The organism is Mycobacterium sp. NGS54, from assembly GCF_059812465.1.
The window spans coordinates 170884-284200 of the sequence record NZ_JCALCS010000005.1; the positions used below are offsets into that span (position 1 = coordinate 170884).

107 protein-coding genes and 4 pseudogenes (1 of these 111 cut by a window edge) are annotated in these 113317 nt (G+C 63.3%); 69 read left to right on the plus strand and 42 right to left on the minus strand.

Annotated features, from left to right (window positions below):
• The 3 genes in view from AC5Y5E_RS16715 to AC5Y5E_RS16725 are tightly spaced (at most 27 nt apart) and all read right to left on the minus strand, a layout consistent with a single transcriptional unit that may run on beyond the window.
• Positions 1-886: the 5' portion of a cytochrome P450 gene (locus tag AC5Y5E_RS16715; protein ID WP_067925904.1), read on the minus strand. It extends 359 nt beyond the left edge of the window; 886 of the gene's 1245 nt are visible here — the first part of the coding sequence; its start codon is at positions 884-886; its stop codon lies off the left edge, out of view.
• 18 nt (positions 887-904) lie between these two features.
• Positions 905-1756: a mycofactocin-coupled SDR family oxidoreductase gene (locus AC5Y5E_RS16720; RefSeq protein ID WP_067926124.1), complete on the minus strand. Its 852-nt coding sequence runs from the start codon at positions 1754-1756 to the stop codon at positions 905-907.
• Positions 1757-1783: 27 nt separating this feature from the next.
• Positions 1784-3247, minus strand: a complete 1464-nt coding sequence (locus AC5Y5E_RS16725) for an aldehyde dehydrogenase family protein (protein ID WP_499904008.1) — start codon at positions 3245-3247, stop codon at positions 1784-1786.
• Between the two features lie 132 nt (positions 3248-3379).
• On the opposite strand from AC5Y5E_RS16725, the gene AC5Y5E_RS16730 reads away from it, so the two are divergent.
• Complete coding sequence (locus tag AC5Y5E_RS16730) at positions 3380-5716, plus strand: CaiB/BaiF CoA transferase family protein (RefSeq protein ID WP_083169539.1); 2337 nt, start codon at positions 3380-3382, stop codon at positions 5714-5716.
• Here AC5Y5E_RS16730 and AC5Y5E_RS16735 read toward each other — a convergent pair.
• Complete coding sequence (locus AC5Y5E_RS16735) at positions 5709-6962, minus strand: CaiB/BaiF CoA transferase family protein (protein WP_499904009.1); 1254 nt, start codon at positions 6960-6962, stop codon at positions 5709-5711. The two genes, AC5Y5E_RS16730 and AC5Y5E_RS16735, sit on opposite strands and share 8 nt — an antisense overlap.
• A gap of 21 nt (positions 6963-6983) precedes the next feature.
• A complete protein-coding gene (locus tag AC5Y5E_RS16740) occupies positions 6984-7568 on the minus strand; it encodes a hypothetical protein (RefSeq protein WP_499904010.1) in 585 nt (194 codons plus the stop codon).
• A 325-nt stretch (positions 7569-7893) separates the two neighbouring features.
• Between AC5Y5E_RS16740 and AC5Y5E_RS16745 the strand changes: the two genes are divergently transcribed.
• From AC5Y5E_RS16745 to AC5Y5E_RS16765, 5 genes are all read left to right on the plus strand, one after another.
• Positions 7894-9045: an amidohydrolase family protein gene (locus AC5Y5E_RS16745; protein ID WP_426626889.1), complete on the plus strand. Its 1152-nt coding sequence runs from the start codon at positions 7894-7896 to the stop codon at positions 9043-9045.
• 3 nt (positions 9046-9048) lie between these two features.
• Positions 9049-9828 (plus strand): alpha/beta hydrolase, encoded by a 780-nt coding sequence (locus tag AC5Y5E_RS16750; RefSeq protein ID WP_067925889.1) that lies wholly within the window; start codon positions 9049-9051, stop codon positions 9826-9828.
• 153 nt (positions 9829-9981) lie between these two features.
• Complete coding sequence (locus tag AC5Y5E_RS16755; RefSeq protein ID WP_156766006.1) at positions 9982-10188, plus strand: hypothetical protein; 207 nt, start codon at positions 9982-9984, stop codon at positions 10186-10188.
• A 67-nt stretch (positions 10189-10255) separates the two neighbouring features.
• The gene (locus AC5Y5E_RS16760; protein WP_083169659.1) at positions 10256-11458 is read left to right on the plus strand and encodes a cytochrome P450; all 1203 of its coding nucleotides are present in this window, start codon (positions 10256-10258) and stop codon (positions 11456-11458) included.
• Between the two features lie 7 nt (positions 11459-11465).
• Positions 11466-12683, plus strand: coding sequence for a cytochrome P450 (locus AC5Y5E_RS16765; RefSeq protein ID WP_369828943.1), 1218 nt, complete (start codon positions 11466-11468; stop codon positions 12681-12683).
• Positions 12684-12695: 12 nt separating this feature from the next.
• On the opposite strand, the gene AC5Y5E_RS16770 is transcribed toward AC5Y5E_RS16765, so the two are convergent.
• The 3 genes from AC5Y5E_RS16770 to AC5Y5E_RS16780 form a co-directional block, all read right to left on the minus strand.
• A complete protein-coding gene (locus AC5Y5E_RS16770) occupies positions 12696-13325 on the minus strand; it encodes a transcriptional regulator, SarA/Rot family (protein WP_426646608.1) in 630 nt (209 codons plus the stop codon).
• A 295-nt stretch (positions 13326-13620) separates the two neighbouring features.
• Complete coding sequence (locus AC5Y5E_RS16775) at positions 13621-14880, minus strand: cytochrome P450 (protein WP_083169529.1); 1260 nt, start codon at positions 14878-14880, stop codon at positions 13621-13623.
• Between the two features lie 16 nt (positions 14881-14896).
• Entirely contained in the window at positions 14897-16360 is a 1464-nt protein-coding gene (locus AC5Y5E_RS16780) for an aldehyde dehydrogenase family protein (RefSeq protein WP_167528576.1), read from the minus strand.
• Positions 16361-16648: 288 nt separating this feature from the next.
• On the opposite strand from AC5Y5E_RS16780, the gene AC5Y5E_RS16785 reads away from it, so the two are divergent.
• The 5 genes from AC5Y5E_RS16785 to AC5Y5E_RS16805 all read left to right on the plus strand — a co-directional run bounded on the left by AC5Y5E_RS16785 (position 16649) and on the right by AC5Y5E_RS16805 (position 21770).
• Positions 16649-17206 carry a TetR/AcrR family transcriptional regulator gene (locus tag AC5Y5E_RS16785; RefSeq protein WP_499904011.1) on the plus strand — a complete coding sequence of 186 codons (558 nt, stop codon included), beginning with the start codon at positions 16649-16651 and terminating at the stop codon, positions 17204-17206.
• A gap of 210 nt (positions 17207-17416) precedes the next feature.
• Positions 17417-18199, plus strand: a complete 783-nt coding sequence (locus AC5Y5E_RS16790; protein ID WP_499904012.1) for a hypothetical protein — start codon at positions 17417-17419, stop codon at positions 18197-18199.
• Between the two features lie 125 nt (positions 18200-18324).
• A complete protein-coding gene (locus AC5Y5E_RS16795; RefSeq protein WP_499904013.1) occupies positions 18325-19425 on the plus strand; it encodes an NAD(P)H-dependent amine dehydrogenase family protein in 1101 nt (366 codons plus the stop codon).
• On the plus strand, positions 19422-20531 hold the full coding sequence (locus tag AC5Y5E_RS16800) for a hypothetical protein (protein WP_067920482.1): 1110 nt from the start codon (positions 19422-19424) through the stop codon (positions 20529-20531). The genes AC5Y5E_RS16795 and AC5Y5E_RS16800 overlap by 4 nt, the downstream gene beginning before the upstream one ends.
• Before the next feature lie 42 nt (positions 20532-20573).
• Positions 20574-21770 (plus strand): CaiB/BaiF CoA transferase family protein, encoded by a 1197-nt coding sequence (locus AC5Y5E_RS16805; protein ID WP_067920480.1) that lies wholly within the window; start codon positions 20574-20576, stop codon positions 21768-21770.
• A gap of 5 nt (positions 21771-21775) precedes the next feature.
• On the opposite strand, the gene AC5Y5E_RS16810 is transcribed toward AC5Y5E_RS16805, so the two are convergent.
• Together AC5Y5E_RS16810 and AC5Y5E_RS16815 are read right to left on the minus strand one after the other, a co-directional pair.
• Positions 21776-22531 (minus strand): SDR family NAD(P)-dependent oxidoreductase, encoded by a 756-nt coding sequence (locus AC5Y5E_RS16810; RefSeq protein WP_067920478.1) that lies wholly within the window; start codon positions 22529-22531, stop codon positions 21776-21778.
• A complete protein-coding gene (locus AC5Y5E_RS16815) occupies positions 22528-23292 on the minus strand; it encodes an SDR family NAD(P)-dependent oxidoreductase (protein ID WP_158086196.1) in 765 nt (254 codons plus the stop codon). The genes AC5Y5E_RS16810 and AC5Y5E_RS16815 overlap by 4 nt, the downstream gene beginning before the upstream one ends.
• 118 nt (positions 23293-23410) lie before the next feature.
• Between AC5Y5E_RS16815 and AC5Y5E_RS16820 the strand changes: the two genes are divergently transcribed.
• Positions 23411-24169, plus strand: a complete 759-nt coding sequence (locus AC5Y5E_RS16820; RefSeq protein ID WP_083169519.1) for an SDR family NAD(P)-dependent oxidoreductase — start codon at positions 23411-23413, stop codon at positions 24167-24169.
• A gap of 52 nt (positions 24170-24221) precedes the next feature.
• Complete coding sequence (locus tag AC5Y5E_RS16825; RefSeq protein WP_142274859.1) at positions 24222-24476, plus strand: hypothetical protein; 255 nt, start codon at positions 24222-24224, stop codon at positions 24474-24476.
• 50 nt (positions 24477-24526) lie between these two features.
• Here the strand turns inward: AC5Y5E_RS16825 and AC5Y5E_RS16830 are convergent, their stop codons facing one another.
• Positions 24527-26353 carry an FAD-dependent oxidoreductase gene (locus AC5Y5E_RS16830; RefSeq protein ID WP_426626894.1) on the minus strand — a complete coding sequence of 609 codons (1827 nt, stop codon included), beginning with the start codon at positions 26351-26353 and terminating at the stop codon, positions 24527-24529.
• Positions 26354-26557: 204 nt separating this feature from the next.
• On the opposite strand from AC5Y5E_RS16830, the gene AC5Y5E_RS16835 reads away from it, so the two are divergent.
• Positions 26558-27022, plus strand: a complete 465-nt coding sequence (locus AC5Y5E_RS16835; protein WP_426626895.1) for a nuclear transport factor 2 family protein — start codon at positions 26558-26560, stop codon at positions 27020-27022.
• Between the two features lie 50 nt (positions 27023-27072).
• On the opposite strand, the gene AC5Y5E_RS16840 is transcribed toward AC5Y5E_RS16835, so the two are convergent.
• Entirely contained in the window at positions 27073-27735 is a 663-nt protein-coding gene (locus AC5Y5E_RS16840) for a TetR/AcrR family transcriptional regulator (protein ID WP_499904014.1), read from the minus strand.
• 127 nt (positions 27736-27862) lie between these two features.
• Between AC5Y5E_RS16840 and AC5Y5E_RS16845 the strand changes: the two genes are divergently transcribed.
• Positions 27863-29074: an LLM class flavin-dependent oxidoreductase gene (locus tag AC5Y5E_RS16845; protein WP_499904015.1), complete on the plus strand. Its 1212-nt coding sequence runs from the start codon at positions 27863-27865 to the stop codon at positions 29072-29074.
• Positions 29075-29238: 164 nt separating this feature from the next.
• On the opposite strand, the gene AC5Y5E_RS16850 is transcribed toward AC5Y5E_RS16845, so the two are convergent.
• On the minus strand, positions 29239-30510 hold the full coding sequence (locus AC5Y5E_RS16850; protein WP_232078279.1) for an amidohydrolase family protein: 1272 nt from the start codon (positions 30508-30510) through the stop codon (positions 29239-29241).
• 194 nt (positions 30511-30704) lie between these two features.
• Between AC5Y5E_RS16850 and AC5Y5E_RS16855 the strand changes: the two genes are divergently transcribed.
• From AC5Y5E_RS16855 to AC5Y5E_RS16865, 3 genes are read left to right on the plus strand one after another with little or no spacing between them, the layout of a single operon-like run.
• Positions 30705-33059 carry a CaiB/BaiF CoA-transferase family protein gene (locus AC5Y5E_RS16855; RefSeq protein ID WP_499904016.1) on the plus strand — a complete coding sequence of 785 codons (2355 nt, stop codon included), beginning with the start codon at positions 30705-30707 and terminating at the stop codon, positions 33057-33059.
• Positions 33060-33097: 38 nt separating this feature from the next.
• A complete protein-coding gene (locus tag AC5Y5E_RS16860; protein ID WP_426646485.1) occupies positions 33098-34033 on the plus strand; it encodes a hypothetical protein in 936 nt (311 codons plus the stop codon).
• Between the two features lie 44 nt (positions 34034-34077).
• Positions 34078-34827: an SDR family NAD(P)-dependent oxidoreductase gene (locus AC5Y5E_RS16865; RefSeq protein WP_426626961.1), complete on the plus strand. Its 750-nt coding sequence runs from the start codon at positions 34078-34080 to the stop codon at positions 34825-34827.
• A 24-nt stretch (positions 34828-34851) separates the two neighbouring features.
• Here the strand turns inward: AC5Y5E_RS16865 and AC5Y5E_RS16870 are convergent, their stop codons facing one another.
• The gene (locus AC5Y5E_RS16870; RefSeq protein WP_083169501.1) at positions 34852-36951 is read right to left on the minus strand and encodes a molybdopterin-containing oxidoreductase family protein; all 2100 of its coding nucleotides are present in this window, start codon (positions 36949-36951) and stop codon (positions 34852-34854) included.
• Positions 36952-37519: 568 nt separating this feature from the next.
• On the opposite strand from AC5Y5E_RS16870, the gene AC5Y5E_RS16875 reads away from it, so the two are divergent.
• From AC5Y5E_RS16875 to AC5Y5E_RS16925, 11 genes are all read left to right on the plus strand, one after another.
• Positions 37520-38668 carry an ABC transporter substrate-binding protein gene (locus AC5Y5E_RS16875; RefSeq protein WP_158086191.1) on the plus strand — a complete coding sequence of 383 codons (1149 nt, stop codon included), beginning with the start codon at positions 37520-37522 and terminating at the stop codon, positions 38666-38668.
• 58 nt (positions 38669-38726) lie between these two features.
• The gene (locus AC5Y5E_RS16880) at positions 38727-39536 is read left to right on the plus strand and encodes a hypothetical protein (protein ID WP_426626899.1); all 810 of its coding nucleotides are present in this window, start codon (positions 38727-38729) and stop codon (positions 39534-39536) included.
• Positions 39537-39633: 97 nt separating this feature from the next.
• Positions 39634-40149: a cytochrome c oxidase subunit 3 gene (locus AC5Y5E_RS16885; RefSeq protein WP_499904017.1), complete on the plus strand. Its 516-nt coding sequence runs from the start codon at positions 39634-39636 to the stop codon at positions 40147-40149.
• A gap of 3 nt (positions 40150-40152) precedes the next feature.
• Complete coding sequence (locus AC5Y5E_RS16890) at positions 40153-40437, plus strand: cytochrome C oxidase subunit IV family protein (RefSeq protein WP_083169493.1); 285 nt, start codon at positions 40153-40155, stop codon at positions 40435-40437.
• Between the two features lie 28 nt (positions 40438-40465).
• The gene (locus AC5Y5E_RS16895) at positions 40466-41323 is read left to right on the plus strand and encodes an enoyl-CoA hydratase/isomerase family protein (RefSeq protein ID WP_426626901.1); all 858 of its coding nucleotides are present in this window, start codon (positions 40466-40468) and stop codon (positions 41321-41323) included.
• Positions 41324-41508: 185 nt separating this feature from the next.
• On the plus strand, positions 41509-41859 hold the full coding sequence (locus tag AC5Y5E_RS16900; RefSeq protein WP_083169489.1) for a DUF4286 family protein: 351 nt from the start codon (positions 41509-41511) through the stop codon (positions 41857-41859).
• Between the two features lie 402 nt (positions 41860-42261).
• Positions 42262-43065, plus strand: a complete 804-nt coding sequence (locus tag AC5Y5E_RS16905; protein ID WP_083169487.1) for a CbbQ/NirQ/NorQ/GpvN family protein — start codon at positions 42262-42264, stop codon at positions 43063-43065.
• Positions 43066-43116: 51 nt separating this feature from the next.
• The gene (locus AC5Y5E_RS16910) at positions 43117-43719 is read left to right on the plus strand and encodes a TetR/AcrR family transcriptional regulator (RefSeq protein ID WP_426626902.1); all 603 of its coding nucleotides are present in this window, start codon (positions 43117-43119) and stop codon (positions 43717-43719) included.
• 148 nt (positions 43720-43867) lie between these two features.
• Positions 43868-45643, plus strand: coding sequence for a nitric oxide reductase activation protein NorD (locus AC5Y5E_RS16915; RefSeq protein ID WP_426626903.1), 1776 nt, complete (start codon positions 43868-43870; stop codon positions 45641-45643).
• Positions 45640-46716 (plus strand): spirocyclase AveC family protein, encoded by a 1077-nt coding sequence (locus AC5Y5E_RS16920; RefSeq protein WP_426626904.1) that lies wholly within the window; start codon positions 45640-45642, stop codon positions 46714-46716. Before AC5Y5E_RS16915 ends, AC5Y5E_RS16920 begins: the two co-directional genes overlap by 4 nt.
• Positions 46717-47868, plus strand: coding sequence for an LLM class flavin-dependent oxidoreductase (locus AC5Y5E_RS16925; RefSeq protein ID WP_426626905.1), 1152 nt, complete (start codon positions 46717-46719; stop codon positions 47866-47868).
• Between the two features lie 139 nt (positions 47869-48007).
• On the opposite strand, the gene AC5Y5E_RS16930 is transcribed toward AC5Y5E_RS16925, so the two are convergent.
• From AC5Y5E_RS16930 to AC5Y5E_RS16940, 3 genes are all read right to left on the minus strand, one after another.
• Positions 48008-48745, minus strand: a complete 738-nt coding sequence (locus tag AC5Y5E_RS16930) for an enoyl-CoA hydratase/isomerase family protein (protein ID WP_426626962.1) — start codon at positions 48743-48745, stop codon at positions 48008-48010.
• A gap of 497 nt (positions 48746-49242) precedes the next feature.
• Positions 49243-49677 carry an SRPBCC family protein gene (locus AC5Y5E_RS16935; RefSeq protein ID WP_083169475.1) on the minus strand — a complete coding sequence of 145 codons (435 nt, stop codon included), beginning with the start codon at positions 49675-49677 and terminating at the stop codon, positions 49243-49245.
• Positions 49674-50342, minus strand: a complete 669-nt coding sequence (locus AC5Y5E_RS16940) for a TetR/AcrR family transcriptional regulator (RefSeq protein WP_083169473.1) — start codon at positions 50340-50342, stop codon at positions 49674-49676. The genes AC5Y5E_RS16935 and AC5Y5E_RS16940 overlap by 4 nt, the downstream gene beginning before the upstream one ends.
• A 225-nt stretch (positions 50343-50567) precedes the next feature.
• Here AC5Y5E_RS16940 and AC5Y5E_RS16945 point away from each other — a divergent pair, with 225 nt between their 5' ends.
• From AC5Y5E_RS16945 to AC5Y5E_RS16985, 9 genes and pseudogenes are all read left to right on the plus strand, one after another.
• Entirely contained in the window at positions 50568-50789 is a 222-nt protein-coding gene (locus tag AC5Y5E_RS16945) for an SDR family NAD(P)-dependent oxidoreductase (protein WP_269475049.1), read from the plus strand.
• Positions 50714-50869, plus strand: a pseudogene (locus AC5Y5E_RS16950) (SDR family oxidoreductase); the annotation flags it as partial. The gene AC5Y5E_RS16945 and the pseudogene AC5Y5E_RS16950, both read left to right, overlap by 76 nt.
• The gene (locus AC5Y5E_RS16955) at positions 50847-51284 is read left to right on the plus strand and encodes an SDR family NAD(P)-dependent oxidoreductase (protein WP_083169469.1); all 438 of its coding nucleotides are present in this window, start codon (positions 50847-50849) and stop codon (positions 51282-51284) included. The pseudogene AC5Y5E_RS16950 and the gene AC5Y5E_RS16955, both read left to right, overlap by 23 nt.
• A 36-nt stretch (positions 51285-51320) precedes the next feature.
• A complete protein-coding gene (locus tag AC5Y5E_RS16960) occupies positions 51321-52412 on the plus strand; it encodes a hypothetical protein (protein ID WP_083169467.1) in 1092 nt (363 codons plus the stop codon).
• A 9-nt stretch (positions 52413-52421) separates the two neighbouring features.
• Positions 52422-53165, plus strand: a complete 744-nt coding sequence (locus tag AC5Y5E_RS16965) for a hypothetical protein (RefSeq protein WP_142274856.1) — start codon at positions 52422-52424, stop codon at positions 53163-53165.
• 3 nt (positions 53166-53168) lie between these two features.
• Positions 53169-54401: a cytochrome P450 gene (locus tag AC5Y5E_RS16970; protein WP_426626906.1), complete on the plus strand. Its 1233-nt coding sequence runs from the start codon at positions 53169-53171 to the stop codon at positions 54399-54401.
• The gene (locus AC5Y5E_RS16975; protein ID WP_499904018.1) at positions 54398-55507 is read left to right on the plus strand and encodes an ABC transporter substrate-binding protein; all 1110 of its coding nucleotides are present in this window, start codon (positions 54398-54400) and stop codon (positions 55505-55507) included. The genes AC5Y5E_RS16970 and AC5Y5E_RS16975 overlap by 4 nt, the downstream gene beginning before the upstream one ends.
• Before the next feature lie 29 nt (positions 55508-55536).
• Entirely contained in the window at positions 55537-55737 is a 201-nt protein-coding gene (locus AC5Y5E_RS16980; RefSeq protein ID WP_083169459.1) for a ferredoxin, read from the plus strand.
• 14 nt (positions 55738-55751) lie between these two features.
• Complete coding sequence (locus tag AC5Y5E_RS16985) at positions 55752-56915, plus strand: CaiB/BaiF CoA transferase family protein (RefSeq protein ID WP_426666689.1); 1164 nt, start codon at positions 55752-55754, stop codon at positions 56913-56915.
• A gap of 141 nt (positions 56916-57056) precedes the next feature.
• Here AC5Y5E_RS16985 and AC5Y5E_RS16990 read toward each other — a convergent pair whose 3' ends face one another.
• On the minus strand, positions 57057-57740 hold the full coding sequence (locus AC5Y5E_RS16990) for a TetR/AcrR family transcriptional regulator (RefSeq protein ID WP_083169455.1): 684 nt from the start codon (positions 57738-57740) through the stop codon (positions 57057-57059).
• A gap of 128 nt (positions 57741-57868) precedes the next feature.
• Between AC5Y5E_RS16990 and AC5Y5E_RS16995 the strand changes: the two genes are divergently transcribed.
• The 3 genes from AC5Y5E_RS16995 to AC5Y5E_RS17005 all read left to right on the plus strand — a co-directional run bounded on the left by AC5Y5E_RS16995 (position 57869) and on the right by AC5Y5E_RS17005 (position 61303).
• On the plus strand, positions 57869-59017 hold the full coding sequence (locus AC5Y5E_RS16995; protein ID WP_158086185.1) for an LLM class flavin-dependent oxidoreductase: 1149 nt from the start codon (positions 57869-57871) through the stop codon (positions 59015-59017).
• Positions 59018-59485: 468 nt separating this feature from the next.
• The gene (locus tag AC5Y5E_RS17000) at positions 59486-61051 is read left to right on the plus strand and encodes a class I adenylate-forming enzyme family protein (RefSeq protein WP_142274855.1); all 1566 of its coding nucleotides are present in this window, start codon (positions 59486-59488) and stop codon (positions 61049-61051) included.
• 63 nt (positions 61052-61114) lie between these two features.
• Positions 61115-61303 (plus strand): MaoC/PaaZ C-terminal domain-containing protein, encoded by a 189-nt coding sequence (locus AC5Y5E_RS17005; RefSeq protein ID WP_197747117.1) that lies wholly within the window; start codon positions 61115-61117, stop codon positions 61301-61303.
• A gap of 446 nt (positions 61304-61749) precedes the next feature.
• On the opposite strand, the pseudogene AC5Y5E_RS17010 reads toward AC5Y5E_RS17005, so the two are convergent.
• The 3 genes and pseudogenes from AC5Y5E_RS17010 to AC5Y5E_RS17020 form a co-directional block, all read right to left on the minus strand.
• Positions 61750-61852, minus strand: a pseudogene (locus AC5Y5E_RS17010) (hypothetical protein); the annotation flags it as partial.
• Between the two features lie 279 nt (positions 61853-62131).
• The gene (locus tag AC5Y5E_RS17015; protein ID WP_426666688.1) at positions 62132-62911 is read right to left on the minus strand and encodes an enoyl-CoA hydratase/isomerase family protein; all 780 of its coding nucleotides are present in this window, start codon (positions 62909-62911) and stop codon (positions 62132-62134) included.
• A 19-nt stretch (positions 62912-62930) separates the two neighbouring features.
• The gene (locus tag AC5Y5E_RS17020) at positions 62931-64070 is read right to left on the minus strand and encodes an acyl-CoA dehydrogenase family protein (RefSeq protein ID WP_083169447.1); all 1140 of its coding nucleotides are present in this window, start codon (positions 64068-64070) and stop codon (positions 62931-62933) included.
• Between the two features lie 79 nt (positions 64071-64149).
• Here AC5Y5E_RS17020 and AC5Y5E_RS17025 point away from each other — a divergent pair, with 79 nt between their 5' ends.
• Positions 64150-64728: a TetR/AcrR family transcriptional regulator gene (locus tag AC5Y5E_RS17025; RefSeq protein ID WP_264052609.1), complete on the plus strand. Its 579-nt coding sequence runs from the start codon at positions 64150-64152 to the stop codon at positions 64726-64728.
• 67 nt (positions 64729-64795) lie between these two features.
• On the opposite strand, the gene AC5Y5E_RS17030 is transcribed toward AC5Y5E_RS17025, so the two are convergent.
• Complete coding sequence (locus AC5Y5E_RS17030) at positions 64796-65629, minus strand: mycofactocin-coupled SDR family oxidoreductase (protein ID WP_083169445.1); 834 nt, start codon at positions 65627-65629, stop codon at positions 64796-64798.
• A 333-nt stretch (positions 65630-65962) separates the two neighbouring features.
• Between AC5Y5E_RS17030 and AC5Y5E_RS17035 the strand changes: the two genes are divergently transcribed.
• The 3 genes from AC5Y5E_RS17035 to AC5Y5E_RS17045 all read left to right on the plus strand — a co-directional run bounded on the left by AC5Y5E_RS17035 (position 65963) and on the right by AC5Y5E_RS17045 (position 68633).
• The gene (locus AC5Y5E_RS17035) at positions 65963-67162 is read left to right on the plus strand and encodes an amidohydrolase family protein (protein ID WP_067920442.1); all 1200 of its coding nucleotides are present in this window, start codon (positions 65963-65965) and stop codon (positions 67160-67162) included.
• Positions 67163-67175: 13 nt separating this feature from the next.
• Complete coding sequence (locus tag AC5Y5E_RS17040; RefSeq protein WP_067920440.1) at positions 67176-67775, plus strand: TetR/AcrR family transcriptional regulator; 600 nt, start codon at positions 67176-67178, stop codon at positions 67773-67775.
• A 93-nt stretch (positions 67776-67868) separates the two neighbouring features.
• Positions 67869-68633, plus strand: coding sequence for a FadR/GntR family transcriptional regulator (locus tag AC5Y5E_RS17045; RefSeq protein WP_083169441.1), 765 nt, complete (start codon positions 67869-67871; stop codon positions 68631-68633).
• 125 nt (positions 68634-68758) lie between these two features.
• Here the strand turns inward: AC5Y5E_RS17045 and AC5Y5E_RS17050 are convergent, their stop codons facing one another.
• Genes AC5Y5E_RS17050 through AC5Y5E_RS17060 form a run of 3 tightly spaced genes read right to left on the minus strand, consistent with a single transcriptional unit; the run spans position 68759 to position 70809 of the window.
• Positions 68759-69703 (minus strand): SDR family NAD(P)-dependent oxidoreductase, encoded by a 945-nt coding sequence (locus AC5Y5E_RS17050; protein ID WP_499904019.1) that lies wholly within the window; start codon positions 69701-69703, stop codon positions 68759-68761.
• Positions 69704-69740: 37 nt separating this feature from the next.
• Entirely contained in the window at positions 69741-70202 is a 462-nt protein-coding gene (locus AC5Y5E_RS17055; RefSeq protein ID WP_158086183.1) for a nuclear transport factor 2 family protein, read from the minus strand.
• Entirely contained in the window at positions 70195-70809 is a 615-nt protein-coding gene (locus AC5Y5E_RS17060; protein WP_067920433.1) for a TetR/AcrR family transcriptional regulator, read from the minus strand. Before AC5Y5E_RS17060 ends, AC5Y5E_RS17055 begins: the two co-directional genes overlap by 8 nt.
• Positions 70810-70983: 174 nt before the next feature.
• Here AC5Y5E_RS17060 and AC5Y5E_RS17065 point away from each other — a divergent pair, with 174 nt between their 5' ends.
• Positions 70984-71565: a nuclear transport factor 2 family protein gene (locus AC5Y5E_RS17065; protein ID WP_067920431.1), complete on the plus strand. Its 582-nt coding sequence runs from the start codon at positions 70984-70986 to the stop codon at positions 71563-71565.
• Complete coding sequence (locus tag AC5Y5E_RS17070) at positions 71562-72323, plus strand: SDR family NAD(P)-dependent oxidoreductase (protein WP_067920429.1); 762 nt, start codon at positions 71562-71564, stop codon at positions 72321-72323. Before AC5Y5E_RS17065 ends, AC5Y5E_RS17070 begins: the two co-directional genes overlap by 4 nt.
• Positions 72324-72501: 178 nt before the next feature.
• On the opposite strand, the gene AC5Y5E_RS17075 is transcribed toward AC5Y5E_RS17070, so the two are convergent.
• The 3 genes from AC5Y5E_RS17075 to AC5Y5E_RS17085 are packed head-to-tail and all read right to left on the minus strand — an operon-like array spanning position 72502 to position 75927.
• Entirely contained in the window at positions 72502-73650 is a 1149-nt protein-coding gene (locus AC5Y5E_RS17075; RefSeq protein ID WP_499904020.1) for an acyl-CoA dehydrogenase family protein, read from the minus strand.
• Between the two features lie 46 nt (positions 73651-73696).
• Positions 73697-74764, minus strand: coding sequence for an acyl-CoA dehydrogenase family protein (locus tag AC5Y5E_RS17080; RefSeq protein ID WP_426629011.1), 1068 nt, complete (start codon positions 74762-74764; stop codon positions 73697-73699).
• Positions 74761-75927 carry an acyl-CoA dehydrogenase family protein gene (locus tag AC5Y5E_RS17085; protein WP_499904021.1) on the minus strand — a complete coding sequence of 389 codons (1167 nt, stop codon included), beginning with the start codon at positions 75925-75927 and terminating at the stop codon, positions 74761-74763. The genes AC5Y5E_RS17080 and AC5Y5E_RS17085 overlap by 4 nt, the downstream gene beginning before the upstream one ends.
• A 140-nt stretch (positions 75928-76067) precedes the next feature.
• Between AC5Y5E_RS17085 and AC5Y5E_RS17090 the strand changes: the two genes are divergently transcribed.
• From AC5Y5E_RS17090 to AC5Y5E_RS17100, 3 genes are all read left to right on the plus strand, one after another.
• Positions 76068-77240 (plus strand): thiolase family protein, encoded by a 1173-nt coding sequence (locus tag AC5Y5E_RS17090; RefSeq protein WP_067920423.1) that lies wholly within the window; start codon positions 76068-76070, stop codon positions 77238-77240.
• Positions 77241-77532: 292 nt separating this feature from the next.
• Entirely contained in the window at positions 77533-78324 is a 792-nt protein-coding gene (locus AC5Y5E_RS17095; protein ID WP_083169651.1) for an enoyl-CoA hydratase/isomerase family protein, read from the plus strand.
• A 287-nt stretch (positions 78325-78611) separates the two neighbouring features.
• Entirely contained in the window at positions 78612-79358 is a 747-nt protein-coding gene (locus tag AC5Y5E_RS17100) for a FadR/GntR family transcriptional regulator (RefSeq protein WP_083169427.1), read from the plus strand.
• 44 nt (positions 79359-79402) lie between these two features.
• Here the strand turns inward: AC5Y5E_RS17100 and AC5Y5E_RS17105 are convergent, their stop codons facing one another.
• Positions 79403-80938 carry an AMP-binding protein gene (locus AC5Y5E_RS17105; RefSeq protein ID WP_083169425.1) on the minus strand — a complete coding sequence of 512 codons (1536 nt, stop codon included), beginning with the start codon at positions 80936-80938 and terminating at the stop codon, positions 79403-79405.
• Positions 80939-81317: 379 nt separating this feature from the next.
• Here AC5Y5E_RS17105 and AC5Y5E_RS17110 point away from each other — a divergent pair, with 379 nt between their 5' ends.
• From AC5Y5E_RS17110 to AC5Y5E_RS17135, 6 genes are all read left to right on the plus strand, one after another.
• Positions 81318-81485: a hypothetical protein gene (locus AC5Y5E_RS17110; protein WP_499904022.1), complete on the plus strand. Its 168-nt coding sequence runs from the start codon at positions 81318-81320 to the stop codon at positions 81483-81485.
• Between the two features lie 68 nt (positions 81486-81553).
• Complete coding sequence (locus tag AC5Y5E_RS17115) at positions 81554-81835, plus strand: hypothetical protein (RefSeq protein WP_499904023.1); 282 nt, start codon at positions 81554-81556, stop codon at positions 81833-81835.
• A gap of 87 nt (positions 81836-81922) precedes the next feature.
• Positions 81923-82456 (plus strand): PaaI family thioesterase, encoded by a 534-nt coding sequence (locus tag AC5Y5E_RS17120; protein WP_142274852.1) that lies wholly within the window; start codon positions 81923-81925, stop codon positions 82454-82456.
• Positions 82457-82523: 67 nt separating this feature from the next.
• Positions 82524-83402, plus strand: a complete 879-nt coding sequence (locus AC5Y5E_RS17125; protein WP_499904024.1) for a TIGR03619 family F420-dependent LLM class oxidoreductase — start codon at positions 82524-82526, stop codon at positions 83400-83402.
• Positions 83403-83774: 372 nt separating this feature from the next.
• Positions 83775-84218, plus strand: coding sequence for a Zn-ribbon domain-containing OB-fold protein (locus AC5Y5E_RS17130; RefSeq protein ID WP_426629006.1), 444 nt, complete (start codon positions 83775-83777; stop codon positions 84216-84218).
• On the plus strand, positions 84158-85378 hold the full coding sequence (locus AC5Y5E_RS17135; protein WP_499904025.1) for a thiolase C-terminal domain-containing protein: 1221 nt from the start codon (positions 84158-84160) through the stop codon (positions 85376-85378). The genes AC5Y5E_RS17130 and AC5Y5E_RS17135 overlap by 61 nt, the downstream gene beginning before the upstream one ends.
• A gap of 52 nt (positions 85379-85430) precedes the next feature.
• On the opposite strand, the gene AC5Y5E_RS17140 is transcribed toward AC5Y5E_RS17135, so the two are convergent.
• Both AC5Y5E_RS17140 and AC5Y5E_RS17145 read right to left on the minus strand, forming a co-directional pair.
• Positions 85431-86321 carry an SDR family NAD(P)-dependent oxidoreductase gene (locus AC5Y5E_RS17140; protein WP_067921681.1) on the minus strand — a complete coding sequence of 297 codons (891 nt, stop codon included), beginning with the start codon at positions 86319-86321 and terminating at the stop codon, positions 85431-85433.
• Complete coding sequence (locus AC5Y5E_RS17145; RefSeq protein ID WP_499904026.1) at positions 86300-87817, minus strand: aldehyde dehydrogenase family protein; 1518 nt, start codon at positions 87815-87817, stop codon at positions 86300-86302. Before AC5Y5E_RS17145 ends, AC5Y5E_RS17140 begins: the two co-directional genes overlap by 22 nt.
• Positions 87818-88071: 254 nt before the next feature.
• Between AC5Y5E_RS17145 and AC5Y5E_RS17150 the strand changes: the two genes are divergently transcribed.
• The 3 genes from AC5Y5E_RS17150 to AC5Y5E_RS17160 all read left to right on the plus strand — a co-directional run bounded on the left by AC5Y5E_RS17150 (position 88072) and on the right by AC5Y5E_RS17160 (position 90769).
• Positions 88072-89082 carry an alpha/beta hydrolase family protein gene (locus AC5Y5E_RS17150; protein WP_499904027.1) on the plus strand — a complete coding sequence of 337 codons (1011 nt, stop codon included), beginning with the start codon at positions 88072-88074 and terminating at the stop codon, positions 89080-89082.
• 119 nt (positions 89083-89201) lie between these two features.
• Positions 89202-89621 carry a Zn-ribbon domain-containing OB-fold protein gene (locus tag AC5Y5E_RS17155; RefSeq protein ID WP_499904028.1) on the plus strand — a complete coding sequence of 140 codons (420 nt, stop codon included), beginning with the start codon at positions 89202-89204 and terminating at the stop codon, positions 89619-89621.
• A complete protein-coding gene (locus AC5Y5E_RS17160; RefSeq protein ID WP_083169419.1) occupies positions 89618-90769 on the plus strand; it encodes a thiolase family protein in 1152 nt (383 codons plus the stop codon). The genes AC5Y5E_RS17155 and AC5Y5E_RS17160 overlap by 4 nt, the downstream gene beginning before the upstream one ends.
• Here the strand turns inward: AC5Y5E_RS17160 and AC5Y5E_RS17165 are convergent, their stop codons facing one another.
• The 4 genes from AC5Y5E_RS17165 to AC5Y5E_RS17180 all read right to left on the minus strand — a co-directional run bounded on the left by AC5Y5E_RS17165 (position 90770) and on the right by AC5Y5E_RS17180 (position 93505).
• Entirely contained in the window at positions 90770-91036 is a 267-nt protein-coding gene (locus AC5Y5E_RS17165) for a cytochrome C oxidase subunit IV family protein (protein ID WP_174814303.1), read from the minus strand. It abuts the gene before it with no gap.
• Positions 91037-91038: 2 nt separating this feature from the next.
• A complete protein-coding gene (locus tag AC5Y5E_RS17170; RefSeq protein WP_264052730.1) occupies positions 91039-91584 on the minus strand; it encodes a cytochrome c oxidase subunit 3 in 546 nt (181 codons plus the stop codon).
• A 74-nt stretch (positions 91585-91658) separates the two neighbouring features.
• A complete protein-coding gene (locus tag AC5Y5E_RS17175) occupies positions 91659-92390 on the minus strand; it encodes a hypothetical protein (RefSeq protein WP_499904029.1) in 732 nt (243 codons plus the stop codon).
• A gap of 422 nt (positions 92391-92812) precedes the next feature.
• Positions 92813-93505 (minus strand): FadR/GntR family transcriptional regulator, encoded by a 693-nt coding sequence (locus AC5Y5E_RS17180; protein ID WP_426629004.1) that lies wholly within the window; start codon positions 93503-93505, stop codon positions 92813-92815.
• Positions 93506-93690: 185 nt separating this feature from the next.
• Between AC5Y5E_RS17180 and AC5Y5E_RS17185 the strand changes: the two genes are divergently transcribed.
• The 7 genes and pseudogenes from AC5Y5E_RS17185 to AC5Y5E_RS17215 all read left to right on the plus strand — a co-directional run bounded on the left by AC5Y5E_RS17185 (position 93691) and on the right by AC5Y5E_RS17215 (position 100011).
• Positions 93691-94848 (plus strand): sulfotransferase family protein, encoded by a 1158-nt coding sequence (locus AC5Y5E_RS17185; RefSeq protein WP_426629003.1) that lies wholly within the window; start codon positions 93691-93693, stop codon positions 94846-94848.
• A gap of 9 nt (positions 94849-94857) precedes the next feature.
• Positions 94858-95868 carry an alcohol dehydrogenase catalytic domain-containing protein gene (locus AC5Y5E_RS17190; protein WP_067921654.1) on the plus strand — a complete coding sequence of 337 codons (1011 nt, stop codon included), beginning with the start codon at positions 94858-94860 and terminating at the stop codon, positions 95866-95868.
• Positions 95859-97037 (plus strand): DUF1214 domain-containing protein, encoded by a 1179-nt coding sequence (locus AC5Y5E_RS17195; RefSeq protein WP_499904030.1) that lies wholly within the window; start codon positions 95859-95861, stop codon positions 97035-97037. Before AC5Y5E_RS17190 ends, AC5Y5E_RS17195 begins: the two co-directional genes overlap by 10 nt.
• A gap of 36 nt (positions 97038-97073) precedes the next feature.
• Entirely contained in the window at positions 97074-97595 is a 522-nt protein-coding gene (locus AC5Y5E_RS17200; protein ID WP_067921650.1) for a VOC family protein, read from the plus strand.
• 104 nt (positions 97596-97699) lie between these two features.
• Positions 97700-98586: pseudogene (locus AC5Y5E_RS17205) on the plus strand (alpha/beta fold hydrolase).
• A 47-nt stretch (positions 98587-98633) separates the two neighbouring features.
• Positions 98634-99305 carry a hypothetical protein gene (locus tag AC5Y5E_RS17210; RefSeq protein WP_499904031.1) on the plus strand — a complete coding sequence of 224 codons (672 nt, stop codon included), beginning with the start codon at positions 98634-98636 and terminating at the stop codon, positions 99303-99305.
• A gap of 133 nt (positions 99306-99438) precedes the next feature.
• Positions 99439-100011, plus strand: coding sequence for a cytochrome P450 (locus AC5Y5E_RS17215; protein ID WP_499904032.1), 573 nt, complete (start codon positions 99439-99441; stop codon positions 100009-100011).
• Between the two features lie 673 nt (positions 100012-100684).
• On the opposite strand, the gene AC5Y5E_RS17220 is transcribed toward AC5Y5E_RS17215, so the two are convergent.
• Positions 100685-100864 carry a hypothetical protein gene (locus AC5Y5E_RS17220; RefSeq protein WP_499904033.1) on the minus strand — a complete coding sequence of 60 codons (180 nt, stop codon included), beginning with the start codon at positions 100862-100864 and terminating at the stop codon, positions 100685-100687.
• A gap of 77 nt (positions 100865-100941) precedes the next feature.
• Positions 100942-102414, minus strand: coding sequence for an aldehyde dehydrogenase family protein (locus AC5Y5E_RS17225; protein WP_067921642.1), 1473 nt, complete (start codon positions 102412-102414; stop codon positions 100942-100944).
• 528 nt (positions 102415-102942) lie between these two features.
• Here AC5Y5E_RS17225 and AC5Y5E_RS17230 point away from each other — a divergent pair.
• Positions 102943-103578 (plus strand): TetR/AcrR family transcriptional regulator C-terminal domain-containing protein, encoded by a 636-nt coding sequence (locus AC5Y5E_RS17230; RefSeq protein WP_231984251.1) that lies wholly within the window; start codon positions 102943-102945, stop codon positions 103576-103578.
• 13 nt (positions 103579-103591) lie between these two features.
• Here AC5Y5E_RS17230 and AC5Y5E_RS17235 read toward each other — a convergent pair.
• Positions 103592-104348 (minus strand): annotated as a pseudogene (locus tag AC5Y5E_RS17235) (enoyl-CoA hydratase/isomerase family protein).
• Between the two features lie 688 nt (positions 104349-105036).
• Between AC5Y5E_RS17235 and AC5Y5E_RS17240 the strand changes: the two are divergent.
• The gene (locus AC5Y5E_RS17240; protein ID WP_499904034.1) at positions 105037-106695 is read left to right on the plus strand and encodes an AMP-binding protein; all 1659 of its coding nucleotides are present in this window, start codon (positions 105037-105039) and stop codon (positions 106693-106695) included.
• 52 nt (positions 106696-106747) lie between these two features.
• On the opposite strand, the gene AC5Y5E_RS17245 is transcribed toward AC5Y5E_RS17240, so the two are convergent.
• The 4 genes from AC5Y5E_RS17245 to AC5Y5E_RS17260 all read right to left on the minus strand — a co-directional run bounded on the left by AC5Y5E_RS17245 (position 106748) and on the right by AC5Y5E_RS17260 (position 111813).
• On the minus strand, positions 106748-107611 hold the full coding sequence (locus tag AC5Y5E_RS17245) for an LLM class F420-dependent oxidoreductase (RefSeq protein ID WP_083169403.1): 864 nt from the start codon (positions 107609-107611) through the stop codon (positions 106748-106750).
• Between the two features lie 203 nt (positions 107612-107814).
• Positions 107815-110205 (minus strand): acyl-CoA dehydrogenase family protein, encoded by a 2391-nt coding sequence (locus tag AC5Y5E_RS17250; RefSeq protein ID WP_499904035.1) that lies wholly within the window; start codon positions 110203-110205, stop codon positions 107815-107817.
• Between the two features lie 89 nt (positions 110206-110294).
• Positions 110295-111116 carry an SDR family NAD(P)-dependent oxidoreductase gene (locus AC5Y5E_RS17255; RefSeq protein WP_499904036.1) on the minus strand — a complete coding sequence of 274 codons (822 nt, stop codon included), beginning with the start codon at positions 111114-111116 and terminating at the stop codon, positions 110295-110297.
• A gap of 52 nt (positions 111117-111168) precedes the next feature.
• Positions 111169-111813: a GntR family transcriptional regulator gene (locus AC5Y5E_RS17260; RefSeq protein ID WP_499904037.1), complete on the minus strand. Its 645-nt coding sequence runs from the start codon at positions 111811-111813 to the stop codon at positions 111169-111171.
• 365 nt (positions 111814-112178) lie between these two features.
• On the opposite strand from AC5Y5E_RS17260, the gene AC5Y5E_RS17265 reads away from it, so the two are divergent.
• Positions 112179-113177, plus strand: a complete 999-nt coding sequence (locus AC5Y5E_RS17265) for an acrylyl-CoA reductase family protein (protein ID WP_083169644.1) — start codon at positions 112179-112181, stop codon at positions 113175-113177.
• Positions 113178-113317: the final 140 nt, after the last annotated feature.

Consider the following 113317-nt stretch of genomic DNA (forward strand, 5'->3'; position numbering starts at 1 on the left):
TCGTGACGGTGCGCGCCAGGCCCTGCTGCGGTGTGAAATACCGGAGGAATTCCTCGCATGCCTGCGGGATCATGTCGGGGTTGTCGATCAGCTGCTGACGTGCTTGGGGATTATCCGCCAGGTAGATGAGCGCATTGGCGGTGACCGCGGTGGTGGTGTCGAACCCGCCGGCCATCACAAGGTTGACCATCGACAGCACCATCTCGTCGGGAACTGGCTCACCGTCGATCTCGGTGGTGACCAGTGTGCTGATGAGGCCGTCCTTCTCGGGCTTGGCTCGACGCTCGGTGATCATGCCGAACACTCGACCGATCACTTCCAGGTACCGAACGAGCACCTGTTCCTGCTCCTCGGGCGGCGTGTAGATGATCTCGTGCTGCACTTCGGCGTAGTCGCGCCAATGTTCAACGGGCAGGCCGAGGAACTCGCAGGTGAATAGCGATGGAACCGGGTTCGCGAGGTCGTCGACGATGTCGAAGGAGCCCGTTTCGATGACTTGGTCCAGGCAGATGTCGATCCACTTCTCAACGCGCGGTTCCCAAGCCTTGCTGGCGGCGGGCGAGAAGAGCGGGTTGAGGAGCCTGCGATAGGGCAGGTAGTCCGGCGCGTCCATCTCGATCGGGAACATCGGGACCGGTGACGGAGGGATGGTGACGCCGAGCGGGCCGATCCCGTTCACCTCATGGCCCGACGCGAAGGTTTCGTCGTCCTTCGCCGCGGCGACGACATCCTCGTACCGGCTGATGACGTAGAAGCCGCCGTGGGCATCGGTATGCGCGACGGGGCACTGCGCGCGCAGACTCGCGTTGATCGACCGCGAGTTCTCCGCATACTCCGGGGAGTGGTGGTCGAAGTCCGTGATCGTGCGGTCATCGAACATCGTCATCTGTTACCTCTTTGCGGTCTAGGGCTTGTTGACGTTTCCCGCGTCGACGGGCAGCTGGACACCTGTGATGTAACGCGCATCATCGGATAACAGGAACAGCACCGTCTTGGAGATCTCTTCCGCGGCAAGAACAGGAATGGGCGAATAAGGGTGACCGGCAGGCGCATCGAGATCCGGCAGGACGTTCGCGGCACCCTGAATGAACAGCGGCTGCGGTTCGGCGCATTCGAATGCGCTGGGGTCTCCGCCCATGGCGGTGAGCACGCCGGTTGGGTGGATCGTGTTGACTCTGATGCGATGAGGCGCAAGCTCATTGGCGAACGCTTTCATCAGCCCGACCACTCCATGCTTGGCGGCCACATAGTGCGCGTAGGGCACCTGTCCGCGGATTCCGGCTGCGGAACTGGTGATGACGATCGATCCGCCACCCGCCTCGATCAGGCGAGGTGCGGTCGCCTGGATTGTGTTCCACACACCTTTCAGATTGGTGTCGACGATGAGGTCGTATACGTCCTCGGTGATGCTCAGGGAACCTTCCTTGTGGAACGTGCAGACGCCGGCATTTGCGCAGACGGCGTCGATGTGGTCGAACTCGCGGACCGCCCGCGCAGCAGCATCTTTCATCGCCGTGCTGTCCCGCACGTCGGCGACGACTGTCAGGCAGCGACGTCCGGTGTTCTCGACCAGCTTTCGCGTCTCGTCGAGATCGGCTTCCGTCGCGTAGGAGTATTGCACCCTGTCGCTGACCTGATGGCAGACATCCACCGCGACGATGTCGGCGCCTTCTTTCGCCAACGCGACAGCGTGCGAGCGTCCCTGCCCGACGCCTGCGCCGGTGATGAAGACGACTTTGTCCTGAACCCTGCCCATCGCGGCGTTCACCCCTTCTGTAAGTTCTTACTGCAGACCGATATAGACGTTCTTGGTGCGTTGAAACTCGCGCAGACCCCAGATCCCGCCTTCGCGGCCGAACCCGCTCTGCTTGACGCCGCCGAACGGGGCGCTGCTCGGCACGATCGGAAAGCCGTTGACCGCAACGCCACCCGCGTCGAGTGCGCCGGCGATGACATGGGCGCGCCGCAGGTCGCGCGTGTGTACGTACGCCGCCAAGCCGTACGGGGTGTTGTTGGCCAGTTCGATGGCCTCATCGTCGGTGTCGAACCGCAGGACGCTCAGCACCGGGCCAAAGATTTCCTTTTGGGCCAATTCGCTCGAGGGATCGACGTCGCCGAACACGGTCGGCCGGTAGAAGTATCCCTTATCCAGGGCCGCCGGCCGTGCGCCACCTCCGAGCAGCTTGCCGGCCTTGCCGGCGATCGCGGAATCGACTGCCGCAGTAACTCGTTCGAGTTGAGCTGCGGTGGCCAATGGTCCCATCAGGGTGGTCGGATCCCACGGATCGCCGACGCTGAGCGTCTCCGCGCCCGCGACGACTCGGGCAACCATGTCGTCGTACACGTCGCCGTGCACCAGCAATCGGGTGGGCAGCATGCAGCCCTGACCCGACAACGTCATCAGCCCGGCCCCGACCGCCATCTGCGCTGCCGCGTCCAGATCCGCGTCGGGAAAGACGATGTTGGCCGACTTCCCGCCCAGTTCCAGAACGACCGGAGTGAGCGCCTGGGCCGCGGCGGTCAACACCTTCCGGGCGGTTTCACCGCCGCCGGTAAAGGTGATCTTGTCGACGCCTGGGTGCGCGCATAGCGCGGCACCCGCAGTGCCGTCGCCGGGGATCACGTTGAGAACACCCGCCGGCAGCCCCGCCGACGCGGCGATCTCGGCGAAGCGCAGCGCACTGAAGGGAGCGTTCTCGGGCGGCTTGAGCACCACGCAGTTGCCCGCTGCCAACGCGGGGGCGACCTTCATCCCCATCGCCACAAGTGGGCCGTTCCACGGGATGATGGCGCCGATCACGCCGATCGGTTCGTCAAGGACGTAGTCGAAGGCCCCGCCCGCAGGTACGGCCACGACCTCACCGCCGGATTTACCGATCCAGCCCGCGTAGTAGTCGAACCAGTCCGCCGCCATCTGCGCGGCGATCCCGGCCAACATGTTCGGTGTGCCAATCTCGAGGGTCGCGATGGCCGCGAAACGCTCACTGTCAGCGACCAACCGCCGCGCGATCTCCTGCAGAATGTCGCGACGGCCATTGAGATCCAGACCGCGCCAACCGGAGAATGCTGCGCGGGCGGCCGCGACGGCCGCGTCGACGTCGTCCGTACCCGCCAGCGGAACGACGGCCTGAACCTCGCCGGTCCCCGGGTAATGGTGCTCGTAGCTGCCGCCGCCGCTTGTCGTCAGTTCGTCAGAACCGACGATGAGTCGGGGCTGCGGAAGGCTGTCTGGCAATGTCCGCTGCACGCTGGTCATTTTTCGTGGGCCAGGACCGCGGGGCAATGGATCGAGTGAAAGCGGCGTTTGCGTGTCCGAACGGTTCGCAAGCGCCCGGCCGCTTCCTACATTGGCAGTCAAGAACTTGCCGTTGATGGAGGTATGCACGTGGGCGGGCCGCTCGAAGGGTTCAGGGTCATCGACTGCTCACGGGGGCTTGCGGGACCCCGCGCTACCGGCCTGCTCGCCGACTACGGCGCCGAGGTTTGGTGGGTCGAGCCGCCGGGCGGCGATCCGTTCCGACGCGCACTTGCGACGGAGTACGCCGTCTTCAACCGAGGTAAGCGCAGCGTTCAGCTGGACCTGAAAACGGTCGAGGGCCGCGATGGGTTGTCCCGGCTGCTGACATCCGCCGACATCTTCCTCACCAGCTGGCGCCCCGGGGTCGCCGAACGGCTCGGGGTCGACTGGGCCACGCTGCACGAGGGGCATCCGCGGCTGGTCTACGCATCGATATCGGGCTTCGGCGAGGACGGCACGCTCGCCGAGGTGCCCGGCCACGAAGCCGTCGTCCAATCGTATGTCGGGGTCACCGCCGAACAGGTCGGCGCGCGACCCGCACCGATTTATGAAGGGCTGCCGTTTGCGAGTATCGGCGCTGCCTATCTCGCCGTCATCGGTTCGCTCGCGGCGCTCTACCGCCGCGCCGACGACAATCGCGGCAGGCTGGTACAGACGTCGCTCGTCGACGGCGCTCTGAGCTATCTGGGCATGATGTGGGGCGATGCCGACGACGCCAACGCCGCGCCACCGGTCGTACCCGGCAGCATCCGGTTGATTTCCCGGTCATTCCGGTGCGCCGACGACGAGTACATCGGCATCCACACCGGCGCCGTCGGTGCTTTCGGCCGCCTGATCCGGGAACTGGGACTCGGCGACCGGATTCCCGTTGCCGAGGACGGCTCGGACATGCGCTTCCCGCTGAACGAAGACGAACACAAGATCGTTGCGGCGGAAATCCCGGCAATATTCGAATCCCAGCCGAGGGACGTCTGGCTCAAACGGCTGCTCGACGCCGACGTCGCCGCGATTCCGGAACTGCATCCGGGGCAGATCTTCGAGGAACCTCAGGTGCGCCACAACGACATGGTCAGCCGCATCGAAGACCCGGTGTTGGGACCACTCGAACAGGTGGCGCCCGCGATCAGATTCAGCGGACTTGACCACCGCCCGACCCTCGGGGCCCCCATCGTCGGACAGCACGACGACCATTGGCCGGCAGTGCTTTCGAATCACGAAAACACGGCTGCCGAAGAAGGCGACGATAACGAGGCGTGCCTGCTGCACGGTCTGCGCATCCTGGACGCGGGTGCTTACTACGCGGGCCCCTTCAGCTCCCGGCTACTGGCCGACCTCGGCGCGGACGTGATCAAGCTCGAGACCACGCTGGGTGACCAACTACGCGGAATCCAACGCCCATTCAGATCCGCGTCAGCGGGTAAGCGCGCGATCTCGCTGAACCTCAAGGACCCGGATCTGCAAGCAGCGAGGGAACGCCTGATCGAGTGGGCAGACGTCGTCATGCACAACATGCGCCCAGGTGCCGCGGATCGCGTCGGCCTCGGTTACGACGATGTGCGGCAACTTAATCCGGATGCGATTTATCTGTACGCGCCTGGGTGGGGGAGCACCGGCCCCGACTCGATGCGGCAGTCCTTCGCGCCGCTGATGTCCGGATATGTGGGCATCGGGTACGAGGTGGGCGGTCAATTCAATCCGCCGATGTGGCCGGTCGGCAATGAAGATCCCGGCAACGGCCTCACCGGCGCAGTGGGGATCCTCATGGCGCTGCTGCATCAAACCCGTGGTGGGGGCGGCTGTTACGTCGAGAACCCGCAATTGAACGCCACCATGACGCACGCAGCACACATTGTCCGGCGGCCCGACGGAACCGTCCTCGGGGCTGAGCGTCTCGATCCCTTACAGACCGGAATAGGCCCCCTCGACAAGCTCTACGAGACCCACGACGGCTGGCTGTGCGTCGTCGCGATCAGCGACGCCGAGATCCGCCTGCTCGAATCGGCCTTGACAGTCACCATTCTCGACGATCCGCGCTTCGCGACGCCCGAGCTTCGTTCGGAGAACAGCTACGATCTGTCGGACATGCTGTCCGAAGTGTTCCTGACGCGCGATAGCGAGGAGTGGTTGCGACTGCTTCGGTCAGCGGGCGTCGCGGCGATGATCCCCAAGACTGCTACGAATAACGAAGCGTTCCACCGTGATCCGGCCAACCAGGCGATCGGCCGGATCGCGCAGGTGCAAGACAGCAGTGGGCGATTCGTGCGGGAGGCCGCGGTCATGGTACGGGTGACCGGCGCGACGACGCCACCGCACCGCCTTGCCCCCGAGCTCGGCGCGGACACCGAAGCGGTGCTCCTCGATCATGGCTACAGTGCGGACAAGATCGCCGAACTGCGGGGGCGCGGTTCGATCAGGTAGTGCCAATGACCCCTGCGTCGCGCAAGACGCCGATCTCGTTGTCGGTCAACCCGATCTCACCGAGAATCTCTGCGGTCTGCTCACCGAGCGCGGGCGCGTGGTGGCGGATCTCCGTCGAGCGCTTTCCGTTGACCAGCGCGGGCAGTGTCACGTGTGTGAAGGGCCCTGCGACCGGATGTACCGCATCGATGAATGCTCCTCGGGCACTCAGTTGCACATCACTGCGGAGTTCGTCCTCTTGTAGGGCGGGGCCGATCGCCAGGTCGTGTTCGGCGGCCAGCCGGGTCCACTCGGCCTGGGTACGGCTTTCGATGATCTTCTGAATCTCGCGGCGCAGCGTCTGACTGGGATCGCCGGAGACCGCGAAATCGACGGGACCGCTGTCCGATTCGCCGATGAGGTCCGGGCGTTCGGCGAGCTTGCAGAAGTTCGCCCAGAACTTCGGCTCGATGCAGCAGAACAGGACGTAGCGCTTGTCCAAGGTGCGGTAGAACTGATACTTCGCAGACGACGTACCCGCGGGATCCTGTGGGGCGGGCAGCGAGCGACGGTCGACAACCCGTTCGTCGTTGAGGATATATGTCGCGGCGATCCATGCCGAGGAAATGACGGCCTCGGATCCCGAAACGTCGATGTAGCAGCCCTCGCCGCTGCGCTCACGTTGGAACAGCGCCGCGGCGACGTGATAGGCGGCGAACGTAGCACCGGCCGCCGTCCCCTCCCCGCCGGAGGCGATTCCGTTGAAGGACTGCCGGCCTCGGTAGGGATGCACCAGGCCGTCCTCGCCCATCTCCATCGGCGTCCCGCCCGCCGCCGCGTTCATCATCTGACCGTGGGTGGGAATCGTGGCGTACGGTCCGGTCGCGCCGTATCCGCTGTATTGGCAGTAGACGATCGCGGGGCGGAGGGCCCGTTGCGCCTCGTATCCGACGCCGAGCTTGGTCATGGCATCGGCGGCGTTGCCGTCGACGAAGACGTCGGCGGTCGCCAACAACTTCCAGAACACCTCGCGGCCCGCATCTTTGCGCAGATCGAGCGCCACGCTGCGCTTGTTCTTGTTGATCTGCATGTGGGCGGGGCTGTTGTGCGGTGCGATCTGACCGAGCATGTCGCGCAGATAGTCACCGCGGAAGGGACTTTCGATCTTGATGACGTCGGCGCCGAGGTCGCCGAGGAGGGCCCCGAGGGTGTCGCCATTGAACAGCTGGGCGGATTCGAGCACCCTGACACCGCTGAGCAATCCCATGTCGTGACCCTTCCTGGTCGGTTACAGCACAAACTCGCGGTCGCGCATGTGCTCGGGGATTCGCGGGTCTCGTTCACGAATTTCGTTCGCGGGCAGTCCCACCTCGGATATCACCGACAGGTAGGTGTTCGGCTCGACCCCCCAATTCCACCGGCCAATTTCATCCGCGGACCGGCGACCGGACATCGCCCGCACGAACTCGAAGCGGTCGGCGACCACACACGCGATCGCCCGGCCGTCGCCTGCGATCGTTCCCCATTGTTCGACTGTCACTCGCAGCGGCGACAGCCCAGCCGCGGCGACCCGGTCCGAGAAGCGGCCCGACAGTTCGTCGAGCGCGACTTTGACGGCAATGTCGTCGCGCGCACCGGGCACCCCGAGGGCACTGCGCAAGTCGTGCTCGCTCATCACCGCGATGGTGATCAACAACGACGCGAGGCCCGCATCGGCGGCGACAGACGCGTCGAGCGCGGCGGTGGCCTTTTCCCACCCGACCACGAGTTCGGCGAGCCTCGCGCCGCCAGCGGCACCTGGTGCCGGCAAGGCAACACTTTCCCGTGCGGCCCCTGCGGGGTCGTCCCCCGCGAGCCGCGCGGTGTCGATCAAGTGCGCGATCACGTCGCGGACCGCGATTCCGGGCACCGTTGGCACCGGCGTGTACGCCGCAGTATCCGGCTGTGTCCGGACGATTTCGGTGATGCGGTCGCTGGTCGCGCGCCAGATCGCGGACAGATCCCTCGCACCCGCGGGTGAGGTGTCGGAGCGCATGATCTCGCAGCGTATTGGAGTCGACCGCGGCGTCGGAAGGGCGAGGCAACCGGTTCAAGCGCAAACGGCGTTCCGGGTCAGCACCCCCCAAATCACCGCGGCGCAGTGCCATCATGTCCGAAGGATGCCGTGGCGTTTTCCGGGACAGAAGAGGTGAGGCCCTGTGTTCACATTGTTCAGCGTCGACGACCACATCGTCGAACCGGCGCACGTGTGGTCCGACCGGGTACCGTCGAAGTTCAAGGATCGCGCGCCCCACGTCGTCGAGGTCGACGGCCGCCAGATGTGGCAGTGGGAGGGCGGCATGGAAATCACGATGGGGCTCAACGCCGTCGCGGGCAAGCCGCGCGAGGAGTGGGGCATGGAGCCCGCCCGGTTCGAGGACATGATCCCCGGCTGCTACAACCCCGAAGAACGGCGTAAGGATCTGTTATCAAATGGCATCTTCGCGTCGGTCTCGTTCCCGACGCTGCCGGGGTTCGGCGGCCGTAAGTTCGCCACCTTCGAGGACAAGGAACTCGCGCTCGTCTGCGTCCAGGCGTGGAACGACTTCATGCTCGAGGAATGGTGCGGCACCGCCCCCGATGTCTTCGTGCCGATGCACATCCTGCCGGTGTGGGACGTCGACCTCGCGGTCAAGGAGCATGAGCGCTGCGTAGGCCTCGGCAGCAAGGCCATCTGCTTCATCGAAGACCCCCAGGTCGTCGGATTGCCCAACTTCCACGCCGGCTACTGGGAGCCCCTGTTCGCCGCCGCGCAGGCCGACGAGACTCCGATCTGTATGCACATCGGGTCGGGCGGTGCTCAGGTGACGTTGGAAGGACTCAACCCGATGACCGAGATCGCCGCGGCCTTCGCCAACGCCGCCCGTTCATCGGTCAACCTGATGGTCAGTCCGTTGCTGCGCAAGTACCCCGACGCCAAAGTTGTTTGGTCCGAGGGGGGTATCGGCTGGATTCCGGCGGCGATCGAGCGTGCGGACCGACAGTGGGAGCGCCACCAGTACTGGAGCCACCTCCCCAATGCTCACATCAAGCCCTCCGAGGTCGCGGGGCGCAGCATGTACTTCTGCATGATCGAGGAACCCGTCGGCATCAAATACCGGCACGACTTCCGTGTCGATCGGATCCTGTGGGAGTCGGACTATCCGCACGCCGACACGCCGTTTCCGAAGACTCAGCTTGCCGCGAAGCAAGTATTCGACGGCATCTCCCAGGAGGAGATCGACCTCATCACCCACAAAAACGCCGAAAAGCTATTCCGCTTCCCGATCTCGCAGGAATTGGCCGACGCATACGCCGGATCACCCGTCTGACAGATGACCGCCGCCCGGCTCGTCTTAGTTCACGGCGGCGCACATACCGGCCGCTGCTGGCGCGACACCCTGATCGCGATTGCGGCTCTTCGGCCGAACATCGAGAGCGTGGTCGTTGATCTTCCCGGAAGACGGCATGTCCCAGGGGATCTGACTACTCTGACGATCGAGGACTGTGTCAGCTCGGTGGCAGAGCAGATCAGCTCGCGCTGCGACGGAACGGTGGTGCTCGTGGGGCACTCACTGGCCGGTGTAGTCCTGGCCGGTGTGGTGGACCGCCTGGGCGGGGGCCGGGTGCGGCACGTGATCTTCGTAGCGTGCTGTGTGCCGCGCAACGGCGAATGTGTCATTGACTCACTGGCGTTCGGATTCCGGCAGGTCGTGCGGCGGATAGTGAACCGGTCACCGGTGATCCGGTCTCCGCCTTGGCTGGTGCGCCACGTCTTCGCCAATGCGGCCACGCGGGAACAACGCGCGGCGGTCATGGTGAACATCGTGCCGGAAAGCGCGGCACTTGTGACTCAGCCGTCGGTGGTGGCGCTGCCCGAATCGGTGCGCAGGAGCTGGGTACTGACCCGCCGCGACCGCGCGTTGCCGCCAGCCAAGCAACGGAGCTTCATCGGCAACCTCGGCGGTGTCGACGAGGTGGTCGAGGTCGATGCCGGACACGAAGCGATGATCACGCATCCAGCGGAGCTGGCGCATGCCCTTGTGCAACTGGCGTTTTCATCTGCATCAACGGCTACCGAGCATCTACCGGCGGATGGGGAATCGGCGACGTGACAGCCCGTCGATGTCGGCGCTGCGCTACCGACTGCGTTCGTGCACGGCGATGCCCACCTGGGCAACACGTCCCGGGACACCGAAGGCCGCCTCGGCTTCTGTGATATTCAGGCGATGGGCCGAGGGTAATACATCTGGGATGTCACTTACTTCATGACCGGTGCGATGGACCCGGCGGATCGCCTCGCGTCCGAGCGAGATCTGCTGTCGCTGTACCTCGACGAACTACAAAAAAACGGTGCCGACGAGCTTCCCCACCTCGAGGACGCGTTCCTGGCTCATCGGCGCCACCCGTTTCGCCATCGCGATGGAAGAGCTCGACACACTGGAGAGCTCGCCTTAAATCAGATAAATAATTGAGTCATCTATGGCGTTGTGGTATACGTCACGTTACAGGGTAAGGTTCATATGTGGACGGTGAGAAATGATGACCCAAGCCGCGCGGTATGACCCGCGCGTTTCAGGCCTCTCGCAGGTCGTGAAGAGTATGGCGGAGCCGCAGAGGGTGTATCACGACAAGGCCGGAAACGTCCGCGCCGAACACATCGACGGGGCGCTGCACCTGTACCGCCACCAGGACATCCTGCGTATCAACCGCCATCCAGCCGTGCTCGGCAACGGCGGCAAGGGCGGCAGCTTCGGGCACGATGCGCGGCTGATCCCGTTGGAGATCGACGGCGAGGACCACAAGAAGTGGCGGCGCCTGCTCGACCCGATGTTCGCGCCGAAGCAAGTTGCGCGCCTGGAGGCGCAGGTGCGCGACCTGGCACGGGAACTCATCGACGGCTTCGCGCCCACTGGCAAGGCGGAACTGTACGAGGATTTCTGCACACCACTGCCGTGCCTGATCTTTCTGCGCCTCGTCGGCGCGCCCGTCGAGGATCTCGACTTCTTCCTCGAATTCAAGGAAGGCGTCGTTCATCCGAAGGGCGAAACCACCGAAGAGATCGACGCCGACATGGCCGCTGCAGGCGGCAAACTGATGGAGTACTTTGTCGGGTTTCTCGCCGAGAAACGCAAGAACGCCGACAGCGAGGACGACGTCATCGCCAACCTGATCAGGTCAGAAATCGACGGGCAGCCACTGGCAGAGTTGGACCTCGTCAACATCCTGTTCCTGTTCATGTTCGCGGGGCTCGACACCGTCACCTCATCCATGTCGTGCATCTTCGGCTGGCTGGGCCGGCACCCGGAGGAGCGCAAACGGCTCGCGCAGGACATGTCATTGATCACCGCGGCGGTCGAAGAACTGCTGCGATACGAGTCGCCCGTACCCTCCGGAATGCGATATCCCACAGAGGACATCGACCTCGGCGACGGCCTGGTGATCCGGGCGGGGGAGGACATCAACGCGTTCTGGGCCTCGGCCAACGTTGACCCGACCTTCTACGACGATGCGTTGACGGTCAAGCTCGACCGCGGGCGCAAAGATCACATGGTGTTCGCCACCGGTACCCACCGATGCCTTGGCTCCCATCTGGCACGGCTCGAGCTGCGATTGGCCGTCGAGGAGCTGCTCAAGCGGATCCCCGACTACACGGTCGATACCGCGGCACTGACGTACGACAACTGCGCGGTGCGGGCTGTGGAGAATCTGTGGATCTCGTTCCCGCCGAGTTCTACGAGATGATTGGAGGATGATGGACAAGGGCGAGCGTTACGACCCTCGGCTCTCGGAGTGGGTGCTGGCCATGGCCAGCGAACCACACCCGCAGCAGCACTACCACGACAAGGCGCGGGATGTGCGTGCCGAGCGTTCGCCGGACGGTGTCCTCTGGCTGTACCGACATAACGACATCGTGGCGATCAATCGTCACCCCGGAGTCACGGGCGCGGGCGGCCGCGGCGGCAGCTTCGGCAACGACAATCCGTTGATTCCGCTGGAGATCGACGGCGAGGAACACAAGAAATGGCGAAGGTTGCTCGATCCGCTGTTCGCGCCGAAACGTGTAGCGCTGCTGGAGAATTCGGTTCGTCAGTTGGCCAGAGAACTCGTCGACGAGTTCCTGCCCAAGGGCCAGGCCGAGTTGTACAACGACTTCTGTGTACCGCTTCCATGCCTGACGTTTCTGCGACTCGTCGGTGCTCCCGTCAGCGACCTGGACTTCTTCCTCGAGTTCAAAGATGGCGTCATCCATCCCCAAGGGGCCACGATGGAAGAGATGCAGGCCAACATGGCGATCGCCGCGGGAAAGATCTACGAGTACTTCGTCGGGTTCCTCGCCGAAAAGCGCAAGACGGCCGAACACGAGGACGACGTTATCGCCAGCCTCATCAAGTCCGAGGTCGATGGCGAGCCCATGCCGGACCTCAACTTGGTCAATATCTTGTTCTTGTTCATGTTCGCGGGACTCGACACCGTGACATCGTCGATGTCACTCGCTTTCGCATGGCTGGGGCAGCACCCGTCCGAACGCGACCGGCTCGTCAAAGACAAGTCTCTGATCCCGGCAGCCGTCGAGGAGATCATGCGCTTTGAGTCGCCGGTTCCGGAGGGCTTTCGGTATGCGGAGGAGGATATCGATCTCGGCGACGGCCTCGTGATCAAGGCCGGCGAGGTGGTTCACGCGAGTTGGGCTGCGGCCAACGTCGACCCCACCTTCTACGACGATCCACTCACGACGAACTTCGACCGTGCACGCAAGGACCACCTGGTCTTCGCGAGCGGCACCCACCGGTGCTTGGGGTCGCATCTCGCGCGTTTGGAAATGCGGCTGGCTCTAGAAGAGCTTCTCGACCGCATTCCCAATTACACGGTGGGGCCGGAGGATTCGCTGGTTTACGACAACGTAGCGGTGCGGATGGTCAAGCACCTGCCGATCACTTTCCCGGTGCCAGCGGTTGCAAGTAGTTGATCAAGGCCGATATCACCGTCGATGTGACACTCGCCTGCAATATTGAGCGGCCGCTTCGTATCGTCGCGACAATCTGCCCGCCCGAACCGGAGCGGCGACAATGGCGCTGTCGCACTGAGGGTAACGGCCACTGGTGAGCAGATGCAACAGTGCCCGATTTCGCCCTGAACTAGGCAGTTTCGCGTCTGCTCCCGGTTCGGCTTCGCCGGCACGGACTTGGCCAGCGCGTCGCGTCGTAGCACCGGCAACCGTTGGGCGAAAACGTCGCTGGGCTTGCTGAGCCGACGGTTCAGAGAAGTGCAGCCGCGAGCTGGCGCACTGATCACGTGGGAACCCCTCGTCATCCGTGGTCACCACTTGCAGGCACACCCGGTCGCTGCGAACCTCGGCCTCTAGTGCCCTGCTCCGACCGGTGAGGTCGACCAGGACGCGGCGTTCATCGTTTCGGTCACGTTGGCGTGTGACCATTCCGGCGGCTTCCAGCCGTTTAACGACAGGCGTGATGGTGCCGGTATCCATATCCGGGCGCGCGCCCAATGCGCCCCACGGTCTGCGGCGCTCCGTCAACCAGCGCCAGGATGACGAGCTACTGGGAGACGTCAGGCCTGGCGGTTCGAGAATGGGTTTGTGGAAACGAATCATTCGGTTCGCCGCCCCGTACAACGCGAACGACAGCTGCCGGCCCAACTCGTATCGCGAACCCCTTCTAGTGCGCTGTTTCACAGCGCGCTAGATACTCGTACTAGTACCTAGGCGGGCGCATCGTCTCTAGACCGTGAATCCGGCGACACCATTGCGAGGCGGTGGAACTACGTGGACGCGATTCCCGCGGTTCTCCGAGATATCGCGTCACGTCTCCGGTTACAGCCTCGGCCGGTTTTGCCGGAGTATGGATTTCACTTCGCGCGGTTCATACCGCTTGGACACCTGTGACGCGCTAGTCGAGGGGAAGCTGTTCCCCGACTGGACTGGTCGGGCTGAAAGTCACTGGCAACGTCGAATATCCGTTCACCTGACCGAGTGACGGATACCGTTGTGCCGCCGCAAGGTCTACCTTGAGATCCGGCAGCCGGCGTAGCGTGGCCTTCAAAACTTCCTGAAACTGCACCCGGCCCAGATTCGAGCCGAGGCAGCGGTGTGCACCAAGCCCGAAGGCCTGATGACGGTTCGGCCAGCGCTCCAGATTGACCTCGTCGGGATTTTCGAACACCGAGTCGTCCTGGTTCGCCGAAGCCCACGACAGCAGTAACCGGTCACCGGGGCACAAGCGTTGGCCGCCAAGTTCGGTTTCGGTCGTCACCGTCCGGGCCAGCGCAGGTGCCGGCGACGCCCACCGGAGGAACTCCTCGGTGGCGCGCTTCAATAGCTCCGGCTCATCGATGAGCCGCTGCTTTTCCGCCGGATGCTCCGATAGCCAGGCGTACGCGTGAGAGAGCAGGCCAGTACTGGTGTCCACACCACCGATTAGCTGCAGGAAGCAGATCTTGAGGATTTCCTCCTCGGACAGCGGTTCATCATTGATCTTCGAGTCCAAAAGGAACGTCAGCAGGTCCTCAGCGGGCGTGTCGCGGCGCTTGCTCAGCTCCTCGGACAGCCGCCCGAGGACACGGAATATGCCCTCAATCGCGCGTTGATACATTTCAGAGCCCGGCACAGCCCAGGAAATCTCGTGAAAGGGAGTGGCAACATCCTCCCAGTCGGCCAGTGGTAGTCCGAGCAGCTTCATCGTGAGCATCGCTGGCGCGGGGCTGGCGAGGTCCTTGACGATGTCGCATTCGCCGGCTTCGCAGAATCGATCGATAAGAGCGTTGGAAACCTGCTCGATGAACGGGCGCCATTGCTCGGCCGCGCCTGGCGAGAACTTAGGATTCAACAACTCGCGGTATTCGTTGAACCGTGGCGGGTCGACCTCGAGTGGGATCAGCTGCATTGGGGGCGACGGGATGGCGGTTCCCTTGTACCCCTTGCGCTCGCCCATCAAGTCGTTGTCCGATGAGAAGGTGTGATCGTCCAGCGCAACCTTCTTCACGTCGTCGTAGCGGGACACCACCCAGTAGCCGCCGTGCGCCTCGGTCCACGCGACGGGGCATCTGGACCGGAGGTCCTTGGTGACTTCGCGCCAGTTGTCGGCGAATGCGGCCGAATGATGATCGAAATCGACGGTCGGGCGTGCGGTCGGATTCTCGGTCTCAGTCATGTTCTCTCGATTCAGGTCACATCAGGTTGACGAAAACGTTTTTCGGCTGCGTGAATTCGCGGATCCCGTCGAATCCGCCCAGCCGTCCCCACCCGCTCTGCTTGACGCCACCGAACGGCACCGATGTGGGAATGCCAAGGAAGCCGTTAATCCAGATCAATCCGACGTCCAATTGCTGGGCCACCGCGTGGGCGCGCTTGAGGTTCGACGTCTGGACGTAGGCGGCCAACCCGAACGGGGAGTCGTTCGCGATCCGCACGGCCTCCTCCTCGGTGTCGAACGGAATCACGGCGACGACGGGACCGAAGATCTCGTCTCGGGCCAATGGCGAGGAGTTGTCGACGTCCGCGAACACGGTAGGTGCGATGAAGTAGCCGTCTGAGAGTTCACCGCCGAGTCGCTCGCCGCCGGCCACGACGCGCGCCCCCTCGCTCTTGGCGGTGTCGATCACCCGTACGATGCGTTCCGCCGCAGCAGCATTGATGACGGGTCCGAAGAAGGTCGAAGCAACCAGTGGGTCGCCGACCTCGAGAGTTCCCAGCACCCCCTGCACCAAGGCCAGCACCTCTTCGTAGACCGGTCGTTCTACCAGTACCCGGGTACCGTTTATGCAACCCTGGCCGCTGCCCTGCATGCCCATTATCGCCTGCATGGCGGCGTTGTTGAGGTCGGCATCGGCGAAGATGATGTTGGCCGACTTCCCTCCGAGTTCCAGGCCTACGGGCTTGAGCACGTCTTTCGCCGTGTCGAGGATGCGTTTGGCGGTGGTGCCGCTGCCGGTGAAGTGAATCTTGTCGATGCCGGGGTGCGCGACCATCGCCTGGCCGCCCTCGGGACCGGCTGTCACCACGTTGAGGACGCCAGGAGGAAATCCGGCCTCTAGGAATAGCTCGCCGATGCGGATCGCCGCATAGGGGGCCAACTCCGGCGGTTTGAGCAGTACGCAGTTGCCCGCGGCAAGCGCGGGCGCCACGGTCATGCCGACGGCGTAGATCGGGCCGTTCCAGGGAATGATGATGCCGACGACGCCGTACGGGTTGAGCGTGGCGTAGTCGAGTGATGGTGTCGGCCAGGTCGGAATGACATCGCCGACCAACTTATCGGCCCACCCCCCGTAATACGAGAAGGCGTCCGCCGCGTTCGCCGGCCCACCGGCAGCGGCGAATACCGGCATGCTGTTGTCGATCTGGGAGATCGCCACCAGTTCCTCTGAGTTCTCGCGGAAGACTTGAGCTGCGCGAAACAGCAGCTCGCGGCGTTGGTCGGGGGTGGTCGCGCGCCAAGCCGGCAGCGCCGATCTCGCTGCCTGAACCGCGATGTCTATCTCCCGAGCCCCCGCCAGTGTCACATTGCCTGTGGTCTTGCCGGTCGCGCCGTAGACGTGATCGACAGCCCCGCCGGAGCTGTCGTCGATTCGCCGGTCACCGATGAGAAGCGTCGGCTTGGGCAGCTTCTCAACCGGCGGAGCGATGATGGGCACTGGGCCTCCTGAGTATGGCGTGGCTCTCGCATTCGGACCGCAGCCCACGCTACCGCCAATCGAGGTTTCCTGACAAGAGTGTCGATTCCCTCTGCCGGATGGCGAAAACCTGTGTGGTTCGGGTGTTGGTGTGTAGGGCAGTGTCGGGCGCGGTTGCCGTCGCATACTGCCCGGACATGTCAAAATCTATATATGCCTAGGACCTCCCCGCGGCCGCAGACCAGCGTCCGACAAACCGGACCGGCATCGGACATCGGCCGTAAAGGACTGCGGACGAAGATGCGCATCATGGTCGAGACCAAGCGCCTACTGCTGGAGAAAGGCTACGACGCCACGTCGATCAGCGACATCACTGAGGCGAGCGGCATCCGACGTGCATCGTTTTACACGTACTTCACCAGCAAGCAGGACGTGCTTCTCACCATCGGACACGATGCCGAGGAAGCTGGCATCGTCGCCGCCGAGGGTTTGCGGCAGATGGACCACGCGGCCACCATCGACGACGTTGCGGGCTGGGTGGAGGAGTACCTCGCCTTCTGGGACGAACACGGATCCTTCGTCCACGCCGCGTTCCAAGCTGCGTACGCTCACGCGGAACTACGGGAATGGAGCATTACTGCCGAGATGACCGGCGCCAAGATCTTGTCTCAAGCGCTGATCAAGCTCCGCGGCGGCAAGCGCCTGCCGGGTATCGATCCGATGGTGCAAGGGCTCGCAATACAGTCGATGATCGAACGCTTCTGGTACCACTGGCGCGTCGCGGGCGCTCCGGTGAAGGAAGCGGCAGTCTGCCGCAGTATCGCCCAGATCATTTGGGCAAGCGCGCACAGTGATCCTGCGAACTGAGACGCTGCGAACAGTCTAGCCGTTAAGTCGCGCGATGGTCGTGCATTCTTGACAATAGCGTTGACTTTTGCTTGCCTCAGCCTCAGGGCACCTCTGGAGTGGAGGAGAATCGCTGTGGTCACTGGAGCGCGCACCGTACCGCCTGCACGCCGGCTTTCGGCCAGAGGACTGATCCCGACTGCCGCGACAGTCGTCAGTGGCATTGCGCTCATGGCCGTGGTTCTCTTCGTCGCGGGGCGTAGCGGAGGCACTCTCACTGATCCGGTGGGCGCGCGCATGTGGGAGACCGCCATGTGGGCAATCGCTGCCGTGTTCCTGACAATCGGTGTCCTGCAATCTTTTCACGAACGAAAGTTGAGCCGCGTCTTCCTGCTGACGGTGGCATCCGCCTCGGCATTCTGGCAAGAAACCTATGGGGACTGGGGCAGCTACCTGCTCTACAGCCCGAGATTCGCCAGGTACGGATGGGGCGAAACTATCTGGACGTCGCCGGTGCGGTGCTGGTGGTTCATCGCTGGCTACGTTTTCTTCTACGTCAGCTTTTTTCTAGCGCTCGAGAAGGCGTTCTACGTCGTCAAGGATCGCTGGCCCAACTCCAATCCATACATGACGACGACGATCGTCTCGTTTCCGATGTTCTACCTCTTCGATCTAATCGTCGAAGGCGCCGCACACGGCTTCGGCTGGTGGCACTATCAGTTTGCCTTCGGCCCGACCATCGCCGTCGGTGACGGACACTTCCCACTTGTGTGGCCGATATTGGAGCAGGTGCCGTTCATGGCGCTGGTCGTATTCGCCACCGCATGGCGAAATGGCAACGGCGAGGACGTGTTCGAACTGCTGGCGCGCAAAGTGGTAAAGCAGCGGCCCGGGCAGCTTGCGATTTTGGTGTCGTGGATTGTCACCCTCAACGTCACGTTCCTGTTGACCACCATCCTGCCCTTGATGGCTTTGCGCTGGCTAGCGGGCCCGGCCAGTCTGACCATCCCATGAGTCAGCGTTGTTCGGGTCGGGAGCGTGTGTGCCGCCGCCGCTCGCGCCAGGCGAAGCCCGCGGGCTCCTGTCGGGTACAAACCGACTAGTGTGTCGATAAAGTGCCGACGTGAATGGAGTAGAGGATGACCTCAGACGGCGTCGGCGCCAGGATCCGAGTTGCACATGTTGGTACCGGACTCACGGGTCGGGAGGCATTGCGCGGGATACTCGCGAACGATCGCCTGGAGTTGACGGCCCTCTGGGTGTCGTCAGAGGAGAAGATCGGTCGCGACGCAGGCGAGCTCATCGGGGTCGACCCTGTCGGTGTCGCCGCTGTCGGGTCGTTCGACGAACTGCTGGCGACGACGCCCGACGTCGTGAGCTACTGTGCGAACGGGCTCGGTCGAGAAGTTGAGGTGGTCGCCGAGATCGCGCGGGCGCTGTCGGCCGGCGTCAACGTAATCACGATCTCGCTGTTGGGCCTGTTGTACCCGCCCGCTGCGCCCGAGAATTTGCGAAAGCCATTGGAGGAGGCTGCGGCTCAGGGTGGTTCGACATTCCTGTCGACGGGACTGGACCCCGGCTTCTCCAGCGACGTTCTGCCGCTTGCACTACTGACGATGTCGGATGAGGTCGAGCATGTGCTTGTGCAGGAGATCGGGATCTACGACCACTACGACGTCGAGCCGGTCATTCGGGACATCATGGGTTTCGGCCGCCCACCCACTTACGAAGCACCGATCACCGCCGGCGGTGCCTTCGAAGCCTTCTGGGGTCCGATGGTTCGTCAGCTGGCCGACCGCCTTGGCGTTGAACTGGACGAGCTGGTGGGGACGTCGGATAAGGCTGTACACGACGAGGATCTGAATACCTCGGTCGGCCTGATGGAGGCGGGCACCGTGGTCGCGCTGCGAGTCGCCTGTGAAGGCCGGTTGGCCGGACGCGCCGTGATCACCGCCGAGCACATCACGCGAATGGCTGCCGAAGTGGCGCCGGAATGGCCGACATTCGACGGTGTCGGTGAATCGAATTATCGCGTCACGATCACGGGCAACCCGAACATGCGGTGTGATCTCGACCTCGGGCGCGCCGGCGACGTGTGGGGATCGGTCAGCGGTACAGCGATGCGCCTGGTCAATCTAATCGGCGAGATGCCGAATGCGCGATCGGGTCTCATCTCCGCACTTGAGTTGCCGCTGGTTCCATCGCGCCACGTCGTCACGGCTCAAAGGGTGAGCCAATGAACAACCGCACCCGCGTCGTCATCTGGGGCCCCGGCCGTCTCGGCGGATTCGTGCTACGGGTGCTGCTGCAGCGACCAGAGGAGTTCGACGTGGTCGGAGTCTTCGCCTTCTCGCCCGAAAAGGAGGGGCGCGACATCGGGGAACTCGTCGGCCTGCCCCCGCACGGCGGTGTGACCGTCACCCGCGATCGCGATGAGATCGACCGGCTGGACGCTGATGTCGTGATCTTCACTCCGCTGGTGGCATTGGAGCCCACCCAAAGCCACGCGGACGCACTGCGACTGCTTGCCGGCGGGAAGAATCTCCTGCTCGCGCACGATTACTTTTATCCGGCAGGAATCAGCGACGGGTACGCGCGTGAAGTCGACGACGCCTGCCGGCGTGGAAACTCGTCGGTATTGGCTGTGGGTTCCTCTCCGGGATTCGTCGCCGAACGGTTGGCGACCACTTTGGCCGGTCATACGTTGGAGGTGGCCCACGTCGATGTCCTCGAGCGGATGGACTGCACCGACCTCGATGCGCACGTCTATCCGCTTCTGGGTTTCGGCGCGAAACCCGATGACTTCCCGCGCGATCAGATCATCGCGATGTTCGACCACATGTACCGGCAGACACCGCATGCCGTCGCCGCGCAGCTGGGGCAGCGGCTCGACAGGGTCGATGTGGATGCCCGCTTCGCCACGACCACCCGGGAGTTGACCGGGGCGAGCGCGCCGGTCCCGCCGGGAACGGTCGCGGGCACGGAGTTCTCCTGGACCGGGATCATTGACGAGGAGCCGTTCGTGACGGTCATCTGCCGGTGGGTGTGCGATTTGGAGATCGCCGGTTGGGAGGCCGACAACGACTGGATCATCACCGTGGAGGGCACGCCTTCACTGCAGATCCGGTATGCCCGGGGACTTTCGTTCGCCAACGGAATACGGCACGGCGGGCATGTCGACGATCCCGACGGTGAACACTGGATGGACTCGCAGTCCTGGACGTCGGTGGCGGCGTTCGTCAACGCCATTCCCGGCGTGATCGCGGCGCCACCAGGCCATTTGCTGGCCCCGGTGTTCGGCATCCCGCAGCATCGCCGAATCGGTTCGGGCTTGGCGATGCGCTGAGCGGACGACCACGCGCATACCACTATCGAAGGAAGGTTCACAGTGCCCAACCTGCTCGACGGCGTACGCGTGGTCGAATCGGCCGTGCTGCTCAATGGCGACACCGTGGGAATGCTGCTCGGTGACCTCGGCGCCGATGTCATCAAGGTCGAGTCACCCCCGGCCGGTGACTACCTGCGCTACTTTCTCGGCCAGATCGTCCCTGGCGTGAGCGTGCCGCACGCCCAGGTCAACAGAAACAAGCGCTCGGTGCTGCTCGACCTCACCGAGGACGCCGACCGGGACACATTCTGGCGACTGATCGACACCGCGGACATCTTCGTCGACGGCAACCGCCCCGGGGTCTGCGACAAGCTGGGGGTGGGTCCGGACGCGATGCGCGCCCGCAAACCGAGCCTTGTGTACGTGCAGCACACTGGTTTCGGCGCCACCGGCCCCTACGCCAGCATTCCGACCCACGGGATGCTGATGAACGCCCTCGTCGGTGCCCACGCCGTACAGCGCGGCGAGGACGGTCTGCTCGAGCGTGGTTCGTTCGAGGACGACGGAGCCAACCTCGGTGGTGAGGCGACCAGCGTGGGCGGCCTGCATGCCGCACTGCAGGCCGTGGCGGCGTTGCTTCGGGCCAGGGAAACCGGCGTAGGCGCCTACATCGATGTCGCGGGTTCGGATGCGACCGCCATGACGGCGTGGTTGCCGATAGTGTTGCAGCGCAACGCCGAGCGCATCACCGACCGCTCCGGTATGGCCGCCAGATCCGACGGTGAGATGACGGGTTCGCGCTACCAGTTCTACGAGACCGCGGATAACAGGGTTGTCCTGTTCGGTTGTATCGAGCAGCGCTTCTGGGACAAGTGGGCGGCGGCTGCAGGGCGCGACGACCTGATCGGCCGACAGGCCGACACGTCCAACGATTCGGTGGACTGGGGCGATGAGGCCGAGCGCCGTCTGGTTGCCGAGGTGATCGCCACGAAGACGTTGGACGAGTGGCTGAGACTGGCCGCCGAATACGGCTTCGCGCTCGGGGCGGCCCATCAGAGCGTCGACGAGGTCGCCGCCGATCCGCACATCGCCGGCCGCAACGTCTTCGTCGAGGGCCAACATCCGGTGGCGGGACCGATCTCGTACGTGGGATCGGCCGCAATCGTTGACGGCGAACCTTTTACGGTGCGTCGCCACGCACCGGCCCCGGGCGAACACACCGACGAGATCCTCGCGGAATTGGATATTGCCCGGTAACCGAATCAGCGGCCCGCCGCACCTATCGACGAGCCGCCGTCGACACTCCACACCTGACCGGTCACGTGCGTGCACGCGTCGCTGGCAAGAAATACGGCGACCTCGGCTATCTCCTCCGGGGCTGCGATGCGGCCGTCCGGAATCGCGGCGGCCACCTGCGCCCGCACGTCGTCGTCGGCCGTGCTCAGCAAGTCCGTGTCAGTGGCTCCCGGAGCGACGACATTCACCCGAATTCCTTTGTCTGCGTACTCGATCGCGGCGTGGCGAGCCATGGCGTGGGTCGCCGCCTTACTCATGCCGTACGCCGATGCTCGGGGTGCCGGACGAAGCGCGCCGAGGCTGCCGACGACGACTACGGCACCTCCTCCTGAGGCTGACATCAGTCGAATTCCCATTTGCAGACACAGGTATGTGCCGCGGATATTGGTGGCGATGATGGCGTCGAGGTCTCCGACGGATGTCTCGTGCAGCATCGCATTCACTCCGATGGCGGAGTTGCAGATCAGGATGTCCAGCCCACCATTTTGCTGCGCGATGTTCTCAGCAAGATGCTCGACCGCTCGATGATCCGTGATGTCGCAGACGTGCGTCGCCATGGGAGAGCTCGCCAACGATGCGGTCTCGGCCAGCCGGGCAGCTGTGCGACCCACCACCGACACGTGAGCGCCATCGCGGGCCAGCTGCAGCGCGATCGCCCGTCCGATCCCCGCGCCACCGCCGATGACGACGGCAAACCGACCTGCCAATCGGTTGCCGGTCAACGCGGAACGCCGATCTCAGGAACCAGCGCGTGCAACTGCTCGAGCGTGCGCAGGTACGCGGCATGGTCGTCCAGCCTCAGTCGGGCGTCGTCCAGTACCGCCGGGTGAGTGTGAGCGATGCTGCGACCCTCCTCGATTGCTGCGACGAGGATCGATGCGGCCTGTTCGGGTGTGATCGCGTCCGCGAGCGCCGCGCGGGCATAGGCATTCGTCTGCGCGTGCTGCTCCAGTAGTGGCGTCCGCATTCCCTTGGGGCAGAACGCAGTAGTGGTGACGCCGGCCGCGCCGTAGGTCATGGCCAGCCATTCCACGGCCGCGAGTTGAGCGTGCTTCGTCATCGCATAGCCCATGGAGACCGGGTTGGTGGTCAGCGCGTTCGAGGACACGACGGCGACGAAATGTCCGCTGCCGCGCTTCAGCCAGCCGGGCAGTAATGCCCTGGCCGCCCACACTTGCGACATCGCATGCAGGTTCCACATGAGGGAGAAGGTGGCGTCGTCCGTGAACGGGTCACACGTTATCCCAGTGCCGGCGTTGGCAATCCACATGTCGACTCTGCCGAAACGGTCGACTGCGGCGTCGACTACGGCCCGGACACCGGACTCGCTACCCATGTCCGCAGCAATCCCGTAGCTGTCGTACTTAGCGGCAGTCAGGTGGGCTGCCTCCTCGTCGATGTCGGCGATCACGAGACCACCCGGCGCTTTCGCGCTGATCGTGCGCGCCAACGCGGCGCCCAGGCCAAGGCCGGCTCCGGTCACGACGACAACCCGTTCGCGAATGTCGATGATCAGTCCTCCGATGACTCGACAGATACTTGACAAGTATGTCGGATAATTCTTAGCGTGACGGACAATCGAAGAACGGGCAAGGGGCAATATGAGTGATTCATTCCGGGTCGACGGCAGGACGGCACTCGTCACAGGCGCCGCCCAGGGCATCGGCACCGAGATCGCGCGGGTTCTCCATGCGGCCGGTGCCCGGGTCGCAGTCGCCGACATCCAGGTAGAGGCCGGGCGCGCACTCGCGGGAGCTTTGGGCGAGCGCGCGATGTTTGTCGAGTTGGACGTCACGGATCCGGACAGCTGGGCTGCCGCGGTCTCGTCCGTCCGCCATACGCTGGGCTCGATCGATGTTCTGGTGAACAACGCGGGCACGTCGGGCCCATTCGCCGATGTCGCCGACATCAGCGTCGAGGACTACCTGAAGGTGATTGCCGTCGACCAGCACGGAGCGTTCTTCGGGATGCGGGCGGTGATCCCGCAGATGCTCCAAGCGGGCGGCGGATCGATCGTGAACATCTCGTCGGTGTGTGGCCTGTCCCATGCTCCTTTCACACCTAACGCGGCCTACACCACTGCCAAGTTCGCAGTCCGCGGTATGACCAAGGCGGCCGCGGTGCAATACGGCCCTAGAGGGATCAGGGTGAATTCCGTGCACCCGGGTGGGGTCTTGACCGACATGCTCGCGCAGGTGCTCCCTGAAGACGCTCGTAGCGTCATATCGGCGGGCGTTCCGATGAACCGGATGGCCGATCCCGCCGAGGTGGCAAGGATGGTGTTGTTCCTCGCCTCCGAGGCGTCGTCGTATACGACCGGTTCCGAGCTGGTCGTCGACGGTGGCCTGACGGCGGTCTGAGCGCGGTCGGTCGCCCTCTCGGGCAACGTGGTGAGCTGAAAGGTGCATACCCTTGATTAGCGACGATAGCTCGCCTCCCGAGCACGACCCACTTGCCGAAGAGATGGACCTCATCACCTTTCAGGAGGCCGACGCACGCCTCTACCGCGAGCAGGTCCGCACCAGAGATCTCATCGCACGACTCGAGGAGGCCGCGGAACCTGATCAAGAGGAGATCGCGGCTCAGCAGGGCAGATTGGAAGCGCTGGGCCGGGTGCAGAAGCGCCTGCGGGGGCAGCGCACCCAACCGCCCTTACAAAAGCGATAGGCGCCAAATAGCGGAAGTATCCGGGCGAGCGCCAATTCTCGGCTCAGCGCTCAGACCGGTTGACGGTCAGCACCATCCGCTGATCGGGATGCGGCGTGGCGTCCAGCCAGATGACCAAAGGTGAGCGCGAGCGAGATTGTGCATCCCGCTCCGCCGTAGAACCCACCGGTCGCCGCACCGCCTGCATTGCCGGCCGCATAAAGCCCAGGGATCACCGCTCCGCCCTCGTCGAGGACGCGTGCGTGGGCGTCGGTGCGCGGACCCCCGACAGTTGCGAGCGCGCTGGCGTCGACGCGGACTGCGTAGTAAGGCGGCGAATCGATCGGGCCGAGGACGCTGCTCGCAGGACTCTTCAGGTAGGCGCGTAGATACTTTGCGAGTAGCGGGACAGCTCGCTCTCGCAGTCGGTCGGGTTCGCGGCGGCGGGCGACGCGCGCTGCCAGCGGTGCGACGACCGGGCCGGCCGCGGCTGCGGCGACGCGGTGTACCTGTGCCGTGGCCGATGGGAACCGACTAAGGGGCGCCAGCCGTCCGAGCCGGGGATGGTAGTCACCGAAGAAGCGTTCGTAGGTAGTTCCGCCACGGTTGAACTGCGGATCGCGGCCTTGCCTGGCCAGTGGGTTGAAGGCTGCGACAGTGCGTGTGAGACCGTCGGCATCGATTCCACAACGGCGCGCCAACTCGTCGAGACTGTGCGCTCGGACAAGGAACGAAGGAGGTTCCGAGCCGGGTGGCCAATCGAAGAATCCGTAACGCCGCCAGTAGTAGTCGTCGAAGAGCATCCACGCCACTGCGTTCGGCATCACCCCTGTGCCGGGATCGACACGACGCATGATTGCGCCGATGTCGGCGTAGGGGCGCGCCTCGTTCGCGAACCGCTCGCCGTCGCGGTTCACCATGATCGTGTGGGGCAGTCCGCGTTCGCCGAGCAAGATTCGACTGGTGGGCTGGGAGTCCGACTCGTCGCCCGGAACGTGCACGGCGGGCATCCACCACGCGGCCTCGGTCGCGGACAAGCTGGCGTTGACCTCTGCGGCCATCGTCAGGGCGATGCCGTCGTGGCCAGCGGGGCTTATCTGTGCGCCGAAGCTGCCGTCGAGATATTTGTCGGTGAACTCGTCCGATCCCTCGAATCCACCGCTGGCGAGTATTACGCCTCGGCGCACTGCGACGGAACGGAATTCCCGGTCAGACGAGATGACCAGACCCGATACGCCCGAATCGCCTTCGACGAGTCGAGCGGCGGGCGCGCATGTCCGGACCGCCACCCCGTACCGCAGGCATGCCTCCAGCAAGGCGCCTACCAGGGCGTGGCCGGCGATCCAGATGCCGGGAAGCCGATCTAGCATCCACGCCGGCATGGGGTTGGTCCGAAGGGTGCCCGCCGGCGAGCGCACCATGGACGCCGACGTCCCGAGCAGATCGCTCGGGAAGAGTCCCGGTAGTAGCGATCTGACGTTGGAGGCGCCAGCGATCTCGGAGTGGTAGTCAGGCCATATCGTCGGCAGCCAACTCAAATAGGTATGCGCTTCGATGAACCGCGCCGTCTTCGGCGCCCCATCGAGGAATGCCTCGACCAAGCCGTGGTCGAGTACGGCGTCGCGCCCCTCACCCAGCAGATAGCGGCGGGCGTCCTCAGCGCTGTCCGAAGCCGCGAGTTGACGGTAGGAGAGACCGTGATTCGGCACCCACGCAGCGCCGCCCGAGATCGCGGTGGTGCCGCCGATCAGCGGCTGGGATTCGGCGATCAGCACCGACCTTCCCGCCACAGCAGCCGATAGAGCGGCGGCCAACCCCGCTGCACCGGAGCCCACGACCGCGACGTCGACCGCCTCGGGTAGACCCAGCTGGGTTGCGGTACCAATCGTTCCGTCCATCTGGGTATTCCTTTCGCACAACGTGAATCCGACCGCTCCACGTGATCGCACTATGGCAGATATCCACCTACGTGATCAGGCCGACGCCTCGCAGTGTAGAGCCGTCTTTACCGGTCCGAGTGCAGTACTCATATTTTTGACTAGTGTGTCGATTAGAGATGGCGTAATGCGCGCCGCGCGACTCAGCTGGAAACGGAGAATGCCATGGCCGATCCATCACTCGAGGACATCCAAGCGCTTCTAGAGCTCACACATCGGTATGCCTTTGCCCTCGACGGCAGACGCTGGGACCAACTCCGCGACCTCTTCACCGATGACGTTGAGCTGGATTACGGCCTTGGTCCGGAATTCATCATCCGCGGAGTCGACACGTTCATCGAAGCGTCGCGGGCAGCTGTAGAGGCAATGGACGCAACACAACACATGTTCACCAACCACCTGTTCGACGTTGACGGCAACAGCGCCAAGGGGAGGTATTACATGCAGGCCCAGCATATGAAACTCGATGCTGCGGGCGGCGTGCTGCACACTTTGGGCGGGATCTACGAAGATGAGTTCGTACGCACGGGGCAGGGGTGGAAAGTGCGTCGTCGCAGCTTTCGCGCCATTTGGGGCCGTGGCAACAACAGCTTCAATCCAGGGTTCCGCAGCGACGAACCTTCGGCCTGACAGTCGGTTTCACACCGATTCCTTCCGGCGGGCCGATGGCGCCGGCACATTCACCGCGTCCGGCCTGTGCGCCGCGAGAACCCTGTCAGCAAGTCTCGAAGCCCGGACGAGAGGTGCTTGCCAGCCGACTCTTCAAGGAGTAGCCGTGCCACACGGCGCAAATTGCGGGTGCCGTCGGCGGCGCGGTTGTTCGGGAAGAGCTTTCGAATCTCGGCGGGAGCCGACGGCGGGCGATCCCGAGTCTCCTCGGCTATCCACAGCTGACCCACCAGCCACGTTTCGCCGACGGTCCACACTTCGACCGCTTCGGCTTCCGTTAGGCCTGCGTTCAGCAGCGTTCCCATGATCGTATCGATCATTTCCGTGACACCGCTGGTCAAATACACCGGATGTCGCGCGAATACATGCGCACCCACACCGGGATATCTGCTCAGCACGTCGAAGACGCGCTCCGCGGTTTGGACTAGCCACTCGATCCAGTCGTCGGAGAACTCCGGAAGGTCGATCTGGGAGAGGACCGCGTCCGTCGTCACTTGTAGCAGCTCGTCACGGCCGCCGGGGAAGTGGTGGTAGACGGCCATGTGGGAGACGCCGAGGGCCTCGCCGAGCGACCGCATGGACAGTTGGTCGAGTCCGCGATCAGAGACGAACGCCAACATCTCGTCCGTGAACGCCGCGCGGTTGAAGCGGCCGGTACGCCCCGTAGCCACCATGAAAGCTTAAGCGTCCGAGTCCCCCCGTCGTCGGCGTGGGTCGGCGTGCCCGGACCCGGTGATGTGAGTCGCAATTTCTTGAGACTCAACCTTGACAGGTGTAAGGGTTGTTAGTCATGCTCGTCTAGTGACCAGTGAGCGCAAGATAGGCGTCTACGGAATGTTCTTCCCGCCGATCGAGATGTGTGTGGAATACGCGCGTCAGTGTGAAGCGATGGGATTAGACGTCGTAACCTTCACGGACCAGATCCAGAACAACCTGCCGCAGTCCATCTGGCCGGAGATTCCTGCCTCCGCCTATCTGCCGCGGGCGCACAACTTTTACGACGCCAGCCTGGTAATGGCTCTTGCGGCCCAGTCAACTTCGACCATCGAGCTGTTCTTCGGTGCCGTCGATGTCGTTCGGGAAGTGCCGAGCAAGTTGGCACAGAAGTTCCTGACGCTCGACCACATCAGCCATGGCCGAGGCATCTACGCTGTCGGCGCAAGTGAGGCCAAGAACGTCGTTCAATACGGTCACAGTCGGAAGGGATCAGCCAAGAAACTCGAAGAGACGCTGCAGATCCTGCGTCTGATCTTCGATAGCGAAGGTCGCCCAGTTCACTTCGACGGTGAGTATTACTCGATGAAGGGCGGCGTCGTCGATCTGGCCCCCTACGGCAACTCTCCGCCAAAAGTGTTGGTAGCGACTGGCGGAAGTCCACAAACGCTGCGGATGGTTGGCCGCTATGCCGACGGGCTGTTGACGAACCTGCCCGGTATGTGCCTAGGCGGACCTGAGCAATTCGCAAAAGACGTCGCCCTGGTGCGGGAAGGTGCCGAACAGGCCGGCCGCGATCCTGACGAACTGCGCTTCGCCGCCAGCGTGCTCGTCCTGATGAACGACGATCCGGACGAGATCGATAGATTGGCGGCATCGGCATACTTGCGTTGGGACACCATCGTTTACGGCGCGGTGTCCGGGGCGGATTGGCGGCGCTTCGGTTTTGAGCATCCGCTCGGCGACGAGTGGTCCTATGCCCGTCACATGAAGCCTGAGTCGTACTCGGCGGAGTACGTCCGTGAGGCTATCTCGCGAGTTCCCATGGAGGCATCGCGCGACATGGGTCATATGAGTGGATCGGCGGAGAAGGTGGCTTCGGAGCTGAACGCCTACTTCGACGCGGGTCTCAATTACGCGTGCGTCATCGACCATTCGACGGCCGCCGACCTCAGCACAGGCGAGACGGCCGCCGCCAACCTCACGAAACTGGTATCCATTGTCAAGGAACAGAATTCGGTGGACGCGGCCGCCGGTCCTCAACTCGGCTATCTGGGGATCGGCAGTGAGTTCAAGTAGGGAATGACGCTGCGAAGGCGTCGGGACGGCCTGCGTTGCAGACACGTACCGATGCCGAACGATTCCAATGGGAGCTTGACGTATTTCTCGACGGGCTAGCTTCCAAGCTTGCCCGCGATGCATAGCAACCCCGCGAGCTCGCTTGGCCAGCCACAACCCTTGGCCTACTTCGCGGTTCCTGCGACGACACGGGTGACGTCGGGTAGGTCGCCGTTGGGGGTGGCGTCAACGGGGTAGGCCTTGATGGCTTGGGGGCGCTCGCCATTGGCTTCGGCATTATCGAGGCGATGCTGGATGCCAGCGGCCTTGGCCTCTTTGGTCACCGGGAAGTTGAAGATCCGCTCGGCGTTCCTGTGGGTGATCTTGTCGATCTGCTCCGGTGTGAGGTGCCCCAGCGCCTTGGCGACCTCGGTCTGGCTGGATGGCCAGGCGGTCTCCGAGTGCGGGTAATCTGACTCCCACAAAATGTTGTCTATGCCGATGCGATCGATGGAATCCTCACTAAGCCCGAATGATTCGTTGACGGCGCACACAGCGAACTGCCGATTGAAGATTTCCGACGGTTTGATATCCCCGAACGGCGCCCAGAACCGGTGCTTGCCCCAGACGAAGTCGGCGCGTTCGAGCACGTAGGGTATGTAGCCGATACCGCCCTCGGTCATGACGAATTGCACGTTTGGAAAACGTCGGGGCAGGGTGCCGAACAGCATGTCGGTGATGGTCTCGATGCCCACCACGGCGGGCGCGGCCGTGATCGCCACACTGAAATGCGAGTCCGGCGTGGGAATGGGGATGTGCCCGCTGGAGCCCAGATGCATCGAGCAGACCACACCGGTCTCCTCGAAGGCGTGAAAGACCGGATCCCAGTGATCAGTGTGTAGTGAGGGCAGCTTCAGGTAGCTCGGGTTCTCGGGGAAAGAGACCGCGCGAGCGCCGCGCTCTGCGCACCGACGCAACTCCGCTGCGGCGAGGTCTGGGTCCCACAGTTGCAGGATGATGGTTGGCACGAAGATGTCCGGGGCGGCAGCACACCATTCGTCCATCACGAAGTCGTTGTAGGCCCGCACGCATAGGTCGGCCAGCTCCTTGTCCTTCATTTCGAAGAACACTCGGCCGCCGAAGCCCGGGAGTGACGGGAACAGCACGCTGCCCACGATGCCGTCGGCACGGAAGTCGTCGGCTCGCGCGGCAGCGTCGTAGCAGCCCGGAATCAGGTCGGTGAAGCGGACCGGATCGGTGCCCCAGTCCTCCGGGGCCTTGCCTGCCACGGCGTTGAGACCCATTGTGGCGGAACGCTGGTCTTCGAAGACCCAGAATTGGCGGCCGTCGGCGTCGATGACGTGCGGACCCTTCTCCTGAAACTTCCGCGGCAGCCGCTTGGTCCACACATCGGCTGGCTCGACGATGTGGTCGTCGACGCTGAACAGTTTGAGCATCATTCCTCCGGTTGACCGTGGCGATCGGCTTCTGGACGCTGCCTATTGAGGCGCGCGTCACAATGCGTTAAATTCGACAATACCGTCGACTTTGTGATCGGTGCAAGGCTCACTTGATTTCGGTGCCACGCCAAGCTCACACGAGCGCAGCATTATTGAAGGTCCACGCCGCCCAACCAGGAGGAATGACTCTCGTGACTACACCGGCAGTGGCCACGGCCAAGGTGGTGAGTCTCGCCGGAGAACTTGCCGGCGGGTACTGCAGCCGACTCCTGGCCGATGCGGGAGCGCAGGTGCTCCGGGTGGAGGATCCCGCGGGCGATCCACTGCGACGCTGGTCGCACTCGGGCGCCGTGGATTCCAATGGCGCATTGTTCAAGTTCCTGGCGGCGGGCTCGTCGTCGGCCGTCGTGACCGAGCCCGCTGAGCTGACGGAAACCCTGCGAGCCGCTGACGTGATCGTGTGGTCACCGCACTCCGACATCGCGCGTAGCCTGCCGCCCAACGCGCTTCGCGCCATCAACCCGCGCGCTGTCGTCACCGCGATCACCAACTTCGGGCTGACCGGGCCGTGGGTGGATCGCCCGGCGACCGACCTCACGCTGCAGGCGATGTCCGGTGGCCCCGGACAGCGCGGTGCGCCTGAACGTGCCCCATTGATCGCCGGGGGCCGGCTTTCGGAATGGACGGCTGGAATGTTCGCCGCGGTGCATACCGCGGCGGCCCTGTTCGGCGGGGGAGCCGAACTTCTCGACGTGTCGATCCTGGAATCGCTGATCCTGACCACAACCGTGCACCCGGTGTCGTGGTTCACGATCGCCGGCCGGCCAATGCGCCCGATCCGTGCCCGTAACCTGCCCGATGTCCACCCCACCAAGGACGGCTACGTCGGCTTCATGGTGGTCACCGGCCAGCAATGGCTGGACTTCTGCTCGTTGATCGACCGAAGCGACTGGATGGACGACCCGCAACTCGGCATCATGGCGAATCGGTTCGTTCGCCGTCACGAGCTGATGGATGCAATCGACGCGTGGTCCGCCGAACACACCACCGCCGAGATCCTGGAACTCGCCGACTTGCTACGGGTGCCGGCGGCCAACGTCGGTACCGGCGCGACGATCCCGCAGCTGGAGCACCTGGTGGAGCGACGGGCCTTCGAGACCAACGCCTCGGGCGACTTTGTTCAGCCCTGCGTGCCGTGGCGGATACACGGGCAGCCGGCACGGCCGCGTGGCGAGGCTCCCGAGCTTGGCGCGCACGGGTTGCCTTTGTGGAGCGGGGGAGAGCTGCGGCCCAAGCGGGACAAGTCTTTTGCGGGAGTCCGCGTCGCTGACTTCACTGCCAACTGGGCGGGTCCCATCGTGGGACATCTGCTTGCGCTGTTGGGCGCCGAGGTCATTCACGTCGAGGGCGGCAAGCGGCCGGATGCGATCAGAAGCAACACGTGCAAGCCGATGAGTGATCCTGACTGGCCGGAGTTTTCGGGCATTTTCGCGGGAACCAACACCGGCAAGCGATCGGTCACCGTCGACATGGGGACCGAGGATGGCCGTGCTCTGGCGAAGCGTCTTATCGGTACATGTGACGTCGTCATCGAGAATTACAGTCCGCATGTCATGGAATCCTGGGGCCTGGGCTGGGACGAGGTGCACGCGATCAACCCGCGGGCGGTCATGGTGCGGATGCCCGCGTACGGCCTGGACGGGCCGTGGCGCGACCGTGGCGGATACGCCCAGACCATGGAGATGACTTCCGGCATGGCGTGGTCCACCGGATGGCCCGATTCCACGCCGGAAATCCCCAATGGGCCGTGCGATCCCATCGCGGGAAGTCATGCCACTTTGGCGTTGATCCTCGCACTCGAGCACGCACTGGCTGCTGGTGAGGGCGTTCTGGTCGAGGCGCCCATGATCTCGGCGGCGCTCAGCGTCGCGGCCAACGTGGTCATCGAGCACAGTGCCTATGGCGTCGACTGCGTCCGGTCCGGCAACCGCTCGAATAGCTCTGCGCCGCAAGGTATCTACCCCACATCGGAGGTGGACCGCGTCGGGCTGGGGGATAGGCGCTGGGTAGGCCTGTCCGTTACCGATGACGACGGGTGGCGGGCACTGTGCGGGCTCCTCGATCGACCCGATTGGACAGATTGGAGTGAGGCCGAGCGCAGGGCGCATCACGACGAGATCGACGCCGCCATCGCGGCGTGGACGTCGATCCTCACGGTGGACGCCGTCGTCGAGGCGATGATGCAAAGGCGCATTCCGGTTGGCGAAGTGGTACTAGGGCATCTGGTGCCCGAGCTCGACCAACTCGAGCACCGTAGGTTCTTCGAGCAGGTGCAGCATCCCAAGACCGGGGTAAATACTCACGCGGGCATGCCCGTGCGGTGGTCTTCCATTCCCGGTCCGGTTCAGGTAGGTCCCGCGCCGATGCTCGGCGAGCACGACGACGAGGTATGGCTGGGACAGGTCGGTGTGACCGAAGGGGACTACCGACGCTTGCGTGAGGCGGGCGTCATCGGACGCTCAGACATCAAAGCCCTTGTCTGGTAACAGTACTCGCTAATGAAGTATGAACGGGAAGGCAGTCAATGACTATCGACATACCAATTGAGACGTCGTCCGGCAGCGTCATATCACCGCCGTCGCGTACCGCCGCCTGGTTGCCTTGGGTGGTCGTGGCAGTGTTGGCAGCGATCGTGGTCGGCACCCTGGTGCTCACAGACAACAGTGCCACGGTGGTCGCGCCGCCGTATCCTCATGATCATCTCGACAATCCGCATCTGCCGTGGTTGTGGGGGTACGGATTCCAGGCGATCTGGACGGCCATGTTCATCCTCTTCGCGATCCAGACGTTCCGCGCCAAGAAGATCTCCATGCCGGCGATGCTGTTCCTCGCGGGAACCACGATGTTCTGGATCGAGTGGCCGGCAGACTGGGGGTCTTACCTGGTCTACAACCGCGAATTCTGGACCTTCACTGGTTGGACCTCGACCTGGTACCAGACGTACACCAAGCCGGTGATTGCTATTTTCGGCTACGGAATCTTTTTCGCCGTCGAATGCGTCATCCTGCTGAAGCTGGTACCGAAAGTGTCCGCCCTCCTGCAGCGTGCTGTACCGAAGGCATCCGCGACGGTCCTGCTGGTGGTATCGGCCATGGCGGTGTTTTACGCGATCGACATCCTCGGCGAGCGTCTGATGACTGTTGCCGGCTGGTACTCCTATGTCGAGGCGGTCGGACCCAAGTGGGAATCCGCGCATGGGACACTGTCATTCGTCTGGCCGGCGATCCCGTTTATGCTGTTCGCCGTCTTCATCTCGCTCACCCTGCGCGAAGATTCCGATGGAAACTATCCGAACGAAAAGCTGTTCAAGGTCCACACGTTGACGCCGGGATGGCAACGGGAATCCGCCAGGTTGGCGGTGTGGATCATCACGATGAACATCGCGATCTTCATCGCCCAGCCACTGATCCTGTGCCTCGGTCGCGCGTTGTTCCTGCACGACAGCGTCTACGTGCCGTGACCAACACGCAGACCGCGCTGCCTCACGAGGGCCGTACTGCGCTGGTGACCGGGGCGGGTCGGGGCCTCGGGCGAGCGTCGGCCATGCAGCTTGCATCCGAGGGTGCCGCGGTGATCCTGGTCGGCCGTGGCATGGACGCGCTAACTGCGGTGGCCGACGAGATCGACGCAGCGCGGGGACGATCCAAAACTATTGCCGCCGATGTGTCCAGCGATTCCGACGTGGCACGGTTGGCCGCGGAGGTGGGTCGGGTGGACATATTGATCAATAACGCGGCCGCCGAAGAGCAGTATTCTCCAGTCGCAATGGCCGACATCGATTCGTGGAAAACGATTTTCGACGTCAACGTATTTGCCGCAGTAAGACTCATCAGCGCGTTTGCGCCCGGCATGAGCGAGCGTGGCTTCGGCGTCATCATCAATATGAGCAGCATCGGTGGCAGTCAACCCGCGCCATTCCTGGCTACGTACGGTGCGAGTAAGGCCGCGCTGGACATGATCTCGCGCACGGCGGCCATGGAATTGGCCCCCAGCGGTGTGCGGGTCAACAGCATTGGATCCGGGATCACCGACATGGGAAAGACCTATGAGTTGCTCCCGCCCGGTCTGCTCGCCGACATTGGCAAGATCATCCCGGCGGGCAGGTTGGCCAGCGAACGGGATATCGCCGCCGCGGTGTCCTATCTGTGCAGTGACGGTGCGGCTTTCGTCAACGGCCACGTCCTCACCGTTGACGGTGCGATGACGGCGGGCCAGTGGTCGACAACCACGGTGATGGCGGGCTTCCTGGCCTAGGCGACGTAGGTCGATCCCGCGTCGTCAAACCTTGGCTACCCTGACTTCGACGATGCCGAAGGCGGGAGTCCCCGAAAGCGGGTCGACGTCCGCATCTGCTACCAAAGCGTTGCGATTGACGCCGTAGGCGGCTGGCGGCTCGGCACCGTGCGGGTCGAAAACCCGCGACCCCCAGCCGTGGCCGAGGATCACCACCCCTTGACGCGGTGCGGAACTCACTTCGGCAGTGCACTCCAACGTTGCGGTGCGGGAGGACACCCTCACGACATCGCCGCTTGAAATCCCGAGTGGTGCAGCATCATCGGTGTTGAGGTAGACAGTGTTGGCCGACTGCCGCTTCAGTGCGGTCGGGGTGTCGTTCAGCCACGAGTTCATCGCCGACTTCCAGCGTTGATTGGATAGCAGCAGCGGCCAGTCCGGTGACGGTGACGCTGGTGCGGCGTCTAGGACCGCGCGTACCCGCTGGAGGAACGGTTCTGGAGCCAGATGCACGGCTCCGTCAGACGTGGCGACGGCCTCGGCGAGCCGACCGTATTCCTTGTCGCCGTAAACCACTCCGTGTGGGCTGCCCTCGACATCGGACCACGAGAGCTTGCCGCCGTCGTCGACGAGCTTCTTCCACATCGCCCGTGGTGTCATTGAGGCCGTCGCCGGGCCGAACATCGGCAGCTCCAGGGCCAACGCCAGGTCGCGGAAGAACATCCACTCCTCGCGAGCATCGTCAGGGGGTTGCACGACTGCCTGGGCGAGCTGAGCGAACGGTTGGTCCTCGAACGAGGAGTAGATCGGCAGAAAGTCATCCCGCTCGAGGAAGTGCGCGGCCGGTAGCAACCAGTCGGCGTGAGCGTGGCTTTCCCGCTGAACTAAGTCGATAGCCACCAGCAGATCCAGTTGAGCGAGTGCACCTTCGAGGCGGTTGCCGTGTGGCCCGCTGATCACTGGATTGCCGCTGTTGCAGATCAACGCTTTGATCTGTCCATCGCCTGGTGTGAGGATCTCATCCGCGAGTTCGGCAAGCGAGCGGGCACCCGCCACGGCGGGTAGGGAGCGCACTCTGCTCGGCTTAGGTGGGCTCGTGCCGAAGGAGTCCTTGATCGATGTGTAGCCCGGCTCGAACCGCCGTCCGCCCACGGTGTCGAGGCGACCGGTGATGGCGTTGAGTACGTGACTGAGCCACTCGGCCAGCACACCTTCGCCGTTGTGTGCTACGCCAGTGTGGGCGACACACATCGCCGTACGTGCTGAGGCGAAACCGCGCGCAGTGGATTCGATGACGTCGGCGGGAACTCGGCAACGCATGGCGAGGTCGGTGAGATCTACTTCGCGGGCGAGGCGATCGAGTTCGCCGAGGCCAGTCACCGCGGGTTGGTCAGGGAAGCGCGCCAGTCTGTTGCGGACGATGACGGCAAGCATGGCTAGCAGCAATGCCCAATCTTGGCCCGGCCACACCGAGATATGCCGACTGGCCTGTTCGGCGCTTTGTGTGCGATTGGGATCCACGATCACGACCGTTGCTCCGTCGGCCTGCCGCGTCAGCACTCGTCGCCATCCGTTCGGCACGTTGTGAATCCAGCCGAACGTGGAAACGGCTGGGTTCATGCCAACCAGAAGGAAGTAGTCGCACTCGTCGACGTCTGGAACGAGAGGTATGAGCCACCGGCCGTACATCTCGTAGCACACCCGTTCGAGGTTGTTCTGATCGACCGACGACACGGAGAACATGTTGTTGGTACCCAGCGCACGGACGAAGCTGGCGAACCATGCAACATTGGCGCCGTTGAAACCGACGGGATTTCCCAGGTACGCGGCGATCGAGTCGGGGCCGAACCGATCGCGAATCGCGTTCAGCCGCCTAGCGATATCCTCGGTTGCCTCGGCCCAGCTGGCGCGGCGATAGCCGCCGTCGACCCGGCGCATGGGCCACTTCAGGCGGCGGGGGTGATACACCACCTCCGCCGCGGAACGGCCCTTGGAGCAGAAGTCCTGCCACGAATAGGGATTCGCCTTGTCCGGTCCGATGCGAGTGATTCGCCCGCCCTGCACCTGCACATCGATCCCGCAGCGGGATTCGCAGATCCGGCAGAAGGTCGACCTGACGATGGTTGTCTCGGATTCGGTGGCCATATCAGCCACGCGCCGAACGAAGCTTGGCGATCACGGGCGGCAGCGCCGCCGCGCCGATTCCAGATCCGCCGCCTGTGACGATCACTCGTTCGCCGCTCATCGGGCGGGCGCATTGCTGAACGCTCGATCGCGTCACACGCTCTACTCCTCCGTGGCCGATCGCTGGGATGCATCTGCGTCGACTTTAGGCGATCGCTGACCACCTGGCTACCAAAATCAGTGCAACAATCTGACTCTATGGGCCTTAGCGAGGACGACGGGCCTCACACAATTCATTCTGGTCGCTCAGCTCGAGCGCCGTCTCGATGCGAGGCGGAACAGCGGGTACACGACCCGGTGGGCACCAGCTCGAACTCTGCCGACGTGTGTGTCCAGCTTCGGAGGTGTCGCTCTCGGCGCGCAGCCGGCACGGTACTCGACAAGCAAGCCGATTCCATCATTCTATTTGGCGCATCGATCGCCGCAGCGTGTTACATCGACTGGAGGGATGACCGACAGCACATACTTGACAAGTGCGTCGATAATTCCTACGGTCAACTGACACCGCCCGTGAACGATGGAGTGGCACGTGGTCAACTATCCAGACGGAATCTCGCGCAGCTTGCCGAAGGTGAACTCGGGCACCCGAGAACCGCACCGCGTGGCGATCATCCAGGACTGGGGAGTCGGCCTGCAGCCGCTCTACGATCAATACGACGCCACCCAACTCGCCTTCGACGAGGCGCATCAGAGCGGGTTACTCGACCGCCCGGTGGAGCTGAAGGTCGTCGAGGTGGAGGGGTTGCCCTACGCGCGGGCGACGACGATCTTGGACGCGGTCGAGCGATCGGTGCGGGAGTTCGCACCGATCGCCATCATCGGCCCCCATACGTCGGAGAATGTGCCTGTCATCAATCCCTACGTGGAAGAGGTCGGGATCCCGTTCATCGCGATGTGCGGCGGCCTGGAACTCGCAGGTCCGTGGACGTTCTTGACTCCGAACGGGACCTTCTGTGACGAGGCGGTTCTGATGGTGGACCACGCGGTCGACGTGGCCGGTGCGCGCAAGCTCGGTGTCATCCGCGAGGACAACCTTCTCGGCGACGAATACACGACGTATATGAAGAAGCGCGCTCACGAGCGGGACGCATCATTTGTGGCAGACGTGCGCGTCGGGTCGTTCATCGACGCCGACACCGCCGCGGCCGCAGTGACTATGATGCGTGACTCCGGTGTCGAGGCCTACATGTACGTGGGGTTCGGTGCCAATGCGTTCTCGGTGCTCGGCGCTTCTCAGAAGCTTGCGGCCGAAGGCTACGCCGCTGCACGCATCACGATGTCGATCTTCATGGGCACCATTGACGGACTTTCTCAGTACACCGGGCTGATCGACAACTTCGAAGGTTGGGTCGGCGTCGATCAGTTCGACGAACGGAACACCACATTCACGTCCATGCTTGACCGTTTCGAGAAGCGGTTTGGGCGACGGCCGGTGCACTGCTACACCGCGCAGGGATACGACATGGGCAACGTGGTGGCCCATGGATTGGCAACGGCGAAGCCGCATTCGCGCGACGGCTTGCGCCGAAGCTTGGAGAAAATACGGAGGTTGGACGCCGCCGTCGGCGGCCCTGGCAACCATATCTCCTTCGGTCACTACGACCATCGCGGTTATAAGGGCGACTACATCACCATGCGCACGGTCGTAGGTGGAATAAATGTGCTCGCCGCGGATTGACGGACCCTTTTCTTGCTCGAAGTCCCGCAACACTCCCAACGATGCAGAGGAGCTGGAGATGACCCTGACGCTGCGGGTAGATCCGGACAGTTATGACCGGCGATTGGAACGGCTTGGCGCTTGGTCGGGTATCGCCTGGGTGATCATCTGCGGCGGAGGCTTCGGCGCTTCGGGTTTGTTGCCTGTTTGGTCGCCCTCGACGAAGCCCAGCGAATTGGCGGCGCACCTATCGGACATCAAATATCAGATCTTGATCGGTATGCTTCTGGTCCTCGTCGGTGGCCTGACGTTCTTACTCACATGGTCGCTGACGCTGGCCTATCAAATTCGCAAATACGCGAATTCATCACCGCTGGCCGCCGGAGTTCTCATCCTGGTGGGCTTTTTAGGTGCGGTGATCGCCATGCTGTGCGCCGTCTTCGGATCGGCGATGGCCTTTCGGGTCGGCACACTTGCGCCGGACACCACCCAGTTGCTCTTCGATCTCATGTGGTTCTTGTTCCTGATTCCCTGGCCGCCATTCATGTTGTGGCAGTTGCTCACCGGGTTCGCCATTCTCAGTGACACGAACAAGCAGACGATGTTCCCGCGCTGGACCGGCTACTTCTCGCTGTGGGCGTCCGCACTGGAAATGTTCTCCGCGCTATCGGTCTTCTTCTACCGGGGTCCTTTCAGCTACAACGGCTTGGTGACGTTCTGGGTGCCCGGGGCGTCCTTCTTCGTCTGGGTTCTCGTGCTGGCCATCGTGCAGGTTCGGCGGCTTGCGCGTGCACGGGAGGCGCTCGCCAGCGAATCGTCCACCGACCCGCTGCGGAGCAATGACGTCGAAGTCGAATCGACTCGCATCCCGTCGCCAGCGGGGATCTGACATGACTGCGACGCCTTCTCGGGTCAGGCGCGACGGTCGTATGGGACTGCGACGTATTCCGGGGGAGCCGGGAATATGGGTCTTTGCAATCTTGGACATGCTGATCTTCGCCGAGATGTTTGGCATTTACGGCTGGTATCGGGCTGATCACTACGAAGTCTTCCAAAATGCGCAGAGCAAGGTGATCCCTGCGTTCGGGCTGGCCTATACCGTGATCCTGCTGACCAGTTCGTGGCTGGTGGTGTTGGCGATCGGTGCGGCGCGCAAGGGCGAGATCGAGTTGGCCGACAAATTGGCCGGGGGCGGTCTGGCATTGGGTGTGTCTTTCGCCGTTCTGAAGCTGATCGAGTACGGAATCAAGCTGTCGCAGGACATCACTCCTGTCACCAACGACTTCTTCATGTTCTTCTTCGTCATGACAGTCGTGCACCTGTTACATGCTTCGGTGGGCATCGGTGTGCTCGCCTACATGCGCCTGAGGATTCGCAGGCTGACCCCAGGCGCCCCTTCGGGCTCCAAGAGCTTCGGGGTTATCGAGACCTGTGGGATCTACTGGCACATGGTGGATCTCCTGTGGATCGTCCTGTTCGCGCTGTTCTACCTGAGAGGCTGAGTCATGAAGGAACTGGTGCGCCAGCGGGCAACCGTCTCGTTCGCTATGCTGCTCGTCGCCACCCTGGTGGCCTTCTGGCTGACGGTCGGCCATGGCGGCACGGTGCTAAGCGAGGGGCAAGCACTGATCTGGACAGAGGTCATCGTGCTCGCGTTCGTCAAGGTGCGGTGGGTGCTCCTCGATTTTATGGAGTTGAGGTCTGCGCCAATCGGTTTGAGGCTGCTATATGAATCGTGGGGGGTCGGGGTGGCGGCGGTGCTGATCGCCTTCGCGTGGTTGGTGGCCTGAGCCGGGACTGCTGGCGTGCCATGAAACGATGAGCCATCGCATATCGCCAACAGTCGGAATGCCGTTGGCACTCAACGCCTCCGAGGCCGCTTCCACCGATGACGGGGTTGACGTCGATGTCCCCAGCGACGGCGTCCTGCGAATATCCTTGAACCGTCCGCGCCGGCTCAATGCGTTGGACGATGCCGCGATCGAAAGTATCCACGCCGCCCTCGATCTCCTCACGTCTGACTGCGCTCATCGGGTCGTACTCATTCGGTCACATGGACGTACATTTTGCTCGGGCTTCGACATGAACGATTACGATGGCGATCCCGAAAGCCGCGGCGGGGCAGCAGCTCTGGTCGATCAGATGAACCGGCTCGCCGACATACCGTTGAGGTTGCGTGCATGCCGCGCCGTTGTTGTCGCAGCGGTTCGCGGGCCCGCCGTCGGCGGAGGATTTGCATTGGCGTTGGGCGCAGACATCGTATTTGCCGGAGAATCCGCAGTATTCAGCCTCCCGCAGACCCGCCTAGGCGTGCTCGCGGCTGAGATGGGCATTAGCTTTCTCTTGCCTCGAGTCGTCGGTATGAACCGCGCCGCCGATCTGATGTTGCGTGGACACAGCCTGGATGCCGCGGGCGCACTGGCCGCGGGCCTGGCAGCAGAGGTATGGCCCGACGAGGACGTGGACGACGCGGCATTACGCGCCGCCATCGAGCTGTGTCACCACAGTGCCGACGCGTTGGCGACGACCAAGCAATTCCTGCTTGCCGGCCTTGAGAGCGGCAACCTGACGACGACGGTTCGACGTGAAACAGATGCCCAGGTCCTTTCGAACTACCGACCCGAGTTGAGGGCCTCGATAGCGCGCCGGAGGGCCGAACAATCCACGCCGCGATGAGTTGTCGCTATAAGCGTGTCGACGCGCTGCTCGCCGCACCGGCGGGAGGGGCACGGCCACCTCCATGACCTTGGCATCGGCAGGCTTGGCCCCTTCACGGGTTGGCCAGTGAATTGATTGGCGCTGCAGCGTGATAGCTCTAGGCAGGCGTACCGCCACATTTGCTGTTCGAGAAAGGATAGTCGATGTCGAAGACGCTGATGTTAGTTTTCAGCAACGCCGTGGAGGGTCAGGATGAAGCGTTCAACGAGTGGTACGACACTCGGCACCTTGCCGATGTGGTGGATTGTCCCGGCGTGGTGGCCGCCCAGCGTTATGACATGACCGAGTTCGACCCGCCCGCCGGCGAAAACCTGCCGACTCTGCCGCCTCCTGCGCATCGTTATCTCGCCGTGTACGAACTCGATGCCGAACCCAACGATGTGATGGCGGCGTTCATGACCCGCATGGCGCAAGGCAAGATGCCGCTGAGCGAAGCTCTCGACCTGACGACGATCTCCATGACCATTTGGCGTCCGCGCCGTCGAGATGGATAGCACTGAAGATCGCGATGAGGAGCGGCAGGCGTGAATGACATCGAAAAACTATTAGCCATCGAGGAAATCAAGAATTGCCGGCGTCGATCACTGGCGGGTCGCATCGTGCACACTTCGCCGTGAGGCGGCTGGGCCCGAGCTGATTCAGGTTTCGCAGGTTGGGGAGACCGGTCACGCGCGCGATCGACGTGCACAGCGGGCTCAACGCGCTGATCAACCCGGCGCGTAGCAGGAGATTCCCACGACTTCGGACACTTCCGGAGCCGCTACAGAAGCGCTAATCTGTAGTGTCACGCAGGCCCTCGACCGCCCTCGGTTCAGTTCGCATTCCGGTCAACTGGCGAGGCGACTTTTGGCTCTGGCGTGTCACGGAATCGACTTCGGAAGGATCATCTGATCACCATGAGTGTGGAGACCATGACGGCTGCCCCGTTTTACGTGCCGTCCGGCAACGAGATCGAAATGTTCGAGGCCGCTCACCGTCAATCGCTGCCGGTCATGCTCAAAGGCCCGACGGGCGTCGGCAAGACACGGTTCGTCGAAGCAATGGCTTACCGACTCGGGCGCGAATTGATCACGGTGTCCTGCCACGAGGACCTGACCTCGTCAGACCTTATTGGACGCTTCCTCCTCGAGGGTGACCGCACTGTATGGACCGACGGCCCACTCACGCGTGCGGTGCGAGATGGGGCGATCTGCTATTTGGACGAAATCGTCGAGGCTCGGCAGGACACGACGGTTGTCCTGCATTCCCTCACTGATCATCGGCGCATACTGCCGATCGACCGCTTGAATGTCATACTCCAGGCGCCGCCCGAGTTCCAGCTGGTGGTGTCCTACAACCCGGGATATCAGAGTCTGTTGAAGGATCTCAAAGACTCGACTCGACAACGGATGGTGGGCATCGAGCTGGGCTTTCCGTCCGAGGAGGTCGAGCTGGAAGTGCTGCGGCACGAGACGGGCATCCCGCATGCGGCGGCACGCCGGCTGGTGCGGATGGCGGCCGCCATCCGGCGGGTCGAGGCATCGGGCCTACGCGAAGTGGCTTCCACGCGGACGCTGGTCACTGCCGGTCGGCTGATGGCAGCAGGCGTCGATGCGCGATCGGCCGCGTGGGGAGCTCTCGGTGCTCCCATGACCGATGACCCGCAGATATCTGAAGGGCTCCGCGTCCTGATTGACAGCTATATCGACGCGGCGGAGTAACACATGACCAGCTGGCCCGGTCCGTGATCGGGGATGTGATGGGATGGCCAGATGTCCGCTGATACCCGAACCGCCAGCTCAGGCATCGTGATGTCGACGCGAGATCGCATCATCGTCGCGGCCGGCGACTGCGTTGACCGTCTCGGACTGGAACGCTGCACGGTTGCCGCGATCGCGCAATCCGCCGGAGTCCATCGCGTGACGGTTTATCGTCACTTCGCGGACCGGGAAGCGATCATCGTCGAGTTGTTGGACCAGAGGTCTGCCCCGTTGTTGCAGCGGGCCAAAGCGAAACTTGTTGGCTTGGAGCCATTTCCCGACAAACTCGTCGACGCCATCTCTAGCGCTGTCTACGACGCGCGCATAACGCCCGGGCTAAAACAAGTGATGGGCTTCTGGATAGAGGGCGGGTCATTTCGCTCCGCAGGGATGTCGGAACGCTTGAAGCAGCGAGCGATCGACGTCACCTCCCGATATCTACTGGAAGCCCAACAGCGCGGCTACGTCCGGGCAGTCCTATCGGTAGAAGACATGATCCAGTGGCTGCTGGACGTTAGCCTCATCCTTCTACTGTTCAAGCCTGACTACGATCTGGACGAGATCCGCCACTACGTACGGACTTTTGCGCTACCCGGCATACAAGCCCCAGCGTGACCTGGCCGGCGCCACGGCGCCGCCTCTCGCCGTGCCGCACAACACCGCCTCGATATCGCAGTTGGGCCAGTCCGGCCGCGAAAATAGCTAGATGATTTTAAGGCTACATATTGCATAATATGTAGCTATCGGCGTATCGTTCGGTTTTGTGCCAGACGGTGATGCGGCTCACGTCGACGGGACAAACGTGGCCCGATTCATAACCGACATCGGCCGGTACTCACTGCTGGCAAGCGCCATCGCCGGGCGCAGGCTGGCGCTCAGAGCGGCCGCCGCCGGCACCCTGCCCTACACCGACGCTCAAAGCATATTCATCCCTACGGACTGTCCCCTGTCCGAAGTCGTCAATGTGGTTGTGTTGCATGCCAGCATCCTGGGAGCCGGAACCTGTCATCCCGACGTGGTCCGTCGGCTCAGAGGAAAGCCTCGTCCCACTCGGCGCTACTTCGCACTCGAAGCACGCCGCGCGACCAAGGAATTGGCCTGGCTGCTTCCCTGCATGTCGAAACCGGGTGCCGGTGTTGAGCAGACATTGAGTTGTTCTGCAGTCGAGTCGCTGGAAATCGCCTTGAGTCGACGAACCGTCGCGGAACTGCCGACATCGCTGGGCGAATTACGCCCCAAGGCGTTGTTGCGTCAGTTAGAGAAACAGACGCCGTTGGGCGCGCCGAACACGCTTAGATCCGGTGCACCCAACTTCCAGGAGAGCGACGCCGACGACGATGAAGACGCGGAGCGATCGCGTTTCCTGGAGCTGATGTCTTCCCCGCTGGGGGGTAACGGCCGGTTGGCACGGCTGTTCGCAGCCCTGTCGGGTGCCTCACGGAAATCCGCGACGGCCGGCGGTGGCGCCAATGACGACTCTCCGACGAAGAGTGTCTACGGTCGTCGCTGGGGCGGAGGCGGAATTCGGGTACCCATGCGCCTCCCCAACGCATCATCCACCACAGGGGAGGTGTCCGATGGTGGCACCCGTTACCCCGAATGGGATGTCAACCGCCGCCGCTATCGCGAAAACTATTGCGTGGTACGTGAGCTCGATCCGGTGGGCGAAATTGATCGGGTTGTCGGCGCGGCGCAACTGCGCTATCCCTTGGGGCGTTCCAACTTGGACTTGCGACGCTGCCGCCATGAAAGTGAGGGCGAAGAATTCGACCTCGATGCAGTGGTCACGGCGCGCGCCGATGCGCGAGCGGGACAGACTCCCGACGACCGCCTGTTCACTTCCATTCGCAGAGTCGGCCGCGACTTGGGTGTGCTGATCTTAATCGATGCGTCGGGTTCGACCGGCGAGAGATCGGCGAACGGACGAACCGCATGCGAGGCCCAGGTGCACGCCGCGGCGCGGATCGCCCGCACGCTGGAGTTGCGCGGCGACCGGGTGGCGATCTACGGATTCAACTCACGAGGCAGGGCCAGCGTCTACCTCTATCCCATCAAACTCTTTGAGAAGCCACTTGATTCACGCTGGCGGACGAACATTGCGCGTCTATCGCCTGCGGGGTTCACGCGCATGGGGGCAGCGATCAGACATGCGTCATCGATCCTCGTGAAGCACTCGGGTACCTCTCGAAAGCTTCTGGTGGTGCTCTCCGACGGGTTTCCCTATGACGACGGCTACGAGGCGATCTATGCGATGGGCGACACGCGACGCGCGCTTGACGAGGCACGCAGGAGCCGCATCGGGTCGGTTTGCTTGTCGCTTGGCTCGCAGAGCGGCGATTCGGAGCTGCAGAAGGTATTCGGCTCATCCGGCTTCGGTCGCGCCGAAAGTGTCGAGGCTCTCGGGACTGACCTCAACCGATTGTTCAACTACGCGATTGTTACCGCAGAGCGCAGCGCCGATCGGTCCAAGTCCAACAAGTACGCCCGTGCACCGCGACGTCGGGCCACGCTTACCCAGCTACAGGAGGAACAGGTATGAGCATCACGGAATCGCGCGGAAAGACCCAAGCGGCGGCGGCCAATCCGGCGGAGACGAGGCGGATTACACCCGTCAAGGCATGGGCGTTGGTTGGCCTCGCATTCACGGTCCTGCAGCTGTACATATACATCCGATGGTTTGCCTCGCCGCAATTCCATCATCCCCGGACGGGTGCCGACCCGGTACCCGGCATCGTTAAGTTCTGGGCGTGGTTTGTGCAGATCGCCACGCTGATTGCCATCGGGGTGGCAATCGGGTGGGCCGTTCGTCAGGCTCGACGTGAGCGACGCCTGACCTTCGACGGCATGCTGCTGATCGCATGGTTCAGCGTGATGTGGCAGGACCCGGTGCTCAACTACATCCGCCCCACGTTCTTCTACAACAGCTACCTGATCAGCTTTGGATCATGGGTGGAGCAGATTCCGGGCTGGATCAGCCCGCACGGAGGCAACCTGCCATCACCATTGCTGATGTCGGGTTTTGGTTACCTGTCCTGCCTGTTGTACAGCATCGCCGTCTCGACGGCGATGCGCAAGGCGAAGCAGATCCGACCAAGCATGGGAGTGCTCGGTCTGATAACTGTCGCCATGATCGCCGGGTTCTTCATGGATTTGGCCTATGAGGTCTTCATGTGCCGGACATCTCTGTATGCCTACAACGGTGCCGTATACAGCTTGTCGTTGTGGGGCGGCGAGCGGTACCAGTTTCCGCTCTACGAGTCGCTTTTCTGGGGTTTTGTCTGGGCGTCGAGCGGGATCCTGCGCTATTTCCGTGACGACAAAGGGCGTTCGGTCGTCGAACGCGGCGCAGAATCGCTGGCCGTTTCGCAACGGGCCCAGACCGCTATCCGTACGTTCGCGATCGTCGGCTTCCTCAACGTCATCTACCTGATCTTCAACGTCGCGATCAACTTCATGGCATTGCAGATCGACTCGACGCCCAAGGGTTACCCGACCTACCTGAGGAACGACATGTGCGGGGCCGGAACCGAATACGCCTGCCCAGGCCCAGAGGTGCCAATCCCCATGAGCCCCGGCGCGGTCAACCAGCCTGAGCCAGAAACGACCGGTTAGATGGTGCACACCGGCGATCGGGTCGGCGTGGGATGTTACGTCGACCCGATCACCCCTCTCTGGAGTCTGCGCGCGAACATCCGGCTCGCTAAATTGCTCGGTGCGGAAGATATTTGGTTCGGCGATCACGCCAAGTCCATGTTCCCGTCCTCGGCATGGGGACCGCATCTGTCACCTTTCGCGCGGTGGATCCCCAGTCTGGACGCCTTTTTGGATCCAACAGTGGCCATCGCGAAGTATGCCGGGCGCCGCGGTCCGCGGATGGGTACGTCGGTCACTGACGCCGTGAGACGTACGCCTGCCGATCTCGCTCGGGTGTGGATGTCGTTGCACCACCTCACTGGGGGACGGGCGGTGCTCGGCATCGGTGCGGGTGAGGCTGAGAACACCGAGCCCTACGGCCTCGACCTTCAACGAAGCGTGAGTCGACTGGAGGACGTCGTCGCTGCGGTTCGTGCGGCGTGGGAGTCCTCTGCCCCCCTGACGCATGAGGGCCAATTTCATGAATGGCATGACGCAACCTTCGCGCTTCCGCAGTGGCGGCGAAGCTCACCAGACGTGTGGGTGGCCGGCCAGGGACCGAGGACCTGCCGGCTCGCGGGCCGCGAAGGGGATGGCTGGATATTCATTCTCAATCTCGGAATCGACGGTTGGCATGCCGGTGCAAAGCAGATGGCTGAGGGCGCCCGCGCCGCGGGGAAGGATCCAGAGTCCGTCACGCGCAGCGCATATTTCGCACCGTTGCTATGCCGCGGTGAAGCTGCGGCGGTGGAACTGTCCCGGCAACCCATGGTGCGGGCGCTGCTGCTGACGTTACCGGCTTCCGCATGGGCCGCCGTTGGTGTGGACCATCCGCTTGGGGCGGACTACAAGGGCTTTCCAGATTTGGACCCAGCGGTATTGGAGGCCGACAACCTCGCACACCACGGCCGAGTGGTCACACCTGAGCTGCTCAGAAGCCTCATTCCGTGTGGCAGAGCTGAAGATGTGCTGGGTTACCTCCAGCCGCTCATCGACGAGGGTCTCAACCATGTAATCATCTACAGCGCGGCTGCGGCGCTGAAACCTCGCCTGGCAGCGAGCCATTTGTACGAACAGCGTCGTCTCATCCGGATGCTCAAGAACAGCACCCCGGGTCGGTTCAATCCGTAGCGGCGGGACGCCCATACTCGGCGCGATTGTCTCGTCGGTCCTAAGAGGTCAAGGCTTCCTATCTAATCGGGAGTAGGACGTCGAAGGCTCTAATGAAAGCGGTACTGATGCTCGTGCCATCCCTGTGTTCGGTTGTCTGTCAGGCGAATCGCGCGGCACGCTTCGCCGCGAACGCGTCGACGCCTTCGATACCATCCGTGCTTGCGGCGTTCCGCGCTATCAACTGGCCATCGGCCTCCATCTGTTCCTCGAGGCCGCTACCGAACGTAGCGAGCAACAGCTTCTTCACCGACGACTGAGCGCCCGCTGAGCCGCCTGCGATCGTCGCGGCAAGTTCGGTCGCCCGCGCCTCGAGTCGGTCGTCGTCGACCACCTCATTGACCAGATTCCATTGCAGTGCCTCATCTGCGCTCAGCGTTCGGTTCGTCAGCATCAACTCCTGCGTGCGACGCAACCCGATGAGGCGCGGCAAAGTGAAGGACGCGCTTCCATCCGGACTCAACCCCACCCCGGTATAGGCCATGGTGAACGAAGCCGACCGGGCGGCCACGACGAGATCGCCGCTAACCGCGAGTGACATTCCCGCGCCGGCGGCGACACCGTTGACAGCGGTGATGACGATCGCGTCCATCCGGGCGAACGTCGACATCGCGCGGTGCAGTGCGTCCGCGACCCTCTTGATGTGCGGTCCCGGATCGGGCGCTGTCGAGAAGTCCGCGAGATCGCCTCCCGCGCAGAAGAATCGGCCGGTACCTGTCAGCAGAACAGCCTTGACGCCGGCGAAGGCGCAGCGAGCCGCGACATCCGCCAGTTCCTCGGTCATGGTGAGGTTCATGGTGTTCGCCGCCGCCGGGCGATTTAGCGCGATCTGCGCGATGGGTCCGCATGTGCTATTCCTGGCTCTGTCTCGCCGGGGACGAGAGCCCCGCCAAGCTCCTGGATGTCTGCAAAACCTACGTCATGCCCGCACTGGTGGCTCATCAAGTCCCTTAGCCGGTCAATTACGTACACACGCGTGCCGCAGTACGACGTTGCCCGGCCTGCGAAAGCTCACGCAAGAGAATGGCGTTGAGCAAGCAGCTTCCAACGCAGCCACCGGCCGACTGGACCGGATACCGAGTAGTTAAGCGGCATCGTTTAGGACTGTGGGTGTGCCGACGAAAGATGAGCAACTCTCGGGCCCGATGTGGTCCGGGCGGTGCAGGCGGCAGATCGAGTCGGCCGTCGAAAGTGTGCTCGGCGCTGAACATTTCCTTGTCGGCACGCAACACCCTGACAGCTCAGACGGGTACTTCGTAAGCATGGCCGCGACTTTCGGAGAGCTGAGGCCCAGCGTGTCGGCGACGCAAAAACTCGCGCCAGAACTCGAAGGACTCACCGGCGATCTGCTTCTCGGGTAAGTGCGCTTGCCGTGTGGCCGATGGCCATCCTCATCGCGAGGCGGATGAGATTGCCCGTGCCCGGGATTCGCGGTGTGAAGCTTGCGCCCCAGGTGATCGATGAGCCCCCGTTGCAAGGCTCGATCCGAACGTCGCCGACATAATCACGCACGGGCAGGCCCGACAACATGGTGTACGTCTGAATGTGGGGCACGTCAGTGGCGGTGATCTGTTCCCGCGTCGTGAAACCGGCCGCCTTCATCGCGCGAATCGCACCTGGCCCCGTTGTAGTCGGGCCGCCGTTCTGTTCCCACCGCGCAGACGTGACGCCGGGCATCCAGCGGGGCCAGTTCGTCACATCGTCCAGGACGGCGTAGACGACCTCCGCTGGTGCGTTGCAGGACCGGGTCACCGAGAATCGCAGTGTCATCGCCGTGGCTTCCTTCGAGGGTCACGCCTGAGCCCCTCCAGCAACAGGTCCAGGCCATAAGAGAATGATTCCTCGCTCTCCGTCGCAGATTTTCGCGAAGCAGTCGCGCCCACCGCAGCCGCTTCGAGATTTGGGTAGCCCTTCACCTTTCGGGTCAGGGAACGGCGCGACAGTCGTGCCCTGGCCTCCCGTCGTTGGACATCACCGGTGATGAACGTCATGAGTGCCTCCAAGGCGCGACTGGCGTCGCCCGCCTCGAAGCCGCCATCCACCAGAAGTCCCATCGCCCCGTCGGCGAGTCGGAGTCCCTCGGGAGTGAAGAAGTAAGGCACGTGCTTCCAGATGAACGACGCCAAACCGGCGGCCTGACTCATGGCTCGCCAGGTCGAAAGGGATAGCTCTGTAAGCGCCTGATCCCAGGGACCGGTGGGGACGACGACCCTGGCCATCAGGGCGTCGGCGACGAGGTCGAGGAGAGCCTCCTTGTTCGGCACGTAGGAGTAGAGGGTCATCGGTGCCTTGCCGGTGGCCTCCGCCAACCGTCGCATGGTGAGGGCGTCCAATCCCTCCGACAGTGCGATGGTCACCGCCGAGTCGATGAGAGTGTCCAGGGTGAGCGACGTTCTCCTCGACAAGACCTCGCTGTCGATTCGCTCCGCAGCCACTTCGTCTCCTGTGCATAGATCCTGTTGGGTCCGTTGCTCGTGAGCGTACCCAGAAGGTCAGCTCGCAGCGTAGCTGTGCGATTCACGAATCCTTGACGCATTCTATTCGTACATAGTACGGTCCACGTATCGTACAGCGTACGGTTCATCAGATCCGCATCGAAGGGGACTGACTTGGCGGGAGACTTCGAGCGGCTGTTCGGCCTCACCGGGAAGGTTGCGGTGGTGGTCGGTGCTGCGGCAGGGATCGGTAAGGCGTCAGCCTTGTTGCTGGCCGAGGCTGGCGCAAAAGTCATTGCGGCAGACCGTGATCGATCTCGAGCGGAGCCAGTGGCCGCTGCAGTGACCGAGGAGGGTGGCATGCCGAGGCTGCGTGGGTCGACGTCACCGAGGAGCCGTCGGTCTGCGATCTGTTTCAGGGGATCGCGGGTGTCGACATCGTGGTGAACTGTGTCGGCATTTACCCGAAGACGCCTCTGCTGGAGACGACCACAGACGACTGGGATGCTATCCACGCCGTCAACCTGCGCGGCGCCTTCCTTTTGCGTGAGGGAGGCGGGACGGTCGATGGCAGCGAACCGCGGTGGCTCCATCGTCAACGTGTCATCGATCAGTTCGGTCCACCCTGCAGTGATCGGCAACGCGGCGTACGGAGCCTCCAAAGGCGGCCTGAACGTGCTCACGAAGGCCGCGGCACTTGGGTTGGGACCGCGTGGAATTCGGGTGAACGCACTTCTGCCCGGCGGAACTCTGACCGAGAACGCGCTGCGGCCAAGCCCAGTTCAACGATCTGGACCAATCCTCGGCGAAGGTCGAGTCCTACTGGGCCGCATGGCGCAACCGGTCGAGATGGCGGCAGGGATCCTATGTCTCGCGGCTGCCGCTTCCGGTTACATGACCGGTCAAACCCTGGTCATCGACGGTGGATTCCTGGTGACGTGATGTGCGTCCCGTGCCGAGTTACCAGCAGCAGGAGGAATGGTGGTCTACCGCGTAATCCAGTGTTATACAGGTCAAGTCGGCAGTCGGGTCATCCGAAATCTGATCAAGGACCCCGCATTCGAGATCGTGGGGACGCTCGTATCGAGTGAAGCCAAGCACGGTCGCGACATCGGTGAGTTGGCCGGACTCGATCCCATCGGACTCGCTGCTACCAGCGACTTCGATGAAATCCTGGCCCTGCAGGCCGATTGCGTCATCTGGAACGGCATCGTCTCCAGCTATCCCACCGCGCCGGTCGCGTCGTCGGAGCCCGGAGCGGCGGGATCCGACGCCATCGTTCGCCTTCTGCGATCGGGAAAGAACGTGTACTGCGGGGTCGGCGCATGGTTCACGGAGGGGCAACCCGAGAAGCCGGAACTGGAAGCCGCATGCGCCGAGGGCAACGTCAGCATCGTGGGAGGCGGCAACATGCCCGGCCTTGTCAGCGACGCGCTGCCCCTCTTCCTGTCGGGGTATTCCGGGCAGGTCTCGAGCGTCTGGTGCAAGGAGACCGATCACGAAACCGAACACCCGTCCGCACACGAGCTCGAGCTCTATGTCGGATTCGGTCTGCCGGTCGGTGAATCGACGCCCGCTGAGGAACTCATCAACCGGCTCTACGAGTGGGCCTACCGGCAGGCGGCCAACCAGGTGGCGTCGGCAATGGGAGTCGTGCTGGACGACTTCCGCCTGGTGTTGAAGGAGAACGCACCCGCCGCTGAAGACATCAAGCTCGACAACGGATTGCTCATCCGCAAGGGCACCGCCGCAGGCGTACGTTTCACATTCGGTGGCTTCGTTGGCGGGCACCAGTGGTACACCTTGGTCTGCGAGTTCACGTGCGCTTACGGATTGGGCCCGGACTGGCGGCAGACCGAACACGATCCCCAGTTCACCGCCGTGATTGAAGGCACTCCATCGCTGCGTGGGACCGTCACGACGCTGGGCAGTGCGCACGACGTCGGACCGGTGCTGGACATGAACGCCGCGCGCGCGGTGAACCTGGTTCCGCTGGTCGTCGCCGCCGCTCCAGGCTGCCGAAACATCCTCGAACTTCCGTTCGTCACCAGCACGTCCGCAACGACCTAAGGAGTCAGCATGACTGAAACGTCTCCACCGATCTACTTGCACGAATTACCCCACGCAACTGTGGGCCTGGAACAGGAATACCTCGACGGCATCGAGAAGAAGTTGTACCCCGCCACCATCCGGGAGGGCAGCAGCCTGGCGATCCGACCGGTGGGTGCCTTCAAGGTCGACGCGAACGGAGCGGAGTGGCCGTCGTTCGCCTTCCTATGGCGCTACGGCGGCGGGTGGAAGGCGTGGATGGACGAACGGAAGCCGATCAGCGATGATCTGGAGAAGACCGGCGCGTCGGCGGAGCTCAGCGCGGACCCCGGGATGGTGGAATTCGTACGGGGTGCGACGAAGTGGCGGAAGCGCTCGATCGAGACGGTCCTTGTGCCGCTGTCATTCTCACCGTTGCCGCCGGAGCTGCCCACTCGGACCGCACCGGGCAGCATCTTGCTCGAGCAGCGCTACACGATCGGCCATGGGCGCGTCGCCGATTTCGTTGCTGCAATGGAGAAGTCAGTCTTGTCGGCGGTCGGAGACGCCGGATTGGAACTGCAGCTATTCAGCCGTGTCGGGCATAGCCCGTTGGAGTTCGCGGTGTTCTGGTCCAGTTCCTTCGATGCATTGGGCGAGCTGTTCGCCGGCCGCGACCCACGAGACGAGAGTTCGTTTCTTCCCGGCCTCGAAAAGGCCTGGGAGCATGTCGTCGAGCTCACCGAAAACACGCTGATCCCCATGCCGTTCTCGCCGCTCGGGGGCACGACGTAACACATGGAACACCACGTAGGCGATTTCGACCACATGTCCGAGGCTTTTGCGAATGACGTGCACGGGTCGTTCCGTGAACTTCGCGAAAGGTGCCCGGTCGGCTACTCGGAAAGGCATGGCGGACACTGGCTGATCAGTCGGTATGACGACGTCGCACGAATTCTGAAGGACGACGAGAGCTTCTCGTCGGCCCGGCCTCCGGGGACCGACGGTGTGGCCGTTCACATTCCGTCCATGCCCGCGCCGCTGAATGTGCCGATCGAGCTCGATCCACCGGAATCGCTTCTGTACCGTCGAGCACTACATCCGTTTCTCTCGCCTGCCGCCGTGGAGTCGCGGCGCCCGCGGATCGCGGCGCTAGTGGGAAAGTGCGTGGACGGCTTCATCGAATGCGGTGCGGGCGATCTGATCACGGATCTCGCCAGCCCTGCCCCCGCCTACGTCATCACCGACATGATAGGACTCTCGCCGGAGCACTCACCGCGGTTCTCGACGATGATGCATGCGCTCACGTCGCACATTCCCCACAGTCCGGAGTGGGAGGAGGCGGTCGCCGATGTGCCCTGGGCGATGGGGCTGATCCACACCGCGATCACCTCCCGGTCCGACACGGGAGCCCCGGAGGATCAGGATCTGATCTCCTGGCTCAAACAGTCGCGGGTCAACGACCAGCCGATCAGAGACGAGATGATGCAGTCGATGGTGATGTTGGTCATCGGAGGCGGTGTGGACACCACCACGTCGCTGACCGGACAGGCGTTGATGTGGTTGTACCGAAATCCCGAGAAGCGAGAATGGTTGCGGAAGAACCTCGATCAGATCAAGTGGGTCACCGAGGAGTTTCTCCGGTACAGCTCCCCAGTGACCACGCAGGCCCGTACCGCCATCCGCGAGGTCGAGGTCGGCGGCCATACTATTGCGCCCGGCGACCGGGTACTGATGTGCCTTGCCGCCGCCAATCACGACCCCGCGCAGTTCCCGTCGCCCGACGATGTCGTCGTCGACCGGGAGGTCAACCGGCACTTGGCATTCGGGGTCGGCACGCATCGCTGCATCGGTTCGAACCTGGCCCGGGCAATGTTCGAGGCGATGATCACCGAGGTGCTGACCAGGCTTCCCGACTATTCCGTAGACGAGGAGCTGGCAACGCTCTATCCCGCCCAGGGCCTAGTCAACGGTTACGTTCGGCTGCCCGTTACGTTCACGCCCGGGTCTCGCGCGGCGTCGAGCACATGACCACGACCGCACCTGTCAAGACGAGTTCTCGTGACCGCGATCCGTTTCGCATCGGCTATATCCAGGACTGGGGGATCGGGGTCGGCGCCGTCGACGAGATGATCGCCGCCGCGAGGTTCGCCTTCGACGAGGCCCATTGGAACGGCGTCATCGACAGGCCGGTCGAACTCGTACTGCGCGAAGTGGACGGCATGCCGCTGCGTCAGTTCAACGTGATGCGGCAGACCTATCTGGACCTGGTTCACGCCGAGCACTGCATCGGAATCATCGGTCCACACTTCACCGACCAGGTGACTAGCCTGTTGCCGACGATCGAGCAGGCGCATGTGCCGATGGTGACGATGTGCAGTTCAGCTGACGTACCGAGCGAATACTGCTTCACGCTGGGCAATATCTCCACCACCGATGAGGCGGTGGTGATGGCAGAATATCTGCACGAGAAGGGCGCCACGGCTGTTGCGATCCTCCAGGAGGACAACTACCTCGGGCAGGAGTTTCACCGGTATTTCCGGCTCGCAGCGCGACGGATCAGTCTGCCGGTCGTCGCGGACCGGCTGTTGCCGAACTTCGTCGACACCGAGGCGGCCGAAGTCGAAGTCGCCGAAACCCGGGCCGCCGGCGCCGATGCGATCGTGTACATGGGGCTCGGATTGACCGCGCGGCAGGTGCTCACTGCCGTGAACGGACTGATGACCCCCGAGTGGAACCCGATCCGATTATGCAGTTCGATATTCGTGGGTTGGCCGTTGGACGGTTACTTCGGGCTGACGATCGCCACCTACGAGGGATGGACGGGCACGGATGAATTCGACGAGCGGAACCCGGTTTTCGCGAAGCTGACCGATCGGCATCAGAACGCGACCGCGCATTGCTATTCGGCGCTGGGATACGACGCCGGACAAACGATGGCATGGGGTTTGTCGTTGGCCAAACCGCATGATCCCGAAGGTCTGAAGTGCGGGTTGGAACGCATCCATCGATTGCCTGCTGCCGTGGGAAGCCCGGGAACGTATATCAGCTTCGGCCGGTACGACAGACGGGGTTACAAGGGTCCGTTCGTGGTTCTGCGCCGCATTGAGGACGCCAAATGTGTCCTGGCCCAGTGACTGTCTCCGATCGGAAGGAAGCGACATAAATGAGGATCGGCGTCGACCTTGAAAAGTGCCAGGGACACACGCTGTGTGCGATCGCGGCCGCAGAGGTCTTCGACCTCGACGACCACGACGGTCACGCGATCGTCAAGCATGCAAACGGGTTGATTCCCAGCGAACTGGAACAGGCCGCCGCACGGGCAATGATGACCTGTCCCGAGCAGGCGATCCACGAACTTCCATGAGTAGGAGCTTCTCCATGCCGACGTATATGCCGCTGCGGGGAGTGCGGGTACTCGACCTAGGGATTCTCGTCCCTGCGGCGCTGACATCAGGCAAGTTGGCGGCGTTGGGAGCAGATGTCGTCAAGGTCGAGCAGCCGCCGACCGGTGACCGCATCCGGCTGATACCCCCATACGCCGATGACGGCAAGAGCCCGCAGCACATGGCGCAGAACTGGGGTAAGCGCTCGATTGCCCTGGACGCGAAGACGAACGAGGGCCTGCGGACGCTCCTGGAGCTCATCGCCATCGCGGACGTCGTCATCGAAAACCAGCTGCCTGGATTCTGGAAAGGGTGCGGAGTCGATTTCGTCGAGCTCCGAAGGAAGCGGCCGGAGCTGATCGTTTGTTCGATCACCGGTTTTGGCCAGACCGGTGCGTGGTCGCGATTGCCTGCCCACGGTTTGAACATGGACGCCCTTGGTGATGGCCTGAACGTGGATTGGCGTGACGGACAACCTCATCTGGGGTGGGCATTCACCAGCTGGGGCAATGAGTTGGGCGCCACCTCGGCGGCGATGGCGGTGTGCGCTGCGCTCGCGTGCGTTCGCGGGGGCGGAGCAGGTGAGTGGATCGACGTCTCCTGCTGGGATGCACTCGTCGAGTCCCATCGCACCGAGGTCGCGATGACGCGCAGAACCGGGACACCGTTCTCGCTGCGGCAGATGCCGTCGATGGCGTTGTACGACACCTACCTCGCCAGCGATGGGCGGCCGGTCATGCTCGGTGCCCTGGAGCCAAAGTTCTGGCGACGCTTCTGCGAGGGAGTGGGTCGCGAGGATTTGGTCGCCGCTCACGATCAGACGGCCATCGCCTTCGCGTACGACCAGTTCGAACTTCGTCACGAACTCGAAACGATATTCGCCACAGCGACTTCGGACGAGTGGCTGAGCCGTTTCCTGGAGTGGGACATCCCGGGCGGCCCCCTCTACGACGTCCCGGCCTTGATGGCCACCCAGCACTACGTCGACCGTGGAATCGTCGACGGCGACGAAGGGGACTGGCCGCATGTCAAACTACCGTTCCGGTGGCAGAGTGCGGACAGCCGGGCAGGCGCAGGTCTGGAACAACCGCCGGAGTACAACCAGCACGACCTCGAGGTTCGGTCCGATTGGCTCGGCCACGGGTCGCCCGCCGATTAGTCGAGCGGTAGTTCGACACCAATTGGCTCCGACGGCGTGAAGGTTGCAGGTAACGCGGCGGGCGGTGGGTCCGGTGGATCTAGGATCCTGCCGGTGCGAGCCGCACCAACCAGGCCCCGAAATGCTTGCCGTGTAGGTCGCTCAGGTACGTTCGATAGAGGCGGCGGCCACGCCGGTCAGGAGGCATCGCAAGCCGTACTCGGCGATGTGTTCTGCGTCCAAGCCCTTGATGGCTTGCCGCGTCAGTCCGCCTATAGCCGGAAATTCCTTGGCCGAAATCCCAACGGGCAGCCCGATATTGGTGTGTATCAGACCGGCGACGAAGCAGAGACAGGTCGTGTAGATCTTCAACGCGCTGCGCTGATCGAACCCGGCTTCGAGGAGCACGGCAAAGATGTGGTCGGCAATGCGCATGGATTGGTGCCCGTAACCGAAGATCCCGTGGTCCAAGATGTGCGCGGCCGTGCCGGGATAGACCTGGAACACCCGCATCGACTCGAGCGCTTGGGACACCAGCCAATCGGTCCACGGCTCGTCCCCGCGGGGTTGTTGTCGAACTTCGCTGAGCGCAGCGTCGACGACCGCCTCGTTCAATCGCCTCTTGTTTGGGAAATGCTGGTAGAGCGCCATCGGTGAAACCTGAAGCAGGGTAGCGACTTTGCGTATCGTCAGCGCCTTCAGTCCGTCACTGCGAACGCATTCGAGGGATGCCTGGATGATCTCCGCGTGGCTGAGGTCAGCGACGCCGCTGCGGCGAGTCGGTCGGCCGCGCCGCCGCGGAGCCTCAGCCGCGGTCGCGGGCGAGTCGTCGGCTCTTGACGTCATCGGCTCAATCTACCTGGCGAATGCCGCGAACTGCAGACAGGACGTACCCAACCGATCTATATTTGTGTACACAGTACGTAAATATTGACGGAGAGAGGTCAACTATGCGCGTGGGAGCCTATGGAGCGATGTATCCGCCCTTCGATCGGTGTATCGAGAGCGCCGTGCAGGCGGAGGCCGCGGGGATGGACTGGGTGATCTATGGCGATCAGATGTGCTTCAGCCATCCTATTTGTCTGTGGACGCCCGACATCACCACGGCTGCCGAGTACATTCCGTCCTTCGACGCGTTCTACGAGCCGGGCACGCTGATCACTGCCGCCGCCGCCAAGACCTCGAAGGTCAAGTTCTTCTATGGTCCTGTCGACGTCGTTCGACGCGCGCCAAACGTGTTGGCGCAGACGCTGCTAACACTCGATCACGCGACGCAGGGCCGAATCATGATGGTGCTCGCCAACGGCGAGAACAAGCAGATGAAGCCCTACGGCATCGCGCGAAAAGGGGCCAATGACAAGCTGTGGGACGCCTCGCACATCATGCGATCGTTCCTGGATACGAACGAAGAGGTCGATTACGACGGCCGGGTATGGAAGATGCGGCGCGCCAAGTTCGATCTGGGCCCCTACGGCGCTGAACCACCACCGTTCTGGGTTGCCGGCGGGAGTCCAGACAACCTGTACTTGGCCGGCGCCGTCGCGGACGGCTGGATCACCGCCGCGCCGGGTCACACCGAGGACGACCCACAATCGTTCATCGACAAGGTCAAGATCGTCCGCGACCATGCCGAGCGCGCGGGCCGTGACCCCGATTCACACGCGATCGCACTGCTGGTATTCCTCGTGGTCGACGACGATGAGGCGACCTGTGACAAGCTGCGCGACCATCCGTTCATCAGGTGGAACACCCTGGCGTACACGCCAACTACCGCGACCTTCAAGAAATGGGGCCTCCAGCATCCGTGGGGTTACGATTGGATCTTCTCCCGTGACGCCATGTGTCCGTGGTACGACCGCGACTATGTCCTCGATTCGTGCAACAAGGTGCCCAAGGAGGCCGTCGACAAGGTCAATTTCGTCGGCACTCCCGAACAGGTGATGAAGCGCCTGTCCCCGTATCTGGATTCCGGCTTCGTCACCGATGTGATGATCTGCAACTTCAACGCGCTGTGCGGTATCGAGTACGCGGAATCCTCCGGGCGTGCCATCAATCGGTTGGTGGGCATGATCAAGGGCGTCGAAGTCGATGCGGATGCACCAGGTTTCGCATCTTTGGTGTGACACTCACTGCGTCGGATCGACGAGCACCTTCATGACGCGAGCCTCGTGAAGGGCCTCGAACCGTCCTCGATCACTCGGCTCAGGCCGATCGTCTCCACCCAGTGGTCCATCGGATAGTCGCCTCGCCGGACCCCTTCGATGACGCTGCACTTTCTCCAGCATCACTTGGAACATCACCTTCGCGAAGTGTGAACCGAGGCAAGGGTGGATGCCAATGCCGAACGCCATGTGCTTGCGGTCCACCTCGAACCGCCGAATCGAAGGTCGCCTGAAACTCACCGATCCGCAGGTATTGACTATTCCTCGCGCAAGGACACGCGTTACTAATCGCTGTTGCTCTCAACAGCTTAAATATATACCTTATTATCGAGTGGAGGTGCAGGCAGATGGGCTTTGCTGACGTGAGATCTGAGGGCTTGGTGGTCGGCCCTACCTGCCTGCGAACAGCACCGTGGAGGTGTGGGCGCAGTGCCTAACCCGCCGTCGATAACTGCATGGCGGGAAGCCACGCTCGGTGATCTACTCGATGAGGCCACTAACCGATGGCCTGACCGCGCCGCTCTCAAATGGCCTACTGGCGAAGGCCTCGCATCGTTGACGTGGACACAGGTTTCGAAGCAGTCCCGCGCCGGCGCGCAGCTGTTGCGATCTATCAGCGACGGCCGTGCCCCGGTGGCGGTCTACGCATCCAACAGCAAGTCGTGGTACCTGGCGATGTGGGCCGCGGCGCTGGCCGGACGCCCGCTGGTCCCGGTCAACCCAGCGCTGACCGGACCGGAACTGAAGACGGTGCTCGCTGACAGCGGCGCCAGCACAGTGTTGGCGGCCGAAAACTATCGAGGGCAACGCCTCGTCGAGCTGGCCCGCGGCGCGGCCGGGGAGCTGGAGTCTGTCAACGAAGTGTGGTGCATCGACGATTGGCTGAAAAATAGGCCGACGGGTGCCCAACGCAACGACGTGGTCCGCCCGGCGGATTCGTTCCTTATCCAATACACCTCGGGTACCACGGGCGTGCCGAAGGGCGCGGTGCTCTCACATCGGGTATGCCTCAATGCCGCCGCTGCAATGAACCCGGCGCTCGAGCCGACTGAGCATGAAATCTATTGCAGCGCTTTGCCGCTCTACCACATCGGTGCCCTTGTCGCGCATGCGCTGGCAATGGCGTGTATTGGGGGAACCTATGTCATGCTTGACGGTTTCTCGGCAGGCCAATTCCTGGCGGCAGCCGCCGAAAGCGGTGCCACCATACTTGGCGGCGTACCGACGATGTACTTGCGCATGCTCGATGAGTCGAGTGGCGGTCCCGTTCCACTACCCCGCGTCAGAGTGCTCATGGTTGGGGGCGCTGACATTCCGGAGTCGCTGATCGCTCGTCTGGAGGAGCATTTCGCAGCGTCTGCCTCCGTGATGTACGGCCAGACGGAGGCGCCGGCGATCACCCAGACACGGCTTAGCGACACCGCGTCGGTCAAAGCCACCACGGTCGGGCGGGCTATGGCTCACCGTGAACTGCGCATCATCGACGCAACCACCTCGCGGCCGCTTCCTTTCGGCCAGATCGGCGAAGTGTGCGTGCGTTCCCCGATCCGGATGGATCGTTACCACAACCGGCCCGAAGCCACTGCGGCGACAATCGATCCCGACGGGTGGTTGCGGACCGGCGACCTCGGCTCGCTCGGCGCCGACGGCCTATTGCGCATCCGTGGACGGATACGCGATATCGTCGTGCGCGGGGGGGAAAACATCTACGCACGCGAAGTCGAGGATGCGATCGAGTCTCATCCCGACGTGGCACAGGCCGCGGTTGTGGGACTTGCGGACCCCGATTGGGGTGAAATTGTGGCCGCTGCGGTGGTGCCTCGGGTCGGCGCCAGGCCGTCGGTTAGCGAGCTGAGCCAGTGGGTGGCGCAACGACTGGCGGCATACAAACGACCGACGCATTGGCGCTTGGTCGATCAGCTACCGATGACGGCGACGGGCAAACCACAGAAGTTCAAGATCGTCGAGGCGATGCGCGTGCACGCGGGTCTTTGACCGCTGCGGGACGGGTGATCGAAGGCGCTTACCGGCGCCGTTCCGGGAAAGCTAGGACTGCACATGGCTCAACCGGCGAAATGGGACGAACTAATCGTCGGCGCTGCCGAATCACGGAGCGACGCGGGTCTCACAGTCACCGACTTCGTCCGTTACCGAGGTGCCGCTGGTGACATGAATCCCCTTCATCGCGGTGTCGACTTCGCACGGGCCGCCGGCTTTTCGGGACTGATCGCCGTCGGCATGCTGTAGGCGGTGCGCATGGCGGCCTATTGTGACCGACTGGCTGGGTCCGCGGAATATCCGACACTTCTCGGTGATGTTTCATGAAGTGGCTTGGCCAGGCGACATACTCACGTACACAGCCGAAGTGGTAAGCCGCGACGCAGCCGCGAAAACGGTCCAATTGAATCCTGCGTGCAGCCGCCAAACCGCAACGTTTCATCTGAGCGGCAGCGCAACGTTCCAAGTCGAGTGAGCTCCAACCGCTGAGAACCCATGCCGCGTGAGGCTTGAACGGCCGGCGTAGGCTCGTCGAGCAGGGGCGCCAGCGAGCGTCGTCAATTGACCCGCTGCCAGCAAGCGGGGAAGTGCCGACGTGCCCGTGTCGATCACGACATGATTCGACCCGTCGTTCGAAGAGCGGCTTCAGCTATGCACGTATCGCTTCGACTGTCACGACCGGTCTCAGAAGCGGCCTACACGCACCCCTTGTCGATGATCTCCTGCTGTTCGAACGGCATAAACCTTCGGCGAACCCGACGACGGCGCCAACATAGCTCGCCGGGATATCCGGTGTATTGGCATCACTGACGGGATGTGTGGAGGCTGACTTTCGTCGGCTCAGGGCCGCCCTGTGCCGTCCCGCCGGGCCGGTGCCGCGGATGGTGTCGAGCGTCTGCAGATCCTCATCGGTGGAACATTTGGCCGATGGTCAGCTGAAGCCACGACCGGTCGGACAGTCGCACCCTGCAGTAGATGTTGACAACACGCCGACGGCCGGGTGGCGAAATGACTATGCCCCGCCCGCTGCGCGAAGTACGTCGCCGTTGGTCCACCACCGCCAGGGATTCTTGTGTATCAGGCGAATTGCGCGGCGCGCTTCGCCGCGAACGCGTCGACCCCTTCGATGCCGTCCGCGCTGGCGGCGTTCCGGGCTATCAGCTGGCCCTCGGTTTCCATCTGTTCCTCGAGCCCGGTACCGAACGTGGCGAGCAGCAGCTTCTTCACCGAGGATTGGGCACGCGCTGGGCCGCTTGCGATCGTCGCAGCCAGTTCGCTCGCTCGTGCCTCGAGTCGATCGTCGTCGACCACCTCAGTTATCAGATTCCACTGCAGCGCTTCATCCGCGTTCAGCGTGCGGTTCGTCAGCATCAACTCCTGCGTGCGACGCAACCCGATGAGGCGCGGTAGAACGAACGACGCGCTTCCATCGGGGCTCAACCCGACCCTGGTGTAGGCCATAGTGAACGAGGCCGACCGGGCGGCCACGACGAGATCACCGCTGGCCGCCAGTGACATTCCCGCGCCGGCGGCTGCACCGTTGACGGCGGTAATGAGGATTGCGTCCATCCGGGCGAACGTCGACGTCGCGCGGTGCAGCGCATCCGCGACCTTCTTGATGTGGCGCCCGCGATCTGGCGCTGTCGAGAAATCCCCGAGATCCCCGCCCGCGCAGAAGAATCGGCCGCGTCCCGTCAGCAGAACGGCCTTGACGCCGGTGAAGGCGCAGTGGGCCGCGACGTCCGCCAGTTCCTCGGTCATGGTGAGGTTCATGGTGTTCGCCGCTGACGGGCGATTCAGCACGATCCGTGCGATGGGTCCGGATACGTCGGCGGTGATCGTCGTGTACTCGTCCATGGTGTACTGCCCTCCCCGCTCAGTCGGCTAGCCCGCGCGCGATAACGAGCCGCTGAATTTGGTTGGTGCCCTCGAAGATCTGCGTGATCTTGGCCTCACGCATATAGCGCTCCACGCGGTAGTCGCGGGTATAGCCGGCGCCGCCGAATACCTGCACGGCGTCCGTCGTCACCTTCATCGCGGCATCTGTGGCGACGAGCTTGGCAACGCTAGCCTGTGCGCCGTACGGCCTGCCGCGGTCGCGTCGGCGTGCAGCATCGAGATATGTGGCGCGGGCGCTGACCACCGCGGCGCTCATGTCGGCGAGTAGGAAACCGAGCCCCTGGTGGTCGATGATCCTGCGGCCGAAGGCCGTTCGTTCGTTGGCGTATCGGGTGGCCTCGTCGAGTGCGGCCTGCGCCAGGCCGACGGCGACTGCGGCGATGCCGAGCCGCCCGCCATCCAGCGCGCTGAAAGCGATGTGCAGGCCCTGGCCCTCTGCGCCGATGCGCCGATCGCCGTCGATGCGGGCGTTGTCGTAGAACGCCGATGTGGTGGGCACGGCGTGCAGACCCATCTTCTCCTCGGGTCTGCCGAAGCTCAGTCCGTCCAGCTCGCTTGGCACCAGGAAACACGAGATGCCCTTTGAACCTTCACCCGTGCGTGCGAACAGCGTGTAGAAGTCCGCGACACCACCGTGTGTGATCCACGACTTAGACCCGTTCAGGATGTATCCGTCACCGTCCGCCTTCGCGGCGCACCGCAGTGCGGCCGGGTCGGAACCGGCCTGCGGCTCGCTCAAGCTGTAGGCGCCGATCCGGTTGCCGGACAGCATGTCCGGGAGCCAGCGTCCCTTCTGCTCCTCGGTACCGAAGGCCAGCAGCGGGTGCGACGACAGGCTGTGCACGCTGACTGCGACCGCGACGGCGGCCCAACGCGCGGCGAGTTCCTCGAGTACCTGAAGGTAGACCTCGAATGGCTGGCCGCCGCCACCCCATTCCTCGGGCTGCGGCAGGCTCAGCAGCCCCGCCGCCCCCAATTGTGCGAAGACGCCTTCGGGATACGTCTCGTTCTTCTCGTGCTCGTCGACGATCGGCTCCAGGACCTTGTCGGCGACGTCACGGGCGAGCGCGATCAGTTCGGCGGCTTCGTCGCTGGGCAACAGCCGGTCGACGGACATACGAGCTCCTCTCGTCGGTCATCTCGGCGGGGCTATACGCAAAACCGTACTATAGTGCCTTTCGCAGTATCATTCAGTCGTGACCGGCAGGCCTCCTTCAAACATCGATCGTCGCGCCGAGCTATTCGAGGCCGTCGTGGAGATGTTCCTCAGTCGCGGATTCATCGAGGTCACCCTGGACGACATCGCAACGCATTGCGGTTGCTCGAAGTCGACGCTCTACAAATTGGTCGACAGTCGCGAGCAGCTCATCCGAGCCGTCGTCGTCCACTTCTTCCGCCGGGCTACCGAGGACGTCGAACGCGAGGTCGCCGGCGCGACGGGCGCACGCGATCGGATCACCGCCTACCTGTCCGCCGTGGGCGCCGCCCTGGATGTCGCATCAGACGCGTTCATGGCGGACGTCAACTCCCACGCGGCGGCTCGGGAGGTGTACGCCAGAAACACGCGCATCGCGACACGACGGGTCTCGGAACTTATCGGCGAAGGCGTTGCGGCCGGCGAGTTTCGACCGGTCCACGCGGCGTTCGCCGCCGACATGGCCGCCACGATGATGGTCCGGATACAGCGGGGTGCGGTTCGCCACGAGGTGGGCCTCGACGATGCGAGTGCGTACCGCGAACTCGCGGCCATGCTCACTGCAGGTTTGCAGGCTTGATGTTGCGGTCACCGCGGCATGGCGGGTACGGCGAAGTCCCCGCCATATCGGTTGCAGTTCGCAGGAATTACAACCGGGCGTTGAAGCCGGCGTCGACGGGCAGCGTCACGCCGGTGATGTACTTCGCCTCGTCGGAAGCGAGGAAGGCTACGGTGTGACTGACGTCCCTGGGGTCGAGTGCGGGCACCGGCATCGGGTTGGTCATCCGGTCGGCGATCTCTGGGTGGGTTGCCACCCACGCGACGAATGACTCATTCATGATCATCGGAGTCATCACACCGGTCGGATGGATGGTGTTTACCCGAATATTGTGCGGGGCAAGGAGGTTGGCGTAGGTTCGCATGAGCCCGACGACGCCGTGCTTGGACGCCACGTAGCCGTCCGGGCCGCCGTTTCCGTCGGACATGCCCTTGAGTCCGGCTGCTGAGCTGGTGATGATAATCGAACCGCCGCGCCCGCCGTCGATCAAGGGCTGCCTGGCCACCTTGATGGTGTTGCGCACCCCGCCCAGCAGGACGGCGACTGCGAGTTCCCACGACGCGTCGTCGTCCTCGTGGTTCTCATCCACGTCGCCGAAGTGCATGATTCCCGCGTTGGCCACCACGATGTCGATGCGCCCACCGAGTTCCGCCACACCCTCATTGAACGCAGTGCGCAACGCGTTGATGTCCCGCACGTCGGCAACTTTGGTCACGACGCGTGTCCCGGCCTCGGCGACGAGCTTCGCGGTGTGCTCGAGATCGTCCCGTGAGGCGAGCGGATACGGGACGGTAGGAAGGTCGGCGCAGACGTCGACGCCGATGATGTCAGCACCCTCTTCGGCCAGGCGGACGGCATGAGCGCGTCCCTGGCCGCGGCCAGCGCCGGTGATGAATGCAACGCGGCCGTCCAACTTACCCATGATCCGTCCCTCAGTTCGTAGTAGTGAGTTCTGCTCAACATGCGTCGCCGATCGCGGCTCAGGCGGCGTTTTGCCAGGCTAAGTTTCTTTCGACGCACTTGTCAACTATTGGAAACGAGCGCTGTCCGTGCCGCTCACCAACGGGGCTCAGGGTGATGTGTTGCGCCAACGTCGAGCGATAGCCGACGGACTTGTCAGGTATGTCCGTCAAGAGGCCGGGACCGCCGTCGATCAGCGTACGGACTGAGCGCGCTGCTGCCGAAGTAAGGTCTGGCGTGATTACATACCAATGCGGTATATTATTAAGCGACACGTTAAGGATGGAGAATTGACATGGCCTTGATACAGGACACCGTCGGACCACTGCCCTACAAACTGGTCGACTTCGATCAGCACTCCTACGAGGCCAAGGACTGCTTCACCAGATTCATGCCCAAGGAGAAGCTCGACACCGCGGTGCATCTGATCGATACCCCGACCGGCGGCAAGGCGCTTCTCGCCAACGAGCGCATCGTCACCGCGTTCGAGACCGACCCGGACAAGGCCTACGTTCCGGGCTCTCTGGTCGAGATGCTCAAGCAGCGAGCGTCGGGTAACGCCGCCGACGCCGAACGGTTCTTCGAGCCGGTCCAGATCGAGTACCTCGACAGAGACGCGCGGATCAAACAGCTCGCTGAGCAACAGATCGAGCGGTCCATCATGTATCCGGGCGGCTGGGCGCTGCTGGCGGAGCCCTTCCTCGACGGCATCGATCCGCTGTATGACAACTTCGAGTCGTTCAACAAGTGGATCGACGAGGACTGGGGATTCAACTACAAAGACACCATCTATGCGCCGGCGCTGAACTCGCTGCGCGACCTCGACCGCGCGGTCGCCGAGCTCGATCGGGTCCTCGATGCCGGAGCGCGTTTCATCTACCTGTGCACCGGACCGGCGTACGGCCGTAGTCCCGGTGACCCGTACTTCGACCCCTTCTGGGCTCGCATCAACGAAGCGAAAGCGGTGATTTGCTATCACATTTCGGAGAATCATTATCAGGAGCACGTCGCTTCGCAGTGGGGCTGGAAGATGGGGCCGCCGTTCCAGTTCTCCGCCTGGCAGTGGCAGAACACCTACGGTGAGCGGCCGATCACCGACACCCTGTCAGCGCTGATCTTCGACAACCTCTTCGGGCGGTTCCCCGACATTCGGGTTCTGGTCAGCGAGCACGGTGCAGCGTGGATTCCTCACTTCATCAGCCACATGGACAAGAGTCGCGGCATGGCGCGGCTGGGCCCGTGGCTCGGAGGGCCACTCACCGAACGGCCCAGCGAGATCTTCAAGCGACACGTCAACGTCGTGCCCTACCCCGAGGACGACACGGTCAAGCTCGTCGAGGCGCTCGGCGGAACCGAGGCCCTTGTCATGGGGTCCGACTGGCCGCACGCCGAGGGGCTGCGCGAGCCGGCCGAGATGTATCTAAAGGTCGAGGGTCTCGACGAGACGCGTCGCCGGGAATTCTTGCGCGACAACGGGCTGGCCTTGCTGAAATAGCCAGGAGCCTGACATGGACGTCCACCCGGTATCGGCTCCGGGGCGGCCCCGCGATCCGTCGACGGAAAACCGTGTTTACGCCGCGGCCAAGCAGGAACTGGCCGCGCGCGGGTTCGAGGGGTTCAGCATGCGCGGCGTCGCGCGCCGTTCGGGAGTCGCCCGCCCGAGCCTGCTGCTGCGGTGGCCGAATCGGGATGCGTTGATTCTCGACACGCTGGAGCGGCTCATCGAGTGGCCGCGGCCGCGACCGGAGGCCGGCGTGCGAGCCGAGCTCGACGCCATCGTCGCGCACCTGGGTAGGGTCATGGCACCGGAGATGCTGTCTATTCAGCTGCGCCTGATCGCGGACGCTCCGCGGCACCCGGAGCTCTACGCCGCATTCCAGGACAAGGTGATCGCCAAGGCGGGTAAGCGGCTCGTGGGTCTGTTGGAAAGCGCCGTACGGGAGCGGCTTTTACCGCCCGATGCGGACGTCCGATGGGCGGCAGATGCGCTGATCGGCGTCATGTACATGCGGACTATCCGGGCCCCGGGCCGGCAACCGCCGTCGCCGGCCGCCCAGCGGGAAATCATCGACGCGCTGTGGGAGGGATTGACGGCGGTACGCGGCTGAAGCCCGCCACTGAGGCGATGGACCGGAGGGGCGCGCTGCTCAGAGCCGCCCTGCCTACCCATCGATCAAGAGCCGGGTGTTTAAAGTAGAGCGATGCCGGTGAAGGTAAAGGGCGATGGCGAGCCCGTCGGACGCGCTGCGGACGTCATCGCACGCCAGCTGCGCCGCAGAATCATCCGCGGCGAGCTCACCGAGGGGGACGTGCTGCCTAGTGAAGCAGATTTGCTCAACCAGTTCGGCGTTTCAAGGCCCACGCTACGCGAGGCGATCAGGGTGCTCGAATCCGAGTCACTCGTCGTCGTCAAACGAGGCTCGCGCGGCGGCATCGAGGTAAGCGTGCCGCGCGTGCAGAAGGCCGCTCACTACGCCGGACTGCTGCTGGAGTACCGCCAGGCGACGACCGCGGACGTGTTCACCGCAGCCGCGGCCATCGAGGGACCCTGTGTTGCGATGCTCGCGCGCAATCGGAGCGCCGACGACTTGAAACGCCTGCGCGAAGCGGTGACCGCCGAGCGCGACGTGAACGTGGACCCCGGGCACCTGCTCGAACTGCAGAACGAGTTCCACCGGTTGGTCATCGACATGGCGGGAAATCAGACGCTCGCGGTCCTCAGCGATGTGATCCGCCACATCATCGAGCTCGCGACGCAGAGCTACGTCGATGACAACGGCGGTTCGAGTCCTTCGTCGGCCGCCAGTGCGGCGGCGGCCACCCGCACTCACGCGAAGGTCGTCGAACTCATCGCGGATAAGGACGCGGCCGGGGCGGAAGCGCTGTGGCGCAAGCATATTCTTGCGACCAGCGCCCGGTTGCGCAGCTCCGGGGTCGCGGGTTCAGTCGTCGACCTGCTCGAATGAGCCCCCATCAGACCGGCAGGTGCTCGAGAAAACTGATCATGCCGACGCCCTTGAGACTCCATATTCATGAATTCTCATCGCCATAACAGCCGCTTCCAGATGGTGAAGCTCGGGTTTCCCGAGGTTCACACTTTTTGCGGCATAACGGCGTCGGGTTCCGGCGGCGTGGCGCCCATTTCGATATGAAGTTTCATGAGGAACTCGCCGTAGGCGACCTGGTCCTCGAACACGTGGCTGCTCCCGAGGTCTCCGAATTCATCGATCTCTGTGAAGTGGTCGCGCACATCGTCGACTGTGAGATCGAGGTGACACAGACCGCGTGACTCGACGTAGTCGAACCTCGCTACTCGGCTGCCCATCGCCTCGTAAAACCGGCCGTTCGCCGTGCAGTCGGGGTGAACCAGCCACGCCGCCGCGGCACTGACCAGCTCCGGGCGATAATAGTTCTCCCAGAACTTCTCCAGGTTGGGGCTGTCCTTCAGCATATGGGCGGTCATCCGGGTATGCGCACCGACGGCGAGCACGTTGGCGCGGATGTTGGCCGAAGCGCCCTCGTGGGCGGCCACGCGGGCCACACCCATCATTCCGGTCTTGGCCGCACCGTAATGCGCGAGTGTCGGCGACCCGTACAGGCCGGCTCCGGAAGAGATGTAGAGAACCGACCCGCCGCCCTGCGCGACGAAGTGCGGCCACGCTGCGCGAGTCAGGAACAGCGACGCGTCTAGCGAGACGCTGCGGATATGGTCCCAGGTGCCGTCGTGAATTTGCGCCAGCGGGGTGAACGTGAACACCCCCGCGTTGTGCAGCACCGCGTCCACCCGTCCGAATTCGGAGACCGCCGCCGCAACCAGCGCATCGCATCCGCGAGACGTCGACACATCGTCGAAATTCGCGATCGCGTTGCCGCCCCTGGTTTGGATCTCGGCGACGACGTCGTCCGCCGGGCCAGTATCGCTGCCGCTGCCGTGCATGCCGCTTCCCACGTCGTTCACCACGACAGTGGCTCCGCGTTCGGCCAATAGCAGCGCATGCGCTCTGCCCATACCTCGTCCGGCGCCCGTCACGATCACGACCTGGCCATCGAAACGCACTTCCGTCATGGCTCCCTCAGCTCTCGATGACCTCGGCCGACGCCGAGGTTTCATTTCTTGCGATGCTTGCCCGCCGCAGAACGGGCACCAGAACTTTGAAGCCATGCAATGTGTCACTGTATTCGCGTACTGAGACGACTTGCCCGGAGGCGGGATCGACCCGCACGACGAAGGAGTACGCGTTCCGGTAATACTCGTTGGCGTCGATGTGGCCCTCGCTCTCCGCCAGGAGCACGGCCCGGTTGCCCTCCACGATCGCATCGATCAAGGTGAAGCGAATCGGAACGATCGAGAGCAATTGCGCGATAAAGGTTTTCATCTCAGGCATGGGGCGCGACTCGCGGCTGGACACTTCCCAGAACGTTCCGTCATCGGACAGCAGACTCAGGCCTTCGTCAATTTTGCCCTCGCTGAACAGATGCCATGGTTCCCATGCAACCCCAATGAGCTCGTCTCGGCGCGCGTTTGATTCAGTCACCAGTTAATGTGCCTTCCTCTTCGGGGAGTCGCGAATTGTGTCGGGCGCCGAACAGGATCCAGCGCAAGCCCTGCAAGTGGGTATCTCCAGGGTCGAGATGTCCTGTTACCGAACGGACCTCTGATAAGGAGCGATAGCGCGCGGGCGACTTTCCGTGGGGCAGGAACGTGGGATTGACAGGCCGCCCTTTCGACGCCGTCTCTGCACCGTCGATGAGCATCTGCCCCATGTTGTAGACGGTGATGACGTGGTAGGCGGTCAAGGCTGTCGAGTGGTCGAGCTCCTCGAGGAGTATGCCTATGGTTGCGTCGGCGAGTCCGATCGCCGCTGGCAGAGGGTGATGACCGTTGACGAAGGCGGCAACTCCGGGGTGGCGGGCGAAGATGGCGCGGGTCCGCGCGACAAGGTCGATCACCCTGTCTTGCCAGCTACCCTCGAGGGGAACCTCGATCTGAGCTATGACAGCGTCACTGACCAATTCGTACAGCTCCTGCATGCTGCCCGCGTGGTAATAGACGGTCGGCGCTCCGACCGACAGCTCGGCGCACAACCGCCGCACGGTAAGCGCCGAGAGCCCTTCTTCGTGAGTGATCCGCAACGCCGCCATGACAACGGCGTCCCTGCTGAGGGGGGCTCGGGCGTGCCTGGCTCGCGCAGCTGTCACGATCGGCTCCTCCAGATGATCAGTACAGTTTGCCAATCCATATATCAGCGCTATAGTAACAACGCTATACGGGCGGCGCCATAGCCGTACGAAAATTGGGAAGGGTTGTGCTGCAGGATGTTTACTCGCGACGAAGTCGAGGCTGCGTTCAAGACGTACTACATGACCGGGCCGGTATTCGAGGATTGGGCGTCCTGGGCGGCGTTGTTCACCGATGACGCCGTCTACCGCGAACACTTTTGGGGCTGGTTCCGGGGACCGGCAGAGATCAAGGTGTGGGTCGAGGGTGCGATGGCGGCCGTGCCGCAGATCTACACGCCGCTGAAGTGGTACAACATCGACGGGGACCGGGTCGTCTACGAGGTTGAGAATTGGGCGGACAACCCTGAGCCCGGGGGTGCCCCGATCGGCTTTCCCTCGGTGCAAGTGATTCAGTACGCCGGTGATGGGAAGTGGCGTTCGGAAGAGGACTGGTGGATCCTGCCCGAGGCGCGCAAGGCGGCCGAACGGTACGCCGCTGCCGCGGCCGCGCATGACCCTGACCACGCGAGCAAGATGACCAGGCAGGACTGGGGGCCATGGGTGGACTGGGCCAGGCCGCCGGCTGGCTCGCATCCCGCGCCTTCGTGGTTTGGTCGCGATGACGTTCTGCCGGTATTGCGTCCGCGGGACCTGACCGTGGGAGTGCGCAACCAATGAGCGTGAATGGCAAACGTCGGGCCGACACCGTCGTGTGGATCTCCGGTGCCACGAAGGGCGTCGGAGCCGGCCTGGCCAGCACAGTCCCGTATCCGGACGCACGCGTCATCAACATGTCTCGCGGAACCGCTGGACAGCTTGAGAACATTCCGCTCGATCTGTCCGTGCCAGATGACTGGGAACGTGCCGCGGAGAGCATGGCGAAGGAACTCAGGCAGTTCGATGGCAGCCGGGTCGTCTTTGTTCACAACGCATTCATGGAAGGACCCTACGGGTACGCCGGCGAGGTCGATAAGGGGCGCGTGCGCGAACATCTGATCGCCAATCACGCTGCGGCGCTGTGGCTGGGCAATGCCTTCCTCGAGGCGGTGTCTCCGGGACTCGAATCGACCTTGGCGATGGTGTCGTCACTGTCGGCCAAGATCCCGATGGAAGGTGCGTCGTTCTACAGCGCGTCCAAGGCGGGCATCGAGATGTGGGTACGCACAGTTGCACTCGAGCGCAAGCGTCGAGGAGTCGGTCCGCGGGTGATTGGCTTCCGGCTTGGCCTGGTCGAATCGCCCGGCGTGCACCACATCGCCGAGGTCGACCCCCGAGACTGCCCCGCGGCCGGTGCAACCAGGGACAGCATCAGCCGCGGCGAGCCCATGCCGGCAGAGCAGGCCGGGCGTCAAATGTGGGGACACATCACGGAGCCTTCCGAAGCCGGCCCTATCTTCGAGATTGGAACTCTCCCAGCCACAATCAAGAATTACTGAATGGGAGTACAGCGATACCTGCGACACCCGATCTCGTATTCAGACTATGCGCGCGCCATCGTGGCCTGAATGGCGGTGACGCACAGTTCGTCTGCGCGTTCGTCCACGAGTGAGCCCTTGAAGGCCCGGCCGATCTGAGTATGAGCGGTCGCCACGACGACCGCGTCGCGGCCACCCGTCAGAATCCCAGCCCCTTGCCAACGATGTCGAGCATGATCTCGTTGGTGCCGCCGTAGATCCGCTGAACGCGAGAGTCGCGCCACAGGCGCGCGATCTCGTACTCGTTGATGTAGCCATAGCCGCCGTGCAGCTGCAGGCACCGGTCGATGATCTTCCACTGTGTCTCGGTCGCGAACCACTTCGCTCCGGCTGCTTCGTCGGCGCTGAGATCGCCACTGTTGACCGCCATGACGCATTTGTCGATATAGGTCTGCATGACGTCCAACTCGGTCCGCATCTGGGCGATCGCGTGCCGGTTCACCTGGAAGGTGCCGATCGGGTGACCGAAGGCCTTGCGATCGCGCGCGTACTGAACGGAGAGATCCAGGGCCCGTCGAGCCGCCGCCGCCGCGTGGATTGCGATACCGAGGCGTTCGGCGGGCAGGTTCCGCATCAGATGGTAGAAGCCTCTGCCCTCTTCGCCGAGCAGATTCTCGGCGGGCACCCGAACGTCGGTGAAGATGAGTTCGGCTGTGTCGGCGGACTTTTGACCGATCTTGTCGAGCTTGCGGCCGCGTTCGAATCCGGGCATTCCGCTCTCCACGATGATGAGACTCAAACCCTTGTGCGGCTTGTCGGCGTCGGGATTGGTGCGACAGGCGACGACGACGAGGTCGGCAAGCAGCCCGTTGGAGATGAACGTCTTCGCGCCGTTGACGATGAAGTCGCTGCCGTCGCGGCGCGCCGAAGTCTTGATGTTGGCGAGGTCAGAGCCGGCGCCGGGTTCCGACATCGCGATCGCGGTGATCAGCTCACCCGTGACGTAACCGGGCAGCCAGCGCTTCTTTTGCTCGTCGGTGGTCAGCTCGGTGAAATAGCCGGCGAGGATGTCGTTCTGCACACCCAATCCCAGCCCGACGCTTCCGGTGAGCCAGAACTCCTCGTTGACGATCGCGTTGTAGCGGAAGTCCTTGATGCCCATGCCGCCGTACTCCTCGGGCACCTCCCAGCCGAGCAGCCCAAGCTTGCCGGCTTCCAGCCACGGCTCTCGATCGGTGTAGCCGCGCTGCTCCCACTCCTCGACGTGGGGCACGCAGCTGGTTTCGAAGAACGCCCTGGCGGTCGCTCGAAATTCGTCGTGTTCGGGTTCGAAGATGTCTCTGCGCACGATTCCTCCGGTTCCAGATGACTAGCTGACTACGTTGTTGGTCGGACTAGAAGACGCCGCTGCTCAGTGCGGTGACGACTTCCCATACGCCGTCGGGTGATTCGAGCACCAGTTCGCCGAGACGGTGTTGCCATTGCCGCTGCACCCCGAACTCCGCGCGCCACGCCAGTGCCCGAGAGGTGAAGTGGCGTAGCCGGTGGTCGAGGGTGAACCCGATCGCACCGTGTACCTGATGCGCGTTGCGCGCCACCAACGTGGCGGCGCGGGCGGCTTCGATCTTCGCGATGGACACCGCGAACACGCCGGGTGGGGTATCGAAGCCGTGGGCGGTCACGGCTTCGACGGCAAACTCCGAGGCCGTCTTCGCCAGCGCGATCGAACTCGCGGCGCTGGCGATGAGTGCCTGCACCGCCTGGAATTTCGCGATGGGCCGGCCGAACTGTTCACGCTGCTGGGCGTGCTCACATGTCAATGCGAGCGCACGTGAAAGCGCCCCGCATGTCTGCACCGACCGCGCCAGCGCGCCGCGCAGGCGGAACTCTTGCGCCGGCGACCCCGCCACCTCGATGCACCACTCGGGCTCAAGCTGAATATCGATGTGCACCCGACCGCCCGGCTGGCCGGCGATGTCGAGGACCGGGTCGATCCGAGCCGCTGCCAGTGGGACCTTGGCGATAAACCCGTCGCCGGCGACGACGAGCGCCTCTGCGGCACCGGCCCAGGGCACATCGTCGAGCACGGCGGTGAGCCGGCGCTCGCGCAGCTGCTGATCGGTCACCGCAGCCGTCATGACGCCAAAATCTGCGGGCAGGTCAGCGATACCCACTAGCCACGATGCCAACAGGTCGTGCTCGGCCAGCGGGACCGGGGCCGCGTGGTACCCGCACGCCTCGAGCACCACCGCTAGTTCCCGCAGACTCGCGCCGGCGCCCCCGCGCGCTTCCGGCGTGGTCAACAGAGTCAGGCCGGCGCCGGTCAGCGTGCTCCAGAGTTCAGGGCTGTACTCGAGATCCACGCGCTGCACGTCGAGCAGGGGCTCGGTGCTCGACGCGAGAATGTCATCGGCCAGTTTGCGAACCGCGAGCAGGTCGGCGTCGTCGGTCGCCGTCGTCATCGCAGCCCCAAACCGCGTGCGACGACGCCGCTGAGGATCTCGTTGGTTCCTCCCCGAAGCGTGAAGCCGGGAGCATGCAGGATGCCCTCGGCCAGCAGCCGGGCCACGTCGTCGTCCGCGTGCACGCCCGGGCGCACGACTGCCGCAGCGCTGGCCGTGTCCACCACCGCGCCCTCGTAGCGCGTGCCGAGATCCTTGATGACCGCGGCGGCGATCCCAACCGGCTCGCCGCGGCTCAACGCGGCGGCCACCGAAGCGGACATCTGCCGCAGGGTCGCAAGCTGGGACACCAGATCACCGAGATCGGAAGCCGCCCAGGGATACTCCCGATGCATGTCGCTCTTGAAAGTGCGGGCAAGCGCCTCGAGCAGCGGTTGGGTGGAAAGGATGCGCTCGGGCCCGCTGCGTTCGAATCCCAACTCGGAGGTGACCTGCGCCCAGCCGTCCCCGATATCGCCGAGCACCATCTCATCGGGCACGAAAACCTTCGACAATGCCACCTCGTTGAAGTGATGCGCCCCACTGAGCAGCCTGATCGGCCGGATGTCGAGGCCGGGGGAGTCCAGAGGGACCACGAACTGACTGAGCCCCTCATGACGCTTCGCGACGTCGAGTTCGGACGTGCGGGCCAGCACGACGAACGCGTGAGCGTGGTGTGCGCCCGAAGTCCACACCTTGGTGCCGGTCAGCTCCCACCCGCCATCGACGCGAACGCCGCGCGTCTTCACACTGGCCAGGTCGGACCCGGACTCCGGCTCGCTCATGCCGATCGCGAAATAACACTCGCCGCGGGCGATGGCCGGCAGGTAGCGCTGCCGCTGCTGCTCATTCCCGTACTTCAGGAGCGATGGTCCCGCTTGGCGGTCGGCGACCCAGTGCGCGGCCACCGGGGCGCCGGCGGCGAGGAGTTCCTCAATCACGACGAATCGTTCGACGTGGCCGAATCCGCCTCCCCCGTATTCGCGGGGAAACGTCATGCCCAGCCATCCCCTGGCGCCGAGTCGGCGGCTGAACCCGGGATCCCACGAGGCGATCCACGAGTCGACCCGCGGCGTCCAGCCGTGTTGGGCACGGTCGTCGTGGATGTACTGCCGCACCTCGGTGCGCAGGCCCTCCGTTTCGGGTGGCAGCGCGCGGAAAGGCGGCACCAAGGCACTCGTCATCCGGTACATCCCAACCAGTCGTTAAGCGGCAGCTAAACCGTTTACTTATTCAGAAGGTAACTCACCCGGTGCTGGGCGCCCAAGGTGGTGTACAAAGTATCTAATAAATTCAACTGATTTGGCAAAGAGAGGGATTTGCGATGCGAGATGCGGTCATCGCCGCCGCGGTGCGGACACCGATAGGCAAGCGCAACGGCGGTCTGGCGGGCCTGCATGCCGTCGAAGTCTCGGCCACCGTACTCAACGAACTCATCGCGCGCGCGGGGCTGGATCCCGCGCTCGTCGAGGATGTGCACTGGGGGAACGTCATCAGCATCGGCCAGCAGTCCGGAAACATCGGTCGCATGGCGGTGCTCGCCGCCGGATGGCCGGAATCGGTGCCGGGCTTCACGGTGGACCGGCAGTGCGGCTCGTCTCAGCAGGCCATCTCGACGGCGGCGGCGGCTGTGGTGTCCGGGCAGGCCGACATCGTCGTCGCCGGAGGCGTGGAGATGATGTCCAACGTGCCGATGGGCGCCGCCACCGTCCCCGGTACCGGCGACATGGGCGGGCCCGCGGTCGAACGGTACGCGTCCGAGCTGACGGCGCCGGGCTTCAACGGAAGGTTCAACCAGGGGGCGGGCGCCGAACTCATCGCCGAACAGTACGGGCTGTCCCGTACCCAGCTCGACGAGTACTCGGTCGAATCGCATGAGCGTGCGGCGGCGGCGCAGGACGACGGGCTCTTCGTCGACGAGATCGTTGCCGTGCGCACAGCGGCCGGCGACGTCATCGCTGACGAGGGAATCCGGCGCGGGTCGACGGTGGAGAAGCTGGCCACGCTGAAAGCGCCGTTCCTCGACGGCGGAAAGATCACGGCGGGCAACGCATCACAGATCTCCGACGGGGCCGCCGCCGTGCTCATCACCACGTCGGAACGGGCCGCCGAACTCGGCATGACGCCACTCGCGCGCGTGCACACCGCGGTCTGCACCGGCGACGACCCGGTGAAGATGCTGACCGGACCCATACCGGCGACGCAGCTGGCCCTGAAGCGCTCCGGCTTGGATCTCGGCGACATCGCCTTCTTCGAGGTGAATGAGGCGTTCGCCCCGGTTCCGCTGGCGTGGCAGGCGGATACCGGCGTGTCCCGCGACAAGCTCAACCCCGTTGGTGGCGCGATCGCGTTGGGCCACCCGCTGGGCTGCTCGGGCGCGCGGCTCGCCACGACCTTGATCCACCACATGCGTCGCACGGGTGGCCGCTATGGCCTTCAGACCATGTGCGAGGGCGGCGGAACGGCGAACGCCACGATCTACGAATTGCTCGAGTGATCTTCGTCGGTCACCGCTCGCGCCCGCAGCTCGCCGCGCTGTGCCGTATGTTCGGCATGACCCGCGTGTTTGGCCGTGGCGGTCGCGCGCGTAGCTTGCGGCTTGCTCACTGCCTCGGCAAACCAGGTCGGCGTGATCTACACCCGGTCCCGCGTGAATCCCGCGGCTAGCCCCTCCGTAGGTGACGCATCGGTCATGGAGCGCCCTATAACGGCAAAAATGTTAACTAATTTAGTGCCCGGTGGACGAGTGGAGTTCTGTCGACAGGACTCCGGTCTGGAGGAGGCTCGTGTTGGACGAACTGCAATGGTCGGTGCGCGACGGCGTGGGCACCATTCGGCTCAACCGGCCCGAAGCGCGCAACGCATTCACTTTCGAGATGATCCGCGAGTGGGCTGAACTGCTACGGGCTGCCAAGCACGACGACGAGGTGCGGGTGCTGGTCCTCACCGGCACGGGGGACAAGGCCTTTTGTTCGGGCGTCGATCTCTCCTCCATCTCAAACGCCAATCCCAACCTGACGCCCCTGCAGCGCAAGAGCCAACTCCACGACGAGATCCATCAGATTGCTCACACACTCGCGGATCTGGACAAGCCGGTGATCGCATCGATCAACGGCGTCGCGGTAGGCGCAGGTCTCGACATGGCTCTGATGTGCGATATGCGCATCATGTCGATGTCGGCGAGAGTGTCCGAGGGCTACGTCAGGGTCGGATTGACCCCCGGCGACGGCGGCGCCTACTATCTTCCGCGCATCGTGGGTACGTCCAAGGCCCTTGAGTTGCTCTTGACGGGGGACTTCATCGACGCCCACGAGGCGCTTCGCATCGGACTCGTCAACCGTTTGGCCACTCCGGAAACCCTGGAAGAGGAGACGGTGAAGTTCGCGCAGTCGATCGCCCAGCACGCCCCGGTGACCGTCCGCATGATCAAACGCGCCACCTACCAGTCCGCCGACGTCGACCGGCGCACGGCACTGGATCTCATCTCGTCGCACTTCGCGGTGGTCGCTGCGACCGAGGACGCGGCGGAGGCGTTGGCGGCCATGCAAGAAAAGCGCCCACCGAAGTACGTGGGCAGATGAGGAGCACCCGGTGAGCGGCGATACCGCCCACGTAGGCGAGTAGAACTAAGGTCTGGCCCAAGCGGCGCCATTGCGCTCGACGCACCCGCAGATCAAAGTCACAGGTCACCTGGTGGACTTTCCGTATCCGGCGCGGAAACTGGCATCTCCACGCGGCAGCCGCATTGGCCAGAACGCGCGCGATATGGTCATCAGATTACAATCAATCAAATGATTCCGATAGATGGACTCATTCCTATCGGGTAGGCGGTGCTGGTGTCTGTGGCGACGAGGAACGGTGTGACGCGATGAAGAAGTCCACGATCGTCAAAATTCCGAAGGCCAGTGAACTGGTGGCAGCAACCCTTCGGCGCCAGATCGTCACCGGTGAGCTGAAGCCGGGCGAACTACTCCCGAACGAAGCCATCCTGATGCAGCAATTTGGTGTCTCCCGGCCAACGCTGCGTGAGGCTTTCCGGATCCTGGAGTCCGAGGCGATCATCACGGTCCTGCGGGGGGCACGCGGTGGCGGACGCGTGCTGGAGCCTGACGGGGCGGTCGCCGCACGTTACATGGGAATCCTCCTGCAGTACCAGGGCACCCCGCTGACCGACGTGTACCAGGCGCGCACCGAGATCGAGGTGTCCGCGGTGGGGATGTTGGGTGGCTCCAAGCGCAGGTCCGCCATTCGCACGCTCGGGGAATTGGCGGCCGAGGCCGAGGAACTTGTCGATGACGACGACGCTTTCGCAGCGCACGATCTCAAGATCCACTCCGCCATCGTCGAGGCGACCGGTAACATGACGCTGGCGGAGCTGAGCAAGATGCTGTTCCACATCATCGACGCGCACAACGCGTTGTTCATCGCGTCGCACCCGCGCGGATCCAGCAGCACCGTGAACAAACAGGCCCAGCGCGCATACGCCCGTCTGGTCAAACTGCTCTCAGACGGCGACTTCGAAGCCGCGCAACGCCATTGGCGTCGCTACCTCGAAGCAGCTGAAACTTTCATGGTTGGCGAAGCCGACTCGACTCTCATCGAGGTGCTGTCTTAGCAGATCACGGTCTGGCCAATCGCTCTGCGAGCAGGTGGCGTCTCCTACCGCGCGACGTTGGCGCCGCCCGGATAGCCGCCGCCGCCGTAGGCCGCGTCGAGCGCGTCGTAATCGGTCACCCCGTTCACGGTCGGGATCACCTCCACGAACTCGACGAACTTCGGCTTCTTGTATGACGCGATGCGTTCACGGCAGTGTTCGATGATCTCTGCGGCGGTGAGCGTCCGCCCCTCCTCGAGGACCACGATCGCCTTGACCGACTGCGTGAACGTCGGATCGGGCACCCCGATAATCGCCGCCTGCTTGACGGCCGGGTGCGCGGCCAGGCAGAACTCGACCTCGGGCGGATAGATATTCTCGGCCGCCGACTTGATCATGCGCGTCAGCGTGCCCATGAATTCGATGGTGCCGTCCGCCTCGCGACGCCCTCGATCGCGAGTGTGCCACCAGCCGTTGCGCATTCGCGCCGCGTTGGTCGCCGGCCGGTTCCAGTATCCGAGGTGAACGGTGTCACCGCGGATCGCTATCTCGCCGGGTATGCCGTCGGGTACCTCGTTGCCCTCGGCGTCCACGATGCGCACCTGGCATAGCGGGGAAGGCCGGCCGGAATTGCCGATCCCGGACGTGCCCCACGCGTTGAGCAGGGCCAGGCCGGAGACCTCGGTCTGACCGAACCCGCCGGTGTGCTGTGCCCACAGGCGGTCGTCTGGGGGCAACGCGTCGCCCCACACGGGAGCGAACGGACCGGGGCGCAGCGAGCTGATGTCGTGTTCGGCCTCCTTGTTGAGTTCCAGCATCTTGATGATCGTAGGGGGCATCAGGAAGGCCGACGTGACCTTCTCCGCCTCGATGAGTCTTAGCAACTCCGCTTCGTCCACCCGGCGGACATAGACGTTCGTTCCTCCCATGACGAACGTAGGAAGCGAATCGAACTGGAAGTTGCCGATGTGGAATAGTGGGCCGGAGTTCACGAACACGCTCGAGTGGTCGGTTTCGGTAACCCTGCCTGTGAGCATCGCCATCGTCGTCAAATTGCGCTGGGAGAGCATCGATCCGGCTGGGCGGTCGATGATGGCGGCGGTGTAGATGACGAGGAGGGCGTCGTGCGGGTCGGCCTCGGATTCCACTGGATCCGTGGCGAACTCGGCAACACGGCGGTCATAGCCGTCGGCATCGTCGGAGTCGTGTCGGATCCAGACCGCGGACCCGCCGGCGAGGGTGCGCGCTTCGGCGACCTGAGGCGCGATTTCCTCCTCCTGCCACACGATGATCTTCGGGTCGAAGTCGTCGATGACGAAGGCGAGTTCGTGGCCCGACTGCCGCCAGTTGGCCGGGCAGATCATCGCCCCGAGGCGGGCGCATGCGATCATCAACTCGAGAAATCTGGACGAGTTCTGCGCAAGCCACAGCACCCGGTCGCCGCGCCCAACGCCGTGGTGCACGAGCAGTCGCGCGGCCTGATTGACGCGGTTGTCGAATTGCGGCCAGGTGTACCGAACCGGCCCGTCGATCACCGCCAGGCGGTCCGGATACCGTCGCCGGTGTTCACTGCATATGTCGGACAGAGTGAGGTCGGGCATCGCACTCCTGGTTCGCTCGCGTGTCGGCTCGACGCGACGCCGGCCTGAGGCGATGCTCAGATCCGGCAATCGCTTAGACCACATTACACTGTAAGGTGATGCTGATCACTACCGCGTGGTGCCGTTGACGGCCTTGTCAAGCTCCTCGTCGGCCAGGCGAGGTGACGTTAGTATCTGAACCGACGTCACCGGAGGATCGGAGCCTGCGATAGCCGAGAACAGTCGGTCAACCGCTGAAGCGCGTCGGTCCGCGGCTCGCAACAAGCCCCCGGCGCTCACCGAAGAACAGATCGTCGCGGCCGCCCTCGAGATCATTCGCGCCGAGGGGCTGGAAGCCCTGTCGATGTGTCGGCTATCGCGTCAGCTGAAGCGTTCGGCGATGGCCGCCTACTGGTACGTCTCCGACAAGCGGGAACTGCTGGATCTCGTGGCCGGCAAGCTCCTGTCGCGCGTGGAGATACCCGATCCGGATTCCGGCCCATGGGATGAGCGACTTCGTGCGGTCATCGACGGGATCGACGCGCAGCTGCACGTCATCCGGGTATAGCGACCATCCTGTTGGAGCGGATGCGGAGCACAGATCGACGGCTGATGAACGGCATCATGTAGATCCTGATGAGCGCCGGCTTCGAGGGGCCCGAGGTTTTCTTGTCGTACGCGATGATCCACACCTACCTGTTCGGGCGGTATCAGGTCATCGAGTTCGAGGACGACCTCGACCCACCCGACTTGGAGGACACCATCGTCGAGCTCAGACCGCACCTCGCCGGGTTGCACGGCCGGGACTTCTTCAGCTACGGGGTCGACACCATCATCGAGGGACTACGTGCCCGTCTGGCCGCACCGCGCGGCGCCGCCCCCGGGCGCAAACCGAGAGCTGCGCGCCCCAAGAAGTGATTCGGATCAGCTGGTTCCCGGCCGGCGTCACGGGTATGACTGTACGGTGTACGGTCACATGACAAGGCCCGGGTGGAAGGGATGCAAATGAGCGACACCGCATGGGAGTCCGATCTGGGGTCGTGGGTCGGCGCCGACTTCCAGGCGATGCCTCGCACAGAAGGCGGAGTCGCTCTCTGCGGGGCATGCATGCGGACCGGTGAGTGCCGGCTCGGCGTAACGCAGGAGGAACTGCGTACCGACGACGTTCTCACGTCGAACCTCGCGTGCCCACCCGATCACGAAGGTGGGCCGAACGTGGCCCACGGCGGATGGACCGCTTCCGTGATGGACGAGATATTGGGCCACGTCCCAATCGCTCACAACCAGCTGACGGTCACCGCGACACTCACGGTCAACTTCAAGAAGCCGGTGCCCATCGAGCGCCCGCTGCAAGCGCGCGCGTGGATCGACAAGATCGACGGGCAAAAGTGGTTCATTTCGGGCGAATTGGTGCTGTTGCCGAGTGAGGCCGTCCTCGCGACGGCTACAGGCATCTGGATCGCGCGAGACGTCGGCCATTTCGCCCGACACCGCGCCTGGCTCGCCGAGCAGGACGCGTCGGCCGAGGACTTGCGTTGACTGCGCACCGATCAGCTCGGAGTCGAAGGCTGCCGTTGAGGAGGAGCGGGTAGTGCAAATAGGTCTGATGGCGACGGCATGGGACGACCCGCGCGACTGTGTCCGTCTGGCGGTGATGGCAGAGGAGCGTGGCATCGAGTCGATCTGGTTCGGTGAGCACAGTCATCTGCCGGTCGGTGAAGACCACGCATTCGTTCGCCAAATGCCTGAGTTCTACCGCCGGATCCCGGATCCTTACGTCGTGTTGGCCGCGATCGCTGCGCGGACCAGGGTTATCCGGCTCGGTACCGGCATCGCTTTGCCAGGTCAAGGCGATCCACTTCACCTTGCCAAGACCGTCGCCAGCCTTGATGTCTTGTGCGGCGGGCGCTTCGAGTGGGGAGTGGGTTACGGCTGGAACGAGACGGAGCTGCGCGATCACGGGATCGATCCGAGGTATCGGATGAGCCGTTTCGGGGAGGTCCTCGCGGCGGTGCGCGGACTCTGGACACATGATCGTTTTACGTTCGGGGGCGAGCACATTCAGTTCGCCGAGTGCTGGTCATACCCGAAGCCGGTACAGGCGCCGGGCCCGCCGATTCTGCTGGGCTGCCGTGCAACCGCACGTGCCTTCGAGCAGTTGGTCGACCACTGTGACGGTTGGCTGCCCAGCATCGAGCAAGCGCTCGATACAGCCGATGTGTCCATCGCGAAGCTGCGCAGCCGGTTCGCAGAAGCCGGCCGCGATCCGGCCTCGCTTCAGCTGACCTTCATGGACTCTCGCGGCTTCTGGCTTGACGTCGACACGGACACTTACAAGACCAAGCGTCGAGTGAAGCGGGCGACAGTCGAGCGGGTTCGCGACCTCGGGGCCGATCGGTTGATCGTCGGAATGCCGCTGTTCACTGTCGACACCATAGAGCCGATGCTCGACGCCGTTGCCGAACTCATCCCCGCAGCGGCCTGAGGAATTGCGGACCGCAACGAAAGGCATCCCGTGAACAAGAGATTGACGGGCAAGCTTGCCTTGGTGACCGCCGTCTGGCAAGAGGCTGGGCGGCGCCACATTACGGCGTATAGTCGAGAGTTCGACGACAGGGTCCTTCCACCCCCCCTTCACCGCCGAATGGCTTACACCATCGAAAAGAGTGATCAGCTTGAGTCAAACGATCGACTCCCCGGTGGATGTCTCCCTCGAGCCGGAGAAGAGCCTGAGGCAGAAGTGATCGCTCGAGTGGGTATCTGGATTCGTTCTACGCCAATAACGTTCATTCTTGGTCGGTGCAGGACATTCCGCTCTAACGTCAATCCATCGATCGGCTTCGGATAGGAGCGCATCATGTCGGTCAGTGACGAGGATCTGGTCAAACGCTTTCCCGGCCAAACGATCACACACGACAACGCGGACCATTATCGCGGTCGCCTGGATCATCGACTTTTGCTGGGCAAGTGCCGCTCCTGCCAGCGCTGGCAGTCCCCACCCAAACCCGTGTGCCCGCAGTGCTGGTCGTTCGACGTCGAGTCGGCACCGGTTTCCGGCGATGGCACCATCTACATGGCGATCTTCCTGCGCCAGGGTCCGCCTGCCCCCGGTGTCGACTACTCGACGCCCTACCCGGTCGTGACCGTAGAACTGGACGAGCAGCCGGGGTTGCGATTCACCGCGACCGTGTTAGGAGCGGAGAACGACGCCATTCGCATCGGCGAGCGGGTGCGGCTGGGTTGGATCGAACGTGCCGGCATGCCGGTTCCGGTCTTCGAATTGAGCGGGGCGGCCTCGTGAGGAACGCCCTGAAGGACAACGTGGCAATTGCCGGTGCAGCGACCACCGGATTCGTCGCGAAGAATTCCGGACGCAGTCAGACCTCGCTGGCCGCGGAGGCCGCGATCGCAGCGATCCGCCAGTGCGGTTTAGGGAAGAACGACATCGACGGGCTATGCGGAAGCTGGCCCGCGGCACGCGAACTGCAATCGGCACTCGGCTTGCCGCGGCTGACGTGGTTCGGAAACCCCTTCATCCCGATGGTGGATCACGTTGCGACGGCGGCGGCCGCCGTCCACGCCGGTTTGTGTGACACGGTGCTGGTGTATCACGCGGCCTATCGTGCCGCGTGGAACACCGGCGGAGCGCTGAAGGATCCGTTTCGACGTATCGCTACGCCCGGACTCTCGGATCCCCACCCGGGGCCCGATACGGTCGCCGCGGCCGCCGGCTACACGGCGTGGGCATCGCGCTACATCTACGAATTTCACACGAAGCGGCAAGATTTCGGCATCGTTGCGCTCAACGCCCGAGCTAATGCCATGCGTAACCCGGCCGCCGCGATGCGTGAACCGATGTCGATGGACGACTACCTCAATGCCCGAATGATCCGCGACCCATTGTGCCTGTACGACATGGACGTCGCCGTCGATGGCGCCGACGCATTCATCGTGACCACCACCGAGCGCGCCCGTGACTTACCGCTGCCGCCGGTCCTCATCAATGCAGCTGTGCTGGGGCAGGTTTCGCCGAACGAGGAGGACCAGACCGCGAGCCTGCGGGCGAACGGTCAACCCGTGGTCATCGAAACCCTAAAGGCCAAGGGCGACTTCTGGATCGACGACATCGATGTCTACTTCCCGTACGACGGTTTCTCGCCGATCGCGCTGAACTGGATCGAAAACGCGGGGTGGTGCGGGCCAGGCGAGGCGGGGCCGTTCCTGCGCCGGCACTGGATGCCGGACGAGGGCCGGGTTCTCATCAATGGGCGGATTCCGGTCAACCCGCACGGCGGTTCGCTTTCAGAGGGCGCCACGCAGGGGTCCGGTCACATCCGTGAAGCCGTCCATCAGCTTCAGGGTCGGGCGGGGGAGCGGCAGGTCAACGGCGCCAAGCGTGCACTGATCACCGCGGGCGGGTTCTTCTTCAACGCTCAGGGCCTCATGCTGCACACCGGCTGACGACGAAATGGCCCGCCGACATCACGATCGGCGGGCCACCATCGTCAGGCTTTCAGCGGTCGATCCGCTCGCGAACGTCGTCGGGGATCGCGCCCGCCGTGATGTCGCCGGATGCCCCGGTATCGGTCGGGAAGATGATCGACGTGCGGGCGAATTGGCCGCCGTCGGCCGAGTGCAAGGTCTGTCCCGACATGTACTCCGACTCGTCCGATGCGAGGAAGAGCGCCACGTTCGCGTTGTCCCGCAGCGTTGGCGGGCGGTTGAGTCGAAGCGGCATCGCACGCTTGTCCGGATCCCAGGGCGACATCTCCTCGTAGGACTTTCCGAGCACCTCGGCATGCGGGGGCAACGCGAAGTTCACGGACATGCCGTGCGTCGGAGCGAACCCGATAGCCCGTATACCGAACTTCCCGAACTCAAACGCGGCAGCGCGTACCAGCCCATTCGCCGCCGCTTTTGACGCCGCGTACATGGGGAATCCCGGGTACGCGGTGAACGCCGCGGCCGAGGTGGTCGCCAGAAGCGTGCCGGTTCGGCCGTTGGCGATCATCCACTTCGCCGCGTGCTTCCAGGCGAGATAAATGCCGGTCACATTCACTGCGAAGATGTTGTTCCAGTCGACGAGTTCGGACTCGGCCAACGGCGTCATGCCGAACCCCGGCTCCGGGATCCCGGCATTGCCCCACATCACGTCCACCCGACCGAACCGTTCGACCGTCGTCGCGACGAGACGCTCCATGTCCGCCTCGACCCGCACGTCGGCGTCGATCCACACTGCCTGGCCCCCGGCGTCGATGACCTCCTGCGCCACCCGCTGTGCCCTGCCGGTTACCACGTCGCTGGTGACGATCTGCGCGCCCTCGGCCGAGAACAGCAGCGCGGCTTCGCGACCCAGTCCCGAACCCGAGCCGGTGATCGCAATTACCTTGTCTTGCAGCCGCATTGCAGTGCTTCCCTTGCAGATAAGGTCAGTGAACCGGGCTGGCAATGGTCTTGATGCGAAGGTAATCGCGGAATCCCGCGATACCGTGCTCGACGCCGTCGCCGCTGATGCCATAGCCACCGAAGGGTGCATCCGGAGCGAGATAGAACGAGTTGTTGATGTTCACCGTTCCGGCCCTGAGCTTGCGGGCTACCGCCCATGCGCGCTCCTCGTCGCCGGATTGCACGTATCCCGATAGGCCGTACCGTGAATTGTTGGCGATCCGCACAGCTTCGTCGTCGTCGCCCTCGTAGCGGATGACGCTGAGAACCGGGCCGAAGACCTCCGTCTGCGCGATCTCGGAGTTTCTCGTCGACGTCGGCCAGCACTGTCGGCTCGTACCAGAAGCCCTTGCCGTTGCGGTCGCCGCGCTTTCCGCCGCACAGCAGGCGCGCACCCGCCTCGACGGCGCGGTTCACCAGACCCTCCATGCGCTCCAACTGCTCCAGGCGGATGATCGGACCCACCACGTTGGCGGGGTCCTTGGGGTCACCCCATGGAAGGCTGCCGACCTGGCCGGTGAGGCGCTCAAGCACTTCGTCGTAGATGTCGGCGTGCACCACCAGCCTGGTCCCGAGGGCACAGCCCTGACCACTGCTGGACATGCACATCGCCACGCCCATACCGCAGGCCATGTCGAGGTTGGCGTCGGGCAGGACGATGTTCGCGGACTTGCCGCCGAGTTCGAGTACGGTGTGGCGGATGCCGTTGGCGGCCCGCTCGGCGATGCGCTGGCCGACGGCGGCCGAGCCGGTGAAGTGGTAGAGGTCGATGCGTTGGTCGGCCGTCATCGCGTCACCGACGAGGCTCTTGTCCGCGCCGCTGAGCGTGTTGATCACGCCGGCCGGAATGTCGGTGGTCTCTGCGGCGATCTTGGCGAGCAGCGCTGCGGTGAGTGGCGTGTCGGGCGCGCTCTTCAGGACGACCGTGTTACCCGTGGCCAATGCGTGGTGCATCTTCCAGATGCCGGTCATGAACGGTGCGTTCCACGGCGTGATGGCGCCGACGACTCCGTACGGCTCGTACCGCACCCGGTGGGCGCTGGGCATGCCCATCACCTCATAAGGCGGTAGATCCTCTTCCCACGGAAAGGACGTGCAGAGGTCGTTGAAGTAATCCATGCCGTCGATCCAGAAGTCGACGTGCGTGTAGATCACCGAGCTCACCACGCCGGCCTCGGCGGTCACGACGTCGCGGAGTTCCTGACTCTCCTTGCGCAGGCCGAGTTGCAGCTGCTCGAGGCAGCGCCGCCGGAACTCGTGGTTGGTCCCCCAGTCGGTTTCGTCGGCGGCTCGGCGCGCCGCGGTGATCGCGTCGTCCACGTCGTCTGCCGACGCGTCGGCAGCCGTACCGACGACGGACTCGTCGGCCGGGTTAAAGACGTCATAGCGCTCTCCCGAGCGGGCTTCCCTGAACTCTCCGTCGATGAAGAGTCGGCCCTCGTAGTCATCGGGCATCTGAGCAGTCCTTTCTATTCGGATCTACGCGGAGATCGCGTTCCACGCGGCGGAACGGATGGTCGCGCGCGTCAAGGTTCGCCGCGCTCAGGGTTACGCCTTCGGCAACTAAATCTTACGCTGTAACGTGATGTCAAGCACAGCCGTTGCAGGTCGTTTTGTCAGATAGATTGTTTAGATCAATAACGCTCCCGGCCCGGCCATGCGAGACTTCGCAGAGCCAACACGTAACCCGGAGACCAGGGAGTGCGAATATGCCAAAGACCGCAACCACGAACGCGATCCGGCATGATCTCGCCGTGGATGTGTCCGGCAGTTGCGAGATCGACCATCGGCTGACGGTGGCGGCCACCGTGTACCTACCGCCGGCGGATTCGGTCGCCGATGGCGCCGCAGTCCTGTTCGCACTGCCGGGCGGCGGATACAGCCGCGGCTACTACGACATGCACTTTCCGGGACATCGCGGCTACTCCCAGGCCGAGCACCACGCGTCGCGTGGGCTGGTCCTGGTCGCGATCGACCACCTCGGGGTGGGGCAGAGCACCCCAGCGGTGTGTGGCGATCTGCGTGCCGAGGACATTGCCGCGGCGAACCACGCCGCGGTGAAGCGGATTGCGGAGCTACTCGAATCCGGGCACGCCGTCGCGGGATATCCGCCGTTTCGCATCGCGCGGCGCATCGGAGTCGGCCAGTCGATGGGTGGCGCAATCACGATCATCATGGCCGCTCGCCACCGCGCTTACGACGCCATAGCTGTGCTCGGCTTCAGCGCGGTACACACCGTCCTACCCTTCCCGGAGCAGTCGGTATCCGCCGAGGTCGCTGAACGGGTCGGCGACAGCCGACGCGATGCCGATCCTCACACGCAGTCCGTGGCCGACACGGCTGCGCGCATCCCGGACTTCCTCTATCCGTTCTTCTGGTCGGACATTCCCGCCGACATCTTGGAGGCCGACACCCGCCATGGCTATCCATTGCGGACCGAGGCGCCGCCGTTCGGGAGTGCCACGCTACCCAGTTGTGCTATCGCGATGCTGTCGCCCGGCTACGTTGCCGAGGATGCGGCGGAGATCGACTGCCCGGTGTTCGTCGGTGCGGGCGAACGCGATGTTCTGCCGGCGCCGCACCGAGAGCCCGCAGCTTACGAGAATTCGTCTGACGTAACGATCTTCGTTAGCCCGCGGATGGCCCACATGCACAACTTCGCATCCACAAGGAAGATGCTGTGGGATCGGCTTGTCGCTTGGAGTCTGGCCCTGGTCTGAGGGGGCGGGTCGGATCGTAGGCGCCGGTGCTGGGTTGACGCCCGACATCGCGCTCACTAAATTATTTAGATAATAACTGTAATGCTTCGCCGTGCCTTGGCAACGGTGAGGCAGTGATGATGGGAGCAACGTTGGGCGCGAATCAACAGCCGGTCGCGGAGGGCCTGTTCACGTGGCCCTCGGATGAGCCCCAGCTGATCGCCTCCGAACACAACGGCCGCTTGACCTTTCCGGCCAAGCCCGGGGAGGCGCAGGTTCTGCTCAAGCGCCGTGGCACGTTATGGGGGTTCACCACCCAGCAGTTCCGGCCTCCGGCTCCCCCGTACGACGGCAACGACACGGCGGAGACATTTCAGCCTTATGCGCTCGGGTACGTCGAACTGTCCGGACAGCTGCTCATCCAGGCTCGGTTCACCGAGTCCGACCCGGCGAAACTGTCCATCGGCCAGCCGATGGAACTGGTAGTCGTCCCGTACACCACGCGGCCCGACGGGACCGAAGTACTGACTTACGCATTCGCTCCCGTGGAAGGGGAATGACCGTGACGGACGTGGCAATCGTCGGTGTGGGCTTACATCCGTTCGGCCGCTACGGCGACAAGCTCGCATTGGAGATGGGCGCGGAAGCGGCCAAGCTGGCCCTCGAAGATGCGGGCACCGACTGGACTCGTGTCCGGGCGGCGTACGCAGGAAGCTACGAGGTGTCCAACCCCGATGCCATCGTGAGTTGGCTTGGCCTGACGGGCATTCCCGTGCGTGGAGTGTTCAACGGGTGCGCGACCGGCGGGACGTCGCTGCAGATGGCGGAGCAGGCGATCCGGCACGGCGAGGCCGATGTCGCGATGGCGATCGGCTTCGACAAGCATCCGCGCGGAGCGTTCGCCGCCGATCCGTCGGTGGTGGGACTGCCCAGCTGGTATGGCCAGACGGGCCTGTTCCTCACCACGCACTTCTTCGGTACCAAGATCAACAAGTACATGCACGACCATGGGATCTCCGTTGAGTCGCTTGCGCGCATCGCGGCTAAGAACCTCTCCAACGGGGCGATCAATCCCCAGGCATGGCGGCGCAAGGCGATCTCCGTGGAGGAGATCCTGAATTCCCCGGTGGTGAATTACCCACTGACGCAGTACATGTATTGCAACCCCGACGAAGGTGCCGCGGCGCTGGTCCTGTGCCGTGCCGATATCGCACACGAGTTCACTTCCGCGCCGGTCTACGTACGTGCCGCGGAACTTCGTACCCGTCGCGAGGGCGCCTTCGAATTGCAGAGCCCATCGTTACCGCTCGACTCCGCCCCCAGTCCCACGGTGGATGCGTCGCGCGCAGCATATGAGAGGGCAGAAATCGGCCCCGAGGACGTCGACGTTGCGCAGCTGCAGGACACCGACGCCGGATCGGAGCTGATTCACATGGCCGAGAACGGCTTTTGCGCCGACGGTGAGCAGGAGAAGTGGATCTCCGAGGGTGACACCGAGATCGGCGGTCGCCTGCCCGTCAACACGGATGGGGGGCTGATCGCCAACGGCGAGCCCATCGGCGCATCGGGCCTTCGCCAGGTCTACGAGATCGTGCTTCAACTCCAGGGCCGGGCCGGCCAGCGTCAGGTGCCCAACGATCCGCGGGTGGGCTACACCCACCTCTACGGCGCACCGGGCGCGTCGGCGGTGTCGATCCTGTCACGCTGATCACAACCACAGGTACATGCCGGACAAGACCAGCCACAGGACGACGCAATAGCCCTCGAACATCACACGCAGGATGAGCGGCGCTTCCCGCAGCTCCATAAAGTCGAGTCCGATGAACCGAACCTTGACTATGGCGAGGCCGAGAACCAAAATTGCAATGGCCGAGCCGGTCTCGTGTTTGGCACCGAGCATCCACGACAGAATCGTAACGAGGATGAGGGCCAGCCACACTGGCGTGGAACGGGCGCGCAGGAGTGAAAGCGGCATCGTCAGCTCACCAGGTAGAGAAGCGGGAACAGCACTATCCACAGCAGGTCGACGAGATGCCAGAAGCACGCGCCGCCTTCAACCATGGCCATTCTCTTTGTGCCGAAATCGGTCCGGCCCGCTTGCGCCAGCAAGAGCAGCAGAACGGTGATGCCGATCAAAACGTGGAACAGGTGCAATCCGGTCAAGATGAAGTAGTAAAGGTAAAAGTTGTTCTGGCCCGGTGTGTGACCCTCGCTGACCTTCATGGTGTATTCGACCGCTTTGAGCCCGACGAACGCCAGTCCGCACATAGTCGCCCCGACCAACAGCAACCTGGCGGTGAATCTCTCCGATGAGCGGATCGCCCGGATCGCCGTCACGACGAACAGCGAGCTTGTCAACAGGACAAGCGTGTTGATCAGGCCGATGGTGATGCTCAGGGTCTGGCGCGATTCGTCGAACGTTTCCGGCGCTCGGCTGCGTTCGTACATAAAGCTCGCGAAAAATACTCCGAACACGAGCATGTCGCCGAACAGGAAGACCCAAGTGCCTTCTTCACCCGGGATGCGACGATCACGCTTTCTGGCCGCAAGCGGCGCGACCCCGCCCGCCTTGGCGCCGGGGCCAATTGCCGTCTGGCTCACGCGGCGGGTTCCCGGGCCCGCTCTGCGGCGCGCGCCGTGCGTTCGGCGGCTTCGACATCCACTGCTTTGACGAGCATCACCGTCACGACGACCATCCAGATAGAGAACACCGTCAACGGCATCCAGAACGCGAATATCCCGTTCCAAGCCAGCGGTCCGTTCTTGAACAGAAAGATGGCGCAGCTAGGTATCCCGAGCACCGCGTACCAGATGTTGAAGTATCCGAACCAACGCGGAAAGCTTGGCACGTCGCGTTTGTCGATGAACACGGCGAAGGCAAGAATCACCACCTGGGTGATGAGCGGACCAACGAGCCCGACGAACATGAACCAGAAGATGTCATTGAGCGCCTGGGTAACGTCGGGATGGCGTCCGGGGCGGTATGCGGCGGCGACGGCAAAGATCGAACAAAGCGCGAACCCGAAAGGGAACGTCGCGCTGAGCAAGATCTGAGTGAGCGACATGACGCCCCAGTAGCCCTCGATGCGTCGAACCTGCCTTGACAGCAGCGCAAAGAAGGGCGCGAAGAGAAACGCCAGGAGGATCATCATTGTCAGGCCGATGCTGAGGCGAAGGTGGTGCTCGGAGTAGACCTTGGCGATTTGTTCGGCGCTCGCGCCGGGGTCCATTGGCGGTATCAGCCCGGCGATGCCCCAGAAAATTACGAAGAATGCTCCCAGCATGGCCAGTCCCAGCCAGGCGGCACCCTTCTCAACCTTGACATGCATCGTGATTCCTACCATGCGTGCGGGATGGGATGTTCCTCACGTTAACCGAGGCTTCGGAAACTAGTCAATCATTTAGAGATTCATGTACTGGACGTGCGGAGCCAACGGCTGCCGATCAAATCGAATGCGAAACTCACTAATCCCGTTAGCTATCCGCGGGGGCTCCGACCACATCAGGCGCGCGATTAGTGACGATCCCGCGCCCAGGTAGTGGATGTTCAGGCTCTTCTGCCAAATCGGCCGGACCGGTAACTGCGGCGTATCCACCGCTCAACGTCTAGTTGATTTAGCGATTTTAAGACCTGCATCCATTGACAGCCGCTTACCCCAACTGCGGAGCCGTGTTCATGCGGGCAGTCGGCCGCGGGGCAGCTGACCGCTTCCTCAATCCGGCTTCCCCTGCATCACGTAGCAGTGCCGCCTTACCCGCGCGCGCCGACTCTGGGGTCGTCCCCTTGGTTGTACTGCGCCAGCATCTCGACCAGCCGCCGCAGATGCTGCTGGGCTTCTTCGGCGTCTCCGCGGTCCAGTGCATCGACCAGAGCGACGTCCACCGCCCGCATTCGGGCGGCCGCGGGCGCGGGCATGCGCCGCGCGCCCGCATCGGTCGCGATCGCGAAAAGTGTTGCCAGACAGAGCTCAAGCATCGGGTTGCCCGTCATCCGGGCGATTTCGACGTGTACGTTCGGACGTCCTGCGGTCAGCGCTCCAGTCTGTTCATCCCACTGTCGGGTGCGTGTGATGACGTCCCGTAGTCCGTCGAGCGGCCGCCGGTCCATCTGCGCCACCGTCGTCAAGGCGAGCGACTCCAGTGCGATCCACGTGTCGTACAGGTGACTGAGCCGGGTGTGCCGATAGTTCAAAAACATTCGTGCCGATTCGACGACCCCCTCCGCGTCTGGCGCCACGACGACCAAGCCGCCACCCGGACCTTGGCGGCGCCGCGCCACCCCGTGGGTCTCCAAGATCCGCATCGCTTCACGCAACACATTGCGCCCGACGCCATAGTGCGCCAGTAGCTGTTCCTCGGAGCCGATCACTTCACCGACGGGCCAGCCGCGCGCGACGATGCCGTCTTCGATCGCCCTGGCCAGCCTCGCCGCTGTCAACCTCACTTAGCTGTTCTACCAGGGTGGCCGGACACAGTCCGAGTGACCGGCCGCACGCTTGACGACTGAAAAAAGGTACCTTATTGTCCTCTTTAGTGAGTGGTGCTCATCACAAACCAGGGTGCACCTGGTCCTGCGCCACAGTCTCTCTGCGACGAATTCAGCCGTCCGCCGACCATACGGAGTGAGGCATGGCCGTTCCCGAGAAGTTCACCGAAGCCTTCGAACCGCTGCATCAAGCGGCAGCGGCGGCCACTGGGCTCGATGATTTCGGCCCTCCGACCTACCACGAAGGCTTGCATCAGCTGCTGACCGCGCTCGATCAGGACGGACGTGTGGCAGGCCCCCGCCGAGAAGCTCTGTTCGGAATGCTCACCGGGGTCCTGGTCCGTCGCCTCTACACCCAGGAAGGTTGGCGCCGCAACCCCGGGTACCGAGACGTGCGGATCGAACGTCCGCTGGTGATCACTGGGATTCCACGCACCGGCACCACCGCGCTGCACAAGCTGCTGGCACTCGACCCGCAATTCCAAGGCGTCGAACGCTGGTTGGCCATTACTCCAATGCCTCGACCACCGCGCCAAAACTGGTCGCAGAAAGCCGAATTCAACGCTTGCGTTGCCGGGCTGGAGGAATTTTTGGCGGCCATGCCCGGCTTTGCCGACGCTCACGAGATGACCGCCGACAGCGTCGATGAGTGCCTCGAGGTGTTGCAGCAGGACTTTGTCAGCAACACCTTTCCCTCGCAGCTTGCGGTTCCTGCCTACCTGCACTGGTGGCGCGAAGAAAGCGAGACCACGTCCTACCAGCGCTACGCAGACGTCTTGCGACTGATCGGCCTCGACGATCAGGACCGCCGCTGGCTGCTTAAGAACCCCGGCCACATCTGGGGCATCGACGACCTGTTGGCGCTCTTCCCAGATGCGCTCGTGGTCCAGACCCACCGCGATCCGGCCAAAGCGATGCCCTCGGTGTGCCGAGTGCTGGAGATGCCGCAGTCGATGTACCTCGGCGAGAACGTCCGCCCCGAGGAGATCGGTCCCCCCGAGGTCGACAAGTGGCGGTCGGCGGTCGATCGCACCGAGCGGGCTCGGCGGCGTCACCCAGACAACTTCCACGACGTGCGGCACGCTGACTTCCGGGCTGATCCAATCGCCACCATCGACAGCGTCTATTCCAAGCTCGGCCTGAGTTTGCCTGCAGATGTCGAGACCACTATGCGCACGTGGCTCTACGAGCAGCCGGAGGAACGTCGCCGGGGCGCCGACGCAGATCCCGCACGTTACGGACTGTCCGCTGCCGCGCTGCGTGAGCGGTTCGCCGACTACATCACCACCTACGCGCTGTAAGGAGAAACGATGAAGGCTCCCGTCTTCAATGGCGTTGGTAAACCGCTGACCATCGAAACGATGCCGGATCCGGTACCCGAGGCCGGCCGACTGGTCCTCGAGATCGGCCGGTGCGGAATCTGCGGAACGGACCTGCACATGACGTCGGGTGAGGGTGAGACGTTTCCCGAGGGCATGGTTCTCGGTCACGAGTTCGCCGGCGAAGTTGTCGCCAAAGGAGCCGACACCGACGGCTTCAACGAAGGCGATATCGTCGCGGCCCTGCCAGTGACAGGCTGCGGCAACTGCGCGAGCTGCAAGGCCGGTGACCCGGCGGTGTGTAGCGCCGGATTTATTGGATCGGCGGGCGGCTACGGTCAGTACGCGATTGCCAAGGCCACTGCCGCCATTAGGCTGCCCGCCTCGATGTCGCTGGAGGACGGTGCGCTGGTGGAGCCAATGGCCGTGGGCTTGCACGGCGCGACACTGGCGCAGCTGAGCCCGGGAGCCAAGGTGCTAGTGATCGGCGCGGGTCCGATCGGGATCGCTTCGACATACTGGGCCAAGCGCCTGGGCGCCGGCAAAATCGTGGTCGCCGCCCGGTCCAGGCGAGGCGAACCGTACGCCATCGAGATGGGCGCCGACACGTTCGCGCTGACCGACGAGAACCTCGACGCGGCTGTCACCGAAGGTCTCGGCGGCCCGCCCGACGTGATCTTCGAATGCGCAGGCGTGCCAGGAGTATTGGCCATGGCGATCAATATCGTGCGCCCCCGAGGCACTGTCATCGTGCTGGGCAACTGCATGGTGCCCGATACCATCTTCCCGGCGCAGGCCATGTTCAAGCAGGTGCGCATCCAGGGATCGAACATTTACTCCGTGGGCGAATTCCAGGTTGTCGCCGACTCGTTCGATGCGGGACACGTCGAACCACGGTCGATGATCAGTGACACCTGGAACTACGACGAGCTGCCCACCCGCTTCGAGGAGCTGCGCAGCGGCAGTGACCAGTGCAAGGTCATGGTGAATCCGTGGGCCTAGCCGACTGGGACGAGTATCTCGACCTCGCCAAGGACGCGGTGGAGGTGGAATCACAGCTGTGGGACAGTGGCGACGAGCAGCTGCGGGCGGCGCTATATCGCCAGTTCGCCATGAGCCTGTCCCAGGGGTACTTCTTATACTTCGTCGCCGATCCGAACTACCCGGATTTTGTGCCGTTCGAGAACTCGGCGTTCTTAGCCCAGCCCAATCCTGACGCTGTATACCACTATTCGGCGATTGACGGCGCTGGCGTTTACCGCATCACCGGCCGCCGCGGAACGGTACCTGTGATGGGCTTCGCCACCGGGGCGAACCTCTTCGGTATGTCCGAGCCACCCGGACCGGGCTATGACAACTACGACGCCGATGCCTTGGCCCTCGATGCCGATGGAAACTTCGAGGTGATCCTGAGCGCCGAGCGTCCGGAGGGTTACGGGGGCGACTGGCGGTACCTCAACCCGTCGACGCAATTGGTGATCGTGCGGCAATTCTCGTACGACTGGGTCAATGAGGTGGATGGTCGACTGGCCATTGAACGCCTCGACATCGACTACCTGCGACCGCCGATGAGCGCCGTCGAAGTCGATAATCGACTGCGTGCGTTGTTCGGCCAGTATGTGCGTGGGTTGTCCCGGGTATGCCTGGGCTATATGAGCGCGTTACGCGCACGCCAGGACGCAGAACACGTCCATCTGCAGTCATTCGACGGACTTGGCAACGGCGAAGACTGGCCGCAGGCGTATTGGGAATGCCTCTACGACCTGGAGCCCGGTGAGGCGCTGGTACTCGAGACGGACCTGCCCGACGAGCACACCTACTGGAATGTCCAGGTGATCGACGCTTTGTGGAACCAGGTCGATATCCTGCACCGGCACAGCAGCATCAACGGATTTCAGGCACAGCTCAGCTCCGACGGCAAGTTCCGCGCGGTGCTCTGCCCGCAGGACCCAGGCGTCCCGAACTGGCTGGACACCGGCGGTGGTTTGCGGGGCATGATGATCGGCCGGTGGTACCGGTGCAGTTCGCACCCGGTACCGACGGTCCAAAAGGTTGCGCTCTCGGAACTCTCGACCCACCTACCGGCAGACACCCCCAAAGTCACCCACGCAGCGCGTGCAGAAGCATTGCGGCTTCGTCGAACCGGAGCGCAACTGCGCCGCCGCTGGTGAAGATCACTCATCGACCGAGATATGAGGTAAAGGGCAATGACCGAATCGTCACCAGCAGCGACGTTCCCAACGTTCGCACCCTTTCGGAGATTCTTGCAAATAGCCTATGTGACAACGGATTTAGATGAAGCCATGCGCCGTTTCGGCGCTGACTACGGTGTCGCGAACTGGATGCCCATGCCCGGGATGGAAGTGGAAACCGCACCGGGACGCAGCTGTCACAACAACATCGCGCTTGCATACGTAGGCCCGATGCAACTGGAACTCATCGAACCGCTGAGCGGAGACGATGCCATCTACCGAGCAGCGCTACCCGATGACGGCTCCGGAGTCCGGTTTCACCATGTCGCCCAATTGTTCGGTGATGCCGACGAACTGGAGTCTGCTGAGGGCGATGCGCGACGGCTTGGCATTCCGATCGCCATGGCGGGCTCGTCTGCAGGCGGTTTGGTTCGCTACTTCTACACCGACCACCGAAACACATTGGGCCACTACATAGAACACATCTGGTACGCACCGGAGATGATGGCTTTCCTCGAGCAGATCCCACGTAACTGATTGGGCGATCCGGCGGTGGGGGTCCAGCACCGGTCGGATCACCGGCCTGGCGTTTGGGCTCCCGCCGCTGATCAAAGGTCGAACTCCAGTACGACGAGTTCGCACTGCTAGCCGAGAATGCGGCCGAAGCGGGGTGTCCGGGCCTCTGCCAAATTGCATGCGCGTGAGCTGCACCCTGGCGGACAAGACGTCGCTTAGTGCCATCAAGTGGGGTGACGATCCGCAGATCGTGTTCCTGCACGGCGGCGGGCAGAATGCGCATACCTGGGACACGGTTGTCGTCGCGCTGGGGATATCCGCGTTGGCGATCGATCTGCTCGGTCACAGCCATTCCGATTGGCGCGCCGACCACGATTATTGGCCGGTGCGTAACGCCGAAGCCGCGGCGCACGCAATACGGATCCATGCCCCCAATTCCGCTGGCGTGGTGGGTATGTCGCTCGGCGGACTGACGACCATCAGACTGGCCGCGGCGCACCCGGAACTGGTTCGGCGTGCTGTCGTGATCGACGTGACCCCGTCGGTATTCGAGCGGCAAACATCGATGACCCGCGAGCAGCGCGGAACCACTGCGCTGATATCCGGGCCGCGAGTCTACGACACCGCTGAGGACATGATCGCCGCCACCGCGGCCAGCGCACCGCATCGGAGCGTGTCAAGCATCCGCCGCGGTGTTCTGCACAATGCCAAGGCCCTGGTTGACGGCAAGTGGACCTGGCGCTACGACGACCTCGATCCCGAAGGTACTGGATCACCAGACTTTTCCGCCCTATGGCGGGATGTGTCGGCGGCGATTCCGCCTATCGCGCTAGTCGTTGGCGGAAATTCTGTGTTCGTAGCCGATGCCGATCGTGATGAGTTCCGGCGCCGACGACCCGAAGCCGTCATTACCACCATTCCCGCAGCGGGACATTCGGTGCAGAGTGACCAACCCGTCGCGCTTGCCCGGTTTCTGCGGTCCTTCATCTTCGCCGACGAGCTTCTCGAATAGTCAGCCCAGGGTCGAGGCGGGTTGGGTTCATCGTCGGCTCGTGCGGCATGAAGGGCACGATCGACCTCGGTTCGCATTTCTGTTGGGACGGTACCGATTTTCACGACGGCACGATTACCCGGCGCACCGCGGCACGGGCCAGATTCCGCTATTTACTAGGCTGCGCATCACGTTACGGTGTAAGGTCAGACTGGCAGCTCGCGCTCGGCCAGCCTGAAGGAGAGGGGCCGATGGACCAAACCACGAAGTTCGATCAGCGACTGTCCCCCTTGACACAGCACGTCAAGGCGATGTCGAGTCCGCAAGCGTTGTACGGCGAGAAGGCTGGCAGAGTGCGCGCGGAACGGTCCAACGGGGTTTGGAACTTGTACCGGCACGATGACATCATCAAGATCAACCGTCACCCCTCGATCCTCGGCAATGGCGGCCAGGGTGGCAGCTTCGGCGAAGACAAAAAGTTGATCCCGCTCGAGATCGACGGCGAGGACCACAAGAAGTGGCGGCGGTTGCTCGACCCGATTTTCGGGCCCAAGCAGATGGCCCCTCTAGAGAAACAGATCCGGCAGCTCTCGGGCGAACTGATTGACAAGTTCGCCTCCCGTGGCGAAGCCGAATTGCACGATGAATACTGTGTGCCCCTTCCGTCGCTGACCTTTCTGCGACTGGTCGGGGCACCCGTCGAGCACCTCGACTTCTTCTGGAGTTCAAACAGGGTGTGATCCATCCCGAGGGCGATACCGTCGAAGAGATTGAAGCCAATGTCGCTGTGGCAGGCGGCAAGCTGATCGAGACTTCCTCAAGTTCCTCGCCAAGCGCCGTAATGAGACCGATCGGAAGGATGACGTCATCGCGGTGCTGTTGCGGTCGGAGGTCGACGGCAAACCGATCGAGGAACACGACCTGCTGAACATCGTCTTCCTGCTGATGTTCGCCGGCCTGGACACCGTCACGGCGTCGATGTCTTGCATCTTCGCGTGGCTGGGACAGCATCCGGGGGAGCGAGACCGGTTGGCCCACGACCGCTCGCTGATCCCCGCTGCCGTGGAGGAGCTTCTGCGCTATGAGTCACCGGTGCCTTCGGGTCAGAGGTTCGCGACCGCGGACATCGATCTAGGCGACGGCCTGGTGATCGAGGCCGGCGATGCCATCCAGGCGTGGTGGGCGGCGGCCAACGTCGACCCCACCTACCACGACGATCCACTGACGGTGAACTTCGCACGCGGCCGGAACGCTCACATGGTCTTCGCCAGCGGGACGCATCGTTGCCTGGGCTCGCATCTCGCACGAATGGAACTGAGGATCACGGTCGACGAAATACTCAACCGCATACCGGATTTCGAGGTATCGGCCCCTGACGAATTGGCTTTCGACAACGTGTCGGTTAGCTGCGTTAAGCGTCTGCCTGTCACCTTTAAGCCCAGCTAGCTTCGGCAGGGAGCCCTAGTCGACGTCAACCGACACTTGCCGCCCAGGCAATGCTCGAACGGCAGGTGGTGGTGTTCGCCCTGCCATAGCCGAGCCTGCGGGGGAGTTCTTCAACTGGAGTGTCGACGTCATTATTGAAGGCCTCCGCGCCAAGCTCGCAGCCAAGCCGGCTTCGCGACGTATCACGAAGGCCGTCACCGCGAGCCGTCGAGGGCTGACGCGGCACCTCGCCTAGTCACAGCGCGGTCGCTGCGCAAACGCGGCAACTGCGTCAGCAGATGGCCGAGCCGCCGAGCCGCTGCGCGGGTGGGTCATCGGGTGCCTCGCCACACGCGCCGGCATGTGAAGAGCGACTCGTCACGAGTCCGGTCCGCGACAAGGCGGCAGTGACGCGATAGTGATTCATTGCGGAAGCGCGCTGCTATGAAGCGGCAGGCTCATCGCCAGGTTTCCCGGGACCGCTCATATGCTACAGCCGTACTTGGGCGCGCGATTGAAGCCGTTGCCACCGACGCTATTTCGTAAGCGGAGCGCTACTCCAAGCCAGCCGACGGAGTCGGGCGGTGTGCAAATGAGGTCTGTTCGGCCTCGGAAGCGGAGATTTGGCGAATCCGTCCTTCTAGTCGAATTATTCGCCGGATGCTGGATGAATGACTTGTCGCACAGGCCCTCCTTAAGTGCCGATGTCGACGCCGCCGCGGCCGAACATCTCGTCGAAGACCTCGTGGCCGGTCTGACCGGCTTCTCGCTGCAAAGCATCAAGAAACTCCACGGACTCGGGTTTCGTGTAGGAGGCCATGTGGGTGCGACGGCGTAGACATGTCGTCAGCCTCGATCGGCTGTACCCGCTCACCGGGGATCCTCCGGCAAACGAGTTGGCAAGTACCGGGCCTGCGGACCCAGCACCGACGATGATGTAGTCGAAATCACTCACTTCGTAGGACTGGCAATGGTTTTGATTCGCAGATACTCGCGGAACCCGGCGACGCCATGCTCGGAGCCCACGCCGCTGATGCCCCATCCACTAAACGGCGCATCGGGACTCAGGTAGAAGGAGTTGTTAATGTTCACCGTTCCGGCCCGTAGCCGATGAGCTACGCGCCAGGCACGCTCCTCGTCTCGCGATTGCACGTATGCCGACAAGCCGTAACGCGTGTTGTTCGCGATGCGTACCGCCTCGTCGTCGTTGCCGTCGTAGCGGATCACGATCAGCACCGGTCCGAATACCTCGTTCTGAGCGATCTCGGCGTTCTCGTCGACGTCGGCGAGGAGAGTCGGCTCGTACCAGAAGCCTTTGCCGCCAAAGTCCGCTCGCTTGCCGCCGCACACCACCCGCGCTCCGGCGTCCCTGGCGCGGTTCACGAGCCCTTCAATACGTTCCAGTTGTTCGGCGCGGATGATCGGGCCGACGACGGTGGTCGGCTCGGTGGGGTCGCCGAACGGAAGCACGCCAATCGTCGCCTCCAGGCGCTGCAACACCTCGTCATAGATGTCGGCGTGCACGATCATGCGTGTCGGCAGTGCGCACCCCTGGCCGCTGTTGGCCATGCACATGGTCACACTCAGGCCGCATGCCATGTCGAGGTCCGCGTCAGGGAGCAGGATGTTTCCGGACTTGCCGCCGAGCTCCAGGACAACTTTGCGGATGCCGAGTGCCGCACGCTCCTGAATGCGCTGGCCAACGCCGGGAGATCCGGTGAAATGAAAGAGGTCGACCCGAGGATCACCGGTCATCGCGTCGCCGGCGATGGCCTTGTCTTCTGAGCTGATCGCGTTGAAGACGCCCGCGGGGGTATCGGTAGCCTCAGCCATGACCTGTGCCATCTTCGCCGCGGTGAGCGGGGTGTCCGGCGCGCTCTTGAGTACCACGGTGTTGCCCGTGGCCATGGCATGAGTCACCTTCCAGATCGCGGTCATGAACGGAGCATTCCAAGGCGTGATCGCGCCAACGACCCCATGGGGCTCATAGCAGACGCGTCGGTCGCTCGGCATGCCCAAGAACTCAAAGCTTCCGAGGTCTTCTTCCCACGGGAACGAGGTTGTGAGATCGTTCCAGAAGTCCATCCCGTCGATCATCGCGTCGACGTGGCTGCCGATGAGCGCAGTTCCGAGGCCCGCCTCGGCGGTGACCAATTTCCGGAAACCATCGACATCGCTGCGCAACGCTGCCTGGAACTGCTCGAGGCAATGCCTGCGGAACTTGTGGTCTGTTCCCCAGCTTGTTTCGTCTGCAACCCTGCGCGCGGCCGTGACCGCATCGTAAACGTCCTCGGGGCCTGCATCAGCAGCTGAGCCAACGATAGATTCGTCAGCGGGGTTGATGACGTCATAACGCTTGCCGGACTTGGCTTCTCGAAACTCGCCATCAATGAACAGTCGGCCTTCGTATGAGGTCCCGGTCATCTGGTTCCCTTCCTTCCGCAATGCACCGCTCGGTGTCGAAGTGTTTCTTACCTTACACCGTAACGTGATGACCGTCACCGCACAATGCGTCGCCCATATTGCCTATGCACAGGCAAAGCCTGCTGTTGCCGCGCGCCGATCGCTGTACAGATCACATCACAAAGTAAGGGCAGCCTGGAACCGAGCGAGGGATGATAACGCAAACCATTCGTGCCGTCCGGAAGGAGACATTCGCGTCAGCTTCACGATAGGGGACGGCGAGCCGGCGCACCCGATCTTCCGATTTGGCCCCGTGCTGTTAACGCGGTCAAACATCGGCTCCTTGCCAACCGTCTGCGACAGAGCAGTGCAATATTTGCCGCGCGCCAGTCCAGTATCGCGGGTGATCAGTGTGGCGGACGGAATCGCGCTTCACCCTCCGTTAGCATCAACCGGACGTCAGTTAGAGGAGGTGGAGTTCGCATTCCCGCAGCCAAGAGATCCTCAAAGTCGGTAGCTGGCTCCTCTCGATTGGGGAAGCCGCCGACGTTGACGGAAGAGCAGATCGTCGATGCCGCGCTTTCGGTCGTTCAGGCCGAGGGGCTAGAAGCGCTGTCAATGCGTAGGCTGTCGCGCGAACTGGGCCGTTCCGCGATGGCGCCGTATTGGTACGTTGCGGACAAGAACGAGTTGCTCGACCTGGTCGCCCGCAAGCTGCTGTCGAGAGTCCAGTTGCCTCCGGCGGACTCCGGGCCGTGGGATGAGCGCCTTCGCGCCGTGATCAAGAGCATTGATTACCACGTTCACCGCTATCCAGGAATCGCGTCGATCTTGCTCGACAGAATGAGCGTTACCGACCAACGGGTGCTGAATGGCATCTTGGAGATTCTGGTCAGCGCCGGTTTCAAGGGGGCCGAGAACTTTCAGTCTTACGCAATGATCCACACCTACCTATTCGGCAGATATCAGGTGTTGGGGCAGTTTGACGTTGCGAATTTTGGGGAGCAAGTCCCTGATCTTGACGACACGCTGGCTTCACTGCTTCCTTATTTGCCGAGCCTGCGGGGGAGTGACTTCTTCGACTGGGGTGTCGACGTCATTATTGAAGGCCTCCGCGCCAAGCTCGCAGCCAAGCCGGCTTCGCGACGTACCACAAATGCCGTCAACGCGAGCCGTCGAGGCTGACGCGGCACCTTGCCTAGTCACAGTGCGGTCGCTGCGCAAACGCGGCAAGTGCTGCAGCATTGGCTGGGCCACCGAGCAGTTCCCGGAACTCGGCATTCTCGTAGACACTGGCTTGTTTGATATGCGGCCGGTCGGGTGCGGCGATGGTCCGCTTTGGCGGCGACCAGGCTCGGAATCGGTTTGCTAGCAAGGATAGTTGCGTGCCGATTCGCCACCTAGCTTAGGTCGTCTGGCGCGCATACCTTCCAGACCAAACCCATCTGGCGCGCTTCGTCGGCGCCGATCCACTCGGAGGACATCAGTAGCCAAGCCGCGTTCTGCCGGCCTACCAGGCGAGGCATCAGATACGACGACGCGGCCTCTGGCGCAACGCCCAACTTGGTGAAGGGGCATTGCAGCCGCGCGGTCGACGACATGAAGACCAAGTCGGCGTAGCCCAGAATCGTCGTTCCGACACCGACACCTATGCCGTTGACCACGCAGATCAGCGGCTTGGGGAACTCGGTCAGGGCATCGATCATGCCTTCGAAACCTTGAACGCCGCTGCGAAAGGCGGGGTCGGTGAACCGTGCCTGCATTTCACCCAGGTCATTTCCCGCGCTGAACGCCCGACCGGCGCCTGTTACCAGTACCACTGCCACGGCATCGTCGTCCGCGGCGGCTCGTAGCGCCACCGTCATAGTGTCGTAGAGCGCTTCGGTGAATGCGTTGAGCGCTTGGGGCCGATTCAAAGTCAATGTGCGGACACGATTGTCGTCTGACACCAGCAGCGGCGCGATATCGTGAACGGTGGATTCGCAAACTTCGACTGAATCCGCCACGGTGCCACCCCTTCATCGCCGACTGTGGAGCCCGATAACTGCGATACCATCGTACGGCGTAAAGTCGAGCGCCATGCCGGGCGCGACGCATACCCGAATTCGGCGAGCTGGCGCACCTTCTGGAACGTCAACGACTGTGTCAGCGTGCACCACGGTAACTGTCCTGAGATTGCATTGGCGTCCGCCCGGCGACACCCGAGTTGCTTCCGGTGACGAGTGCGCGGTGCCCCCGCAAGTTCAAGTCCATCGGGGCTCCTCGGCCTCTTCGCGCATGTCAGCCTGAGGTTCCGGTCATTTGTCGTCTTCCTTCTGAAGTGCACCGAGCTCCAATAAGCGATGCGCCTTACACTGTAAGGCAGAGCAGAGTGCCTTTGCGCAAAGGGTCGCGGGAGATCGACCGTGTTCGCATCATCGGACACGACCAGGAGCGGGGAATGACGACGGCGTACTCCGAAGGGCCTCAAGTAATCTGGTCGGCGCGCCGACGGCCGCGGGTTAATTGCGTAGGTGTGAGGCCGGGGAAGATCTTAGGGAATCTCTACGACTTCGATGCGAACGCCTGTGACAGATGCGCTGCCACCTTGCCTGGCTCCGTGTACGTCTGCGCTCGGACGACTGCAAGCCTCTAGGGAGCGTTATGGATTGGCCCACTATTGATGTAGATCCGGACCTGGCTGCACGTTATCGGTCCGAAGGCTGGTGGGACGGCAAGACCCTGCCCACTCTCGTTGCGGAGAGCCTAGAGCGATCCGCCGCGAGCACATTTCGATTGCACTCGCGCACGCGCCCATGGTCGGGCAAGCTCAACGATGTCGCCAGCCTAGGACAACTCATCTCCGGCGGGCTCAAGCGCCGAGGCATCCGACCCGGTGACGCAGTTGCCTTCCAGCTACCCAATAGTGTCGAGGCCGCCGCAGCGTTCTACGGGTTGGCGATGTTGGGAGCAGTCCTCGTACCGATCGCCGCCTCCGCCGGGTGCCGCGACCTTTCACTGGTGGTACGCGAATCTCGGGCGAAGGCGCTCTTTGTCACGAACTGGCGTGATGCACCGTTCGACTTCGAGACACTTGGCGAGCTTTGCGGCCGGAGTCCTGCGCTGGAGAGCGTTGTAGCAGTGGGTGACTCGTCATGCCCCGCAGGCGTCGTGCCGTTCACAGCGCTGACATCGGGACCAGCCGAGGTAGGGATCGCCGCGGTCGATGCCGCGGCACCTGCGGTAATCGGCTGGACGTCGGGGTCAACCGATAAGCCGAAGGGCGTCATTCTGAGCCATCGGGCGCTGTGCGCCGAAGTCAGTTCGCATATCGGGCCGTTTACCGCGTTCCGCAAGCGACCGCTTGCCAGTACGTCCCCGATTGCGCACGTCACCGGGATGCTCTTGTCGGTTTTGGCGCCGGCATTCGCGGGGCATGACATCCACCTGCTCGACTACTGGGATGCCAGTGATGTCCTGAAAATCATGGAAGAGGAACGTGTCTCGGCTGGTAGCGGAGTACCGTTGTTCCTGTCGTCGCTTCTCGACCACCCGTCTTGTACGGACAGCCATCGGTCATTGATCGACCTGAGTTTCCTTGGCGGCGCCTCGGTGCCACCTGAACTCATATTGAGGGCATCAGAGCTCGGAATTGTGGCAGTCCGCGCTTACGGATGCACCGAGCACATCACGATCTCCATGTGCACGCCGAGGGATCCGCTTGCGCGGCGCATTCGCACCGACGGACGCCTTTGCGCGGGCGTTGAGGTTCGTATCGTGACCGATGCAGGCACAGGTCAGCCGCATGGACGGCCGGGCGAGGTGTTGAGCCGTGGGCCCGAACTCTTCAGTGGGTACACAAACCCCGCGCTCAACGCTGACGCCTTCCTGGATGGCTGGTTTCGTACCGGCGACATAGGCGTTCTCGACGACGACGGATATCTGCAGATCCTCGACCGCAAGAAGGACATTGTCATTCGTGCTGGAATGAACATCAGCGCCGCGGAAATCGAATCAGTGATGATCTCCATGCCGAACGTGGCTGAGGTCGCGATCGTTGCGGAGCCGCACCCTCGAACCGGAGAACGAGCGGTGGCTGTCATTCGGACCGCCCCGGGTCTAGCCGTGCCGACCGTTGAGCAACTGCGTGCTCATCTCGCTCAATTGGGAGTCGCGAAATACAAGTGGCCAGAGGACATTCGCGAAATCCGAGGTGACTTTCCGCGCACGCCGGCCGGGAAGATTCGCAAGCCCGACCTTCGTGCCGACCTGAAGCGAGATCAACCCATATGGGTCACCGGCCGAGGTGGGCTCAGCGTTTAGCTTGGTGTCAATCCTCGGACACGGCGGGCGAGCGGCCGTAGGATGGCGAACCCTACGCGAACGCCGCGGCCAAGCGGCGCCATTGCTCGCGGGGGAACTCGCGTTGGTCGGCGGTCAGAACCTGGATGCAGACGTGGTCTGCTCCGGCTGAGCGATGGTCTTTCACCCGCTGCACAATCGCATCTTCGTCGCCCCACGCGATGGTAGCGTCGAACAACCGGTCGCTGATCTCCGACAAGTCGTTCTCGCTGAAGCCGGAGCGCACCAGGTTGTTGGCGTAATTGGGGAGCACGACATACGTACGCAGCCACTCCGCGCCGATGGCCCGCGCCTGCGCTCGGTCGTTGGCAAAGATGACCGTCTGCTCGGGGGCCAGCAGAGGCCCTTCTCCGAGCGTCTGTCGGGCCTGGCCGCTGTGCTCGGGGGTGGCGAGGTAGGGATGGGCGCCGCGGGCACGGGTGGCCGCCAGTTCGAGCATCTTGGGGCCGAGCGCCGCGAGCAACCGGTTCTCTATGGGCACGGGTCGTGGTGCGTCGTCGATGGCGTCGAGGAATGCCTTGGTTGCACTCAGCGGCTTGCTGTAGCGGACAGCCGCTTTGGCATCAACGATGGGCGCGTGGCTGCAGCCGATTCCGAGCAGGAGCCTTTCACCATAAGCCTCGGTTGCCGACGCATACCGAGCAGCCGTATCGGCGGCGTCATTCAGCCACAGATTCAGGATTCCCGTGGCGATTGTGACCTTCGTGGTTGAGGCCAACAACCGTTCGGCTGTGTCGAGGATCGGACCGCCACCGATATCGGGAATCCACAGGGCGGTGAAGCCTAGATCCTCCAACTCCGCGGCAGCTTCGGCAGCTTTGCCGGGATTGCCGTACCGCAGATGGGTACTCCATATGCCGACGCCCGATAGGTCCATCCGGCATCCTTTCCGATCGCGAAGTTCTGCTCGATGAGGGTCCAAGTAGCGTGTCGCCCGGAGTGCCTCAGACTTCAGTTGATATTCGCCGAGCCCGAACTGCGGGCAGCTGCCGTGACGGATGTATGACGCAGTTCGATCTCCGTCGGAATGAGTGTGCCGGGGGTCGCATTGGTGGCCGCGTCGGGTGACCGAATCGAATCTCAGCTGCGATTGGAATCGATCCACGCGGTGTTCTTGTCCAGCCGTGGTTCAGGCGGCAGCCCGAGAATTCGCTCGCCGAGGATGTTGCGCATGATCTCCGAGGTTCCACCCTCGATTGAGTTGGCCAAAGACCGCAACCACACCTTGCGAACATCACCCCGACCCTGTGGCGTCGCGTACTCCGGGGCCACATAGTCGTATCCATCGATCTGCAGCCCGTCAGATCCGCAGAGGTCGACACAGCACTCGTAAATTGCCTGATTGAGCTCAGCCATTTGCAACTTGGCGATAGAACCCTCAGGCCCCGGACCCTGGTCGCGCGGTCGACTGGCGCGAATGTTGGTGAGTCGCGCCGCTTCGGCGCGGGACCACAGGAGCATCACCCTATCCAGCGCTTCCTCGCCGACATCCTCTCTGGCCAGAGCTGAGCCGTAGATGTCCAGAAGCTGCCTGATCGGGCCGGTGCCTCGTTCGATGATTCGCGCGCCGAGCGCCACTCGCTCATTGGCGAGAGTTGTCATGGCAACCCGCCACCCGTCGTTGACCCGACCAAGAACGTTCGCGACTGGAATGCGTACGTCGGTGAGGTAGACCTCGTTGAACTCGGCTTCTCCGGTGATCTGCCGTAGCGGTCGGACCTCGACGCCCGGCGACCGCATGTCGACCAGAAAATAGGTCAGACCCCTGTGCTTCGGAGCTGCAACGTCAGTGCGCGCCAACAAGATCGCCCAGGAGGCGACGTGACCCAACGATGTCCAGACCTTCTGGCCGTTGACGAGGTACGCGTCGCCGTTGAGCACTGCCCTTGTGGAGAGGGAAGCCAGGTCAGATCCGGCACCGGGCTCGGAAAAGAGCTGACACCAAATCTCTTCTCCGGAGAAGCAGGGACGCAGGTAGCGGGCTTTCTGTTCCGCTGTTCCGTGCTCTGCAATCGTGGGGAGGGCCATTCCCAATCCGATGGTATTGCGGCCCTCGTGGTCGTCGGCGCCGGCCGCTGCAAACGCGTTATCGACGACCTGCTGCATGGTCGGGTCGAGGCTACGACCTCCTAGTCCCTCCGGCAGGCTGACGAGGGCCAAACCGGCGTCGAATCGGGCCTCACGCATCTTCCGATCGCCCATGCGGTCATCCGGGTGGGGGACGGGATACTTGCCGAGGAAGTCGGCGACGGCCTGGGCGAGCGCTTCGGTGTCCGTGTGGTCCTGTGTTTGATCCTCCATGACCGGGGTCTGTCCATCGCCGGCTCCGATGGACCGCTCCGTCTGGTCAGGATGTCCAATACCGAGCAGCCCTGCGAGCCGCGCACGGTGATACGAGGGCGAGCCGAACAGCAGCTGGGTCGACTTGGCCCGCTTTACGTAAAGGTGGGCCGAGTGCTCCCATGTGAACCCGATGCCGCCATGAATCTGGAGCGTCTGTAGTGCAACCATGCGGCAGCACTCTGAGGCTACAGCTTTCGCGAGACTCGCTGACTGCGACACCAGATTACTGTCCGCAGGGCCGTAGTTTGCGGCCATCCACAGTCCGTGGTACACAACGGATCGCGCACTCTCAACGGCTACCAGCATGTCCGCGCACCGGTGTTTGATCGCCTGGAATGAGCCAATTGCACGGCCGAATTGTGTTCTGGTTTTGGCATATTCGACTGCCAACTCCAGCTGCCGCGCCGAGGCACCTAGTTGCTCCGCCGCAACGTAGAGCAGCGCCAAGTCGTATGTCCGGGTCATCGATCGAATTGCGTCGTCACCAGAGCAGACGAGGCGCACCGGCGTCGCGTTGAATTGCACGCTAGCCAATGGTCGTGTCTGATCGAGCGGCGTCAGTGACTCGATAGCGAGGCCAGGCGCTGTCGACTCGACGACGCCGACAACAGGACCATCAGCGGAAGCTCCCGCAACCAGTACGAAATCCGCGGCGGTTGCCTCGACGGCGACAGGGACACGACCGCTCACTGTCCATCCGGCATTCTTGTGCTGAATTCTCAACTGAGACTTGGTGGGCGACGGCCCCTCCCAAACCAAAGTGGCGGTGCGATCGCCACTCACGATCGCAGGTAGGAAATCCCTGCAGGCTTCGGAATTGCCGGACTCGACGATCGCCGTGGCCACCAGCCCAACGGTAGATAAGAAGGGTGCACAGAAGAGCTTCCGCCCCATCTCTTCAAATGCAATTCCCACCTCCACGGGACCCGCACCGCTTCCACCGTGTTCCTCAGGTATCGCGAGTCCTGTGAGACCTAATTCTGTCGAGAGGCGATGCCAGACCGGCGCGTCGTATCCCGGGCTGGTGCCCATCAGATTTCGAACGTCTTGTTCGGTAGAGAATTTGGCGAGGAAAGCATGAATGATCTCGCGAAGCGATTCTGCACTTTCATCGGGCATGTAGTTCATCGATTGCCTGCCGTTCGGTGTAGCTGACGGGGCTTTTCGTGCTGCAGCTTGGTTGGATACATCAACGATCAGACGCTGGAGACGTGAGATCAGAACACCGAGTAGCCGCCGTCGACCACGACGGCATCGCCGGTGTGGAAGATCAACGTCGGATCGGCGAGAAAGACTGCGGGCGCCGCGAAGTCGCCGGCGGTTCCCCAGCGTCCAGCGGGCGTGCGCGCAATCGTGGCGTTGACGAACCGCTCGTTTTGCTTGCCCATATCGAGCATGTCGGTATCAGACCATCCGGGAACCAAGGCATTGACTCGGATTCGGTCAGCCGCGAGATCGATCGCCGCCGAGCGGACCAAGCCCACGAGGCCAGCCTTCGCCGCCGCGTAACTCGGCGAACGGGGAGCCCCGAATGTCATGGACGTCGAACCGACGGCGACCAGAGCGCCACCGTTCCCGAATGCGACCATATGGCGAGCCCCTTCGCGGAGCGTGAGGAATACCCCGTCGAGGTTGATGGATTGCACACGGCGCCACTCAGCGAGGCTTGTGTCGATCAAACGAGCTCGGGCGAAGATGCCGGCGTTGGCGAACACACTGTCGAGTCGGCCAAATCGTTCAGCAACTGCTTGGAAGGCGTTGACGACATCATCTTCGAGTGCGACATCGCATTGCGATGACGCAGCAGAGACGCCAAAACTCTCGAGTTCCGCACACGCGCGTTCGTTGGCCTCTGGTCGTCGCGCGAGGATCGCTACGTCCGCGCCGGCCTGCGCCACACCCCGTGCCAGCGCCAATCCAATACCCGCATTGCCCCCGGTGATTGCTACGACCTTGCCGCGCAGTGGCGATGCGGTTTGTTCCGAATTGCGTTCTCCGACATCGAAGTGCTGACGATCGCTTGGCAAAGTGGGGGACATATGTAGGCCTCCGACGAGACGAAGAAGCAGACGACTTCAGGAATCTAACATATTAGTTCTCAGGATCGGCGGCCAGCACTCCCTTGGCGTCGAGATGCGCAATCAACAGCTCGCCGCACTGTCGCCACATCGCGGTCTGCGCGTCGCCTGCGCGGTCCGCCGCATACGGGCCGCGGCCGAAAGCCACCTGCAACACCCTGGTCCTCGCCTCCTCGATCAACTCCACTGCGCCCTCGACCGATTCGACGAAATACATCGGCGGAATGAACCGGCTCATGCTGTGCAGCACAGCTCGAAGTCGACGATAGGGGCCAGCCTGGTCGAGGACGTACATGTAATCGTTCGCTGCCGTCACCAGGTCGTCGCGGCTGTTGGCATTTGCCATAGCTTCGTCAACGGCTCGAAGGCGATCTAGCGCGGGCTTGTAATTGGCCGCGACTATGAGGCGGAGCGCATAGCCGTGGAGGCGGCCGTGGAGCTCGGCATCTTCGCGCAAGAGGTCGGCATCCACTGGTTGCACATAGGTTCCGCTCTTAGCCTGTGCTACCACTAATCCGTCGTGTTCGAGCTCGAGGACTGCGTCGCGGACCGGTTGGCGACTCACCTCTAGGATCTCTGCGATTTGATCAATGGGGAGCTGGTCACCGGCGCGCAGTATGCCGTCGAAGATCAGTGTGCGGATGTAGTCGGAGGCCACTACGGCAGCCCGGACCTGCCGTCCGGGTCTCCGTACAACAGAAGGCGGTAGCGTCTCGATTAGGCGAGCGGGGCGCCGCCCCTTGGACCTTGATTCCTCACTGGACTTGGTCATCAGGAACCGTTGTCCTGCTGTCGCTCAAGGCTCTTGGTCGGCATCAATCTTCCTAACTGGCAGGAACTCGGTTCGACTCGCTCGTGGAGAACTGAAGCATTGGATTCTGTAATACTAGTCAGCTACTAGCATGTTAGTGTTCCTTCGCCCCGGAGATTTCGGGGCCAGGAGCGCGTCTAGGTTTGCGGCCCCAGGAACCAGTGGACGGGCGCTTCGGCGAACCCCCATCTCGGCGAGGAGTGACTCTGACCATGACTAAATCGTTCTCCGCTCTCACAGCTACACGTGAGGGCGGCCGGGTTCTGCGCAGGCTGGAGCGCCTGACGGCGGACGACTTGCCGGCTGATGGCGTCCTGATCGATGTCCAATATTCGAGCGTCAACTACAAGGATGGCCTAGCGACCATCCCGAATGGGCAGGTGGCGGCTATCTCTCCGCTCATTCCCGGGATCGACCTCGCCGGGGCAGTGGTCGAGTCATCGGACGATCGGTTTCGTGCGGGGGACCTCGTCTTGGCCCACGGGTACGGTATCGGCACCGCTCGTCACGGGGGATACGCAGGCCAAGCCAGGGTTCCAGCTGATTGGCTCGTCGCATTGCCCGAAGGTCTAAGCCCGCGAGATGCGATGGTGATCGGGACGGCCGGCTTTACCGCGGCGATATCGGTTGTGGCGCTGGAAGAACATGGCATCACGCCTGATTCTGGCCCCGTGGTCGTCACCGGTGCGAGCGGTGGTGTCGGAAGCTGCGCCGTCGCCATCCTTGCGGACCGTGGATACGCTGTCACCGCTACGACGGGAAAGGCCAGCTCCGAGGCTCTCCTACGTCAGTTGGGAGCGGTGGAAGTGCTGGGTCGAGACCGCTTCGGTCGCGACGCCGACAAACCACTGCGTCGCCCACGTTGGGCGGGCGCTGTGGATTGTGTCGGCGGCACCACCCTAGCCAATGTGCTATCGGAGATGGACCTGGGTGGTGTCGTTCTGGCGAGCGGTCTGACTGGTGGCTTCAACCTGCCCACCACGGTGTTTCCCTTCATCATGCGCGGTGTGACGCTGGCGGGCATGGACTCCGTTCAACTCGACATCGAACGGCGCCGCAATATCTGGGCCAGACTCGCAACGGACCTACGCCCCGCCCGCTTGGACGCGATCAGCGCGCCTGAAATAGCGCTAGAAGAGCTCGAGGGCGCTCTGGACGCCATCCTTGCGGGGGATGTGAGCGGACGCGTCGTCGTGCGGTGTCAGGCCTAGGCCGATCGCAATCGTGCGGCGGGCTCCGAACATTGCAACCACGAGCTCACCAAATCTACTGTACGTAGTAAAGCTGATGTGACATACTAGAAATCAGCCAGCCCTCAGTGTGGTGCTTGGCGGCAGCCCAAGTTTGTCTT

Coding starts and splice junctions, on each gene's coding strand:
- AC5Y5E_RS16890 (WP_083169493.1), top strand. CDS start 40,153: ATGAAGGAACTGGTGCGCCAGCGGGCAACCGTCTCGTTCGCTATGCTG.
- AC5Y5E_RS17210 (WP_499904031.1), top strand. CDS start 98,634: ATGAAGGGCACGATCGACCTCGGTTCGCATTTCTGTTGGGACGGTACC.
- AC5Y5E_RS17070 (WP_067920429.1), top strand. CDS start 71,562: ATGAGCGTGAATGGCAAACGTCGGGCCGACACCGTCGTGTGGATCTCC.
- AC5Y5E_RS16800 (WP_067920482.1), top strand. CDS start 19,422: ATGAACAACCGCACCCGCGTCGTCATCTGGGGCCCCGGCCGTCTCGGC.
- AC5Y5E_RS17115 (WP_499904023.1), top strand. CDS start 81,554: ATGAGCGCCGGCTTCGAGGGGCCCGAGGTTTTCTTGTCGTACGCGATG.
- AC5Y5E_RS17155 (WP_499904028.1), top strand. CDS start 89,202: ATGGGAGCAACGTTGGGCGCGAATCAACAGCCGGTCGCGGAGGGCCTG.
- AC5Y5E_RS17265 (WP_083169644.1), top strand. CDS start 112,179: ATGACTAAATCGTTCTCCGCTCTCACAGCTACACGTGAGGGCGGCCGG.
- AC5Y5E_RS16760 (WP_083169659.1), top strand. CDS start 10,256: ATGACCCAAGCCGCGCGGTATGACCCGCGCGTTTCAGGCCTCTCGCAG.
- AC5Y5E_RS16835 (WP_426626895.1), top strand. CDS start 26,558: ATGGCCGATCCATCACTCGAGGACATCCAAGCGCTTCTAGAGCTCACA.
- AC5Y5E_RS17185 (WP_426629003.1), top strand. CDS start 93,691: ATGGCCGTTCCCGAGAAGTTCACCGAAGCCTTCGAACCGCTGCATCAA.
- AC5Y5E_RS17130 (WP_426629006.1), top strand. CDS start 83,775: ATGTCGGTCAGTGACGAGGATCTGGTCAAACGCTTTCCCGGCCAAACG.
- AC5Y5E_RS16935 (WP_083169475.1), bottom strand. CDS start 49,677: ATGACACTGCGATTCTCGGTGACCCGGTCCTGCAACGCACCAGCGGAG.
- AC5Y5E_RS16790 (WP_499904012.1), top strand. CDS start 17,417: ATGGCCGTGGTTCTCTTCGTCGCGGGGCGTAGCGGAGGCACTCTCACT.
- AC5Y5E_RS16850 (WP_232078279.1), bottom strand. CDS start 30,510: ATGCTCAAACTGTTCAGCGTCGACGACCACATCGTCGAGCCAGCCGAT.
- AC5Y5E_RS17005 (WP_197747117.1), top strand. CDS start 61,115: ATGGCTCAACCGGCGAAATGGGACGAACTAATCGTCGGCGCTGCCGAA.
- AC5Y5E_RS17030 (WP_083169445.1), bottom strand. CDS start 65,629: ATGGGTAAGTTGGACGGCCGCGTTGCATTCATCACCGGCGCTGGCCGC.
- AC5Y5E_RS17040 (WP_067920440.1), top strand. CDS start 67,176: ATGGACGTCCACCCGGTATCGGCTCCGGGGCGGCCCCGCGATCCGTCG.
- AC5Y5E_RS16795 (WP_499904013.1), top strand. CDS start 18,325: ATGACCTCAGACGGCGTCGGCGCCAGGATCCGAGTTGCACATGTTGGT.
- AC5Y5E_RS16840 (WP_499904014.1), bottom strand. CDS start 27,735: ATGGTGGCTACGGGGCGTACCGGCCGCTTCAACCGCGCGGCGTTCACG.
- AC5Y5E_RS16920 (WP_426626904.1), top strand. CDS start 45,640: ATGAGCATCACGGAATCGCGCGGAAAGACCCAAGCGGCGGCGGCCAAT.
- AC5Y5E_RS17045 (WP_083169441.1), top strand. CDS start 67,869: ATGCCGGTGAAGGTAAAGGGCGATGGCGAGCCCGTCGGACGCGCTGCG.
- AC5Y5E_RS17145 (WP_499904026.1), bottom strand. CDS start 87,817: ATGCCCGATGACTACGAGGGCCGACTCTTCATCGACGGAGAGTTCAGG.
- AC5Y5E_RS16975 (WP_499904018.1), top strand. CDS start 54,398: ATGACCACGACCGCACCTGTCAAGACGAGTTCTCGTGACCGCGATCCG.
- AC5Y5E_RS17245 (WP_083169403.1), bottom strand. CDS start 107,611: ATGGACCTATCGGGCGTCGGCATATGGAGTACCCATCTGCGGTACGGC.
- AC5Y5E_RS17240 (WP_499904034.1), top strand. CDS start 105,037: ATGGATTGGCCCACTATTGATGTAGATCCGGACCTGGCTGCACGTTAT.
- AC5Y5E_RS17150 (WP_499904027.1), top strand. CDS start 88,072: ATGCCAAAGACCGCAACCACGAACGCGATCCGGCATGATCTCGCCGTG.
- AC5Y5E_RS16860 (WP_426646485.1), top strand. CDS start 33,098: ATGACTATCGACATACCAATTGAGACGTCGTCCGGCAGCGTCATATCA.
- AC5Y5E_RS17060 (WP_067920433.1), bottom strand. CDS start 70,809: ATGGCGGCGTTGCGGATCACTCACGAAGAAGGGCTCTCGGCGCTTACC.
- AC5Y5E_RS17255 (WP_499904036.1), bottom strand. CDS start 111,116: ATGTCCCCCACTTTGCCAAGCGATCGTCAGCACTTCGATGTCGGAGAA.
- AC5Y5E_RS16990 (WP_083169455.1), bottom strand. CDS start 57,740: ATGACGTCAAGAGCCGACGACTCGCCCGCGACCGCGGCTGAGGCTCCG.
- AC5Y5E_RS16830 (WP_426626894.1), bottom strand. CDS start 26,353: ATGGACGGAACGATTGGTACCGCAACCCAGCTGGGTCTACCCGAGGCG.
- AC5Y5E_RS16765 (WP_369828943.1), top strand. CDS start 11,466: ATGATGGACAAGGGCGAGCGTTACGACCCTCGGCTCTCGGAGTGGGTG.
- AC5Y5E_RS16880 (WP_426626899.1), top strand. CDS start 38,727: ATGACCCTGACGCTGCGGGTAGATCCGGACAGTTATGACCGGCGATTG.
- AC5Y5E_RS16900 (WP_083169489.1), top strand. CDS start 41,509: ATGTCGAAGACGCTGATGTTAGTTTTCAGCAACGCCGTGGAGGGTCAG.
- AC5Y5E_RS16995 (WP_158086185.1), top strand. CDS start 57,869: ATGTATCCGCCCTTCGATCGGTGTATCGAGAGCGCCGTGCAGGCGGAG.
- AC5Y5E_RS17085 (WP_499904021.1), bottom strand. CDS start 75,927: ATGACGAGTGCCTTGGTGCCGCCTTTCCGCGCGCTGCCACCCGAAACG.
- AC5Y5E_RS17200 (WP_067921650.1), top strand. CDS start 97,074: ATGACCGAATCGTCACCAGCAGCGACGTTCCCAACGTTCGCACCCTTT.
- AC5Y5E_RS17065 (WP_067920431.1), top strand. CDS start 70,984: ATGTTTACTCGCGACGAAGTCGAGGCTGCGTTCAAGACGTACTACATG.
- AC5Y5E_RS16735 (WP_499904009.1), bottom strand. CDS start 6,962: ATGGGATTGCTCAGCGGTGTCAGGGTGCTCGAATCCGCCCAGCTGTTC.
- AC5Y5E_RS17190 (WP_067921654.1), top strand. CDS start 94,858: ATGAAGGCTCCCGTCTTCAATGGCGTTGGTAAACCGCTGACCATCGAA.
- AC5Y5E_RS16985 (WP_426666689.1), top strand. CDS start 55,752: ATGCCGACGTATATGCCGCTGCGGGGAGTGCGGGTACTCGACCTAGGG.
- AC5Y5E_RS16885 (WP_499904017.1), top strand. CDS start 39,634: ATGCTGATCTTCGCCGAGATGTTTGGCATTTACGGCTGGTATCGGGCT.
- AC5Y5E_RS17175 (WP_499904029.1), bottom strand. CDS start 92,390: ATGCATGTCAAGGTTGAGAAGGGTGCCGCCTGGCTGGGACTGGCCATG.
- AC5Y5E_RS16980 (WP_083169459.1), top strand. CDS start 55,537: ATGAGGATCGGCGTCGACCTTGAAAAGTGCCAGGGACACACGCTGTGT.
- AC5Y5E_RS17015 (WP_426666688.1), bottom strand. CDS start 62,911: ATGGACGAGTACACGACGATCACCGCCGACGTATCCGGACCCATCGCA.
- AC5Y5E_RS17125 (WP_499904024.1), top strand. CDS start 82,524: ATGGCGACGGCATGGGACGACCCGCGCGACTGTGTCCGTCTGGCGGTG.
- AC5Y5E_RS16755 (WP_156766006.1), top strand. CDS start 9,982: ATGACCGGTGCGATGGACCCGGCGGATCGCCTCGCGTCCGAGCGAGAT.
- AC5Y5E_RS16720 (WP_067926124.1), bottom strand. CDS start 1,756: ATGGGCAGGGTTCAGGACAAAGTCGTCTTCATCACCGGCGCAGGCGTC.
- AC5Y5E_RS17080 (WP_426629011.1), bottom strand. CDS start 74,764: ATGACGACGGCGACCGACGACGCCGACCTGCTCGCGGTTCGCAAACTG.
- AC5Y5E_RS16870 (WP_083169501.1), bottom strand. CDS start 36,951: ATGGCCACCGAATCCGAGACAACCATCGTCAGGTCGACCTTCTGCCGG.
- AC5Y5E_RS17090 (WP_067920423.1), top strand. CDS start 76,068: ATGCGAGATGCGGTCATCGCCGCCGCGGTGCGGACACCGATAGGCAAG.
- AC5Y5E_RS17250 (WP_499904035.1), bottom strand. CDS start 110,205: ATGAACTACATGCCCGATGAAAGTGCAGAATCGCTTCGCGAGATCATT.
- AC5Y5E_RS16770 (WP_426646608.1), bottom strand. CDS start 13,325: ATGATTCGTTTCCACAAACCCATTCTCGAACCGCCAGGCCTGACGTCT.
- AC5Y5E_RS17160 (WP_083169419.1), top strand. CDS start 89,618: ATGACCGTGACGGACGTGGCAATCGTCGGTGTGGGCTTACATCCGTTC.
- AC5Y5E_RS17140 (WP_067921681.1), bottom strand. CDS start 86,321: ATGCGGCTGCAAGACAAGGTAATTGCGATCACCGGCTCGGGTTCGGGA.
- AC5Y5E_RS16775 (WP_083169529.1), bottom strand. CDS start 14,880: ATGACTGAGACCGAGAATCCGACCGCACGCCCGACCGTCGATTTCGAT.
- AC5Y5E_RS17035 (WP_067920442.1), top strand. CDS start 65,963: ATGGCCTTGATACAGGACACCGTCGGACCACTGCCCTACAAACTGGTC.
- AC5Y5E_RS16895 (WP_426626901.1), top strand. CDS start 40,466: ATGAGCCATCGCATATCGCCAACAGTCGGAATGCCGTTGGCACTCAAC.
- AC5Y5E_RS16965 (WP_142274856.1), top strand. CDS start 52,422: ATGACTGAAACGTCTCCACCGATCTACTTGCACGAATTACCCCACGCA.
- AC5Y5E_RS16730 (WP_083169539.1), top strand. CDS start 3,380: ATGCACGTGGGCGGGCCGCTCGAAGGGTTCAGGGTCATCGACTGCTCA.
- AC5Y5E_RS17165 (WP_174814303.1), bottom strand. CDS start 91,036: ATGCCGCTTTCACTCCTGCGCGCCCGTTCCACGCCAGTGTGGCTGGCC.
- AC5Y5E_RS17110 (WP_499904022.1), top strand. CDS start 81,318: ATGGCCGCCTACTGGTACGTCTCCGACAAGCGGGAACTGCTGGATCTC.
- AC5Y5E_RS16905 (WP_083169487.1), top strand. CDS start 42,262: ATGAGTGTGGAGACCATGACGGCTGCCCCGTTTTACGTGCCGTCCGGC.
- AC5Y5E_RS16955 (WP_083169469.1), top strand. CDS start 50,847: ATGCTATCCACGCCGTCAACCTGCGCGGCGCCTTCCTTTTGCGTGAGG.
- AC5Y5E_RS17105 (WP_083169425.1), bottom strand. CDS start 80,938: ATGCCCGACCTCACTCTGTCCGACATATGCAGTGAACACCGGCGACGG.
- AC5Y5E_RS16750 (WP_067925889.1), top strand. CDS start 9,049: ATGACCGCCGCCCGGCTCGTCTTAGTTCACGGCGGCGCACATACCGGC.
- AC5Y5E_RS16910 (WP_426626902.1), top strand. CDS start 43,117: ATGTCCGCTGATACCCGAACCGCCAGCTCAGGCATCGTGATGTCGACG.
- AC5Y5E_RS16960 (WP_083169467.1), top strand. CDS start 51,321: ATGGTGGTCTACCGCGTAATCCAGTGTTATACAGGTCAAGTCGGCAGT.
- AC5Y5E_RS16785 (WP_499904011.1), top strand. CDS start 16,649: ATGGTCGAGACCAAGCGCCTACTGCTGGAGAAAGGCTACGACGCCACG.
- AC5Y5E_RS17225 (WP_067921642.1), bottom strand. CDS start 102,414: ATGACCGGGACCTCATACGAAGGCCGACTGTTCATTGATGGCGAGTTT.
- AC5Y5E_RS16925 (WP_426626905.1), top strand. CDS start 46,717: ATGGTGCACACCGGCGATCGGGTCGGCGTGGGATGTTACGTCGACCCG.
- AC5Y5E_RS17100 (WP_083169427.1), top strand. CDS start 78,612: ATGAAGAAGTCCACGATCGTCAAAATTCCGAAGGCCAGTGAACTGGTG.
- AC5Y5E_RS17120 (WP_142274852.1), top strand. CDS start 81,923: ATGAGCGACACCGCATGGGAGTCCGATCTGGGGTCGTGGGTCGGCGCC.
- AC5Y5E_RS17020 (WP_083169447.1), bottom strand. CDS start 64,070: ATGTCCGTCGACCGGCTGTTGCCCAGCGACGAAGCCGCCGAACTGATC.
- AC5Y5E_RS16820 (WP_083169519.1), top strand. CDS start 23,411: ATGAGTGATTCATTCCGGGTCGACGGCAGGACGGCACTCGTCACAGGC.
- AC5Y5E_RS16970 (WP_426626906.1), top strand. CDS start 53,169: ATGGAACACCACGTAGGCGATTTCGACCACATGTCCGAGGCTTTTGCG.